We start from the raw sequence: 112,542 nt of genomic DNA, 5'->3' as shown, positions 1-112,542 counted from the left end.
CCGTCAGCACCACAAGAAAAATGGTGGGGACGGCGCCGATGATGCCGCCCACCTGCAGTAGCAGATAAATTTCTACAAATGGAACGACCACTAAAAACAGCAATGCAATTTGGAAAACTTTCATCTAAACACTCTTGAAATACAATCATTGACCTTACAATATAAGGGCAATGCCGCTTAATTTCTAGGATAATCTCGACATGCCGTCAATCAATGCGCCGTTCGCCGGTCGGCGAAGGACAGCCCGTATGCACCGGCTCCTTCTGATGATAATTTCGATGGCTAAAAGCAGGGCTGACTTTATGGCGGCAAAAATCCTCTTGATAGGTTCCACGTATACAATACATACTTTAATTATTAGACCAATATCCCGACTTCAGTAGCGCCACTCGCCGATATGCCGACTTGCCATCAAATAATGCTCTGCACGTGCCCTGACAAAGACACGGCCGAAAAAATCGCCCGCCTGCTGGTAACGAACCAGCTAGCCGCTTGCGTGAACATTTTGCCCGGCATTTTGTCTGTTTATACCTGGCAGGGACAGGTTGAGTCAGCGCAGGAACATCTGCTGCTGATTAAGTCGCGCAAGGATCATTATCCATCGCTGGAAAAGGCGATACGCGACAACCATCCCTATGAAATCCCCGAAATCATAGCCGTCCCTGTCGAAGCCGGTTTACCTGAATACCTGAATTGGATTGACTCATGCCTATCTTCAAGCTAATTTTTTTCTGCTTTTTATCGCTGGCCAACCTGCCCGTTCTGGCTCTGGGGAATGACGAGCTTTTGCCGCCCGAGCAGGCCTTCAAGCTATCCGGCAAGGCAACCTCTGCCGATCAGGTTGAAGTTTCGTGGCAGATCGCAGAAGGTTACTACCTGTACCGCGACAAGATGCGTTTCGAATCCAAGACCGAAGCCATCCAGGCAACAGCGCCAACCTTGCCGGATGGCGAAACCAAACATGACGAGTTTTTCGGCGAGATGGTCATTTATCGGCACGCCGTGAACATCCCGGTGCCCTTGACCGTATCCAACGGCGCCACATCCCTTCAACTGCAAGTGCAATATCAGGGCTGCTCGGATAAGGGCGTTTGCTATCCGCCGCAGAAATCCATACTGGACATCGAATTGCCCGCGGCAGCGCCCGCAGTTCAGGTCAATCCGATGCAGCAGCTGGTCAAAAGCAACCCCAACATCGCACAGAATCTGTTTCAGGATGAATTACTGCCGCCCGAGCAGGCCTTCCAGTTTCTGGCTTCGGTAAAAGACGCCCAGACACTGCGTGTCGATTGGCGGATCGCGGACGGCTATTACCTTTACCGCGAAAAAATCCAGCTTGAGCTGATCGACGCAGCCGGCGCCCAGCTGGGCACCTATGACATCCCCAGGGGCACGCCTGAGTACGATGAGGCTTTCGGCCAGGTGGAAATATTCCATAACGAACTCGGCTTTGACCTGCCCTTGATCCGCTCAAACCCGTCGGCCCACGGCATTACCCTGCGGGCGAAGTTTCAAGGATGCGCAGACCGCGGCGTTTGCTATCCGCCCATGAATCAGGAAATCAGCCTTGACCTGCCCGTATCGCTGCAAGATGCCGCCCTCGTCAAGAGCGCCCCGCCGGCCAATTATTCCGCTGCGGCGCCTGTGCTTTCCGAACAGGATCGCATCGTGCAATCGCTGCGCCGGGATACCTTGTCGATGACGCTGCTGAGTTTTTTCGGCTTCGGCCTGCTACTGGCGTTCACGCCCTGCGTGTTCCCGATGATTCCGATACTGTCGGGCATTATCGTGGGCCACGGCCACCGCATCACGACGACGCGGGCGTTCCTGCTGTCGCTCAGTTACGTTATCGCCTCGGCCGCGACGTATACGGTATTCGGCGTTCTGGCGGCGCTGTTCGGCAGCAATTTACAGGCAACCTTCCAGCAGCCGTGGATCATTGCTTTGTTCAGCGCCGTGTTCGTACTGCTGTCCCTGTCGATGTTCGACTTTTACCACCTTGAACTGCCGAAATCTTTACAGGTCAAGCTGCACAACTCCAGCGAGCGGCACCGCGACGGCTCACTCTGGGGCGCGGCCATCATGGGCTCGCTGTCGTCGCTGGTCGTGGGTCCCTGCGTGGCCGCGCCGTTAGCCGGCGCGTTGATCTATATCGGCCAGACCGGCGACGCCGTGCTGGGCGGCAGCGCCTTGTTCGCCATGGGCCTGGGCATGGGCATGCCGCTGCTGCTGCTGGGCGCCTCGGCCGGCAAGCTGCTGCCGAAAGCCGGCGATTGGCTGAATTCCACCAAAGCCGTGTTCGGCGTCATCATGCTGGCGGTTGCGGTCTGGATGCTGGAGCGCATTTTGCCGGCGCCGGTCACCATGCTGCTCTGGGCCATGCTCCTGATCATCCCGGCCATTTATTTGAGCGCTATCGACCCATTGCCCGAACTGGCCAGCGGCTGGCGCAAGCTATGGAAGGGGGTCGGTCTGATCATGCTCTCCTATGGCGTGCTGGTTCTGATAGGTTTCAGCATCGGCAACACCAATCCACTGCAGCCGTTGCACGGCCTGGGCATGAACACATTGCAAGCGGCTAACCAAGAGGGCATTGCCTTTGAACGCGTGGCCTCGGTCACGGAGCTGGAAGCCAGAATCCGGCAGGCCCAGGCCAGCAATCAACCGGTCATGCTGGATTTTTACGCCGACTGGTGCACCTCATGCAAGGAAATGGAGGCCTACACCTTCACCGATTCGAAGGTGAAACAGGCGCTGGCCAATTTTGTGCTGTTGCAGGCCGATGTCACCCAAAACTCGGAGGACGACAAGGCGCTGCTGACGAAATTCAACCTGATAGGGCCGCCCGGCGTGCTTTTTTTCGGCGCTGACGGTCAGGAACACGCTTCACTGCGCGTCATCGGTTATCAGGATGCCGAGACTTTTCTTAAGACACTGACACGGATTAAATAATGAGACCCGTCTTTATAATCATCATTGCCGCCCTAGTTGCCTTGGGCGGCGGCATCATCGCCCGGCATTTTCTATCATTGCCCACCGTCCAGCCCAGTCAGACCGCATCGCCTGCGCCCGATTTCAGCTTTCCCGATGTGTCCGGCAAAATCCATCATAGCGCCGAGTGGCAAGGCAAGATCCGGATCATCAATTTCTGGGCGACCTGGTGCCCGCCCTGCATCGAGGAAATCCCGGAATTCATCAGGATGCAGAAACAATACGGCGATAAAGGCGTGCAGTTTATCGGCATTGCCATAGAAGAGCGCGAACCGGTCGCCGACTACCTCAAGTCGATCGCCGTCAACTATCCGATATTGATTGGCGACATTGACGCCACCGCCCTGTCACAGCAAATGGGCAACGTCATCAGCGCGGTTCCATTCACGGTAGTCATCAATCGGGAAGGCCAGATTATTCACCAGCAGCCCGGGCCGTTTTCCAACGAACAGATGCTGAAAATTATTGCGCCGTTAATAAATTAAAGCGTACAGATGATGCCAACTTCCAGCTTCCGTTTTCAGAATAAAAATAACCGATCATGAAAGCAATGGCGGCAAAATCTACGCTTTTTGTCGCTAATTGTTCCGAAAAATAGAATACCTAGACAAACCCCTGCAAATTGGGCAAAATTAGCGGTTCTTAATGCCCTTTTAACCTGACTGAAACAATACTTTAATGGCGAACATCACCGTATTAAATGGCCCCAATTTGAACTTATTGGGCGTACGAGAACCCGGCCATTACGGAAACAAAACGCTCACCGACATCCGGAATTCGCTTGAAGAGGCGGCGGCCGGCCTGGGGCATCAACTTAGCTTTCATCAGAACAATGCCGAACATGAAATCGTGGAATTGATTCATCAAGCCTATGCAACCCATGTCGATTTCATCATTATCAATCCGGCAGCCTTTACGCATACCAGCGTCGCCATTCGCGATGCGCTGCTGGCGACCAAGATCCCGTTTATAGAAGTGCATCTATCCAATGTTCACGCACGGGAACCTTTTAGAAGACATTCCTATTTCTCAGACGTTGCCAAGGGCGTGATCTGTGGACTGGGAGCAACTGGGTACGAACTGGCCTTAACAGCCGCTCATCAAATACTAGCCGAGAGACTATAAAGTAATGGATATTAGAAAAATAAAAAAACTTATCGAGATCATTGAAGAATCCGAAATTGCTGAACTGGAAATCAAAGAAGGGGAAGAATGGATTCGCATCAACCGCTACGCCTCCGCGCCTGCGCCGGTAGCGTATGCAGCACCTGCCGTTGCAGCCGCACCGGCACCGACTGCAGTTCCCGCCGCGGCGCCGGCTGAAGAAAAAGTTACCGGCCATGTTGTCAAATCGCCTATGGTCGGCACCTTTTATCGGGCCGCCTCGCCCGGCTCAAAGCCTTTTACCGATGTCGGCCAGTCCGTACAGCTCGGTGATACGCTCTGCATCATTGAGGCGATGAAAATCCTGAACCAGATCGAAGCCGATAAAAGCGGCACCGTCACAAAAATCCTGGTTGAAAACGCCCAACCTGTCGAATATGGCCAACCTTTATTCATCATTGAATAATACAAAAAAGTGGGAAACTCATGTTCGATAAAATAGTGATCGCCAATCGTGGCGAAATCGCACTGCGCATTCTACGCGCATGCAGAGAGTTAGGCGTTAAGGTGGTAGCCGTCCATTCCGAGGCGGACCGCAATTTAAAGCACGTGCGTCTGGCCGATGAATCCGTCTGCATTGGCCCTGCCGCTTCCGTGGACAGCTACTTGAACATCCCGGCCATCATCAGCGCTGCCGAAGTGACCGATGCCGAAGCCATTCATCCAGGCTACGGTTTTCTGGCCGAAAATGCCGATTTTTCTGAAAAAGTAAAACAGAGCGGCTTTGTTTTCATCGGCCCTAATGCCGACACCATCCGCCTGATGGGCGACAAGATTTCCGCCAAGAAAGCCATGCAGAAGGCTGGCATTCCCTGCGTTCCCGGCAATGGCGACCCGCTGACCGATGATCCCAAGAAAAATCTGAAGCTGGCTCAGGAAATCGGCTATCCGGTCATCATCAAGGCAGCCGGCGGCGGTGGCGGCCGCGGCATGCGCACTGTACATACCGAAGCGGCCCTGTTGAACGCGATCGCCATGACCAAAGCCGAAGCTGCAACTGCCTTCGGCAATTCAACCGTGTACATGGAAAAATTTCTCGAGGACCCTCGTCACATCGAGTTCCAGGTCATGGCCGACTCGCACGGCAATGCCATTCACCTGGGCGAGCGCGACTGCTCCATGCAGCGCCGCCACCAGAAAGTCGTTGAAGAGGCGCCAGCCCCCGGCATTACCGAGGAACAGCGCAAATTCATCGGCGAGCGCTGCGCAAAAGCCTGCGTCGATATCGGCTATCTGGGCGCAGGCACCTTCGAGTTCCTGTATGAGAAAGGCGAGTTTTATTTCATCGAAATGAACACGCGCGTGCAGGTCGAACATCCGGTCACCGAGATGGTCACAGGCTTCGATATCGTCAAGGAACAACTGCGCATCGCTGCCGGTGAAAAACTGTCGATCACACAGGATCAGGTCAAGCTCCAAGGGCATGCCATCGAGTGCCGCTTGAATGCCGAAGACCCGAAATCCTTCATGCCCAGCCCCGGCACGATCGAGCAGTTCCACATGCCGGGCGGCCCCGGCATCCGGTGTGAAACGCACATTTACAACGGTTATAAAGTGCCGCCGTATTATGACTCCATGATCGGCAAGCTGATCGCGCATGGTGAAGACCGCAAAAGCGCCATCGCACGCATGAATACGGCTTTAAGCGAAATCATCATTGAAGGCATCAAGACCAATATTCCGCTGCAGCACGAAATCATGAATGACAGCGCTTTCCAGACCGGCGGCCAGAATATCCATTATCTGGAAAAGAAGCTGGGCCTTTATTAAGTCCGGCTAAATGACAGGGCGGCCAACCGCCCTGTGTTTTTTTCTCGTTACACAAGTCCGATTTTTTATGGCCTGGCATCAAATCTCCGTTATCACAAGCGAAAACACCGCCCCCCGGCTTGCCGACTTCTTCAGCGATCTCGGCGCAGTTTCTGTCACCTACATGGATGCCGAAGACGAGCCGGTTTACGAACCAGGGATCGGGGAAACGAAAATATGGAGCAACACCCAGGTCATTGCGCTCTATGAACTCGACGCCGATCCCGCATTGATCAAAGATTTGGTCTACCAGCAATTTCCACAGGAACAGCTCCGCGCCTGGCATGTTGAAGAAATCGAAGATCAACCTTGGGAACGCGCCTGGATGGATTATTATCATCCGATGAAGTTTGCCGATAAGCTCTGGGTTTGTCCGACCGGCCAGGAACAGCACGAACCCGGCACAGTCTGCCTGACGCTGGACCCCGGTCTGGCCTTCGGCACCGGCACGCATCCGACGACGGCATTATGCCTGGAATGGCTGGCCAGCCACGATTTGGCCGGCAAAACCGTCATCGATTACGGCTGCGGCTCCGGCATACTGGCCGTTGCCGCAATCCTGCTCGGTGCTAGCGAAGCGCATGCTGTCGACATCGATCCGCAGGCTATCACGGCAACCCAGGACAATGCCTTGAAAAACAAGGTCCAGAATCATATCCACAGCTATCTGCCCGAACAGTTTGCGCCTTTTCAGGCTGATGTCGTTCTGGCCAATATTCTGGCTAAACCGCTCATCGACATGGCCGGCCAGATAGCCGGCCTGGTCAGACCGGGCGGGCAGCTGGTCCTGTCGGGCATTCTGCACGAACAGGCCGAGTCAGTCATGCAGGCGTACCAGCCTTATATCGACTTCGAACCTCCGATACAACAGGAGGACTGGATCCGGCTGCAAGGCATCAAACATTGAAAGCCATGTACACCGTATGCCCTGACTGCCAAAAAGTCCACGCACTGACTCTGGAGCAGCTGCGCAGCGACCGGGGCGTAATGCGCTGCACTAATTGCTCGAGCTTGTTTGATGTACTGGAATTTATCAGCGAGTCAAAGCCAACCGGTATTGCCAAGGGAGAGAAACCGCCGCAGCCTCTGCCCTGGGAGCCGGTAAAAACGGCAGGGCGTGCTGCTTATTGGCATGCCGGCCTGATCGCAGGCCTGCTGCTGTTGGCTGCGCAAATCGTATACTTTGAAGGCTATGCCTTCAGCCAGAACCCGGCCTACCGCCCCAATCTGGAGAAAATCTGCGAACACCTGGGCTGCCGGCTGCCTGTTTACAAAAACCTCGACGACTTCAACGTGCTGCAGGGCTCGTTTGCGCTGCAGCCTGACCACAATTACGCCTTCCATGCCGTTATTACCAATCAGGCAGAATATCCGCAGGCATATCCGACTATCAAACTGACGCTGTTGGATTATAATGAAAAACCTTTCGCGCATAGGGTTTTTTATCCTCGGGATTATTTGCCCGCAGCCAATGGCACAGCAGTTATTGCCCCTGATGCGACGACGGAAATCAGTCTTACCATCGCCGCGCCTGCAACCAAAGTCGGCGGTTATACGTTCAAACTCATATAAGTTATGTCGCACCCGGAAATTTATTTAAAGAAAAACGAAGACAAACGCCTGCGTAAAGGGCATTTATGGGTTTTCAGCAATGAAATCGACACCAGGCGCTCGCCGCTCGAGCAGTTCTCGCCGGGTGATCTGGTGCTGGTCAAAAGCGAGGACGGCAAGGCGCTGGGCACGGCCTATATCAATCCGCAGGCGCTGATCTGCGCGCGTCTGTTGTCCAGAAAAGCCATCAAATGCGGCGCCAATTTCTTTAAAGAACGCTTGACTACGGCGTTGGCTCTGCGTGAAAAACTTTTCGACAAGCCCTACTATCGGCTGGTTTTCGGCGAAAGCGACGGCCTGCCCGGTTTAGTAATCGACCGTTTCGGCGCTGTTCTGTCGGTCCAGATCACCACAGCCGGCATCGACCGGCGCAAAGAATTTTTGTTTTCGGCGCTGATTGAATTGCTGAACCCTGAAGCGATTGTCCTGAAGAATGACAACAGCCAGCGGCAACTGGAAGGGCTGAGCCTGGAATCGGAAATCGCCTACGGCAAGCTGCCTGAACGGCTGATCATCGAGGAAAACGGCGCGCAGTTTAAAGTCGATATTCTGGACGGCCAGAAAACCGGCTGGTTTTATGACCATCGCTGCAGCCGAGCCCAACTGGCCGGTATGGCGAAAAGCCGGCGCGTGCTGGATCTGTTTTCCTATACCGGCGCCTGGGGCGTTCCGGCCGCCATGGCCGGCGCCAATGAGGTCACCTGCGTTGACGCTTCGGAAGGCGCGCTGGCGCTGGCCCAGGAAAACGCCCGGCTCAATCAGGTCGATGAGCGCATGCAATTCGTCCGTAGCGATGTGTTTGAATTCCTGAAACAGGCCCGCCAGGACAACCAGCTTTACGACATCGTCGTGCTGGACCCGCCGGCCCTAATCAAGCGCAAAAAAGACTTCAAGCAAGGCTATGAAGCCTACCGCCGACTGAATCACCTAGCCCTGCAGGTATTGAGCAAAAACGGCATCCTGGTCTCGGCCTCCTGCTCGCATCATCTAAGCCGCGACAATCTGCAGGAGATTCTGCGCTCATCGGGCCGCCATATCGATCGCCACCTGGTCTTTATTGCCGGCGGCGGCCAAGGGCCTGATCATCCGATCGATCCGGCCGCGCCGGAAACGGAGTATTTAAAAACATTCTTTTGTTCGGTATCCTCCAGTTTGTAATGACTGAGGCCTTAGGTATGAGCCATCCAGAAGCTAAAGAATATTGCACCCTTTGCGATCAACCGGTAGAAATTCCGGGCTATATACTGAATACGGCAACAGGCAGACTGCGCTTTTGCTGCGCGGGCTGCCTGAGCCTTTACCAGCTCGTCAATAAAGAAAAACCTACAACAACAACTACCACCCAGCTTAATAATAAAGAGGATATAAAAAAATGAAAGCTTGTGAATCCTGTGCCGGCCGTGTTGAAATCGGCAAGAATCATAGAAAAGTCCCCGTTCTGCAGCGCGGCATCGGCATGATTTTAATCTATCTGCCTATTTTGACTTTTCCGTTTGTCTTTATCAGCGCTTATCTGACTTACTATCATTTGCGCATGGTCGGCGGTAAAAACATCAAAACCTATTCCGACTTCATTCCTGATCGCGCCAGCCACCGCTACGACCTGAAAAGCCAGATCACGATGAACCCCACTTTTAAAACCAGCATGGCGCAATCCAAACTGTTCTGGATTCTGAACTGCACTTGGTACTGCCCTTACAGCGTGGCGCTGTTCGAATGGCATGCCTATATGGTCAAGATCGTCGAGAACTGGTGGTGTCCGTTCACCCATGAGAAAAAAGAAGGTTATAAAAACGCCATGATCGATAAATCATTCTGGCATTTATATCCGGAAGATACGTGCAAACTCGAAAAAGAAGACCGCGACAACCCGATCTGGAATGATGAGGCCGATTTAAAGCCCAAAGGCGTGCCCTCGAAGGAAAAGGAAAAACACGAAGATCCGGTCTTGGACGAAGCGGCCAATTAATTCCGTCATTAAGTAACTGATGTTACGCAGTAAGTTGAATTCAAATCAGTTTAGCAAAGTATCGCTAACGCGACGGTTTTATTTAATCGGGTTTACCGCGCCCGAAGGCGAGTTACTTGCTTTTAACAGCTTGTGTAGGCTGGGCTAGAGCTTTAGCGGAAACCTGGCATGGGCGTCCGAAATGCTGGGTTTATCAACTCAGCCTACCGCCGCTAAAAGCTGCGGTGCTCGGCGCGGCAAACAAGATGAAATCATCTGTGCGTAACATCAGTAAAGTAAGTTTTTACCCCAAAGGGCCCGAAGCCTAGGTTTTCTTCGAGCCCTTTCCATAAAATCGGCTTCCCGACTATGAGTTTTTGTTAAAAAAGCTCATAGACATGCTCACCTAATCGCTTTTTTAGGTTATGATAGGCGCCCTTTTTTCGTACATGTAACACCCCTCATGCAAATCGGCCCTTATCAACTTGCCAACAAATTGATACTCGCACCCATGGCCGGCGTCAGTGATCGTCCGTTCAGGGAGTTATGCCGCCGGCACGGCGCCGCACTGACCGTATCGGAAATGGTCCCCTCAAACCCGGCGTTAAGACTGCACAAAAGAACCTTGCTGAAAACCGACCATAGCGGCGATACAGGCCTGCGCGCGGTGCAGATTTTGGGCACCGATCCCAGACAAATGGCCGAGGCCGCAAAAATCAACGTCGAGCGCGGGGCACAGATCATTGACATCAATATGGGCTGTCCGGCCAAAAAAGTCTGCTCGGTAGCGGCAGGCTCGGCCCTGCTGCGCGATGAAGCGCTAGTCAAGCGAATCCTGGACGCCGTCGTCGACGCGGTCGAAGTGCCGGTCACGCTTAAAATCCGCACAGGTTGGGATATATTCAACCGCAATGCGGTCGAAATCGGGAAAATAGCGGAAAACGCCGGCGTTTCAGCTTTAACCGTGCACGGGCGAACCCGGGCCTGTAAATTCAACGGCCAGGCCGAATATGAGACCATCAAAAAAGTTAAACAATCGGTCGGCATTCCGGTCATCGCCAACGGCGATATTGATACGCCAGAAAAGGCCGCGTTCGTGCTGCATTCAACCGGTGCCGACGGCCTGATGATCGGCCGGGCCGCTCAAGGCAACCCGTGGTTGTTCAGCCAGATCAATTATTTTCTTGATCATGGAAAAAATCTTGAAAAACCAACGGTTGCCGACATACAAAGTACAATGCTGAGTCATCTGGAACAACTGTACGGCTTCTACGGAAATGTAAGCGGTGTTAGAATAGCGCGGAAACACATCGGTTGGTACTTCAAGCAGCTCGGAACGGTACATCCGTCCATACAAGACAAGATCAATCAAGCTCAAGTGCCATCGCAACAATTAGCGCTGATTAATTCGGCTTTTAATCTTTATAACTATCGATCATGCTGCATAATATGAAAGCATCTCAAAAAAGCGCTGAAATTATTGATTTGGATAGCTCAAAAAACGCCTCTATCCCTTTGTCCGCCTACGTCAAAAAAACGGTAGAGATCTATTTGTCGCAATTAAACGGCCATGACGCTGTCGGCCTGCACGCGATGGTCATCAGCGAAGTCGAACGGCCTTTACTGGAAGCAGCGCTCGAGCATGCCGGCTACAACCAGACCAAAGCCGCCAAGGCCCTGGGCCTAAGCCGCAGCACCTTGCGCAAAAAACTGGACCAATACGGACTATCCTAAAGCCGCGCTGCCCGGCTAACCTCATTTATCTAATCTACTCTTGCATCAGAGGTCTGCATGAACAAAAAAATCACCCGCGCTTTAGTCAGCGTTTCGGATAAAGCCGGCATCGTCGATTTTTGCCGGGAACTGAGCCAGTTGGGCATAGAAATCCTGTCCACCGGCGGCACGGCCAAAACCCTGGCCGACAACCAGATTCCCGCTACGGAAGTCTCCGATTACACCGGCTTTCCGGAAATGATGGACGGCCGCGTCAAAACCCTGCACCCGAAAGTGCATGGTGGCATTTTGGGCCGCCGCGGCGTAGACGATGCGGTCATGGCCGAGAGCGGCATCAAGCCGATCGACATGGTGGTCGTCAACCTGTATCCGTTCGAGCAGACCATCGCCAAGCCGGACTGCGATTTTGAAACCGCGATTGAAAACATCGATATCGGCGGTCCGACCATGATCCGCGCGGCCGCCAAGAATCATGCCGACGTTGCGGTTGTCGTCAACCCGGCTGATTATGCCGGCATCATTGCCGAACTGAAAAACACCGGCAGCAGCCTGTCGGCCAAGACCCGCTTCAACCTGGCGCTGAAAAGTTTCGAGCATACCGCCCGCTACGACACGGCCATCTCAGCCTATCTGGGCAACCTGAGCGGCGAGCGTTTTCCGGACACGCTGAACCTGCAGTTTTACAAAAGCCAGTCCATGCGCTACGGCGAAAACCCGCATCAGCAGGCCGCTTTCTACCGCGAGAAAGCGCCGGCCTCGGGCACCATCGCCGCAGCGAGACAACTGCAGGGCAAGGAGCTGTCCTACAACAACATTGCCGATGCCGATGCCGCGCTCGAATGCGTCAAGTCATTCACCGACAAGCCGGCTTGCGTAATCGTCAAGCATGCCAACCCTTGCGGCGTCGCCGAAGCCGACACATTGTTGGCCGCCTATGAACTGGCCTACGCCACCGATCCGACCTCGGCCTACGGCGGCATTATCGCGTTTAACCGCGAACTCGATAAGCAAACCGCCGCTGAAATCATCGGCCGCCAGTTTGTCGAAGTCATCATCGCGCCATCCATCGGCGCCGATGCCCAGACGGTATTGGCTGCGAAACAAAACGTGCGCGCCCTGGAATGCGGCAACTTGACCGGCGCAGACGAAACCGCGCTGGATTTCAAACGCGTGGCCGGAGGCCTCTTGGTCCAGGACAAGGATTTCGGCAAAATCGCTGCCGCCGACCTGAAAATCGTCAGCAAACGCGCACCGACGAAACAGGAACTGGCTGATTTGCTGTTCGCCTGGAAAGTCGCCAAATTCGTCAAATCCAACGCCATCGTCTACTGCAAGAACGGCCGCACGATCGGCGTAGGCGCAGGACAGATGAGCCGCGTCTATTCGGCCCGCATCGCCGGCATCAAGGCCGCTGACGAAGGACTGATCGTGTCCGGCTCGGTCATGGCCTCCGATGCCTTCTTCCCGTTCCGCGACACTGTCGATGCGGCCGCCGAAGCCGGCATCACCGCCATCATCCACCCGGGCGGCTCAATGCGCGACGGTGAAGTCATCGAGGCGGCCGATGAACACAACATTGCCATGGTTTTTACCAGCATGCGTCATTTCAGGCATTAATTAAGAGACATACGGTGGGGGCGGCTTCAGCCGCCCTTTAGAACACCGGCGACTGAAGTCGCCCCACAAAACATACGAGAATCACCATGAAGATACTGATTGTCGGCAGCGGCGGCCGTGAACACGCGCTGGCCTGGAAAGCCAAACAGTCGACCAAAGTCGAGCAAGTTTTTGTCGCGCCGGGCAATGCCGGCACAGCACTGGAACCGGGCATTGAGAACGTAGCGATCGCCGTCGACGATATTGCCACCCTGCTCGATTTCGCCCAAAAAGAAGCGATCGGGCTGACCATTATCGGTCCTGAAGTGCCGCTCGTGGCCGGCATCGTCGACCGTTTTCAGGAAGCCGGCCTGAAATGCTTCGGCCCTACGGCCAAGGCTGCGCAACTGGAAGGCTCCAAATCGTTCTGTAAGGACTTTATGGCCCGCCATCGCATTCCAACCGCCGAGTACCAGACTTTTACCGATAAGGCGCAGGCGCTGGCCTACATTCAGGAAAAAGGCGCGCCCATCGTGGTCAAGGCCGACGGTCTGGCCGCCGGCAAGGGCGTAATCGTTGCCCAGACGGTAGAGGAAGCGAATGCAGCCGTTGAAGACATGCTGTCCGGCAATGTCTTCGGCGAGGCCGGCCACCGCGTTGTCATCGAGGAGTTTCTGGCCGGCGAGGAAGCCAGCTTCATCGTGATCGCCGACGGCAAGCACGCGCTGCCGATGGCGACCTCCCAGGATCACAAAGCCCGGGATGACGGCGACAAGGGCCCCAATACCGGCGGCATGGGCGCTTATTCGCCAGCCCCGGTCGTAACCTCCGAGATTCATGCGCGCGTCATGCGCGAAGTCATCGAGCCGACTTTGAAAGGCATGGCCGCCGATGGGCAGCCTTATACTGGATTCCTGTATGCCGGCCTGATGATTGGCCATGACGGTTCCGTTAAAGTGCTGGAATACAACTGCCGCTTCGGCGATCCTGAAACGCAGCCAATTATGATGCGCCTGAAAAGCGATCTGGTAGAACTGTGTGAAGCTGCATTGACTGGGGAATTGGACAAAGTGGAGACGGACTGGGACGAGCGCGCAGCATTGGGCGTCGTGCTGGCGGCCGGCGGCTACCCCGATGCCTACCGCAAAGGCGACGTGATTTCGGGCCTGCCCGCTCAAGAAAGCGAAGACCGCAAGGTGTTCCATGCCGGCACGCAACAGGTTGATGGCAAGATCGTCACGGCCGGCGGCCGCGTATTGTGCGCCTGCGCTCTGGGCCGCGATATTCAGGAAGCGCAGAGCAACGCCTATGAATTAACGCGCGCTATCCATTGGGATAACGTCTACTACCGCACCGATATCGGCTTCAAGGCAATAAAATAGCGTTATTTCGAAGTAGGGTACGCACTGCGTACCTTTTGGGCTTGAAAATGGTACGCGATACGTACCCTACAAAGCTTGTGTAATGAGCCTGTGGGGGCGACTTTAGTCGCCCTTTTGCTACCTGGGCGACTAAAGTCGCCCCCACATATTTTTAGACGATAATCCTGCGGAACGTCAGATTGATCCGCTCCTTCTTCACTTGCTTCGTTTTCGGCAATGCATGCAGCCAATGATGCTGCATCGTACCCGCCATCAGCAACAGATCGCCATGGCCCAGCATGATATCCAGCGAGACCTTCTTGCGTTTTTTATGATGCAGCCTGAACAAACGCTCATCGCCGAAGCTTAACGAGGCAATGACCGGATTGGGTCCCAACTCCTTTTCATTATCGGCATGACAGCCCATTGAATCGCGGCCGTCGCGGTACAGATTGGCCAGAACGCTGTTGAAGCGCTGCCGGCACTGCCGCTCCACTTTTTCCCTGATGGCCTGCAGCTCGCCCGTCCAGGGCAGCGGCGCATGATCGACGCCCGAATAGCGGTAATGCGCATCGGCATCGCCGTACCAGCACATCAGGCGCGGCACTTTGACCCATTTGCCGAAAATGAAGATGTTCTCCTCCCGCCATGCAAGCCCAGCCATCAATGACGTGAATAACCGATCGGACTCGGGTGGCCGGTAAAACTGCCGGATCAGATACAGCTCGCCGTCGAACGGCAGCAGATTGCCGCCGAAGCCGACAGCATTATCGCGCAATGCATCGGCTTCGGTATCCATCGCTCAGCTGTCGAGGAAAAAGCGCTTCATGACATGGATCATGGCGTCATGGTCGAATACGCCGGCGCTCTCCCTGATGCTGTGCATGGCCCACATCGGATTGCCGACATCGACCGTGCGAATGCCCAACCGCGCTGAGGTCATAGGGCCTATTGTGCTGCCGCAGGGCAGATCGGTCCGGTGCGAATATTTCTGGTACGGGACGCCGGCCTGCTCGCACCAGCCCGCGAACATCGCCTCGGAGACGCTCTCGGTACTGTAGCGCTGATTGGCGTTGACCTTGATAACCGGTCCCTTGTTGACGATGACTTTATGGTCAGGTTCATAGGCATTCGGGAAATTGGGCTGATAGGCGTGCGCCATGTCGGCGCTGATCATGAAGCTGCGCGCCAGGGCTCGCTGATAATCGTCCCGATCAGTGTTCGATGCGATGCGCTGCAGCACATCCGGCAGGAAACTGCCGTCGGCGCCTTTATGGCTTTCGCTGCCGATTTCCTCATGATCGAAGAAGGCGCAGACCAGCGTGCTGTCGGCCTGCAATACGGCTTCATCGAGCAGGGCCGATAAACCGGCATGACACGACGCCAGATTATCGAGCTGGCTGTCGGCATAAAACTCCTGCTGCGCACCCCAGATAACGCCTTTCTGCGTATCGTAAACATTGAGATCCCAGGACAGGATGCGCTCGGCTTCGATGTTTGCGGCCTGCGCCAGCAGCGACAGGAAAAACGGCTGCGGCAGCTGCTCCTGCGCGATGGCCGATAGGATCAGCGGCAACTCCAGCTGTTTGTGCAGCTTCAAGCCTTCCTCGTTGACACCGCGATTCATATGGATGGCCAGATTAGGCAAGCGCAGCAAGGCCTGATCGAATTTAACCAGCCGGCTTGCAATCCGGCCCTGATCGTCCTTATAGCCGATGCGGCCAGCCAGGCTCAAATCCCGATCGGTAAAAGTCGCCAATATCGGCCCGCCATAGACTTCGACGCCCAGCCTGACCAGACCATCGACCCAGCCGGCCGCATTGGGCTTGATCCGCAGGCCCGGCGAGTCGGTATGGGCGCCGATGATTTTAAAACCCGTCTCAACCAGCGGCTTTTGCCCGTGCACGAACGCGATGATGGACGAATCGCCGCGCACGACGTAATAGCGCCCGCCGGGCTTCAGCGCCCATTTTTCGGTTTCGTCGAGCTTCGAAAAGCCGGTTGCATCCAATCGGCCGACCATGCTATTGACAGCATGCCAGGGGCTGGGGCTGGCATCGATGAAATCCAGCAAGTCTTGAACCTGTATCTGAGCGCTCATGATCGTTCTTTCAAGTCTAATGCTGCGGAATTGATGCAGTAGCGCAGGCCGGTCGGCGGCGGGCCGTCTTCGAACACATGGCCCAGATGCGCATCGCAGGCTTTACAGGTTATTTCAACTCGGCGCATGCCGTGGCTGGAATCGGCATGGCGAGCCACGCTGTCTTCGGAGATGACATCCCAGAAGCTCGGCCAGCCCGAGCCTGAATTGTATTTGGTTTCGGAGTCGAACAAGGGATTGCCGCAGCACACGCAATGATAGATGCCGTCTTTCTTGCAGTCGGTATATTTACCGGTAAAAGGCGGCTCGGTGGCTTTATGACGGCAGATATTGAATTGTTCGGGCGTCAGTTTTTCACGCCATTGTTCTTCATTCATAATGTTGTCAGCCATGCATCAGTTGAAAAAACTGCTCATTGTACGCTTTCAAAACAGCATCGCCAAAGCAGACCAAATAGACTTTTTGCAGATAGGGATTGTCTTTCAGGCATTCGTTGATGGTCCTGATCGCAATTTGCGCCGCCTGCGGCAGCGGAAAACCGTATACGCCGCAGGAAATGGCCGGGAAGGCAATCGATTCAAGTTGATAGACCTTGGCCAGCGCCATGCATTCCCGGTAACAGGAGGCCAGCAGGGCCGGCTCATTATGCTTGCCATCGGACCAGATCGGCCCTACGGTATGGATTACATGGCGCGCGGGCAGATTATAGCCCTTGGTGATTTTTGCCTGCCCCGTCTCACAGCCGCCCAGAGTTCTGCATTCGGCCAGCAATTCAGGTCCTGCTGCCCTGTGGATGGCGCCATCGACGCCGCCTCCGCCCAACAGCGAGGAATTGGCGGCGTTGACGATCGCATCAACGTCCAGCTTTGTGATATCAGACTCAATAATCTCAATTTTTGCCATAATCGTGCCTTATTTACGTGCTTAGAACCCGATTTATCCTATTTAGGCCTATGATACAATGTCGAGTTTCAAAAATTTTAACAGAAGGCCGGAACTTGCGTGCGCCCGATTTCCCATCAACTAAAACCGACCCCAAAGGTCCGCGAATTGAACCCCAAAAGGTTAAAGCATGGCACAAAACAACAACCCTAAGCCGTTAGGCATCACCGAAGTCGTCCTGCGCGACGCCCACCAATCGCTGCTGGCCACGCGCCTGCGCATCGACGACATGCTGCCGATCTGCGCCAAGCTCGACCAGATCGGCTACTGGTCGCTGGAGACCTGGGGCGGCGCCACGTTCGATGCCTGCATCCGCTACCTGGGCGAAGACCCCTGGCAGCGCCTGCGCCAACTGAAGGCGGCCATGCCTCATACCCGCCAGCAGATGCTGCTGCGCGGCCAGAACCTGCTCGGCTACCGCCATTACGCCGACGACGTCGTCGACACCTTCGTCGAGCGCTGCGCCATCAACGGCATCGACGTGTTCCGCATCTTCGACGCCATGAACGACATGCGCAACATTCAAAGAGCGGTCCAGGCCGTGCTGCAGACCGACGCCCACGCCCAAGGCACGATCTCCTACACGACCAGTCCCGTGCATACCTTAGACATGTGGGTCGACCTGGGCAAGCAGATCGAGGACCTGGGCGCGCACTCGATCTGCATCAAGGACATGGCCGGCCTGCTCAAGCCTTATGATGCCTACGAGCTGGTCAGCCGCCTGAAGCAAAGCGTCGCCATCCCGATCCACATGCAGTGCCATGCCACAACGGGCCTGAGCACCGGCGCCATCCTGAAAGCGGCCGAGGCCGGCATCGACAACGTCGACACGGCCATCTCCTCCATGAGCATGACCTATGGCCACACCGCGACCGAAACCATTGTCGCCAGCCTGCAGGGCACGGACCGCGATACGGGCCTGGACCTGGCCCAACTGGAAGAGATCGCGGCCTATTTCCGCGCCGTGCGCAAGAAATACGCCCAGTTCGAAGGCAGCCTGAAAGGCGTCGACGGGCGCATCCTGGTGTCGCAGGTGCCCGGCGGCATGCTCACGAACATGGAAAGCCAGCTCAAGGAACAGGGCGCCGAGGACCAGTTCGATGCGGTCCTGGCCGAGATCCCGCGCGTGCGCGAGGACCTGGGCTTCATCCCGCTGGTCACGCCGACGTCGCAGATCGTCGGCACCCAGGCCGTGCTGAATGTCATCGCCGGCGAACGCTACAAGACCATCACCAAGGAAACCGCCGGCGTCCTGAAAGGCGAATACGGCGCCACTCCGGCCCCGGTCAATGCCGAACTGCAGGCGCGCGTGCTGGACGGCAGTGAGCCGATCAGCTGTAGGCCGGCCGACCTGTTGGAACCGGAAATGGCCAAACTGATCGCCGACGTGCAGGAGAAAGCCCGGGCCGAAGGCGTCAAGCTCAGCGAACAGGTCGAAGAAGACGCGCTGATCAACGGCCTGTTCGCGCAGGTCGGCTGGAAATTCCTGGCCCACCGCGGCAATCCTGGCGCGTTCGAGCCGGCGCCGGGCAGCGCCCCGGCCACAGCCCCCATCCCGACGCCGGCCCCGAAAGCGGCGGGCGCGGCCGCCGTGGAGACTTACAGCGTCAACGTCGACGGCCGCCATTTCAACGTCTCGGTCGGCCCCGGCGGCGCGCCGCTGCACATTCAGCCGGCCGCAACCGCGGTCAGCGCCCCGGCCGTGGCCGGCAACGGCGTCTCGGTCGAGGCGCCGATGGCCGGCACGATCCTGAAAGTGCTGGTGCAGGCCGGCAGCGCCGTGGCCGAGGGCGACGTGGTGGTGATCATGGAGGCCATGAAGATGGAAACGGAAGTGCGCTCGCGGGCCAGCGGCATCGTCAGCGCCGTGCACACCAAGGAAGGCGCCGCGGTCACGGTCGGCGATACACTGATCAGCTTATAATCAAGAATAACGGCCCCGCCTCGGGCGGGGCCTCCCTGCTTATTCAGACGAGACCTCACCCATGGAAAACCTGCTTTCACTGTGGCACAGCACCGGCCTGTACAACCTGACCGGCGGCCAGGCGCTGATGATGCTGGTCGGCTTCCTGCTGCTGTTTCTGGCCATCAAGAAAGGCTTCGAGCCGTTGCTGCTGCTGCCGATCGGCTTCGGCGCCATCCTCAGCAACATCCCGACGGCCGGCCTCAACGACGAAGGCGGCCTGCTCTATTACCTGTATTTCGGCATCAAGAGCGGGCTGTTTCCGCTGCTGATCTTCATGGGCGTCGGCGCCATGACCGATTTCGGGCCGCTGCTGGCCAACCCGAAGACCCTGCTGCTCGGGGCCGCGGCCCAGTTCGGCATTTTCGCGTCCTTATTGGGCGCCTTGGCCCTGAACATCGTGCCGGGCCTTGAATTCAGCCTGAAGGATGCGGCGGCCATCGCCATCATCGGCGGCGCCGACGGCCCGACCGCGATCTATGTGGCCTCGCGCCTGGCGCCGGACCTGCTCGGCGCGATCGCGGTCGCGGCCTATTCGTACATGGCGCTGGTGCCGTTGATCCAGCCACCGATCATGCGCGCGTTGACCACGGAAGCCGAGCGCCGCATCGAGATGCAGCAGATGCGCACGGTCGGGCGCACCGAAAAGATCGTCTTTCCGCTGCTGCTGATCACCTTGACGGCCTTGTTGCTGCCGTCGGCGGCGCCGCTGGTCGGCATGTTCGCGTTCGGCAATTTGATGAACGCCTGCGGCGTCGTCGACCGGCTCAGCCAGACCGCCCAGAACGAGCTGATCAACATCGTGACGATCTTTTTGGGCCTGTCGGTCGGCTCCAAGCTGAGCGCGCAGGCGTTCCTGCAGCTGGAGACCTTAGGGATTCTGGCCCTGGGCGCGGCGGCGTTCGCGATCGGCACGGCCGCCGGCGTGCTGATGGCCAAGCTGATGAACAAGTTCAGCAAGACCTTGATCAACCCGCTGATCGGCGCGGCCGGCGTCTCGGCCGTGCCGATGGCCGCGCGCGTGGCCAACAAGCTGGGCCTGGAGAGCAATCCGCACAACTTCCTGCTCATGCATGCCATGGGCCCGAACGTGGCCGGCGTGATCGGCTCGGCCGTGGCCGCCGGTATTCTGCTGAGTCTGGTGAAATAGCCGGCGATATCTCCACTTAAACGAAAGCCCTGTCAGGAATATCCGGACAGGGCTTTTATGTACTAGCCAAACCCATTAATTCCCGTCTATTCAAGCCGTTTGTATCGGCTGATTTCCATTCCAGAACGATGAGTTTTTAATGGCGTTTCCTATCGCTTCAACTACGCGATCAATCAACGCTCTTATTTGATTGATCGACTTGCCCAGCCATGCCAGGGCGCTGGCAGAAAGTTTCAAGCCTAACTCAGGCAATACGGCCATTTGCTGTCTGGCAGGGTCGATCAACCACACTTGAAGGATAATTTGGCTTTGTGAAGGCAGCGCCAGGACCGCGACGACAATTTCGTCATAGATGACTTTGCAAGGATAGAGGATTTTCTGCTCAGTCATGTCCCGGATGGCTTTCAAATAGCTATAGGTTGATGCAACCGTTTCATTGACCAACGAGTTGAGAGGCTCGACAACGCCTTGTTCAAAATACAGTCTGGCTTGTTCGGGCCACTGCTTGATCAAGGCGGAATAGTCGTGGATATTTGCTTGAATGACGGTTACTTTCTGGTTGACGAGATCCCTGGTTTCGTAGACCAATCGCTGCATGGTCTCGATGCGCTGGCGGATTTTAGCGAAAGTCGGATTGATGTATTTTTCGTCCACGCCGCTTTTGATTTGATGCCTGCAACGCTCAATCCAGTTAACCGTTGTTTTCAGTTGCGTGTTTTGCGCCGCTGTCAGCTTTGACTCCAATTCATAAATGCGTGAATCGCGCTCGGTCAGCGACAGCTTTAGCAGACTGATGGTATTCTTACTTGATTCCAGCTCCTTGGAAAGCGTTGACACCTGATCTTCCAATCGGGTTAATTTCACCAGCAAGCCGCCCGCAACGGCACTGTCATTAGATTCCATAACTGCACTCCCCTCATGTAATTGTTTGTGTTTATTGTATTTTTGCCGTTTTTTATTACTAGTACGCAGGCTCATTCATAACAAGCAAAACGTTCAAAGTCAATCAAAAACTATCAAACACAAAACAGACAAAATGGGGAGAGTAAGCCGCCCCCCCATTCCGCATGAGGGCATTGCTTTACTGCGTACTTTGCTCGATTTGCTGCCGCTGCTGCGCGGCCGCATCGAGAACCGTCTGCTCGACCGCCTTGGCCTTTTCCAGCGCATCCCTCTCAGCCTTCAGCACCTCGCTATCGGCAGCCGCGGCCGGCTGATCTTCTCCATTGCAGCCGACAATTGCCGCCCATGACAGCATAACGGTTATTTTAATTATTGATTTCATCCAGGTTAATCTCATCTAGTAATATCTCTATTGCATGCTGCTCTGTTTCTCGCTTGATCTCGGGCTGACTTGGTAAATCAATCCATGTTGGTTCTTACCGGGGTAACTGGCCCACTTCCGTATCTTTATCGAAATCGACGCCAACGCTGACGATAAAACTGGTGGCTTCTTCAATATTCATATTGGATCTGATGATTTTTGACTTATCGACGATGACGGTAAATCCCGATGTCGGATTCGGCGAAGTAGGCACGAAAAGCACGTACTTTTCATTGAACCGGTTCGTGACATAAGCAGGCACCCAAACCCCGTCTTTTGGGTATTCCACATAGACGACCTCTTTGGCGATGCTCTTGTCATGGGAGGAAAACATATTTATGACTTTTTTAATAACCCTGTAAACGGTGTTCAAAAAAGGAATTCTGTCGATAACATGCTCAAAAGCGGCAATAAACCAGGGACGCCCCTGTTTGGCTATCTGACGGCCTATGGAAACGAGGATAATGAAGCTGACGGCAAAAATCAGCGACGTATAAACATAGCTGACCGAATAACCGTAAACCAGCTGAAACAGATCGGCAACCCGGTCTTTTACAAAGATGATGATTTGTAAAATTATAACAATAGGAATAACTGCCAAAATTCCGATTAAAAGATAGTTCAATAACTTCTTAATCAACGCGCTCATTTTCTTCCTCCACTGCTTGAATCAATAGCAGAACATCTGATGCTGGTCGGTAACCCGGCAAGCAGTCCGCTACATTTTTTATTATTTTGTTGTAAAGTCTTGCTAAGGCCAGCAAAAACAAACGCATAATAACCTGCCGAAAAAACATTGTGCCTGAGCTGAAAACGGTTTCAATGAGAACAGTTAAAACCACAGGCAGAATGACGTCTGCTTCGCTTGTTTATTTATGGCCCGTTTCAATTATAAGCGAATTTATAATTGCTGCCTGTCGAATTGAAATGCGACCGGCAAGGATTTGAGGTATTGAAAGGTCTGATCGAGTCGCTAAGAAGTAAATGAAAGCATCAGCTGCAAAGCCGTGTCGCAGGGAAACAGCAGCTGAAACGGCTGCCCTTGCCCAGTTCGCTGACGATGTCCAACTTGGCGTCATGACGCATCAGCACATGCTTGACGATAGCCAGGCCCAACCCGGTGCCGTTGACTTTCTTGCTGCGCTTGACTTCAACCCGGTAAAAGCGTTCGGTAATACGCGGGATTTCGGCCGCGGCGATGCCTTCGCCCTGATCTTCGACATCCAGCATGAGAGCGTCTTCGGATCGATGCCAGCGTATTTTCACTTTCGAATCATCGGACGAATATTTCAAGGCGTTGCCCAGCAGATTGGTGAAAGCGCTGCGCAATTCCTGTTCTTCGCCGACAATATGCGCATCGGTTTCAAGCGATAATTCGATGCGCCCGGCAGCCGTTTCCAACGCGTCGCTTTCCTTGCAGATCTGGTTTAATAAAGCCGGAATGTCGACGCACTGCACTTTCTTCTGTTGCGTTTCCAGCCGCGTCAGCAGCAACAGGTCATCGACCAGATGCTGCATCCGCTCGGTCTGCCCCTGCATTTGCTGAACCGAATGCGTCAGTAACGGCGAATTGCCGTCATCCATGTCCTGCATGGTTTCCAGATAGCCTTTCAACACTGTCAACGGCGTTCTGAGTTCATGCGAGACATTGGCAACAAAATCCTTGCGCATTCTTTCCATTTTTTTCAGCTGCGTGACATCCTGGGCCAACAGCAGCCGCAGTCCGGCACCATATTTAACAATCCGCACGGCCAATGTAATGCTGTGGTCCACCGGCGCAGGCAGCATGACCGCCTCATCGTAATGGCCGGATTTAAGGTAGCGGATAAACTCGGGGAAACGGATCAGGTTGGGAATGCGCTGGCCTTTATCGGTCTGCTGGAGTCCCAGAACCTCTCGGGCCGCTTTATTGGTCCACTCGATTTCGTCATGCGCCCCTAAAACAACGGCGGCATCAGGCAAGGCTTCCGTGGACTTGCGAAACTGATCTATCATCTTGCTCAGTTTCTTCTTGCGTTTTTTCTCGTTTTTTTTGATGCGGTAGACATGATAGTAAATATCTTCCCAGATACCGGTCGCTTTGGGGTATTTGCCGCGCCCGCCTGTACTTACCCATCTTTCAAACCGGCTGATCTGGAATAACTGACTGATCCAGAGCCCCAACATCACCAGAAATACAAACAACAGAACATGCCCTGTCAAACTGCCTGCCACCAACGCGGCCAAAAACAGCAGCAGCGCAATGCCGATCTCTTTTTGCCAGAAGCTCATAACCTAGCTTGTCACTGAGAACCGGTAGCCGAAGCCGCGCACGGTCTGAACCAGATCCTCTCTGCCGTATTCACCGAGGATTTTCCTGAGCCGGCGGATATGCACGTCGACCGTGCGCTCCTCGATATAAACGCTGCGCCCCCAGACCTGATCCAGCAGTTGCGTGCGGTTGTACACCTTATCGGGATGGGTCATGAAAAACTGCATCAAGCGGAACTCGGTCGGGCTCACGTCCAGTTGCTTGTCTCCGATGCTGAGGCGGTGCTGTTCGGTATCGAGAATCAGATCACCCAGCTCTATTTGCGCCGTGCCCTGAATTTTTCCGCTTCTGCGCAGTACGGCGCGGACACGTGCTATCAGTTCTTTTGGCGAAAAAGGCTTGGTCATATAATCGTCGGCGCCGATTTCCAGTCCTTTGACCTTGTCTTCTTCCTCGCCGCGTGCAGTCAACAGAATAATGGGCAGCTCCCGATACGTCTGGTCTTTCTTCAGGCGTCTGGCCCATTCAACGCCGCTGATGCCCGGCAACATCCAATCCAGCAGAATCAAATCCGGTAAATTATCATCGAGGACTCTCTGCGCTTCTTCCGCATCAGCGGCCACAATCGGCGTAAAACCGGCCTGCTCCAATACCAGCATTAACATGCCTTTGATAGCATCTTCATCTTCAACAACGAGAATTTTAAAACTGGACATAATTAATTGAGTGATTATTAAATCTTCATATTGTAGAAAACCTATATTACTCTTTTATGACAAGCGCCCATCAATTGCGCTAAGTCGCCTTATGGAACATGCCCCAGGGCGCCTTATCGAACAATTCATTGCACTCGGCCTCCAGTAACCCGCCGACGACGCGGCTGTTCCGAAACGGTGTTCGGGCAACAATTTCCTCCGCGCGAATATCAATTTGCCACCAGTTCCGGTTTTGCAGATAAGGAATGGACGTGCCGTAATAAACCGTGCCGATACCCGCCCATTCGATCGCGCTTTGGCACATCGGGCACGGTTCCGCCGTCGTATACAGATCGAATTCGCTCCAGTCCGCTGATGGATGGGACTGCGCGCAATGGTTGATCGCGACCATCTCGCCATGCCAGGCCGGATTCAGCGCCGACTGATTGAAACCTTCGGCGACAATCTCGCCGGTCGTCCGCCTTACGATGACGGCGCCGAACGGAAACTCGGGAACCTGCAAAGCCAGCTCAATGGCTCTGCGCATGTAATCTTCTTTATTCATCTGTTCAGCCTGCCGGTCAGATATTTGCCAAATTTTTAACTTTCAGGCTCATTATAATTAAACGCATCGGATTGATAGAGGATCGGCGATAACTTTTTAGCCGCCGGCATCCCCAGCGCGGCCCGATGCGCAGCCGATATCGCTGACGCAATCAACTTGCCGACAATACCGGTGGGGAAATAATAGTCGGTTATAAAGTTCTCGCGCCTGGCAAAACCGGCCTGTTTGTCTGCAAAAACTAACACTGCCACGACTATTAAAATGATGAGGAATAAAACCATAGGAATAAAATCATAGATCTTGATTGAGCCGTTACAAGCGTATTCCAACAACGTCATTTGTAAATGACAGTGCTCAGCAAATCACTACACCCAGATGCATTGGCAAACCGACACAGGGCTCATGCAATTCATTAATTACCCACATTCTTCATCGCAATATGAAACCCAAACATTACGAACTGCCTGTCACCGGTATGCAATGCGCAGACTGCGAAAATCATATTGTTGAAGCGGTTGCAGGGCTCCCCGGCGTCATCAAGGCGCAGGCCAGCTTTACTGACGAAACGCTGACGCTGGATCTGGACAACGACATCATATCGCTCAAGACGGTCTGCGCGGCAGTCAAATCAGTCGGTTATGAATGTTCGAACCGCGCCCGGCATAAACCGGCGGGCCTGGGCAAACGCCTTTTCCAGATTATCGTCGCCATCACAGGCATTATTCTGTTGCTGCAATTGAACAAATTCGTTCAGCTCGACCTATCGCTGGAAGACATCGGGAAAACAGCCAACTATGGCTTGCTGTTTCTGGTCGGCGTTTTGACCAGCTTCCATTGCATCGGCATGTGCGGCGGTTTTGTCATCAGCTATACCGTAGCTGACGTAAAATCGGGCAAGCCAGATTATTTCAGCCATTTGCTTTACGGCCTCGGAAAAACGCTGTCCTATTCCGGCTTCGGCGCCTTGTTCGGTCTGATCGGTGGCGCCATTACCTTTACCTTGGGCATGCGCAGCATGGTTTCTGCCATAGCGGGCACGTTCCTGATCCTTTACGGATTGAGCATGATGGAGGCGTTCAGCGGCTTAAGACGCCTGCACATACGCCTGCCTTTCTTCGCTAACCGTTTCTTGGTCAGGCGGCGCCAACGCACGTCCAATCCCTTCATAATCGGTTTGCTGAACGGCCTGATGATCGCCTGCGGCCCCTTGCAGGCCGTGTATATCATGGCCGCCGGCACGGGCAGCGCCTTAGCGGGCGCAACCATGCTGGCCGTCTTTGCGTTGGGCACGCTGCCCGTCATGCTGGCATTCGGCTACTTTGCCGGCATGATTTCCAGCGGCGCCACGCAGCGGTTCATGAAAATCTCGGCCGTCATCATCCTGCTGCTCGGAGCGGCCATGCTCAACCGCAGCCTCCTGATTTCGGGCTCCGGCTATGATGTCAATTCGTTGCTGTCAAGAGCGTCGCTGGCATTTCAGGAGCGCTTCATGACCTGGAGGCATGACCATGCCGACGCCGGGTCGCACCTTCAAGACGGCTATCAGGTCATTTACATGGAAGCCGAAGCAACCGCCTATAAGCCGGACAAATTCAACCTGCGCTACGGTATTCCGGTCAAATGGATCATCAACGTCAAGGAACTGTCCAGCTGCAACAAAAGAATCATCGTTCCGACGCTGGACATGACTATTGATCTGAAACCCGGCCTGCAAGTCGTCGAATTCACGCCGCAGCAAATGGGCGCGATCAGCTGGAGTTGCTACATGGGCATGATACCGGGAACATTTATTGTAAGGAAATGACGGGGGCTGTTCAGGGGCCACTATTGATCCACAAACTCAAACTTGGCGCGGCATCTATAGGCAGGGCTGGGGCTTTAGGCCTACTCGCAGCCCTGCCAGAATCAAGGCGAAATTCATGTAGGGTTCGCACCGCGTACCATTTCAAGGCTTCTTGGCACACCGCAAGTCCGGAAAGGTACGCAATGCATACGAGACTGTGAAAGTATTCAGAATTTTTCTCTTTAATGTCTATATGCTGTTATATACAAAATCAAATACACAATATAGTGTGGTTAAAATTTCAAAAAACGAATACTTTCACAGTCTCGTACCCTACAAGACTTTTTCCATCTTGATTAATTCAAAAGTCTGTCCATTTGACAAATCCTGATTGAATCTCTCAAATTCAAAAAAACCGTACTTTTTATAAAAAAGCTCACCAGAAAGTGTAGCCGTCAGATATAAAGTCTCAATACCTTTACGCAAGCATATATTCTCGCATGTGTTAAGGAGAAGCGCAGCAACACCTCTTCGGACAAAATCAGGATGCACAAAAAATCCCCTTATTTCTGCTTTCTGAGGATAAGACACATCAAACGCCCAACCACCGCAACCGATGATTTTCCTTTCATGCTCAGCCACAAGGAAGCTGCCTGCAATAATCAGTTCTTCTATGCCATGCACCAATTCCAACGCCGCTTCTATTTCTGACTTTTTATAGTACTGCGCCTGAAGTATTCGGGCTGATTTAGAAATTAACGCCTGAATATGAGCTAGATCTTCAAAACTTGCGTTACGGATGTTTAAATTCATAATTTTGCCTAAAACAGCCTACAGCCTTACAGAGCTTAAAAAAGCCACAACCAATGGATGCGGCTGTTCAGGCATGGAGCGCGCCTGCGGCACGAACAGCGTGCCAATGAAAAATGGATGATCGGGATGCTCAATGACGCGCACTTCACCTTCAGCATCCGAGCCGGAGATATTCAGCGACCCTTGCTTCAATAAATGAGTGTAATCCGGATTGACCCCGAAATTGCAGTAGTACTGTTCTTTCGCCGACAAACTGCCGTAAATTTCAGCCACTTGAGACCCCGGCACAAAATCAAGCTGCATCCGGCGACCAGCAAGCGAGCAGGTCAGCCTGGAAATGAAAAGGCTTGAAGCGTAGGGGTCGTACTCGGCATGCTGCGCCTCCCTGAAATCCAAAACGTTGCGGGCGTACTCGATTACGATATGCTGAAACCCGCCGCAGGTGCCGAAACAGGGAACCTTGTTTTCCCTCGCATAGCGAATAGCCCATAAGGTCTTCTCCATGCTCTTGTAGGAACTTCCCGGGGTCACCCATATGCCCGAATAACGATCAAACAGGTTGTGGTCGATGTCTTCCGTTGAAATCCATTCCGCTGTCATATCCATACCCAGAAAATTCCGGGTATGCTCGATGGCCGCATCGGTCGAAACATGGGGCGGAAATGTCGATGTGTATTCACCCAGTAAAGCTATCGATTTTCGCATAATGTTCAACTCCTTTGATTAGTCTAACGATATTGTAGAAAAGCCATTTTTTTTGCCGAGACCGGGCCTGCATATCATCGATTTTTCATGAACGGATCAAGCAGGACGAAGACGCATGGCGATGCGGGCGCCGGTCAGATTGATGCACAGCCCGGCGATAATCAGGACGGCGGCGGCTATTTTCCATTGATGGATCGGCTCCCCCAGAACCAGCGCTGAACTCGCAAAGCCGAATACCGGCACCAGCAATGTAAACGGCGCCACCATCGCGGCCGGATAATGGCTCAGCAGCCAGCTCCATACGGCGAAACCCAGCAGGGTTGCCGGATACACGATATACCCGACTGCACCAATGGTGGACCATGAAAGATGAGAAAAGCCCTCAGGGCTCCAGCTGCCTTGCTCCAGCAGATAAGACAGAAGTAAAAGCGGCGGCCAGGCAACGAGACTGCCCCACACCACCAGTGCCAGCATATCGACTTTGCCCAGTTTCTTGGAAAGAAGATTGCCGACTCCCCATGAGACGGCGGCGCCAACGATTAAAGCCAGGCCGAAAGCCGAGATTTCGCCGCCGGTATTCGCGGCGACCAGCCCGATTCCCGAAAATGACGTCAAGGCGCCGATGACCTGCCAGACAGATGGCTGCTCAGCCAGAAATACGACGGCCAGTACGACAGTGAAGAATACATGAACCTGGAGCACTAAAGACGCCAGGCCCGCCGTGGTTCCGGCATACATGCCGGAAAACAGCAGCGCAAATTGAAACACGAACATCACCAGTCCAAAGGCCATAACCTGGTAAAAAGGAACGGCAGGACGCCTGATAAAAAAGACCGCCGGAAATGCGGCGAGAAAGAATCTGACCGCGCAAAGCAGGATGGGCGGGAGTTCTTTAAGGCCCACCTTGATGACCACAAAATTGAATCCCCAAATGGCTATTATCAAGATAGCCAGCGCAATGTGTCGCAGATGCATAGTTGCTTCCCTGTTTAACGTTTTAAATGAGGTGATTGCCCAAGAGCGCAGCTTTTAGGCAGTCACTTGTCCAAGTTTTCGGGCATATTCGCCGCTGCGAGGTCATGCATTCAGCAGCATCTGGCGAGGAAACTGCTCGAAGCTCTCGATTGCGGTCGATACGCCTTCGCAGGCCAGAAGCCTGCCGTGTGTTGCACGCGGGCCAAGGCCCACGATGTAGCCGATGTTTGCGGCATGCGCGGACTTGAATCCGGAAATGGCATCTTCGACCACAATACATTCGTGCGGCGACACTTGAATGTTTGCGGCCGCCTTCGCATACATGTCGGGTGCGGGTTTTCCGGGAAGAAAACCGTCGTCATAGACGATCCGCTGCCGATCGAACCACGTTGCCAGGCCAAGATGATGCACGAAAAAATCGAGGTTTGTTCTTTCCGAGGCCGTTGCGATTGTTCGCGGTATGCCTCCGGCGGCAAGGAAGTCTAGCAGTGCCTGTGCACCTGGAGACAAGACAAACCTGTCGGAATTTTTTAAGCATAAGTCTCGGTACATAGATTCCTTGACCTGGATGAGGTCGAGAAGTTCTTTTCCGTGAAGCATATGGCCCGTGAGATAGCCAAGAATGTGAGCGTTAGTGCGGCCGTGTACATGGATTGAAAATTCATCGTCATTCAATTCAGCGCCCCTGAGCCGAAGGGCCATCGCCTGCCATGCCTGAATATGAAGCGGCGCGTCCCAGAGCAAAACGCCGTTAAAGTCAAAGATAATCCCTTTATATTTCATTGTGATCCCAGTAGTAATGGCATGCCGGTGTGAACAAAAAAAACTGCCACCTGCAAATGCCAAGTCCATTGAATATTACTTTTGTTTTTCAATAATGGCATTTTTTGAGCCTGAATACATGGTTTTCGCCTGGAATCCGGCTGGAACATAGACTTTGTTATTGCTGCCCGCAAGACTGATGCTTTGAACAACGGCCGTTTCCTCGACGGTAATGTTGTTATCGACTCCGGAGACAAGCAACTGGCTGACGGTATTCCCGGCTTTAATGGTCACATCGTTTTTCATGCCTGATACCCTGACGCTATATTCACCTGCTTTATTGAGAACGGTCTTTGAATCGATGCCGGAAATTGCAACCGGCATCTTTGCCGCCGAAGCGTTACGGCTTGAGTCAACTTGACTGCACGCTGCAAGCAAGATTATAAAAAGGATCTGAAATGCTTTAATCATGTGGTCTCCTTGATATAGCGAGTTGTGAAAAAACACCAATGTCCGGCATGGTCGGTATCCGGAATCAGCCCGGCTACTCCGCTGAAACTTCACTCCAGAAAATAGCGTCCCGCGTATAGGATGCCGAAACCCAGCGCGATTCCTGCACATTAAACAACGTCAGGCCTGAATTGTCGCCTTCTTCACCATACATCCTGGACCACCAGGACACGAAAGCGCCGGTATCCAGGCACAGGTGGGATAGCAGCTGGCGTGGTTTAGCGGCATAAGTATGACCGCAAAAGGTCAGAGAAAGGCCGGCTTGCGTCCCGGCAACTTCCTGTTCGGCCAATTGGCTCGACATCAGTGCCCGGCTCCAGTAAAGTTGCCGTTCAGCTTCGGGCGGTATTAATTGTCGCTCAAGCCACTGGTCAATATCGCTGTCCAGCCAGACAATATGATCGGCGGTTTTATAATCCGGCCTGACCAAATCGGCATGAATGACATGGAATCGGTTGCTTCCTTCTCCTACGACCCATACCAGCGGCATCTGCAACGCCAAAATCAATCCGCGATTAAATTCCTGCGTCATGCAATGCCGGTCAGAGTCAACATAGTCGCTCACCCAATCGCCACCGTATTCCAGAAATCCATTATCAACGATATCCTCCAGCGGATCGAATTTCCCAGTCGCCAGATAGGATGAAAAGAAATCCAGCATCATCAGCTCGTGATTGCCCCGCACTGCGTAAAACCACGATTCCTCAAGCAATTGCAGGCAACGCAGCGAGTCGGGCCCCCGGTCGATCAGATCGCCGACCGAAAACAACCGGTCGCAGGCCTTGTCGAACGCCACTTCATTCAATAACCGCTCAAGCAGACCGTAGCAACCATGCAAGTCGCCTACGACATAGTCCTTACCGACGGTATTAGCGAGGAGTTTTCGGATGGGAGCGTTGCTTTTCATGGCGTTGCCTATAGAAATATTGACCGGATATTAGCATTCAGATAGATGTCATGCGTCAACACTTTTTCGGCTGCCCATGCCGGGTTTACCAACCCATCCTGCAACGCGATTAACGCGCCCCGTCCGGTATGAAAGCGATTATCCGCAGCGGCGCCCCGCTGCCCCCTTTGATCTTCATCGGAAGCGCGATCACCTGCGCGCCCACTGTCGGCACTTTGTCCAGGTTTGCGACATTCTCAAATACAGGCGTGCTCTGGCCCATCAGTGCTGTATGACTGCCAAATAACTGCGATTGCCCGTAGTCAATGCTGGCTGTGTCTATGCCTATCGCATTAATTCTTCGGCTACTGACTAACCATTTGGCCGCTTCAGGATGCAAGCCCGGGAAATGCAGCTCGGCTACGCCTTCAGCACCTCGCTTGTCGGTACCTAAATATTTCAATCGGTCAGGCCAATACTGGCCATACCCCGTTTGCAGCAACACTATGCTCCCCTCCGGTATCTTTCCGTACTGAGATTCCCAGGCTTTGAAATCCTCTACACTGATTTGGTAATCCCGATCTGCCATCGCCTTCTGTGAAACATCTATTTTGGCCGCTGGAGCAATCAACTTTGTCAATGGGATCTGATCTATTGTTTTGCCCCCGGACGCGAAATGGATCGGCGCATCGGCATGAGTGCCGCCATGTTCGGCGGCACAGAACTTGTAGGCCGAATAGTAATATCCTTTCTCCGTCATGCCAGCAGAGACGGTTTCCAGTTGGAACGGCTCAGCTGTCGGCCAATAGATGGTTTTCGGGGAAAAATCATACGACAAGTCTATCCATTGTCCTGAAGGATAGCTGCCGGGTCCATTAGCGCAACCAGCGGCAAGGCAACACAGTACAGCAAGCGAGACTATCTTGGTTAGCGGCATTGTCCAATCTCCTGTGTTTAATGATTTTGCGGCGTGATTAACGGCAGCAGGTGAATACATTAGGCCTGATCTATCAGAAACGGCTCAAGGGAACCCAGCGTAATTCGCATAGCGGCCATTTAGGATAGCCTATCTTTATAACAGCCTTGACTGTCGGAGCAAAGATATATTCAACATGCAGGCTAGGCTGTAGTCTCCGCGGAAACGCCGCATGGTTAATATCGAAATGCTGGGTTTAGCAACCCAGCCTACAGCACGGATTCTATCCTATGCACTGCCGCTATCTTTATTATCATCATCGCCATTCTCATCACTGGGCAAAGTTTTATTGGCCTCATTTTCTTTTGAGGTTACTTTCATCACCATCACCATCCCAAGTACGACCGCCATCACCATCGCTATTTCCAGCACCATCCTCATCATTGTCATTACCCTTGGTTATGAAGTTGAGAGAAGCAGAGGAGAGCCATCGACCCTCATCCTGAAAAACTTCTTCTGCTAACTTGTAGACCTCGCTCACAAACCTGTCAAACGTTTTTGCCATTCTGTGGGCATAGGGACATAGGAATAGGATGTGCCGACGACAGGAGGTGGCATTCGCAATTGATACAGCACGCGTAAGCTGGATTGTAGCTTTAGCGGAAATCCGGCAAGGTGGCTTTGAATGCTGGGTTTATCAACCCAGCCTACCGTGCTGTGGCCTTAGCGAAAACCCGGCACAGGCGACTTCGAATGCCGGAATTCATCCTACGCTCTCCCCTTGAATAGTCGCCACCAGACTCCGACTACCGCCATGATTCCGGTGCTCGCACAGATAGATGCCCTGCCAGATGCCCAGATTCAGCCTGCCGTTGGTGATGGGAATGGTCAAGGTGGCGCCCAGGATGCTGCTTTTCAGATGCGCGGGCAGATCGTCGCTGCCCTCGTAGTTGTGCCGATAGTAAGGCTCGTTTTCCGGCACTGCTCTATTGAAAAAACGCTCGAAATCCTGGCGTACAGTCATGTCGGCGTTTTCGTTCAGCGTCAGCGAGGCCGAGGTATGCTTCAGCAATAGATGCAGCAGCCCGCACCGGATGTTTGCCAGTTCCGGCAGAGCGCTGAACACTTCATCGGTAACGAGGTGAAAACCGCGGGGCCGCGCTTTCAGTTTAAATTCTTTCTGAATCCACATAGTAAAATCTTAATATCGCAATAGGAGATGGTTATAAGCCGAGCTCGCTGAGGCCGGGATAATCATCGGGCCGGCGCCCCGGAAGCCAGTGGAATTTGCGTTCCGGTTCCTTGATGGGCATGTCGTTGATGCTGGCGAACCGCTTCCGCACCAGACCGTTCGCATCGAATTCCCAGTTTTCGTTTCCGTAGGAACGAAACCAGTTGCCGACATAATCGTGCCATTCATAGGCGAAGCGCACTGCGATGCGGTTATTTTCATGCGTCCAGAGTTCCTTGATTATCCTGAATTCCTGTTCACGAACCCATTTGCGCGTCAAAAACCGGATGATTTCCTCCCGGCCTTTCGGAAACTCAACCCGACTGCGCCACTGACTGTCGATCGTATAATCCAGAACGACCTGCTGCGGATCGCCGCTGTTCCATGCATCCTCAGCCATGCGGACTTTCTGCATGGCCGTCTCACGCGTGAATGGCGGCACTGGCGGTCTGAACTCATCATTAATATTCATAGTCTTTCTCCTTAAGATGGGCGGATCAAGATAGCCGATTCAAAAGAATCTGTATGAACAAGCTCATTTTATAGTCTGGACGCTTTCACTGCCTTTAAAAACAGTCTGACAGCTCGCTTCTAAATAATAACCATGAGGGAAGTCAATTATGAGCATATTACGTGAATTTAAAGAATTCGCCATTAAAGGCAATGCTATCGACATGGCCATCGGCATCATTATCGGAGCCGCTTTCGGCAAAATCATTTCATCGCTGGTCGACGACATCATTATGCCTCCGATCGGCATGCTGGTCGGCGGCGTCGACTTCACCAATCTGGCAGTAACGTTAAAGGAAGCCACCTTGGATACGCCCGCCGTAACGCTTAATTACGGCAATTTCATTCAGACTTTGGTTAACTTCACGATTATTGCCTTCGCCGTTTTCATGATAGTCAAGCTAATCAATCGCTTCAGAAGAAAACAGGAAGCGGCGCCGGAGCCCGCGCCTACCAAAGAAGAACTATTGTTGGCTGAGATCCGCGACTTGCTGAGGGAAAGAAAATAGCATGATCAGGGTGGGCGGCGCCATGCTGCCCACCCGATATCGCTTAGCCTTTCGTAAAGCTCAGCTCGCCATTGTGCACGTCCACTTTGACGACATCGCCCGCCGCAAATTTGCCGGCCAGGATTTCCTGGGCCAGCGGGTTTTCCAGTTGATGCTGGATGGCCCGTTTCAGCGGCCTTGCGCCATAAACCGGATCGAAACCCGCTTCGCCCAGTTTGTCGAGCGCGGCGGTGCTGATCTCGAAGCCGATTTCGCGGTCCTGCAGGCGTTTGCGCAGGTATTCGACCTGGATTTCGCTGATCGCCCGGATTTGCTCGCGCCCCAATGGATGGAAGACGACTGCGTCATCGATCCGGTTGATAAACTCGGGCCTGAAGCGCAGGCCGACGATTTCCATGACCGCCGCTTTCATCTCTTCGTAATGCGCCTCGCCGGCCAGTTCCTGGATACGGTCCGAACCCAGGTTAGAAGTCATGACGACGACGGTGTTCTTGAAATCCACCGTCCGGCCCTGGCCATCGGTCAGGCGGCCGTCATCCAGCACTTGCAGCAGCACGTTGAAGACGTCCGGATGGGCTTTTTCGATTTCATCCATCAGGATGACCGAGTACGGTTTGCGCCGGACCGCTTCGGTCAGGTAGCCGCCTTCTTCATAGCCGACATAGCCCGGAGGCGCGCCGATCAGACGCGCGACCGAATGCTTTTCCATGAATTCGGACATATCGATGCGCACCAGCGCGTCCTGCGTATCGAACAGGAATTCGGCCAGCGCCTTGCACAATTCTGTCTTGCCGACGCCGGTAGGCCCCAGGAACAGGAATGAGCCGTTCGGCCGGTTCGGATCGGACAAGCCGGCCCGTGATCTGCGAATGGCATTGCTGACTGCTCTCAGTGCCTCATCCTGGCCGACCACGCGTTTGGCCAGCGCTTCTTCCATATGCAGCAGTTTTTCCCGCTCGCCTTCCATCATCTTGAAAACAGGAATGCCGGTCCATTTCGACACGACTTCGGCGATTTCCTCTTCGGTGACTTTGTTGCGCAGCAGAGTCATTTTATGAGGCTCAACCGATGAGGCCGTGTTGAGCTGTTTTTCCAGCGCCGGAATGATGCCGTACTGCAGCTCCGACATGCGCGCAAGATCGCCGGCCCGACTGGCCGCTTCCAGTTCGATCCGGGACTGGTCCAGTTTTTCCTTGATCGATGCCGTGCCTTGCAGCGAGGCTTTTTCGGCTTTCCAAACTTCCTCGAGGTCGGAGTATTCCTTTTCCAATTCGGCAATGTCTTCCTCAAGGATTTCCAGGCGTTTTTTGGAGGCCGGATCGGCTTCTTTCTTCAGTGCTTCGCGTTCTATTTTCAGCTGGATCAAACGACGGTCCAGTCTGTCCATGGCTTCCGGCTTGGAATCGATTTCCATGCGGATGCGGCTGGCAGCCTCGTCGATCAAATCGATGGCCTTGTCGGGCAATTGCCGGTCCGAAATGTAGCGGTAAGACAGGCTCGCGGCAGCCACGATGGCCGGGTCGGTGATGTCGACGCCGTGATGGACTTCGTATTTCTCTTTCAGTCCGCGCAGAATCGCGATCGTGTCCTCGACGGACGGCTCGTCAATCAATACTTTCTGGAAACGGCGCTCCAGGGCCGCGTCTTTCTCGACGTATTTGCGATACTCGTCGAGTGTCGTCGCACCGACGCAGTGCAGTTCGCCGCGCGCCAGGGCCGGTTTCAGCATGTTGCCCGCATCCATGGCGCCTTCGGCCTTGCCGGCGCCGACCATGGTGTGCAGCTCATCAATGAACAGGATGATCTGGCCTTCCTGCTTGGCCAGATCGTTCAGGACGGCTTTCAGGCGCTCTTCAAACTCGCCGCGGAACTTGGCGCCGGCAATCAGGGCCGCCATGTCCAGCGCCAGCACGCGCTTGCCCTTGATGCCTTCCGGCACCTCGCCATTGACGATGCGCTGCGCCAGGCCTTCGACGATCGCAGTCTTGCCGACGCCGGGCTCGCCGATCAGGACCGGGTTGTTCTTGGTGCGGCGTTGCAGGACCTGGATCGTGCGGCGGATTTCGTCATCCCGGCCGATCACGGGATCGAGCTTGCCGGCCTCGGCGCGCTCGGTGATGTCGATGGTGTATTTTTTCAGGGCCTGGCGCTGATCCTCGGCATTGGGGTCGTTGACCGCCTGGCCGCCGCGCATGGCGTCGACGGCTTTTTCAGCCGCATCCCTGGTCACGCCGGCTTTTTTCAGCAGGTTCTGCAATAGGCTTCTTTCTTCCAGGGCCGCCAAGACGAACAGCTCGCTGGAAATATAGGCGTCGTTGCGTTTCTGCGCCAGTTTATCGGTCAGGTTCAGCAACCGGTTCAATTCATTGGAAATCTGGACATCGCCGCCCGAGCCGCTCACCGTGGGGATGCGATCGATCTCTTTGCTCAGCTCGACCCGTAGTGTATTGGTATTGACGCCAATCTGGGCCAATAGCGGCTTGACGCTGCCGCCTTCCTGATCCAGCAAGGCGAGCATAACATGCACCGGCTCGATGAACTGATGGTCTCTTCCCAGAGCCAGGCTTTGGGCATCGGCCAGCGCCATTTGAAACTTGCTGGTTAATTTATCCATGCGCATTTGATGTACCTCTAAAAGATAATTTCTAAGTTACCGCTAACATGGGGGGTAATCCGACCGTTTTCAAGACAAGGACGCTAACTTTGATGACAGGATTTATTCCAACCTCAAACCCGACTTGATTTTTAATGGGATTGTTGCTTAACTGAAAAAGACTAATGATGAAAATAAATTTATATTAAACATGCCTTTATCGAAAAATTCTTTTATCAGGCAGCTGTACGGGCGTTTTCTGGACTTCTATACGTCGCTTCGCCATCGCCTCATAGACAATCCTTTTATCAGGCAGCTATTCAGCAGTTTTCTGGATCTGGTCCCGATTCTTGCCGTCGTGATTATCTTCCAGGTTTTCGTTATCCAGCTGCCTATTCCCGATGTGAGCGATTTAATCATCGGCACGCTTTTAGTCGTGCTCGGCCTCACGTTATTCGTTCAAGGACTGGAACAAAGCCTGTTCCCATTGGGTGAGTCGATGGCACACGCCTTTGCGCGCAAAGGCAGCCTGTTCTGGCTGTTGGCTTTTGCATTTTGCCTGGGTTTTAGTGCGGCGATTGCCGAACCGGCGCTCATCGCCGTTGCCGAAAAAGCCGCCCATATAGCCGCTGCCGGGGGACTTATTGAACAAACTGACGCAGCCAAGGACAGTTATGCATTAGGACTGCGTATTACTGTCGCCCTATCCATCGGTTTCGCTATTTTAGTCGGCATATTCAGGATTCTCCGGGGCTGGCCCGTCTATTACCCGGTTTTTTTCGGGTTTGGCTGCGTTGCGATTATGACGCCCTTCGCGCCCGCCGAGATCATTGGCATCGCTTATGATTCAGGCGCCATCGCCACCTCCACCATTACCGTGCCGCTGGTGACCGCGCTCGGCGTCGGGCTTGCCACCGCGATCAAAGGCCGCAACCCGGTAACGGATGGTTTCGGACTAATAGTTTTTGCGGTATTGATGCCGATGATTTTCGTCATGGCTTACGGGATGTTTATATGATTGAATGGTTAATACATTTAGCAGTGGAATTACTGCAAACCTGCCGGGATATTTTGCCTATTGCGGCGACTATCATCGGATTCCAGCTATGGGTGATCCGCAGACCCATTGCTAATCCCAGGAAAACGCTGATCGGTTTTTTCTATGTCCTGCTCGGCATTGTTGTCTTTCTGGAAGGTCTGGACATGGCGCTGTTCCCGCTTGGAGGCTTGATGGCGTCCCAGCTGACCGCGCCTGAATTTTTAGGTATTGATCCTGTCAATCAGCCTGTATCCTGGCTCACTTATTTTTGGGTTTATATTTTTGCCGCCAGCATTGGTTTCGCTACGGCTTTAGCCGAACCCGCCCTGCTGGCTGTCGCCATTAAAGTCGAGCAAATTTCGGGGGGAACCATCCGCGCCTGGGGTCTGCGGATCTCGGTTGCCGTAGGAGTCGCTGTTGGCCTGGCCTTGGGTACGTTTCGAATTGTCTCGGGGCTGGATCTCGCTTTTTTTATTATCGCCGGCTATGTCATTATTGTCATACAAACCTATTTTGCCCCCAAGATGATTATCGGCCTGGCCTACGATTCAGGTGGGGTGACTACATCGATGGTTACCGTACCGCTGGTCACCGCATTGGGATTGGGACTGGCCGAGGCCATACCCGGCCGCAACCCGCTTTTGGATGGCTTTGGCCTGATCGCCTTTGCCAGCTTATTTCCTGTCATTGCTGTACTGGGCTATGCGCAAATTGCACAATGGCTCAGCAGAAACAGCACTTCATCTAACCCTTGAGGAAAACCATGCATTTCAAATTAATTATCGTACTTGTCGATGATGACAAAACCGAACTGGTGCTTGAAACGGCGCGTAAAAACGGCGCCAAAGGCGCAACCGTTGTCAATAACGCCCGCGGCGAAGGCCTCAAGCGCTCCAAGACCTTTTTCGGCCTGTCGCTTGAGATGCAGCGTGATGTCGTGCTGCTGCTGGTGGAAGAGCATCTGAGCCGGCACATTCTCGAAACCGTCTCGCAAGCCGCCCAGTTTGACAACACGCCCGGCACCGGCATCGCCTTTCAGATCGATGTCGAGGACGCCATCGGCGTCATGCATCAGGTTGAAGAATTAACCCACGAAATCGAGGACAAAATATGACAGTCAAGCAGCCCATAACCCGCGTCAGGGATATCATGAAAACCGAGGTCGGCACCATCGACGGCATTGCGACCGTGGCCGACGCCCTGAAAAAAATGAAAGCGCTCAGAACATCCGTGCTGATCGTCAATAAGCGCCATGACGACGATGAGTTCGGCATGATCACGTCCGGCGATATCGCGCGCCATGTGCTGGCGAAAGACCGGGCGCCGGAGCGCGTCAATGTCTATGAAATCATGGCCAAGCCGGTCATCAGCGTTTCCCCGGACATGGATATCCGCTATTGTTCGAGGCTGTTTGCCCAGTACGATCTGGTCAGGGCGCCGGTCGTTGAAAACCAGCAGGTCGTCGGTATGGTCAGCCCTAATGCGCTGGTACTTGACGGACTCTACAAAATCTTTCAATAAATGGCATCCGGCGAAAAATAACAGTACAATAGCCTGCGATCAGACGGCAGATGTTGAGTTAGGGATTCCTAGGTTGTTAGGTTGTCCGGTTATCAATGTTTTAGTTCTGTGTTAACCGTAAGTTATTTTTTCAGGAGTTTTCAAAATGGCAACAGGCACTGTAAAGTGGTTTAATAACACAAAAGGTTTTGGTTTCATTGAACCTTCAGAAGGTAGTGAAGACGTTTTCGTTCACCACTCGGTTATTCAGGGAGAAGGTTTTAAAACACTGTCCCCAGGCCAAACAGTCATCTTTGACATCGAATCTGGTCCAAAAGGCTTAACTGCCGCTAACGTGCAACCTAAATAACAAGGATCGCATTCAGATTCTAAAAGGCCCTGATGATGGCTCATCAGGGCCTTTTTTATGGTTTTTCAACAAGCTATTTTAAAGGGCGGCCTTTGGCATCCTTGTCCATCTGCCCGCCAAAAAGCAGCACCGCTTCGATAAATCCCCAGACCACACCGAAACCGACCGTTAAAACAGTCAGCGCCAACTGGGCCAGAGCAATCCAGTAATAGCCCAAATAAAGCCGGTGCGCACCGATGCCGCCTAAAACCAGTGCCAACACAGCCGCCACATAACGGTATTTGACAGCCTCGGGTTTAGCCAGATAAGCCCCCACCAGATTCACGTTGACAGCGGCATTGCCTTTTGCGTCAAAAGTGACATCATCGCCTGGCTCCGGCGACGCTTCCGCTGCCCAGTCGTCGGCATTAAATTCAAACAATGCCTCATCGCTTTTTATGACCCCGGTTTTTGCCTCGGAATCATAACTTTCAATCTGTCCAATCATTTATATCTACCTTAATAACAATACAAGAGCGCTTTATTAATTGTAAGTCTGTGCGCCCAGTTAACCCTCTCACTCGTTTTTCAAACGCACAGCCAACACATCGCAGTACGCATGGTGCAATACGCCGTTCGCTGTCGAACCGAGCAGCAGGGCCAGGCCGTGCCGGCCGTGCGAGCCGACTACGATCAGATCCGCTTGTTTTTCTTCGGCTACCCTGATGATTTCCAGTTTCGGGCTGCCGACCGCTATGCATTGGCGGTCCTCGGCGATACCCAGGCTTTCGGCCAATTTGGCCAATCTGTCTTTTGCCGCCGCCATCAGCTCTTCGGTCAAGTCCAGATCAAACGGGATAACCGGCCCATACGCCGCATCGGTCAGCGGCAAGTTGTCCACGACATGCACAATACTCAATTCTGCCTGATATTTGTCAGCCAGATCTTTTGCTCTCCTGGCCACGTCTTCCCCGTGTACGGAAAAGTCGGCCGCCAGCAATATATGTTTATAGTCTCCCATGATTTCTCCTATTCAACGACGGTAGCGTCGGGAAATAACAAGTCCATTACCTGATACATTGAGAACAGGTATAAAAACGCCAGCCCCAGGCCGAACATCAACGTCTGATCCAGCGCATTGCGGATAATATGGCCGGTAATCACCCAATGCCAGATCATCAGAACTATCATGACCGAAAATGCCAATAAAGTCATGCCTCCGGTCACCATTGAGGAAATTCCGGGCACGGCAAAGAAACTGAGCAGCGCATCGGTGCCCAATAAAGCACAGGTGGTTTGATTAAATCGCGCCAGCCTGTGCCCGAAATACAGCATGACCCAGCTGAATCCAACAACGATCAATGTGCAGACCGTCACTACGAGCAATGTAGAAAGCCGGCCTACGCTGATATGGATCGTCAGAAAGTTAACGACGGCATAGGTGCCTATCATGCCGTACAGCAGCGATGGCGAATACGGCAAATGCTGGGGCCCTTTCTTGAACAGGCAGATATCAAATAATAGCTTTATGATTTCGAACATGATCTTCCTTCCCGATATGCGCTAAACCTCGGCACTATTTATTGAATCGGCAACCTCCAGCTATTGGCTCTTGTCCTGGAAGTTGAATTTTATTTAGCCTCTTCCAACTTTTCCTCGGCTTCCATCCAGGCGGCTTCAGCGTCCTCCAAGGCTTTGTCGACTTGCACCTTGCGTTCCATCAGTTGCTTTAAGCGATCTTTTTCCGAATCAGTATAAATCGCGGGATCGGCCAGTTGTTGCTCCAGCTGGCGCTGTTCTGTATGGTATTTTTCAACCGCCTGCTCGGCTTTTTTCAGCGCATCGTACAGCGGCTTGAATTTCTGACGGCGCTCCGCATCCAGTTTTCTCTGATCTTTGCGCGAAACCATCGGCGCGGCATCCGCCGCTGGCTTTTCCTCGCCTTTTTTCTGTTCGGCCAGCCAGAGGCGGTAGTCCTCCAGATCGCCGTCGAACGGCTGGGCCTTGCCGTCGGCCACCAGCAGCAGCTGATCGGTCACCGAGCGCAGCAAGTGCCGGTCATGGGAGACGACAACGATGGCGCCTTCATAATCCTGCAACGCCACGCTCAAGGCATGGCGCATTTCCAGATCCAGATGGTTGGTCGGCTCATCGAGCAGCAACAGATTAGGGTTTTGATAAACCAGCATCGCCAGAACCAGACGCGCTTTTTCGCCGCCGGAGAACGGCTTGACCGGTTCCAGCACCTTGTCGCCTTGAAAATCGAACCCGCCCAGGAAATTGCGCAAATCCTTCTCGGTGGCCTGATTGTCCAGTTTCTGCAGATGCCATAATGGACTCTCATCCAGACGCAATTGTTCCAGTTGATGCTGGGCGAAGTAGCCTATCCTGAGCGCATCTGCTTCGCGCCGCGTTCCCGATAATGGCGGCATGGTGCCGGCCAGTACTTTGATCAGGCTGGATTTCCCGGCGCCGTTCGGGCCCAGCAGGCCGATGCGGTCGCCCGGCGATATCGACAGGCTTGCCTGTTCGATCACGCGTTTCTGGCCATAGCCGATGTCGGCCTTCTCCAGCGTCAATAACGGATTGGGCATCCTGCCGGGCGCAGGAAAGCTGAAATCGAACGGCGAATCGACGTGCGCCTGCGCGATCAGTTCCATTCTTTCCAGGGCCTTGATGCGGCTTTGCGCCTGGCGCGCCTTGGTGGCTTTAGCCTTGAAGCGGTCGACGAAGCTTTGCATATGGGCGATTTCCCGTTGCTGCTTCAGATAGGCGGCCTGTTGCTGCGCCAGCTTTTCGGCGCGCATTCGCTCAAAAGCCGAATAATTGCCGGTATAGATTTCGGCCTTGTTCTGCTCGATATGCACGATATGGTCGGTGATGGCGTCGAGGAAATCGCGGTCATGCGAAATCAGCAGCAGCGTGCCGGGATATTTGCACAGCCAGTCCTGCAGCCAGATCACGGCGTCCAGGTCCAGGTGGTTGGTCGGCTCGTCAAGCAGCAGGACGTCGGACCGGCACATCAGGGCCTGGGCCAGATTGAGCCGCATGCGCCAACCGCCCGAAAACGAACTGACCGGGTTCTGCTCCTGCTCAGGCATGAAGCCCAATCCGCTCATCAATCGAGAAGCCCGCGCCTGGGCCGAATAGCCGCCGATCGTGTCCAGCGCCGCGTGCAGTTGCGCCTGTTTCAAGCCGTCATCGGCCTGCTCGGCGGCGGCCAGTTGCTGCTGCAGACGTCTTAATTCGCGATCGCCGTCAATGACGTAATCGATGGCCGAGCAGCCGACGGCAGGCGTCTCCTGCGCCACATGCGCGATTTCCAGGCCTGGCGGCATGGAGAAATCGCCTTCGTCCAGGTGCAGCTCGTTCCGAAGCAGCGCAAACAGGCTGGACTTGCCGACGCCGTTGGCGCCTGTGACCCCGATTTTCTGGCCCTTATGGATAGTGAACGAGGCGTTGGCAAACAAGACCCGGGCGCCCCGGCGCAACGATATATTTCTAAAATTCAACATGGACGTACAGCGTTAAAATCGGCTCGAATAGCCGCATAAAAAACAAATTCCGCAAACCTCTCGTTCAGGCTGCGGAATAAATATATGAACGAGGGAACAGCGGTTTTATACCGTCAATCAGCGGTATAAAACCCAGCCTGACTTATTTAGCTATTTAAGCAGCCCTCTCAATCATTTTTTCGGCCTGCTCGGCGAATTGCTCCAGGTTGCCTTTTTTGACCGTTTCGACGGGAATCACCAGGGCCGTATTCAAATCGATATAGATGTAGACATAGCGGTTGCCGTATTCGACCCGCACCAGATCCTCCCAGGCCATTTTGTGCTTGCCGCTGGGCGATTTCTCCAGCAGAAATTTGGGATTGGCCGGATCGATAGTCAAGGTGTAAGTGCCGAACATATTGACCTTTTCCTTGTCGGTATAATTAGTCAATATTTGCCGGCGCATGTCCCATATCATGATTTTCGGCGCAAAAATCGCCCACAGGAGGGCGAAAAGCAACACATAGCCGGCCGACATCTTGTCCCCATAATAGATGTAATTGAAAAATGCCAGCAGCGTCATGATGGCCGGCACGATCAGCCGGTGCTTTCTGATATTTTTCTCCATCTCCCCGGATTTCGACAACCGTAACTCATTAAAGTGGATTAAATCCTGTTCGCGGAACTCGTATTCAATTTCTAGCATGATAATTTCTGATAAATTTAAAAATAAGGCGCTTAGTGCATTTTTATTTTTGCATGCGCACTGCGTCTGAACAGATTGGAGAGCGTCAGCATCGCCGTTCTGAAATAGCCGTGTATCGCCACTTGGTGCATTTTATACAATGAAAGGTAAACCACGCGCGCGATAAAGCCGCCAATGCTGACCGTGCCCATCAAATTGCCCATCAGGTTGCCGACCGTGGTGTATTTGCCCAATGAAACGAGCGAGCCGTAGTCCCGGTAAACATACTGGACCGGCACGCGGCCATTCAGCCGGTTGAAAATGGTTTTGTATAGCGTCGACGCCTGCTGGTGGGCTGCCTGAGCGCGGGGCGGGACATTTTCATCATGGCCGGCCCAAGGGCAGGCCGCGCAATCGCCCATCGCGAAAATATCATCATCGCTGGTTTTCAGGGTTTGATCAACGACCAGCTGATTGATGTGATTGGTTTCCAAGCCGTCCAGCTGCTTCATCCAGTCCGGCGCTTTAATGCCTGCCGCCCAGACTTTAAGGTCGGCTTCGATCATTTCCCCGTCATGCGTCTTGATGCCTTCCTTGGTTACCTCGACCACGCGGCGGCCCATTTTCAGATCGATGCCCAACTTGACCAATTGCTGTTGCGTGGCAGTCGCCAGTTTGTTCGGCAAGGCCGGCAGCAGCTGGGTCGCGGCCTCGATGATGGTCAGCTTCACGTTGCTGGACTCATCCAGCCCATAAACGGCCAGCAGATCGGTGACTTCATGCAGTTGGGCCGACAGCTCAACTCCGGTAGCCCCGGCGCCGACGATGGCGATCGACAGCGGCTTATCGGCGGCGGTGTTGATGCTGGCATGGTTCTTCATATAAGCCTTAACGAGCTGTTTCTGGAACTTGTATGCCTGCGAAGTCGTATCCAGAAACATGCAGTGCTCGGCCACGCCTTTGATGTTGAACGTATTGCTGACGCTGCCGACCGACATGACCAGTGTGTCGTAGCTGAAAGTACGCCGCGGGATCAGTTCCTCGCCGTTATCGCCCAGGGTTGGGCTGACATAGATTTCCTTCTTCTTGCGGTCAAGCCCCTCCATTCGGCCCAGCCGGAAGCGAAAATGATTGCGATGCGCCTGGTTCAGATACTCGACTTCTTCGGTTTCGCCTAGCGTGCCGGCGGCCACCTCGTGCAGCAGCGGTTTCCAGATATGCGTCGATGAAGCATCCAGCAGCATGACTTCCGCCAGGCCTCTTTTGCCCAATTTATTGCCTAAACTGGTAGCGAGCTCAAGACCGGCCGCTCCGCCCCCCACAATCACTATTTTATGTTTTTCGTTATTATCAGCCATCACTATCCCCCAAATTATCTGCCTGAGCCGGACAGATTTAAAATAAACCTTACGTTATGCCACTGCGTCTACCGAAAGGCACCGCCTTTTTTACGGCATTATAGCGAATCAGTGCGCTGATGATTGATTTTGCTCATGCCCAATCCTGTTTTTAATCAAGCAAGCCGCCCCAATCTGTAATAAGATAACGCCAGTTTTTATTCCTGATGAGGCACGACCATGCGCCGTTTTATATTACTTAGCCTTATTGCCTTTCCGGCATTCGCCGTTGATGAGCGGCCGCCCCAGCTCGAGGCCGTGCCTGAAGTGCCCGAGCCGCCCATGCCCGTGCAAAGCGGCGAAGAGATGGAACCTGATATCACCATTATCCGCAAAGGCAAGCAGACCATACAAGAATATCGCCGGGCCGGCAAACTTTATATGATCAAAGTGATACCGGATATCGGCCCGCCTTATTATTTCATTGATAAGAATAATGACGGCATAATGGATGTGCGCCGTGATGACGCGAACAGGGAAAGCAACATCAATATGTGGAAAATCCTGGAATGGTAAAAGTATAACCGGTGTCTGTTTATACGCCTGTAAATCGCCTGCAGCTCGAACAATTTTTCAGCACTTACAGTCTTGGCAAAGTCACCGGTTTCGAGGGGATTAAAGACGGGATAGAAAACACCAACTATTTTGTCACGACCACGCAGGGCCGTTTCATCCTAACCTTGTTCGAGTCGCTGGCGCCCGATGATCTGCCGCCCTTCATGGATTTAATGACGCATCTGGGCAGAAGCGAAATCGCTTGCCCTCGCCCTTTGCCCGACCGGCAAGCCAAGTCGCTACGCATCCTGAACAATAAGCCGGCCGCGCTGTTCAAGCATCTGCTCGGCGCCGCCGTCGCTTCGCCGTCGATTGCGCATTGCCGTCAGATCGGCCTGCATCTGGCGCGCCTGCATTGCGCTACGCAAAACTACGCGTTTCCGATCAAGAACCGCCGGGGACTAGACTGGTGCCGGAGCGTATCTGCGGAAATCGGCCCGTTCTTATATCCGGCGGACCAGGCACTAATTGACGACGAATTGCGCATTCAGTCGCAAAACAGCACGGATCTTCTGCCGCGCGGCGTTATCCATGCCGATCTGTTCAGGGACAATGTCCTGTTCATGGACGGACGGCTCAGCGGTCTGCTGGATTTCTACAGCGCCTGCACCGACGCGCTGCTGCTCGATATCGCGATCACGGCCAATGATTGGTGTTGCGATAACGGCATCGTGAATCCTGAAAAAATCATGGCCCTGCTATCGGCCTATGAAACATTGCGTCCGCTGGAACCGCAGGAAAGGCGGCACTGGCCGCTCATGCTCAGAGCCGCCGCGCTGCGCTTCTGGTTATCGCGGCTGCATCATCGGCTGCATCCGCGCTCAGGCGAAATAACCCAGCAGAAAGATCCGCTGGTTTTCCGGCATATCCTGGAACAGCACCGGCGGCTGGCCTCGGTCATTTCACTTCGGCCTGAAGCATGGCCATCATGCTTTCGGCCTGCCGTAGATACCCGCCGCCGAACAGATTCAGATGATTTAGAATGTGGTACAGATTGTACAGCGTCTTCCTGACGCTGTAGCCTTCATGCAAAGGCCAGGCTTCCTGGTAGGCGGCATAGAAATCGCGGCCGAATCCGCCGAACAGCTCGGTCATGGCCAGGTCGGCCTCCCGGTCGCCGTAGTAACAGGCCGGATCGAAAATCACCGGAAGCCCTTGTCTGTCCACGGCCGCATTACCGGCCCATAGGTCGCCATGAATCAGGGAAGGCTCCGGAGCGTAGCCGCCAAATAAAGCATCCAGATCGCCGAGAAGCCGCTCGCCGCTCGCTTGCAGCCGTTCGCCGTAACCGTTCGATGCCGCCAGTTTCAACTGAAAGCCCAGGCGCTGCTCGCGCCAGAAACCCAGCCAGTCACTATATTGACCGTTGGGCTGCCGCGTGCTGCCGATCGTATTGTCGCGATGCCAGCCGAAATACGGCTGTTTTACAGCATGCAGGCTCGCAAGCTGCTGGCCCAACAGACGCTCGGACGCCTTGCTCGATGGGCCGAATTCAATGTTTTCGAGCACCAGAAAGGCATGATTTGCCGTACTGCCAGCAGTGATGGCCGCAGGTACGCGCAGGGCTTGAGTTGATGCCAGCTCCTTGAGCCCTTCGAATTCGGCTTCAAACATAGCGGCCAGATCAGCGCGGTTGAGCTTCACGAAATAGGTTTCATCATGCCCTTTCAGCCGGTAGGCTGAATTGATGTCGCCACCGCTAACGACTTGCGATGACATAACCGTAAAAGCCTGTCCCGTTGCCGCCGCGATGTGTTCTGAAATAATCTGCCAGTTCATAATTTATCTACCACGTTTCTACACTTTATTTTTCAAAGACAGACCTTGTTGTTATTTGACCGCATCAGACATCGATAACGCCTGGCCGTCCTGCCTAAATGAACGAATGATGATCTGACCAGATAATAGCGCACATGCCGGAAGCGTGCAGAATTAACGATATCAACATGGCAAAGGCTCAAACGCGGCTACTTCAGACGACCCAATCCGGATTCATTTCGCATTCAATTCCATGGTTGTTTTTAAAGTTCAACAGTCCTTTAGTTTCAGTTAAAATCACGATTTTCTTATGATTTTAAAAGTTGACTTTATCCCCCGCCGGCATTCGCTGCAGGACACAATCGGACAAATCTATAAAGCTGTATGCCTTTTATTACAATTCGGCTTATTATGTGAGTTGTTTTTATAACCATGCGTCCTAAGCATCACATGGTGGCTGACTCTATTTATTATGCTTCATGAAAAACTATAAATTACTACTATTATTACTGCTAAGCTCAGTTGTTGCAGGTTGCGGACAACCGGGTCCGCTTTATTTGCCGGACCAACAGCCGCCCATTCATGTAAAACCGGAAAAAGATAAATAACATGGATTATTTCAATTATCGAAATGACGAGCTATTCGCCGAAGATGTGGCAGTGCAGGATATCGTCTATAAATATGGCAGTCCCTGTTACATTTATTCCAGAGCCACATTGGAACGGCATTGGCACGCCTTTGATCGGGCTTTTGGTGAGCAGCCGCATCTGATCTGCTATGCCGTCAAAGCCAACTCCAATATCGCTATTCTCAATTTGCTGGCCCGCCTGGGATCAGGCTTCGATATTGTTTCGCTGGGCGAAATGGAGCGCGTTCTTGCCGCCGGCGGCGATCCCGGAAAAATCGTGTTCTCGGGCGTCGGCAAACGCGAAGATGAAATTCTGGCCGCATTGAAAGTCGGCATACGCTGTTTTAATGTTGAAGTCAGCGACGAACTGGACCGGATTAATCGGCTTGCAGGGCAACTGGGCGTTATTGCGCCGGTGTCTTTCCGGGTCAATCCCGACGTCGACGCCAAAACCCATCCTTATATCTCGACCGGTCTTAAAGAAAACAAATTCGGCATCGACATCGAGCAGGCCCTGAGCGAATACCGGCGCGCCGCTGCCCTGCCTTATATCAACGTGGTTGGCATCGATTGCCATATCGGCTCGCAACTGACCGAGGCCCGGCCTTTCCTTGATGCGCTGGACCGCGTGTTGAATCTGGTGTCAACCCTCAAAGCCGAAGGCATTGCTCTGCATCACCTGGACCTGGGCGGCGGACTCGGCATCCGTTATAAGGACGAACAGCCGCCCGAACCGGCCGGTTACATCGGGGCTGTGCTGGAGCGCCTGGGCGCCAACGATTTTGAAATCCTGGTGGAGCCGGGCCGCGCCATCGTCGGCAATGCCGGCATTCTGGTCACCCAAGTTGAATATCTCAAACCGACAGCCCACAAAAACTTCGCTATCGTCGATGCGGCCATGAACGACCTGGTGCGCCCTTCTTTATACAGCGCCTGGCAAGAGATCATCACGGTCAAAAAGCAAAGCCAGGCGCCGGAGATGCGCTGGGATATCGTCGGCCCGGTCTGTGAAACGGGCGATTTCCTGGGCAAGGATCGCACGCTCAGAATCGCCCAGGGCGACTTATTGGCGGTACGGTCATCGGGCGCTTACGGATTCTCCATGAGCTCGAATTACAACTCCAGGCCGCGTGTCGCCGAGCTGATGGTCGACGGAAATGATCTGCACTTGATCAGAGCAAGGGAAACGATCGCCCAACTTTGGGCCGGAGAGCAGCTGCTGCCATGAGCCATCGGCGCCGGAAACCAACCCATTTTCACTCTATCCCTTGAAGCACATAAATGATCAACTTCACTAAAATGCACGGCCTCGGCAATGACTTTGTCGTCATTGACGCCATCAATCAACACGTCGCCTTAAGCGCAGAGCAGATCAGGCAACTGTCCGACCGGCACTTCGGCATCGGCTTCGACCAGCTGCTTTTGGTCGAAAAACCGGTCAGCGCCAATGCCGACTTCAAGTACCGGATTTTCAACGCCGACGGCAGCGAAGTCGCCCAGTGCGGCAATGGCGCACGCTGTTTTGCCCGTTTCGTCCGAGACAAACAGTTGACCGATAAGGACGAGATACGCGTTGATACCAATTCGGGCCAACTGCTGCTGCATCTTGATGAAGATGATCTTGTTACGGTCAATATGGGCGTGCCCCGGCATGCACCCGACGAAATCCCTATGCTTGTCGAGGAAGAATCCAAATATTACACCGTAGCGGTAAACGGCACTGAAAGAGCGTTTGGCGCTGTCTCGATGGGCAATCCGCATGCCGTTCTGCAAGTCAACGACTTAAAAACCGCGCCGGTGGCTGAATTGGGCAGTGAACTGGAGCGGCACCCGGTTTTCCCTGAGCGCGCCAATATCGGTTTTATGCAGGTAGTTGACCGCCAGCATATCAAGCTGCGCGTTTTCGAGCGCGGCGCCGGCGAGACGCTGGCCTGCGGCAGCGGCGCTTGTGCCGCCGTGGTAATCGGCATCGAGCACAACCTGCTGGATCATGATGTTTTCGTGGAACTGCCGGGCGGCGAGTTGAAAATAAGCTGGTCAAGCCGCGGAGAGCCTGTATTCATGACGGGGCCGGCCGTCACCGTTTTCGATGGAACACTGGCGTTATGACCGTACAGCAAAACCCGGAACTGACTGCGGTTCAGGTTGCACAATACCTGCAACGGCATCCGGAATTTTTTAGCGACCATCTGCAGCTGCTGGAAAACATGCGCATCCCGCACCCCTGCGGCAGCGCCGTATCGTTGATTTCAAAACAGCTGGAGCTGTACAGAAACAAGCATCAGGAACAGGAAAACCAGCTTAAGGCGCTCATTGAGATTGCCAGAGACAACGACACATCCCTCAGCCGCATGCACAAGCTTACCCTGGCTTTGCTGGATGCGTCCACGCTGGAGGAAGCCATCGCCAATCTTGAGATGGTCTTGTCCGACTATTTTCTGACCGATTTTGTCGCGATTCGCATCATTAAGCACAAGCCGGACGCGTCGATCGCCAATCTGTTCATCGCACCGGGCAGCGTAGACTTGAAACCCTTCACAAAGGAACTGGCCGCCAATCAACCCAAATGCGGCCGTCCGACACTGGCGCAGGCTAAAGTGCTGTTCGGAGAGGCCGCGCCGGACGTCAAATCCTGCGCTATCATTCCCATGGTCTTTACCGAGCTCGAAGGTATCGTGGCCATCGGCAGCCGGGAAGAGAGCCGATTTCACTACAGCATGGGCAACCTGTTTCTGACTCAAATGAGTGAAATCATCGGCACCCGGCTTATTTCACTGCTTGCCGCCTGATTATTATGCGTACCGATGCCGAGCGCGCATTAACGGCCTTTTTAGACCAACTCCAGGTTGAGGCACGCGCCTCCGAACACACGATAAAAAGCTACCGGCGGGATATCGGACATATGCTCCGCTATTGCGAGAGCAAAGCTATCGATCATTGGATCGATCTCAAGCAAAGCGATATCAGAGCACACATCGCAGGCCGGCACCGTCAGGGCATCAGCAGTAAGAGCCTGCAGCGCGAACTGTCGGCAATCCGCAGTTTTTATAACTTCCTGTTGAAGAAACGTCTGGCCGAAAGCAATCCGGCCCAGTATGTCAAAGCGCCCAAACAAAGCAGAAAACTGCCCAAGACGCTGGATGTGGACCAGATCGGAGGACTGCTGGAAGCAGGAACCAGTTCAGTGCTGGAAATACGTGATCTGGCCATGTTTGAATTATTCTATTCTTCCGGCCTGCGCCTGAGCGAACTGGCCGCTCTGAACCTGACCGACATTGATCTGCCCGACCGCTCGCTGGTCGTGCGCTCCGGTAAAGGCGGAAAATCGAGGCTGCTGCCTATCGGCGGCAAGGCCGTCAGCGCGCTTGAGAACTGGCTGGCTCAGCGTTTAAAGATGGCTGCCGCCGCCGAGTCCGCATTATTCGTTTCCAGCCGCGGCACGAGACTGGGCCCGCGCAGCATTCAGTTAAGACTGGCGCAGTGGTGCCGGAAAAAAGGCATCGCCGAACACCTGCATCCGCATATGCTCCGGCATACTTTTGCCAGCCATCTGCTCGAATCCAGCCAGGACCTGAGAGCCGTGCAGGAACTGCTCGGACACAGCAATATCAGTACGACACAGATCTATACGCATCTGGATTTCCAACATCTGGCTGAAGTCTACGATAAAGCCCATCCGAGAGCCAAAAAAAAATCATAACGGGCCATTGCTTGGTCAGCAAATATTTAAAAAATCTGCTACCATGTGGGCTAATTTTAGTAGACAAAGTAATCTGTTTTATCACGCAGACACTCTATCTTTACGGGACACCTGAAAAATGGCGGCAAGCGATACACTGCAAGATGTAAAATCTAAAGGAATACTCTGGGGCTTCGGCGTATTAGTCCTGGTGGTACTAGTTGTTCTATTCATCCTGGGTGCCTGGTGGGGAAGTGAACCGGATCAGTTCAATGTACAGGAAGAAGCGCTGGAAAGGGCAAAAGAAACCAATACTACTGAAATGCCTTTAGGCTATACCTATGCCAACACGTTGGCTCACATCGCTGATGTCCTGCTGCATAAATCCGGCGGCTATATCACCAATGACGTTGCGCCTCCCGGCGTATTGCTGGATAACATTTCCAGCTGGGAATTTGGCGCCCTGGTCATGCTGCGCGATGCCACCTCGGCATTAAGAAACCATTTTGCCCGAGATCAATCGCAATCGGCCGAAGATGCCGATCTGGCGGTCGCGGAGCCTTACTTCTACTACGAACACAATTCGTGGGCGTTGCCGTCAACGGAAGCGGAATATGAAAAAGGCATCGAGGCGCTGCATAAGTATATGTTGCGCCTGCAAAAATACGGCGGCCCCGTGAAGCGTGGGCAGTTCTATGCCCGAGCCGACAACCTGGCGCAATACGTGGAAGTGGTGATCAAGCGTCTGGGTGGTTTGTCCACGCGCCTGAGCGCCAGCGTGGCTGGTGCGGAAATCATACCCGGCTTGGCAGTGCTTGAACCGGGCACTGCTGAAACCGGCGTTACAGGCGAGGCCCGTGAGACCAAAACCGTGCCGATAGTAGCCCAGACCCCATGGCTGGAGATCGATAACGTTTTCTACGAAGCCCGCGGCGCCAGCTGGGCCCTGCTGCATATCCTCCGGGCCATCAAGCATGATTTCCATGACATCCTGCTGGATAAACGCGCCATGAATACGGTCGACATCATGATCAAATCCTTTGAAAACGCACTGGCTCCAATCCTGAGCCCCATGGTTTTGAATGGCAGCGGCTATGGCCTGTTCGCGAACTATTCATTGTCCCTGGCAACCTATATCGCGCGCGCCAATGCGGCAGCATTGGACTTGCGTGACATCATGAACCGGGGGTAATGCCGATCATGCAAGAGCAAATCAACGAGAATCTGAAAAAGCTCGGCACTTGGAAACGGATTTTCTTTATACTGATTTTTGCAGCCATCATCACCCTGGTCAGAATGCTGCTGTGGGCGATTATCGCGCTGCAAGTCGCCTCCATGCTGTTGACCGGCAAAGTCAACAGCAACGTCCTCAATTTCGGCCGCAGCCTTTCGGCTTACACCTACCACATCCTGCTGTTTCTGACTTTCAATACCGATACGCTGCCCTTCCCTTTCTCGGACTGGCAGATGACTGAAGAGATGAACCTGCCCGAGCCGAGGGATTCAAAAAAATAACCCGCCATGGATGGTATCCGCAAAATCATTCATATCGATATGGATGCTTTTTTTGCGGCCATCGAGCAACGGGATTTTCCCAAATACCGGAACAAGCCGCTGATCGTCGGAGGCGCCCCCGACACACGAGGCGTCGTTGCCACCTGCAGCTATGAGGCCAGACAGTACGGCATCCATTCGGCCATGCCTTCATCGCAGGCTTACCGTTTGTGCCCGCAGGCTATTTTTGTCAAACCCCGCTTCGAAGCCTATCGGGAAGCATCGCAAACCATTCGAAAAATATTTGCCGGCTATACCGAACTGGTCGAACCGCTGTCGCTTGACGAAGCTTATCTGGATGTCAGCGATACTCAATCGCACCAGGGATCGGCCACGCTCATAGCCAAAGCCATCAAGGCCGAAATTAAACAGGAAACCGGCCTGATTGCCTCGGCCGGCATTTCTTACAATAAGTTTCTCGCCAAAATCGCTTCGGATATGGACAAGCCGGACGGGCTTTATCTGATCACACCGGAACAGGGCGCCCGCTTCGTCGAACAGCTCACTATCAATAAATTCCACGGCATCGGCAAAGCGACAGCACAGAGAATGCAAGCGTTGGGCATACAGACCGGCAAGGATTTAAGAAACTTGCCGCTGGCGGCGTTACAGCAGCATTTCGGCAAATCGGCCCGCCATTATTACAACATCTGCCGAGGCATTGACAACCGCCCCGTCAACAGCCATAGGATCAGTAAATCGGTGGGCGTAGAGACGACTTTTCAGCGGGACATTACCGCCAGACAGGAGATCATCGCGCAACTGCATAGCCTGCTGGAAAAAGCCCTGGTAAGAGCCGCCGAAAAACAGCTGGCTGCCTATACTTTAACCGTCAAAATCAAATACCACGACTTTGTCCAGATCACGCGCAGTCGAACCCTGCCCCACGCGGTGACAACCACATCGGGCACGCTTGCGATCCTGGAAGATTTATTGCGCAATACCGATATTGGCGCGCGTAGAGTACGGCTGCTCGGCGTTACGCTGTCATCGCTGGAAAACCGGTCCAGACTGACGCATTTCCAGCAAACGGACTTGTTTAACTGAGCCGCTACAAATCCGACTCCGAATCATCGTCAACCGGTTCGTCATCAGCTGATTTATAGCCATCGAACTCAAACACTTCTTTCAGATAACGGTACAGCAGGCGCGAAGATCTGGGAGGCTTGTCCGCTGCGGCTTCCTTCTGGGCATTGCGCAACAGCTGCCTTAACTGCTGCCGGTCCGCCTGCGGCTGCTCATCAAGCAGTTCGGCCAGCGCCTCGTTGCCTTCTGCAATCAATCTGTCCCGCCAGCGCTCGATGATATGATGCTCCCTGACCGCATGCGCACTTTTGCTCTTGATGCGGGCCAGTCCTTCCTGAATGGGTTCTATATCGATTTTATGCAGCTGGCCGGCAATAAATTTCAGCTGCCGTTTTCTCGCACCTTTTGGCGGCATGCCTGCAACCTGGACGATAGCTTTATGGAGATTTTCAGGCAGCTCAAAAGTTTTTAATTGCGCCTCAGGCAAACCCGACAATTCTTCACCCAAAGCGAAAAGAGCGGCCATATCGCGCTTTTGCTGCGACTTGTTGGGGCGGACCGCATAATACTCCACCTCCTCGTCTTCATCGTATTCGTACCCGTATTCTTCCTCGTATTCGTATTCTTCTTCGCTCATCTGATCTAAACCACTACCATTAAAAAAACCACAAACAGCACGACAAGGCCCAAAGGCACCAGCACTGCCTTCCAGTCTGCCGGCGCTTTTCTGCTTTGCTCGAGTGATGCCTTAATCCCGGGCCGCATCCAGAAAATAATCAGCAGCGCCAGAACGCCCAACAATAGATTTTCCCAGCTTGAAAATGCTTCCATCTCTGCCTCGCCGTATAAATAACGCCTACTTTACCACAGGCTGCTTAATCACTTTCCATGCTTCTATTTTTTGTGCCAAATTCAAAGACGCATGGGCTGGACTTGTTGAAGGCAAACGCTGATATTCAAGATAGGTAAAACGTTGATCCAGGCTTGGCAGAATATATTTTTTATAGACCTTTTCGGCCATGCCGCCATTGAAGAATACGTGCCTGATAAACTTATGCTCGCTAAAAAAGCCGACAAAGTCATTGGTTTTTATCGATGCCCACGCTATATTCGAATCCAGGCTGCCCTGCCGCTGACAGCTTTGCAGCACATCCCAGACCGCTACCTTGTTCTCCATCAGAATAACCTTACGCCGCTCATAATCAAGATCAGGAGAAGCGCCGAACAATGCGCCCATGATCGGCCAGAATGCATTACTGGGATGGCCGTAATACTGTTGCTTAAGCAGTGAGATTTCGCTGGGCATGGACCCCAGAATCAACACCTGCGCCCCCCTGGAAACAATCGGAGCGAATCCTCTAATATCAGTCATACTCATTCTATAAATTTTAATTTTAGCCCGGCAATTTTGCGCGATAATACGCTCTCGTCAATTTTATAGAGTATCTGTTACGCATGTGGTTTAAAAATCTTAGCATTTTTCGTCTCACCGAAGATTTCACCTTATCTCCAGCTGAACTGGAGCAAAAACTTGAGCAAATGGCATTTCGTCCTTGTGGCAATCATGAGGAATTCTCCTTTGGCTGGACCGCTCCTTTGGGCAATGCTTCAGCACAACTGGTGCACACTGCGAACGGTTTTATGATGCTGTGCGGGAAAAAAGAAGAAAAAGTGCTGCCGGCTGCCGTAGTCAATGACATGCTGCAGGAAAAAATCCTGGAAGCGGAGGACCAGCAGGGCCGAAAATTAGCCAAAAAGGAACGTACCGCCATCAAAGACGAATTGATCTTTGAGCTGTTGCCCAGGGCATTCAGCTTTTCGCGCAAAACCTACGCCTATATCGATCCCAAAGGCGGCTGGCTGATCATTGACGCCGCCTCGGCCAAAAAGGCAGAGGACCTGCTCAGCAACCTGCGCAAATGCCTGGGTTCATTGCCGGCCGTGCCGCCCAATACGGTGGAAAAACCGGTTTTTACCATGACTCAGTGGCTGATCAATCATCAAACACCGGCCGATATTACGATTGAAGACGAATGTGAGCTGCGCTCACCCGAAGAGGAAGGCGGCATCATCCGCTGCAAGCGCCATGATCTGACGCTTCCGGAGATCAAAAACCATCTCGATACCGGCAAGGAAGCGATTAAATTGGCCATTACTTGGGATGACCGGCTTTCCTTTGTTATTGATGAGCATCTGTCCATCAAGCGCCTGCGCTTTCTTGATTTGATCCAGGATCAGGTTGCCGATATCGAAGCCCACGACGAAGCCGAACAATTCGATGTGGACTTTTCGATTATGTCATTGGAACTGGCGAACTTTTTGCCCCGTCTTATGGAATTATTCGGCGGAGAAAATAAAGCATGACCCATCTAACGACCATCCTGATTCCTAAAAGATATCTTATGCCGTCTTTTATCCGCAGGCTGGTCGTATTATTACTGCTGATATCCAGCTTCCCTGCTTCAGCCACAACGTATGAACTGCCCGATAGCCCGGGCGACAGCCTGATCGGTGACCCATCGGCCAGCGAGCTTTACGCCACTGCCAACGATGAAGACACACTGCTCGATATCGCCCGGCATTACGATATGGGGCAGCTCGAAATTCTGCTGCTCAATCCGGACGTGGACAGATGGCTGCCGGGCCAGGGCACTCGGGTCCGCTTACCCTCTCAACGCTTATTGCCTAATACTCCAAGGAAAGGCCTGACGCTGAACCTTCCTGAATACCGCATGTATTATTTTCCCAGGCACGCGGAAGGCGAGAGTGGAATCGTCAAAACCTTTCCGCACAGCATCGGCCGCGTAGATTGGCGAACGCCATTAGGGCGAACAACAATTATCCGCAAAACTGAAAACCCGGTCTGGACACCGCCCGCATCGATCAGAGCGGAACATGCCGCCAAGGGAGATATTCTGCCGGCATTCATACCGGCCGGGCCCGACAATCCTCTAGGACTGTTCGCGATGTATCTCGGCGTAAAGGGCTATTTAATCCACGGCACCAATAAACCTTTCGGCGTCGGCATGAGGGTCAGCCATGGCTGCATTCGCATGTATCCGGAGGATATTGAAGAGCTGTACCCGGAAATAGAGACAGGCACGCCAATCTATATTGTCAACCAACCGGTTAAGGTCGGCTGGCATCAGGATACGCTGTATATAGAAGTTCATCCGACTTTGGCTGAAACTGAAGCGGAAGACGAAAATGGAACCATTCCCAAACAGACGGAAAAAAAATACCTGGCACGCCTGGAGCTGGCGCTAAAATTGATTGAACGCGCTAACAACAATCAAATGCCGGTCCTTGATGGTGCGACACTGAAAAAGGCTCTGCAAATGCATAATGGCATCCCTGTCGCCATTTATAAGCGTCCTTCCATGACGGAAGCCGGCCCCGCACCTTCTTTAATCCCATAAAAAAAGCCCGCTGGGAAAAAATCCCAGTGGGCTCTCTCTATGCATCAAAAAATGATGAATTATTTCATCATTGATTTTTTGAACATACGATCCAGTTTGCTGTTAGTGTCTTGAGCGTATTGAGCAGCGCGGTTAGCAGCTTGTTCTGCATCAGCAGCTTTTGCAGCCGCATCAGCAGCAGCACGTTGTGCGCTGGCAGCATCAGCTGAAGCTTGAGAAACTTTAGAATTCAAACCATCAATTTGTGATTGCAGGTTATCGATATCTGAGTTAGTGGCGCAACCAACAACCAGAGTAGCAGCCATAGCGATCATTGATAATTTAATTACTTTTTTCATATTATTTTTCCTTATTTCAAAGTTGTTACTACGTAAAGAGTACTTCCAAATTAGATTCTACACTATTTTCAAGCTTTTTTCCAGCTTTAAGTTAGTTTCTCCCATTATTCCCTTATCTATCCATTGACTATTTTATCCTGACCATTGTCCCTTTATCTATCCAATGACTCAAATGATCAATCTGACTGTTGGTCAAGGCGATGCAGCCATGCGTCCAATTCATCATTTTATGGATTTTTTCATCGGCCCGACCTAAGCCATGAATGCCTATCCGTCCGCCTAATGGGGTATTTTGCGGAGGCACTTGATTGTGCTTGTGAGCGTATACGATACTGTTATAGGTGACGCGATTTATCAATCCCTGCTCCAGCGCTTTCCCAGCATCTTCTACGGAAGGATAGGTTAAACCAAAAAATTTTTTAAAGGCGCTCTGCTCACCGACCCAGCCGATCCTGTAATCACCAAAAGGCGTGATATTATCGCCTCGATGATGCTTAAAGCCCGCGCCGCCCTGGCCAATCGCAATACCGTCGAGGGTTTCAAGCGTCTTCTCGCCTTTTTTGACTTCAATCTTTAGCGCGCTCGTATCCACCAGCAGCCATATATCCTCAGCGGCAGATACAACCGTAGCACAACAACTACAATAGAGTAATAAATAAATTCGCCACATAAATAATCTACACTAGAATAAAGGTTTCCATACTTAAGCTCATCAGGATAATTGTCGCACTAAGGCAAAAATATGCAAATAGAAACGATCACTACCCACCCCTATAACGACCAGAACCCGGGCACATCCGGACTTCGAAAAAAAGTTAAAGTATTTCAGCAGCCGGGCTATCTGGAAAATTTCATCCAGTCCATCTTCGATTCTTTGGACGACTTTGCCGGCAAAAAACTCGTGCTCGGCGGTGATGGTCGGTATTTTAATCGAACCGCCATACAAATCATCATTAAAATGGCGGCAGCCAATGGATTTGGCGAATTGATCATCGGCCAGGGCGGATTACTGTCCACACCTGCGGCATCGCATCTGATCAGAAAAAACAAGGCCTTCGGCGGCCTGATCCTTTCCGCCAGCCATAACCCGGGCGGTCCTGACGAAGATTTCGGCATTAAATACAATGCCGATAACGGCGGCCCCGCACCGGCAAAATATACACAGGCCTTTTTTCAGCGCAGCCAGTCTATCGACAATTACAGAATCGCAACCATGGCCGATGTAGACCTGGACAGCATCGGCACACAGCAGATCGGCGACATTAAAATCACGATTGTTGATCCGGTAAGCGATTATGCCGAACTGATGCAGTCGATTTTCGATTTTCCGCTGCTGAAGCAAAGCATCAGCTCCGGCTATATCAGCTTGTGCTTCGATGCCATGCACGCCATTACCGGCCCATATGCCCAAAGAATACTGGAAGACATGCTGAGCGCGCAACCCGGTTCGGTCATCAACGCCGAGCCGCTGGAGGATTTCGGCGGCCATCATCCCGATCCTAATCTGGCGCACGCGCAGGAACTGGCCGAGAAAATGTTCAGCCCTGCCGCGCCGACTTTTGGCGCCGCTTCCGACGGCGATGGCGACCGCAATATGATCATGGGCGACCATTTCTTTGTCACGCCCAGCGACAGCCTCGCCATTATGGCTGCCAATGCGCATCTGATTCCGGCCTATGCCAAAGGCCTGAGCGGCGTTGCGCGCTCGATGCCGACCAGCCAGGCCGTCGACCGTGTCGCGGCCAAATATGGCATTCCCTGCTATGAAACGCCGACCGGCTGGAAGTTCTTCGGCAATCTGCTCGATGCGGGCAAAATCACGATCTGCGGCGAAGAGAGCTTCGGCACCGGCTCCAATCATGTGCGAGAAAAAGACGGGGTATGGGCCGTGCTGTTCTGGCTGAACCTGATCGCCAGGAGACGCCAGCCGGTTGCCGATATTGTGCATGAGCACTGGCGGAAATTCGGCCGCGACATCTACAGCCGCCACGACTATGAAACCGTAACCAGCGACATCGCCAACGATATTATTGAGCATCTCAGGTCTCTGTTGCCGACACTAGCAGGCCGGTCATTTGGCGAATATGTCGTCAAGTATGCGGATGAATTCAGCTACCAGGACCCGATAGATGACAGCATCACCGAGAACCAAGGTGTCCGCATCGGCTTTGAAAACGGTTCCCGCATTGTATTCCGCCTGTCGGGCACCGGCACGGTCGGCGCCACGTTGAGAATCTACCTGGAACGCTTCGAGGTCAATCCCGACAGGCACGATCAGGATGCGCAAGTCGCGCTGGCCGATTTGATCGATCTCGCCGAACAGCTTTGCGAGGTTAAAAAACGCACCGGCCGGACCGGACCGACGGTTATCACTTGAGCCAGTTCAAGGTGCAGGGTTCAGCCCCTGCGCCTACATCTCAATATCATGGGCAATGCCGTGCATGAGGCAAACCAGCAGCACGCCCGCCAGGATCAGGGCAATCTGCTGCAAGGATGCCTTCATGTCGGTTTTCCTGTGCAGCGACGGTATCAGGTCGGCAACGGCGATATAAATAAAACTTGAAGCCGCCAACGCCAGAAAATACGGCAGACTGTCATGCAGATCCTCCAGGCTGAAATAAGCCAGCACACCGCCCACAACCGTCGTCAAACTGGCCAGAATGTTATAGAACAGCGCCTTGCCTTTACCATAGCCGCTCTGCAATAAAATCGCGAAATCGCCGACTTCCTGCGGAATCTCGTGCGCAGCCACCGCCAGACTGGTCACGATGCCCAGTTTCACATCAGTTAAAAACGCGGCCGCGATCAACACGCCGTCGACAAAGTTGTGGATGCTATCGCCCAGAATGATCAAGGCTCCGGCGGACTTACCGTGCCCATGGCTGTGCGCGTGCACATGCGCATGATCGTGAGCGTCTTCATCGCCGTGCGCTTCACAACCGCCACCGTAATGGCAATGGCGCCAGATCAGCAGTTTTTCCAGGACGAAAAAACCGAGTATGCCGGCCAGGATGGTTCCGGACAAGGGTTGGATCTGCTCCGGCCTGACGTCTTCGAACGCATGGGGAATCAAGCCCCAGAAAGCTACGGCCAGCAGCGCGCCGATCGCAAAACTGATCCCGTGCGGCAAAACCGCTTCCCTGTGATGATCCGGCATTAATAGAAAGACTGCGGCAGCCATAACGCTTAAAAGCCCGCCTACGGCAGTAAAAATAACAATAAATACCAATAAACTCACTACTTCAGTCTCTCCAGATTAATGTCGCCATGCGTCCTGTCTCTTTATCCCGGCGATAGGAATAAAAACGTTCATGATCCGTAACGGTGCATAGATTACCGCCATAAATTCTGTCTATGCCAAGAGCGGCCAAATCTACTCGAGCCAGCTGATAAATATCGGCCAGCCATTTGCCATTGCCGCACTCTTTGAAAGCCGCAGCAAACCTTGCTGATTTTTCAATGAAAGCTTCGCGCACTTCGGCACCGACCTCAAAACACGCGGGTCCGATCGCAGGCCCCAGCCAGACCAGCAGATCCTGATTGCCCATCGCCGTAACCGTATTGCCTATCACGCCGGACAACAAGCCCCGCCAGCCGGCATGAATAGCCGCTATCCGGGAACCTTCGGCATTGCAGACCAGCAGCGGCAAACAATCGGCCGTCAGCACCGCGCAGACAACCCCTGCCTCATCGGTAAAGCTGGCATCGGCCTGGACCAGTGATTGCGTTTTTCCTGCATCGACGGCTTTGTTGCTATGAACTTGCTCCAGCCAGACAGGTTCGGCGGGCAGCGCCAGCATCGCTTTGATGATCTGCCGATTCTGCCTGACCGTTTCGGCATCATCGCCGACATGCGTGGCCGGGTTTAAGCTGGCAAACGCACCTTTACTGACGCCGCCAGAGCGCAATGTCGTCGCGGCATGTATGTGGCCGGGCGCGGGCCAATCCGGCTCAAGCCAGTGTTTGTTGCTGTTCATTTTCAGCTAATGCTTCAAGCAGATTGACCATGTCTTCAGGCAAGGGTTGTTCCCACTCCAAATATTCATCAGTGACCGGATGCCGCAGTCCCAATTTTGCCGCATGCAGCGCCTGCCGTTTGAAGTTGCGCAATGCCTGCTCCAGATGCTCGCTGCAATGAGGCGGCATTTGGAAACGCCCGCCGTACACTTGGTCGCCAACCAGAGGATAGCGGATATGCGCCATGTGCACGCGGATCTGGTGCGTACGTCCGGTTTCGAGCTTGACCCGAATCAATGTGTGCCCGGCAAAGCGCTGGATGACGCGGTAATGGGTCACGGCAAACTTGCCGGAGTTTTTGACCGCATAGCGTTTACGGTCAGTAGGATGCCTGCCGATCGGCTCATCGACAGTGCCGCCGGCAGTCATGCGGCCGCGCGCGATAGCCAGATATTCCCGGGTAATCTCACGGTCCTGCAATTGCTGAGCCAGACTATTATGCGCCTGCAGCGTCTTGGCGATCATCAGCAGTCCGCTGGTATCCTTGTCGATGCGGTGGATGATGCCGGCCCGAGGCAAGGTCTCTAGATTCGGCGCATGATGCAGCAAAGCATTCAGCAAGGTGCCGCTCCAGTTTCCGACAGCCGGATGCACGACCAGTCCGGCCGGCTTGTTGACGATCAGCAGGCTGTCGTCTTCGTAAATGATATCCAGAGGGATCTCTTCGGGCTCACAGGTAATCACCACCTCCGGCTCGGCATCCAGCGTGATTTCCTCGCCGCCTTCCAGCTTGTCTTTCGGCTTGAGCATTGAGCCGTTGACTAGCACGCGACCTGACTTGATCCAGGTTTGCAACTTGCTGCGCGAATAATCGCCAAACAGCTCCGCAAGCGCCTGATCCAAACGCATACCGGCCAATTCTAAAGGCACTTCTGCCGTTAATCTCGTCATAACAAATTCTTCTGATTAACTCGATGTTAAGTTATACTCGCCGGCTATATGGCCATTTCAAGCGCCGCGGCTATATCCTGCGAGAAAACCTCTAATATTACAACGTGTCGTTAGCACTATGCGATTAATTTTAATAAAATTTTTATTCATCTGCTTTTTAAGCCTGTCGATTGGGGGGTGCGAAACGCTTAAAGAGCTCACGACCGGCGACACCTCCGATACAACAGACGAATACGCGGACTGGAATGCCGATAAATTTCGCAAAGAAGCAAAAGCGGCCTCGGATTCCGGCAATTACGAAAAAGCGATTAAACTCTATGAAGCGCTGGAGGCGCGTTATCCGTTCGGTGAAGAAGCGGCGCAAACTCAATTGGATGTGGCTTATGCTTATTTCAAAAATGACGACCCTGAAGCCGCAATCGCCGCTGCCGACCGATTTATCAAAATCAACCCAAGAAGCCCCGCCGTTGATTATGCTTATTATTTAAAAGGATTGGTCAATTACAATCGCGGCATTGGCTTTATTGATCGCTACCTGCCGACCGACACCTCTCAGCGCGATACCAGCAGTGCGCGTGAGGCTTATGATAATTTCGCCGAACTGTTGCGCAGATTTCCGGAAAGCAAATACGTGCCTGATGCCAAACAGCGCATGATTGCGCTTAACAACAACCTGGCCATGCATGAAGTCCACATTGCGCGCTTTTACATGAAGCGCAAGGCTTACATTGCCGCCGTCAACAGAGCGAACCATGTCGTCGAGAAATATCAGCGCACCCCTGCCGTTCCCTATGCGCTGCAAATTTTGCAGGAAGCCTATACAGAGCTTCAGATGCCGGATCTTGCCGCGGATGCGGCCAGAATTTATGAATTGAACTTCCCAGAAGGCCCGCCTGTGCCTGAACACAAGAGCGCTACCTTACTAAATAAAGTCTGGGATTTTATCGGCCTGGAAGAGTAACGCTAAACCGGTACATTAACCGGTTTTTTTCTGAAAAGGCGGATATCTTGAGATGCCCGCCTTTTCAGCATCTAGCCTTTGATCTTTTTCTCAAGTTCGGCCTGGGTCATATGGCGCACATCCTCGCCTTTGACCATGTAGATGATGTTTTCGCAGATGTTGACCGAATGATCGCCGATTCTCTCTAGCGCTCTGGCTGTCCACAGCACATCCAGCGTACGCGTGATATTTCTCGGGTCCTCCATCATGCGCGTGATCAGTTGCCGGATGATGCTGCCGTATTCACGATCGACATCTTCATCGCGTCCGGTAATGGTCGTCACATCCTCTATGCTCATCCTGGCGAATGCGTCCAAGGCTCCATGCAGCATGTCCCGGACCAGGACGGCCATATGTTGCAGTTCATAATATTGATCATGCTTGTTGGTGTCAGTATCCGTTAAACGCATCGCCATTTCAGCAATGCGCTCGGCCATATCGCCGACTCTTTCAAGCTCGTTAATGGTTTTAATGACGGTGATCAGCAACCGCAGATCGAACGCGGCCGGCTGCCTCAGCGCCAGAATCTGCATGCACTCCTGGTCAATGAGCATTTCCAGCGCGTCAACCTGATTATCCTGCTTGATAACCAGCTCGGCCATTTCTATATCGCCGGTCATGAAGGCTTCTACGGCCTGCTCTATCTGCTGCTCAACCAGCCCGCCCATCGTCAAGACATTATTGCGGATATCTTCCAGTTCCTTGTTGAACTGTCCCGAAATATGCTGCCCAATTTTGCTTTTTTCCATTGTTATCTCCCGGTTTAACCATACCGTCCGGTAATGTAATCTTCTGTCTGTTTCTTTTTGGGATTGGTAAATAACTCGCTGGTATGCCCCATCTCGATCAATTCGCCCATATACATGAAGGCCGTATAGTCCGAAACGCGCGCCGCCTGCTGCATGTTGTGCGTCACGATGACAATGGTGTATGTCTCCTTCAGCTCGTTGATCAACTCTTCAATTTTCAAGGTTGAAATAGGGTCCAGCGCCGATGCGGGCTCATCCAGCAACAACACTTCCGGCTCAATGGCGATGGCTCTGGCGATGACCAACCGTTGCTGCTGCCCGCCCGACAACCCCAAGGCATTGTCATTCAGGCGGTCTTTTACCTCATCCCAGATGGCCGCACCGCGCAAGGCGTTCTCGACCGTTTCATCCAGGGTGCGCTTGTCGTTGATGCCCTGAATCCTGAGCCCATACGCGACATTTTCAAAGATGGACTTAGGAAAAGGGTTGGGCTTTTGAAACACCATGCCCACGCGTCTGCGCAAAGCGGCCACATTCACCGATTTATTATAGATGTCTTCATTATCGAGCAGGATTTTGCCTTCGATTCGGACATTGTCGACCAGATCGTTCATGCGGTTGATGCAGCGCAGCAGCGTTGATTTGCCGCAGCCGCTGGGGCCGATATAGGCCGTGACCTTTTTCTTGGGCATTTCCATGTTGATGCCGTGCAGGGCCTGCTTTTCGCCATAGAACAGCTTCAAGTCCTCTATTTTGATGCAGGTTTCCTGCGGGCCCCGCGGTTTTGTCTGCCCCCTTAAAATGGAGTCCATATCGATTGCGTGAGTTCGTACGTTTTCTGTTGCCATTCTTTGTTAACCTTCTAATGCTCGGTATTTTTCGCGCAGGTGATTTCTGATTTTAACCGCCGCCAAATTAAGCCCGACGATGACTATGACCAGCAGCAATGATGTAGCGTAAACCAAAGGTCTTGCCGCTTCTACGTTCGGGCTTTGAAAACCGACATCATAAATATGAAACCCCAAATGCATAAATTTTCTGTCCAAATGCAAAAACGGGAAATTGCCGTCCAACGGCAATGACGGCGCCAGCTTGACGACCCCGACCAGCATCAGCGGCGCCACTTCCCCGGCCGCCCGCGCGACCGCCAGAATCAGGCCGGTCATCATGGCCGGGCTCGCCATCGGCAGCACCGTGCGCCACAACGTTTCCAGTTTGGTAGCACCCAACGCCAGACTGCCTTCGCGTATCGACTTGGGGATACGCGCCAAGCCTTCCTCAGTAGAAACGATGACCACCGGCAAGGTCAGCAGGGCCAGCGTGATTGAGGCCCACAGCAGTCCCGGCGTGCCGAAAACCGGCGCAGGCGCCGCTTCCGGATAAAACAGCCGATCGATGTTGCCGCCCACGATATAGACAAAAAAGCCCAAACCGAATACGCCATAAACGACCGAAGGCACACCGGCCAAGTTATTTACCGCGATCCTGATCAACCGTGTCATAAAGCCCTGCCTGGCGTATTCGCGCAAATACACGGCGGCAATCACGCCGAACGGCGTTACTATAATCGACATGATGATCACCATCATGATGGTTCCGAAAATCGCCGGAAAAATACCGCCTTCAGTATTGGCTTCGCGCGGGCTGTCCGTTAAAAACTCTGCCAGCTTGCTGCCATAGTGAATGATTTTATCGCCTACGCTCATGGCATTCGGCTGGTATAACCTGACCACTTTAGCCAAGGGCACCTCAAGCTCGCTACCGTTTGAAGTCTTTACCACCAGGCTATCACGCCGTATCTGCTGATACAGTTCGCCCAATTGATCCTGGTAGCGCTTGTAGCCGGCCTCATATTCGGCTTTTTCAGCCGCGATCTGCTGCTGCGCCTCCTGATTCCATTGGCCGTCCATCTGCAGGCGTTTCTGCTTCAGCCTTAAGCGTTCCAGGCCATAGTTGACCGCGCCGATTTCTTTTTTCTCAATTCGCGTTATCTCGTCAAAAATAGCCGAAGCCGCCTCTATTCTTTCCCGCGCGACCGGCAGAGCCTGATCGCCTGTCGCAATAATGTTGCCGCTTTCTTTAACCGCGGCCAGATTACCATAAAGATTGCCCCATTCCCGACGCTCCAGAACGCTGATATCGGCTGGAAACTGTCGGCTCTGGATATTGCGTTCCTGAATCCAGCGGAAATCGGCGCCCAGCACATCGCGATTGCCGGTCTTGATCAGATCTTGCACCAGTGTGTCTTCGTTATCGGCCATTTTATAGCCGGCCGCCTTTGCCATGGCGGCGCCGGTGATACTGGTATCGACGATCTCGCCAATCACCGTCTCGGACTGTCCGCCTTCTTCCTGGTAAACCATTTCCGCTACATCGGACGGCCAGAAATGCCCGGCCCCTTTTACAGTCACGAGGCCCAGCAGGCCGAGTACAAAAATAAGACAGATACTGACCGCCGCGGCATTGAGCCATACCCACGGCGAACCGCTTTTAAACCATTGTTTGATCATAATGAACTGTATTTTTCGCGTAGGCGCTGACGGATGACTTCGGCCAGCGTGTTAACAATAAAGGTGAACAAAAACAATACCAGTGCGGCTAAAAACAGAACCCGATAGTGCGTACCATCAACTTCCGATTCCGGCATTTCGACGGCGATATTGGCCGATAAGGTGCGCATGCCTTGGAAAATGCTTAAATCCATGACCGGCGTATTGCCTGTCGCCATCAATACAATCATGGTTTCGCCGACGGCGCGTCCCAGACCGATCATGATCGCCGAGAAAATCCCCGGACTGGCCGTCAACAGCACGACCCTGGTCATGGTCTGCCAGGGCGTAGCGCCCAATGCCAGCGAGCCGACCGTCAAATGTTTCGGCACACTGAAAATGGCATCCTCGGCAATCGAAAAAATCGTCGGGATCACGGCAAAGCCCATCGCTACGCCAACCACCAGCGCGTTGCGCTGGTCATAGCCAATACCCAGCTCGGCTTTAAACCATTCGCGCAGGCTGCCATTGAATAATGCGGCTTCCAGCGGCACGCTGACGGCAAAAGCAAACCAGCCGCTTAATAAAATGACCGGCATCAACAATGCCGCATCCCAGCCTTCCGGCACTTTTTGCCGCAGGTCTTCGGGTAGGTTTTGCCAGAGAAAGGCAAACAGCATCACGGCCAGCGGCACAATCATCAACAATGCAAACAAACCCGCCAGATGCGCTTCTATAAACGGCGCCAGCCAGAGGCCGGCCAGAAAGCCCAAAATAACAGTCGGCAACGCGCCCATCATTTCAATGCTCGGTTTTACATAGCGGCGCATGGCCGGCGTCATGAAGTAGGCTGTATAAATAGCGCCCATCAATGACAAAGGAACGGCAAACAACATCGAATAAAATGCCGCCTTCAAGGTGCCGAATACCAGAGGCACCAGGCTGTATTTAGGCTCAAAATCATTGCTTGCCGAAGACGATTGCCAGATATAGCTGGGCTTTGGATAGCTTTCATACCAGACTTCCTGCCAAAGCACCTTCATCGAGACTTCAGGATGCTCATTTTCAACATGCCAGAAATGCAGGGTGTTGTCGCCGGACTGCACCAGGAATGCATTGGCTTTGGGCGATAGCGTTGCGGCAATAGAGCCCGCGTCACCAATAGGCTTTTTAACCAACTCTCTTTCAGCAGTTGAATGGTAAATGCCAACGACACCATTGGCGTCCAATGTCATAAAACCTTTGCGGCGCTGCTCGGCGTATATGCCAATGACAGGGCTTTCAGAAACCTTGAACGATCTGATCTTCCGCAGTGCCGGCTGTCTCATATCGTCTCTGCCCAAATTCCATTGCGATACCAATCCGCTGGAATCGCCGACCAGCAGCGACAGATCGCCATTCAGAAATGCAATGCTGGCAATCTTCTCGCCCGCCGCCACCACATTCTGCTGTTGACGGATAGCCGGGCTGCTTTTATTGCTGATATCAAAAAAACTCAAACGTCCATCACTGCTGATCAGATACAGGCTGCGCTGTTCTCTGTCGATGATGATATCCGTGAGATTAAATGCTGCCGGCATGTTCAGAACGGCATCGGTGCGATTTAGTCCTGCTTCCTCATCAAATAAAGACTCCTTTTTCTCAAAGCTGACCAATCGGACCTTATCCGCAGCTTTGGCTACAATCGTGGTTGTATCATTGGTCTTAACAGCAACTTTTTCCAAAGCCGCGCCAGTGTCGTCCACCATCAGCGGCGCCTCGCCCAATGGATAACTCAGGGATGGCGTAATAACCCGTCTGTCGTCCGCATAAGATTCCTGGTATTGAGATTTTGCAACGATAGCGCGGCCATCGGACAATCCATAAATGACCTCGCCCTCGGCTGGACTGCCTTGGGCAAAACTGCTGATATGCGCGCCTGCCGGTATCGGAAGCGATTTTACGTCCACCGTTTTGCCTGTCGCGACTTCAAAAAACACGACCTGGCCGCTATCGGTGAAACGAGAGGCCATCTGATTTTGCTCATCCATCGTCAGCAGCAGCGTATGGCCCAGTGTTTTTTCGGGCACGTCGTAATGTGCAGCAGATTCCGCTGCTGCGGGTATAAACAAGGGAAAAACCGAATACAGCAGAAAGAAGAAAATCAGTGCGATAGCAACGATGATGCCCAGACCGCCTATCACGACGCCATAACGGGCCAACTGGTCTTTTATCAATCGCCACTGATGATAATGCCTGCCGGTATCGGTTTTCATACCCGCAGATTGGTAATTTAAATTGCTTTCAGACATGCCGACATTTTGTAAATTGTTAGGACAATGAAATACAAACGAAAAAAGGCCGAGATTCATACAAATCTCAGCCGCCTTTTGTCCGGATTAATCTCTGTTTATCATGAGAAGGGGAAGAGAGCGTTAATCCAGCTCAACATCCTTGTTTATGCATCCCTGCACAACAATCAAAGTCCTTTCATAGCTAATCCATAATCTGTACTGTTATTTAATGGAAGCCAATGCTTTTTCAACCACTTTGGCAGGCAGTGGAATATAGCCGTCTTTTATGACAGCCTGCTGACCTTCTTTCGATAATACCATTTTAAGGAACTCATTTTCTAAGGGTGCCAATGGCTGGTTAGGCTTTTTATTGACGTAAACGTACAGGTAACGCGCTAAAGGATACTTGCCAGCCAGTGTATTTTCAGGCGTGGGATCAACAAAAGCTTCGCCTGCCGCTTTTGCCAACGGCACTGCTCTGACGCCTGATGTCGTATAACCCATACCGGAATAACCGATACCGTTTACTGATGTCGTCACCGCCTGAACCACTGAGGCAGAGCCAGGCTGTTCATTGACGTTATCTTTGAAGTCGCCCTTGCATAAAGCTTCTTCCTTAAAAAACCCGTATGTGCCGGAAACTGAGTTACGTCCGTATAGCTGAACGCTTTTGCCTTGCCAGGCCCCGGTAATGCCTGTTTCACCCCAGGTAGTAATGTCTTTGTCGTATCCACACTTGCGTGTCGCCGAAAAAATCGCATCGACTTGAGGCAGCGTCAGACCTTTAATCGGATTGTCTTTATTGACGAAAACCGCCAAGGCATCGATGGCTACAGGCACGGCAGTAGGCTTGTAATTGAATTTGCTTTCAAACGCATCGATTTCGTCATCTTTCATTTTACGGCTCATGGGGCCGATATTGGCCGTGCCTTCGGTTAAGGCAGGAGGTGCGGTAGAAGAACCGGCCGCTTGAATCTGGATGTTGACGTTCGGATAGTTGCGGTTGAATTCTTCTGCCCACAGCGTCATCAGATTTGCCAATGAATCTGAACCTACGCTGGATAAATTACCCGATACGCCGCTGGCTTTTTGATAGCTGGGAATAGCCGCATCAACAGTCTGTGCAGCCATCGCATGACTGCTTGCTAATGAGACGGAAGCCATCCCGATTGCTGTAACCAACTGTTTCACATTGAAAAATAATTTCATAACCTGCCTTTACTGAAATAACTAACTTGAAACTATTATGCAAGCAATAGATGACAGTAATATGACAACCCTCATTTTTTGTAATATTACCTAATTAACGATCTTTGGGTAAATTCCTGGCATAAGTAATGGACAATAGTTCTGCGCACCCTGTGTTCAGGCGACTCCAGTCACTAGATATGATCAATCTTGCCAGAGCCGCTGTCGGTAATAACTTATCTTTATCGGGCACGGCTGCTTTGCCTGCCAAGTCAATCAGCAGCGCTTCCAGCTCCGGGTTATGGCCAATCAATAAAACCCGCTCCGCCTGAACCGGACATTCGGCAAGCGTGTCTTTCAATCTATCCAGATCCTGCTCATACAAGCGCTTGTCGCGATGGATGACCTGAGCCGGCAATCCTAATGCAGCACAGACTATCTCCGCCGTTGCCGCGGCTCTTAATGCGGGCGAACTGACCACGAAATCTGGCAGCAACTGATGCTGTTTCATCCAGATTCCCATCTGGCGGGCTGCGCGTTTTCCTCTCCTGCTTAACGGTCGCTCGAAATCATCGGCATCAACATGCCAATCCGATTTTGCGTGCCGCAGTAACCATAATTCTCTATTCATACCCAACCTTTGGTAGTTGAACGCCGGCCTGTCATTAAACGTTAATACTCTGTTGATAGGCTTGACAGTGTTTATATCAGACGCCCCCGAACCTATTACTATCCTGGCAAATATGCTCCTAGATTTTGAATTTCCCATCAATTTAACAACGGAAAAATTTATTGCTCAATTAAGCGACAAAGTGGATTTGCAACCGGTTAGCCGACAATACACGCTCAAGACTTATTACGACAGCTTTGACTGGCGGCTTTATGCTCACAGCATCACTTGCGAACTTAATCAATCCCTCTCTTCATCCACACTGGTATTAAGGCATCTTGAAACAGGACGAATCATTGCCAAGGAAGAGCTTGATAGCGTTCCTGCTTTCAGCAGACAATTCAGGCCGGGAGAGATACGCAGTCTGATCGAGCCGGTGCTGGAGATGCGCGCCTTATTGTCTGTCTGCAAGCTCAATTATCAATGCCATCGGCTCAACATAATCAATCAGCGCGGAGAAACCATGCTCAATCTCTTTATTGAAGAGCATGATCTATACAATAATCGCGCTTCAATGCAGCTAATCGATGGTCATGAGCATGCAGTCTCGGAAATCAGCGAATTATTAACTGCAGAACTTAACCTGAAATTTTCAGACGAACCACTGCTGCTGACAGCCCTGAAACTGCAAGGCATCAAGCCTAAAACCTACACCTCGCGGCCGGCCATTAACCTGGACCCGGCCATGCGAGCCGATATTGCCGGCAAATTCATTTACAGCCACCTGCTGAAAACCATCAAGGATAATGAACAGGGAACCATTGCCCATACAGACAGCGAATTTCTGCATGATTTTCGCATCGCGGTGCGTAAAACCAGGACCGGCCTCAACCAAATCAAAGGCATACTGCCTGAGCCTATCAATTCATATTACGCCGAATTCTTCTCCTGGCTCGGACAGATTACCAGCCAGCCTCGTGATCTGGACGTTTTTCTATTGGATTTTGAATGCTACAAAGAGAGCCAGCCGGCTTCCACACAGGAGGACCTAAGTCCCTTGCATGAATTGATTCAGGCCAAACAAGAAAAAGCACATAAGGAACTGGTCAGGAAACTGAAGTCCGAAAAATACCTTTTTACATTATCCGAATGGGAGCAGTACCTGAAAGAACCGGCGTTAAGAAATCCGTTGGAGCCCAATGCCAAGCTGCCCATTAAAGAGCTGGCCGAGCGCAGACTCTGCAAGATTTATGGCCGGCTTATGCAGAAAGGCGAAGCCATCACCGAACAATCTCCGGCCGAAGCGCTGCATGAGGTAAGAAAAACCTGTAAGAAGCTGCATTATTTGCTGGAGTTTTTTCAATCTCTTTATCCTGAAGACCAGATCAAGCCTCTTGTTAAATCCCTGAAAGCCTTCCAGATCGTGTTGGGCGAATTTCAGGACGGTGAAGTACAGATGCACGCATTAAAACTATTCCGCGAGGAAATACTGGCCAACCCTATGCCGGCCAATACGGTTTCAGCGATGGACCGATTGATTCAAGAACTGGACGCCCGCCGGCATCGGGCGCGCCATGATTTCATCAAGCAATTCACCGTTTTTAGCCAATCTGAAAGTCACTCCGTGTTTAACTCGCTGCTCGCTCTTAAAGCTTAAGCGACTTTATCATCATGATGCCTGACCGAGCCTATTCCGCATCGCCGACCGGCGCGGCAAAAGCATCCGAAACCAGCTCCCGGACATTATCGCCGGTCAGTGTATTCAGAAAAGCCTCCAAATCATCCATGTCCTGGCTCGTCAAATTCAGCGGCTTGATCAAAGGGTCCAGGTTTTCATTAACAATGCCGCCTTTGTTATAGAACTCGATGACCTGCCGCAGCGTCCCGAGAGAGCCGTTGTGCATATACGGCGCAGTCAGGCTGATATTGCGCAAGGACGGAGTCTTGTATTTCCAGCGGTCATCCGGATTTTGAGTTATTTCATACCGGCCCAAGTCATTGGGCTTGATCCCGGAAACTGAATCGATCAACTGTGCCGCCACATCGACATATAGGCCTGGAGCGACCTGCACGCGTTGAGCGTCTTCCGTTTTGCCCATCGCGGCTGCATAGCCGATGCCGGTATTATGCAAACTATTATCCGTGAACAAGGCGTATTCTGCAGTGACGACATGACAGCTTGAACAATTGGCCTTGCCGGTAAAAAGCTTGAAGCCGCGCTGCGCTTTAGCATCGAGCGCCTGCGGGTCTTTGGCGTAATACCAGCGGTCGAAAGCCGAATTGGCCGAATTCAAGGTCCGTTCATAACTGGCGATCGCCATCCCCAAGCTTTCCATGTCAGGTCCCTTGCCGAAGATTTTCTTGAACAGTTCGTTGTAGCCGGCGCTGCTTTTTACTTTGTCGAGCACATAGCCGATGGAGGGATTGCCCATTTCATTATGCGCCAGCAGCGGCAGCCAGACCTGCTGCTCCAGTGCGTTTTCGCGGCCATCATGGAACAGTCTCTGCGCATAAGCGGCATTGTAGATCGTCGGCGTATTGCGCCTTACCGTCCGGCCTTCGATGCCGACGGCCGTGGCCATCTCGTTGCTGGTGAAGCCCTGTTCCGGGATGTGGCACATGGCGCAGGAAAACGTGTTGTTGAGCGACAGGCGGCGGTCATAGAACAGTTTGCGGCCCAGATTGACTTTGTCGGCAGTCAGCGGATTGCTGTCCGGCACAGACACGGCAGGCAGGCCCAACGGCGGCTGCCGGATCGTTTTAAGCAGATCGGCCGACTGGCCGGTGCGGTCGGCCAAAGCCATCGAGTGCGTTTCATAATCGCTGCGTTCGTAGTGACTTTTATTGTCGCCGGCGGCATACAGTGCAGCGGTATCGGTTTTGGCCTCCTGGGTTTCAGATTTTTTCCCGGCCAGCAGCACAGTCTTGATATCGTTGATCAGAGCCTCCGGCTGCAGGAACGAGACGCTGTAAATATTGCGCAATTGTTTGTCTTTATCGATCAGGTAAACGCGCAGGATATGCGAGAACGTGCCGGTAAAGCGGCCCTGGTCGTCGTAAACTTTTTCCAGGGTTTGCTTGTAGCTGTCCAGTATCGGCAGCAATTGCCGCTCCGAGCGCGTGGTCAGGAACCGCCATTCCACGCCCGGTTCCTGAAAGGCCTGTCCATACTGCTTCATCATGGCCGGCGTGTCATGCTCAGGATTGAAGCTTAAAGTCAGCAGCCGCAATTGTTTAGCCAGTTCCGGTTCTTTTTTCAGGCGATTCTTGATTTTGTGCAACACTGAAGTCGCCAGCGGACAGCCGTTGGCATCGCTGCAGGTAGCATAAATAAAGCTCAGCAGGACGACTTTGTCGCCCATCAAGTCATGCAGCGTTGCCTCTTTGCCTTCCGTATTCAGCACGGCGCCATCGGCGGCAGTCCCCAAGGCCGGCAGGTGATAAGTGCCCGGTTCCGGAGCGATAAATTCAAGGCGTTCGGAGGAAAGCGAAGCGGCTGGGCTAGGGTCGGCATAGCCGTTAGCCGTGATTAAACTGATCGCGAGCAATGCTGTAGTCAAGAGGACGCTGTTCATGGAGAGACTTACTCCGGTAAAACTGGAAAAAGGGCGGCCGAAGCCGCCCCTGTCATGGATCACTTGGATGATGCGTTTTTGTAAAGCGAATAAGCGCCGAACTTCATCTGGTGGGCGCGGCCCAGTTTTTCCTTGATGAAATCGATCGCGAATTGCTCTTTCAACTCCTTGCCGTCCCAGTGGTAGGCTTTGAAGAACTGCTCGTTATCGGCGCCTTTTTTGTCCCAGTTGGCCAGCAGCGAGGAGGTGTAATACAGACGTTTGCCGTCCCAGCTTGAAGACACCATGTTGACCTGGGCGCCAATTTTCTTCTCATAAACCTGTTTCGGCTTGAACGGGTCGCTTATGTCAAACAGACGGGTTTTGCCGTCCATGAAAGTATTGACCCAGAGCCGCTTGTCATCGCTGGAGATCGAAATGTCCACCGGCAGCGGCACTTTGGACGGCTCACCGATGTCGGCGACCTCTTTAGCCTGCCATTCGCCGGCTTTGTCTTCATGAATCAGCCAGATCTTTGAAGTCAGTGCAGTCGTGCTGAAGCAGTAGTTGTGGGTTGGCTCCCAGGCACAGCGGATTTCCAGCGGCGCGCCCGGCACATCGAAGACTTTTTTCGGCTTCCGCGCGTGCAAATCCCACTGCACCATCGTGTTGCCGAAACGCTTCATGGCTTCCTTGTCGCCGAGCATCTTACCGAAATCCATCATGTAATTCGACCAGCCCGTAAACGAGGTTGTCAGCATCAGGTTGCGGCGAGGCAGTGCGCGCACATCATAGTTGTAACCGTCGGCATACTTGCCGGTTTTGATGGCGCCTTGCAGGTTGCTATCGGTCGGCAGCCAGTAGGTCGCCACATAGTCACCGTCATTGGTATATTCTACCAGTGCGGTGCGGCCGCCGTGGTCCTTATTGTTGGAAAGGCCCGTGATGATCATGCGGCCCGGCAATGCATAGGTCGAGTGCGGGCCGACCACGCCGCCGCTTTTGGCGACGAAATCGGTGATGGTCTTGACCAGTTTGGGCTTGGCCGGATCAGTGTGCACATCGAAGACAAAGATTTTATTGGTGTCGAGAGAGCCGGCCCATAGGAAGCGCCGATCGTCGGTGAAGTCGGAATGATGCGCCTCATTGCGCCCGCCCACGGACACGCTGTGGATGATTTTGCCGTAAGTTTTCGACTTTGGATTGACATCGACGGTCACCATCTTGTCCTGCTCATCGCCCACGCCTTCCATGCCCAAGGTCCAGACATAAACCACATCCTCCTGGCCGGTAATCTTGACCATGTAGGGCGATTGGCAGGTCTCGTCGGCCTGCGCGGCGGTTATGCCGGCCAAACCGAGCGTGGACGCGGTAAAGGCGCACGCTGTCATGAAGCGGTTCAGCCGCTGTTTGTTCGATTTCATAATTACTCCTATTGGCTCTCGGCCGTTGTCGGGTCGATCACGGTTTTAACCTGAGAAATGCGATCGGCAGGGAATCCGCCTTTCTCGGCATGGGCTCTCAGCGTTGCCTCATCAGGCGCGATATAAACGCAATAGACTTTGTCATCGGTCACATAGCTTTCAAGCCATTGGATTTGCGGCCCCATTTCGCGCAGCACGCCGCAAGATTTTTGCGAAATGCCCTGCAGTTCCTGGGGGGTTAATGAGCCGGCGCCGGGGATGTTCCGTTCGATAACATATTTTGGCATATAAGTTCTCCTAGCATTGATATAGATGACTGGTCGTCTCTATTTTGGTTACAAAAAAATCAGGCTTTGAAAAAATCGCCCAATAGCTCCTGACAACATTGCTTCAGCGGTGCCGAAGATTTCTCGATCTTCATTCTCAACAGCGCGCCCTGCCAGGCATTGACCAGTAAATCGGCCATGTCGGCGGCCGATTTATCGGTTCTGACCGTGCCTTGCCGCTGCGCTTGTTCCAACCCTGATTGCAATAAATTCTGGTAGCGCCCGACTGCACTCTGTAGAGAGGCCCGGCAGATTTCGCTGGTATCGCCGATTTCCCCCATCAGGTTGCCGAGCAGGCAGCCGCCTTTGAATTCGGCTTTTTCGAGTTCGCCGATCAGTCCATCGAAATAACGCCGCAGCGCAGTCAGGGCATCCGTGTTCGGGTTGTCCAGATGCGCGCTTAACTGCTCGATGAACGGATTGATATAATGCTGAATGACAGCCGCGCCGAACGCTTCCTTGCTGCCGAAATAATTATAAAAAGACCCTTTGGGGATCTGCACGGCGTCAAGGATTTCTTTCAATCCGGTGCCGTGGTAACCCTGCTCCATCAGCAACGCGACGCCCTGGCTGAGCAGGTTTTCCCGATTGATCTGTTTTTGCGTGATTTTTGTCATGGCGCAATAATACGACCGGTTGTCTCAATCGTCAAAATATATTTTTTCTAATGGGCGATATGCCCCATTTGCCTGCGTAATATGCCGCATAAAAAAGCGGAAGTGTGTCAAGACAATCGGCGCAAGCCCCTATTATCAATGACTTGGCGCCGGGCAAAACTAATAATTACAGCAGATTCCATGCCAAACTGAGCGGCATATTGTCGCGCGGCAATTTGACACACGACAAGGCCGATTCAAGTCGTTAGACTTTTCCTGACTCTTACCTGTACTCAACAGTAGAGTTACTTATCCTTCCTCACGATAATGCGGGCAGCCTGGATCGTCCGCATTTTTTTAATAAATGGAGGTTGTTATGAAACGCAGTGAAGTCTCTCACGCGATTGAGCAAGTCAATTACAAAGAACTGATCCGGCAGACCGCCATCCATGAAGCGGGGCACGCCGTGGCGATTCATTTAGGCAACCGGCAAAAATCGCTGCCGCCGGTTTTTTTTCAGATTGTCATTAAAAAACCGGCCCCTGATTTTCCCCGGCACGCATCAGAATCTTACACCCATTGCACGGCCAAAGTTGAGGGAGGGCGCTTGATCCATATGCTGCCGTCTTCGATTGAAGAAGCCACAAACGATTTCTCTATAGAGCAAAAACAAGCCTATCAACAGGCTTTCGAAGCCGACATTGTCAATCTGCTGATTGGGCCGCTGGCCGAAGCCCGATACATCGCCTCGCGCGATGATGAAGTCATTAACGCCTATCTGGTGAATCTGAATGCGCTGCGCTATTACGGCGGCACATCCGATCTGGAACTGGCCGGCGAATATCTCGAATGCTTTATAGCGGACAAAGCGTTGCGCGAAAAGAAAATCGGCGAGCTTTTCATGAAAGCCTTCGCATTTGTCCATCATGCGCAAAACTGGCGGGCCATCATGGCTTTGGCGGACTATATTCTGGCCAGCCCGAAATCGATCATTGACTGCGAAGAAGTGATGGCATTGCTGGACAACTGCCTTATCTAAAGCCGATGGGACTATGCTTGAGCATAGTCCCGGGCGCCGAACAATGCCGTACCGATCCTGACGATCGTAGCCCCTTCCGCAATCGCCGCTTCCAGATCATCGGTCATGCCGAACGAGAATGTCTCCAGCTCAGGCTTGCCGAGTGCCGCCACGGCCTGATAAAGCGCTTTATAGGGCTGGCGCTGCCGCTCGAAATTCTCCTCGGGCGCAGGAATGGCCATGACGCCGCGCAACTTTAAATGCGGCAACTGCGCCACTTGCTCGCACATTTCCGGCAGTTCGGCCAAGGTGAGTCCTGACTTGCTGGCCTCGCCGCTGATGTTGACCTGCAGGCAAATATTGAGCGGCGGCAAATGGGCCGGACGCTGCTCGCTCAACCGCTGTGCGATTTTCAACTTGTCGACGCTATGTACCCAGTCGAAATGCGCCGCTATGGGTTTGGTTTTATTGGACTGGATGGGGCCAATAAAATGCCAGGTAATGTCAAAAGCGCCGAGTTCCTGCTGTTTCTTCAGCGCTTCCTGAAGATAACTTTCCCCGAAATGGCGCTGGCCCGCCCTGTAGGCGCTAGCAATATCGCCGGCCGGCTTGGTCTTGCTGACCGCCAGCAATAAAACCGATCCCGGTTTGCGGTTGTAGGCTTGTTCAGCCTTGCTGATCTGGTCCCTTATCTGTATGAGTCGCTCGGCTATCATAATCTGTGCAATATTTAAGCTACGTTGCCGATTATTAAACAATACGCCTTCAAAAAAGCAAAGACTTGAACTATGGTATAGAGATGATTTTTTAAACGCTTCAAGAGGATATTATGGATATTGCCGAGTTATTGGCCTTTTCAGTTAAAAACAACGCGTCGGATTTGCATCTGTCGGCCGGCCTGCCGCCCATGATCCGGGTCGATGGCGATATCCGCCGCATCAATATTCCCGCTCTGGAGCATAAGGAAGTGCATGCGCTGATGTATGACATCATGAACGACAAGCAGCGCCGCGATTATGAAGAATTCCTGGAAACCGACTTTTCCTTCGAATTGCCCGGCATTGCCAGGTTCCGTGTCAACGCGTTCAATCAGGAGCGCGGCGCGGCCGGTGTTTTCAGAACGATTCCGTCCAAAGTCATGAGCCTCGAAGAGCTGAAGGCGCCCAAGTTTTTTGAGGAACTGACGCGCAAACCGCGCGGCCTGATTCTGGTGACGGGCCCCACCGGCTCGGGCAAATCGACGACGCTGGCGGCCATGATCAACCATATCAACATCAACGATTATGCGCATATCCTGACCGTTGAAGACCCGATCGAATTCGTGCACGAAAGCCAGAAGTGCCTGATCAACCAGCGCGAAGTTCACCGCGACACGCACGGCTTCAACGAAGCGTTGCGCTCGGCCTTGCGTGAAGATCCGGACGTTATCCTGGTCGGCGAGATGCGTGACCTGGAAACGATCCGGCTGGCCTTGACCGCAGCCGAAACCGGTCATCTGGTATTCGGCACCTTGCACACTTCCTCGGCCGCTAAAACCATTGACCGTATTATCGACGTCTTTCCGGCCGCCGAAAAAGACATGATCCGCTCGATGCTGTCCGAATCGCTGCAGGCGGTTATTTCACAGACCCTGCTCAAGAAAGTCGGCGGCGGCCGTATTGCCGCACATGAAATCATGGTCGGCACGCCCGCGATCAGAAACCTGATCCGCGAAGCCAAGGTCGCGCAAATGTATTCGGCCATCCAGACGGGCCGGAAAGACGGCATGCAGACGCTCGACCAGAACCTGAAAGAACTGGTCGACAAGGGCCTGATCACAGCCAAGACCGCGATGGTCAAAGCCGTCAACAAAGATATGTTCCGCTAAGAGGTCAGCATGGATTTTAAAGCGCTACTTGCACTGATGGTGCAGAAAAAAGCATCCGATTTGTTTATTACGGCTGGCCGGGCGCCGACCATGAAAGTCGACGGCTCGCTCGTGGAAGTGTCCAAATCGCCGTTGACGGAAGAGCTGTCGTTAAGAATCGTCCTCAGCATCATGAATCAGAAACAGAGGGACGAGTTTGAAAACACCAAGGAATGCCAGTTCGCGATCAGCGTGCCGGGGCTGGCACGTTTCAGGGTCAGCGCCTTCACGCAGCGCGACGCGGCCGGCATGGTGCTCCGGCGCATCGAAAACGACATTCCGGATTTCGAAAGCCTGCATTTGCCGCCCGTATTAAAAGACCTGATCATGGAAAAACGCGGCCTAGTCATTTTCGTCGGCGCGACCGGCACCGGCAAGTCCACCTCGCTGGCGTCACTGATCAAATACCGCAACCAGAACAGCAGCGGTCACATCATCACGATCGAAGACCCGATGGAGTACGAACATCAGCACCAGGGCTGCATCATCACCCAGCGCGAAGTCGGCGTCGATACCGAATCCTATGAAGTCGCGTTAAAAAATACTCTGCGGCAGGCGCCCGATGTCATCCTGATCGGCGAAATCAGAACGCGCGAAACCATGCAGAATGCGATCACCTTCGCCGAAACCGGGCATTTATGCCTGTCCACACTGCACGCCAACAACGCCAACCAGGCGCTGGACCGGATTCTGCATTTCTTTCCCGAAGAAATGCACGATCAATTGTTCATGGATTTGTCGCTGAACCTGCGCGGCGTCGTAGCCCAGCAGCTGATCAAGCGCGCGGACGGCAAGGGCCGCTATCCGGCCGTCGAGATCTTGATCAACACGCCGCTGGCCAAGGATTACATCCGCAAAGGCGAGATTAACAAGCTCAAGGAGCTCATGAAAGACTCGCGCGAGCAAGGCATGCAGACGTTTGACCAGGCGCTGTACGACCTGTATGTCGCCGGCAAGATCAGCTACGACGATGCCCTCAACTCGGCCGATTCCAGAAACGAAGTCCGCCTGATGATCAAGCTGGGGGCCGACAGCTCCGGCACGTTTGACGATAACAGCATGGTATTGACGGAAACCGATGACGACAAAGGCACGATTTTTTAAGCCCGCGTTTTTGGTGGAGAGAAATCTGCCGGGTTGCTCTTTGCCGTTGTCAGATCTTTCTGCCCGATTTCTGAATCGTCTCGTAAGCCTTTCTGATCTGCTGGGTTTTTTCCTTGGCGATGGTCATCATTTCTTCCGGCAGGCCTTTGGCGACCAGTTTATCGGGATGATGCTGGCTAATCAGACGTCGGTAGGCTCTTTTAACCTCGGCATCGCTGGCCGCCGGCGTCAGACCCAGCACGTCATAAGCGTCCTGCAGGCTGGATTGCTGCCGGGCCTTTTGATGCTGCCGGCCCTGGCCGTAGAAACGGTACTGGACCTGCAGCTGTATTTTCATGCGCTCATAGTCAAAACGCGAAACGCGCAGCTGTGCACAGATATGCAGGAGCAGCCGCTCTTCGTAATCATTAAGCGCGCCATCGGCAACAGCCGCCTGCAATTGGATTTCGACAAATATGCGTATAAGATCGGTTCGCCAGTGGCATTCCCTGCGAAATTGCGCCAGCACCTCATCGAGCGGAAAACCGGGCTGCTTGCCCTGCTGAAACAGATTGATCGCAGTCGTGCGCAGGGCGCCTGAGATCCCCATCTGATCCATGACCCGATTGGCCAAGGCTATTTCTTCCGGCGTAATGCGGCCATCGGACTTGGCTATATGGCCCATAACCGAAAAAGTCGTGGTAAAAAACGCCATTTGCACGCGTTGCTGGTCCCCGTCGCCGAACAGTTCGCTGCTTCCGATATCGGCAAAACCTTCATCAAACTGATGGCCGACGGAAGCGCCCAAGATCGCCCCCAAAGGCCCGCCGAACAGGAATCCGAACGCACCGCCTAGAAATTTGCCTAACCAAGCCATTTATATCAATCCTGTTCAATACAAAACAATGATAAAATTACCATATTTTCCTTTTGAACGTTTAGCGAGGTCTTATGAATGCTCCGGCAGCCCTTTACGAATCATCACTGTCTTCTTTAAAACTGCGCGCGCGCGGCAAGGTCCGCGATATCTACGACATTGATGACAAGCACATGCTGATCGTAACGACAGACCGGCTATCCGCATTCGATGTGATCCTGCCCGATCCGATCCCCGGCAAAGGCCGCGTCCTGACGCGCGTTTCCAATTTCTGGTTTGCCAAATTGAGCCATATCCTGCCGAATCATCTGGCTGATATCCCGCTGGAACAGGTCATTGCCGATCCGGCCGAGCGCGCGCAAGTCGAAGGCCGCGCGGTGGTCGTGAAAAAGATGAAGCCGCTGCCGGTCGAGGCCATCGTGCGCGGCTATCTGATCGGCTCCGGCTGGAAGGATTACCAGAAATCGGGCGCGGTCTGCGGCATTCGGCTGCCGGAAGGCTTAAAGCAGGCCCAGCAATTGCCGGAAGCCATCTTTACGCCATCGACCAAAGCCGGCGTCCATGAACATGACGAGAACATTTCGTTTGAAAAAGCCGTGGAGCTGATGGGCCAGGGCATAGCTGAAAAAGTGCGAGACGCCAGCTTGCAGCTATATACGGAAGCGGCCGCCTATGCCAAGGAACGCGGCATCATTATCGCTGATACCAAATTCGAATTCGGCCTCGACGAGAACGGCGTCCTGCATCTGATTGACGAAGCCTTGACGCCCGATTCATCGCGCTTCTGGCCTGCCGATGAATATCAGGTAGGCATCAGCCCGCCCAGCTTCGACAAGCAATATGTGCGCGATTACCTCGAGACGCTGGACTGGGATAAAACGGCGCCGGGCCCATCCCTGCCGGCCGAAGTGGCCGAGTTTTGCGCGGCCAAATACCGCGAGGCGGAAGCTCGGTTAACGCAAGGTTAATCCCTACAGCAGCCCGTGCTCGGCAAACGAGTACGGCTGCCCGTCCCCGATAATGAAATGATCCAGCACGCGGATATCGAACAAGGCTAAAGCCTGCTTGAGTTTTTCGGTAATCTGTTTGTCAGCCTGGCTGGGCTCGGAAATGCCGGATGGATGGTTGTGAGCGAAGATGACTGCCGCGGCATTATGATGCAGCGCCTGCTTGGCCACTTCCCTGGGATAAACGCTGGCGCTGTCTATGGTGCCCCTGAACAGTTCGTCGAGCTTTATGACCCGATGCTGGTTGTCCAGGAACAGGCAGGCGAACACCTCATAGCTGTAGCCGCGCAGGTGCGCGCTCAGATAGGCTCGGGTAATATCCGGACTGGTCAATGCATTGCCGCGCTGCAGAATTTCCTTGAAATGACGCCGAGCCATCTCCAGCACAGCCTGAAGCTGTGCGTATTTTGCACTGCCTAGGCCATTGGCCTGGCAGAAGCGCGACAAGTCGGCATCCAGCAGAGCCTGCAGCGAACCGAAGTCGGTCAATAATTCCCGGGCCAGATCGACGGCCGATTTGCCCGGCGTGCCGGTACGCAAAAAAATGGCCAGCAGTTCCGCATCGGTTAACGCTTCCGAACCGCGCTGCAACAGTTTTTCCCGGGGCCGCTCTTCGGCAGGCCAGTCCTTGATAGCCATAGGTATCTCCTTATGCTGATGAGAATTTAAGCATAGAAGAATTTTTCCAGACTTGCCATAATAATGCGTTTATTAATTTTTCAGGTGCTTCCTCATTAACACGCATATTTTATTGGCTGTCTGCGGCGGCATTGCCGCTTATAAATCGGCTGAGCTGGTCAGATTGCTGCGTAAGAAAGGCGCTGATGTGCGCGTGGTCATGACGCGCTCCTCCATGCAGTTTATTAGCCCTTTGACGTTTCAGGCGCTGTCCGGCAATCCCGTGCATACCGAGCTGCTCGACGCCGAAGCGGAAAATGCCATGGGCCATATCAATCTGGCGCGCTGGGCCGACAAGATCGTTATCGCCCCGGCAACGGCGGATACGATCGCCAAGTTGAGCCACGGTCTGGCCGACGACTTGCTGTCGACGCTCTGCCTTGCCGCCACCTGTCCCATTTATATCGCACCGGCCATGAACCAGGCCATGTGGCACAAGCCCGTCACGCAGGACAACATCAAAAGACTCATCACCTATGGCGCCACGATAATTGGCCCCGGCCAGGGCGAACAGGCCTGCGGCGAAACCGGCTTCGGCCGCATGTCCGAACCGGCTGAAATCTGTGAACGTTTATGGACCGAGTCTACAGATCAGCATTTGCATGGCAAGAAAATCCTGATCAGCGCAGGCCCCACGCGCGAACCGCTCGACCCGGTGCGTTACATCACCAACCGCAGCTCCGGCAAAATGGGCTACGCGCTGGCCCGGGCGGCGCTCAAAGCCGGCGCCCAGGTGACACTGGTCAGCGGCCCGGTCGCCTTGGCACCACCTACCGATGCCGACGTGGTCAAGGTGGAAACGGCGGCGCAAATGTACGAGGCTGTCATTTCCAGAGCCGAGGCGCACGATATTTATATCGGAGCGGCAGCCGTCGCCGATTACACACCCGCCACAGTGCAACCTGAAAAAATCAAGAAACAGGACGAGCTGACGATAATAACGCTGCAAAAAACCCGCGACATTCTGGCCGAAGTCGCGCAACTGCCTAGACGTCCATTCACGGTAGGCTTCGCCGCCGAAACCCATGACCTTGAAAACTATGCACTCGGCAAGCTGACGGCCAAGAAACTCGACATGATCGCAGCAAACTGGGTGGGCCGCGATCAGGGCGGCTTTGACAGCGAACAGAACGCCTTGCAGGTTTTCTGGGCAACGGGTCAGCAAACCCTGGCCATGACTGATAAAACCCAGTTAGCGGAACAATTAATCAGCTTAATCGCGAAGAGATGTGATGAAAAAAATACAGCTTAAAATTCTGGATGAACGCCTGGGCAAGGAAATCCCGTTGCCGGAATATGCAACGGCGGGCTCGGCCGGCCTGGACTTACGCGCCTGCCTAGACGAACCGTTCGAATTGAAGCCCGGCGAAACCGTGCTGATTCCGACCGGTATGGCTATCCATATCGATGATCATCAACTGGCGGCAGTCTTATTGCCGCGCTCTGGCTTGGGACACAAACACGGCATCGTGCTGGGCAATCTGGTCGGGCTGATCGATTCCGACTATCAGGGCCAGGTTTTTGTATCATGCTGGAACCGCGGCGATACGGCTTTCACCATCAACATCGGCGAGCGCATTGCGCAAATGGTTTTTGTGCCGGTCGCCCAGGTGTCGTTTGAACAGGTCGTTGAATTTGACGAAAGCGCCCGAGGCGCCGGCGGGTTTGGCCATACGGGCCGTCATTAGTCGCTTTTTAGTAGAGATCAAAAAATGGAACGCATCTTCGCGTGGCTATCGGCAGTAATTATCCTGATGATTTTGAGCGTTGGCGCCGGCGTTTATTGGATATCCGCATCGGAGGTCGCACAGGCAAAACAGGGCGCCGCGGCCGCGCAGGCGCAAGGAGCGGCTTTGGCGCTATCCGAACAGATTGCGGCCCGGCAACGCATTCTCGATAAAATGGCTCAAGATCCGGAGGTGCTGGCCGCCGTTTCCAGCACCGATCCTGCCCTGTTGAGCGCAGTGGCCGCAAAACTGGAAAAACAGGTTCCCGATGCCTTGAAAATCCGGGTGCTGTTGCCCGGCGCCAGCGAACTGGATGAAAAAAACGTGCCGCGTATGGGCTATGCCGATCTGGATATGGTGCGCGAAACCTTTGCCAAAAACCAGCCGGTCGCCATACAGGGCGATCTGGGTCCCGATCGGCATTTGGCCATAACGAGCAGGATCATGCGCAATGATCAGGCCGTCGGGGTTATTCTCGCCAGCCTGAGCTACGACTTTATCAATAAAAGCCTGCAAGCCATGCCAGCCAAAGGCAGCTACCTGGAATTAAGGCAAGCTGCGCTGGTACTGGGTACTTCCGGCAATCAGGCCGCTGGCGAGCTCGATGTCAACGAGAAAATAAACGTCGCGCATGCGGACTGGCAGCTTCATTATGGCTATCCGGCTGGCGCGGATGTTCATGAATTGTCGATGATAGCCGGCTTTACCGTCATTATCGCGCTGTTTGCCGCGCTAGCCTTCTTTGTCGGCTACCGGAAGTTATCGGAATTGCTGAATCAGGATATCAGCATTGTGCTGAAAGCTTTCAAGGACATGATTACCCATAAATCTCTCGGCAATTATCCGGTCTATTTAACTCAAATGCAGGGCGTTATCCCAACACTGGCACAATACAAACGGGTCATGGAAGGTCATGATGATCAAGCTATCACTATAGATCAAGATGAAGCATTCGAATTCGATGATGTTCTAGGCGGACCGGTGAATTCCGGTTTGCATTTGTCGGTCATTGAAGAAGACCTGCCTGATGCGCAGCCTGCCCAGGCTGCTGCCGTGGCGGCAAAAACAATCGGGAAAGACCTGCCGAAACCAACTGAGATGCCCGACGCCCTGGCGGCCATTTTCAGGGCTTACGACATCCGCGGCATTGTCGGCAAAACGCTGACTGAAAAAGTGGTTTACGATATTGGCCGCGCGCTAGGGACTGAAGCTCGGCAGCACGGATGCAGAACGATTGTCGTAGCACGGGACGGCCGGACGTCAAGCCCTTCCTTGACCGAGGCGCTGGCTGACGGCATTCTTGCCACCGGCCAAAATGTGCTGGATATCGGCATGGTTCCTACGCCCACACTTTATTACGTGGCCAAGCATACCGAAGGCCAGTGCGGCGTCATGATCACGGGCAGCCATAACCCGGCCGATTATAATGGACTGAAGATGGTCATCAGTGGCGAAACGCTGGCCGAGGACAGAATCCAGCAGCTTAAACAGTGCATCATGAGCCAGGCCTACGCCACCGGCGAAGGCAGGATAGAGCGAAACACCCTGCTCGCCAATGAATATATCGGCGCGGTTGCCGAGGATATTCACATAGCCAGGCCGATGCGGATAGTGCTGGACTGCGGCAACGGCGTCGCTGGTGAGTTAGGCCCCGTACTGTTAAGAACCATCGGCTGCGAAGTCATCGAATTATTCTGCGATGTCGACGGCACGTTCCCTAACCATCATCCGGACCCCGGCAAACCGGACAATCTGGCCGACCTGATCGCATCGGTCAAGCATTACCAGGCGGACCTGGGCATTGCTTTCGACGGTGATGGAGACCGGCTAGGTGTAATCGATTCAAACGGCAAAATCATCTGGCCGGACCGGCAAATGATGCTGTACGCCAAAGATGTATTGGCCTCGAACCCGGGCGCTGAAATTATTTATGACGTCAAATGCTCGCGGCATCTGCCGGCACAGATCGTACAATCCGGCGGCAGGCCCGTGATGTGGAAAACGGGCCATTCGCTGATGAAGGCAAAGCTAAAAGAAACCGGCGCGAAGCTGGCCGGCGAAATGAGCGGCCATATTTTCTTCAATGACCGCTGGTTCGGTTTCGATGACGCCTTATACTCGGCCGCGCGCCTGATAGAGATACTGTCGGCCGATACACGCACCAGCGCCGAGGTGTTCGCCGATTTCCCGGACAGCGTCAATACGCCGGAACTGAATATCGAGCTGGCGGAAGGCGAAAACTTCAAATTCATAGAAAGTATGTTCTCGGCGGCCAACTTTACCGGCGGCAAAATTACCAATATCGACGGCATGCGCGTGGATTTCGTCAACGGCTGGGGACTGGTGCGGGCTTCCAACACGACCCCGTCGCTGGTCGTCCGCTTCGAGGCGGACAGCAAATCCGCCCTGAGTGATATTCAGGCGCAGTTCAGACAGCTCATGCAGAAAATCAAGCCGGATATTGTGTTACCTTTTTAATAGTGGAAAATCAAAAACTATGCAGAAAAAAACAGCTCACCAAATAGCGGATGTCCTGATCGAGGCATTGCCTTACATCCAGCGCTTCAAAGGCAAAACCGTCGTGGTCAAATTCGGCGGCAATGCCATGGTCGATGAGGCGCTGAAGCACAGCTTTGCCCGCGATATCGTGCTGATGAAACTAGTCGGCATCAATCCCATCGTCGTTCATGGCGGCGGTCCGCAAATCGGACGCTTGCTGGAAAAAATCGGCAAAACCTCGAACTTCATTGACGGCATGCGCGTCACCGACAGCGAGACCATGGATGTGGTGGAAATGGTGCTGGGCGGGCTGGTCAACAAGGAAATCGTCAACCTGATCAATATGCACGGCGGTAAAGCGGTCGGCCTGACCGGCAAGGACGGCAATTTCATCCGGGCCAAAAAAATCGCGCTGAAAAAATCGGCGCAAGAGGCGCAAGCGCCGGAAATCATCGATCTCGGCCATGTCGGCGAAGTCAGCAGCATCGATCCGAGCGTGGTCGACATGCTCGGCAACAGCAATTTTATTCCGGTCATTGCCCCGATCGGGGTCGGCGAAGACGGCTTTTCCTATAACATCAATGCCGATCTGGTGGCGGGAAAAGTAGCCGAAGTTCTGAAAGCCGAGAAACTGATCCTGTTGACCAATACCGCCGGCATTCTCGACAAGCAGGGCGAACTGCTGACCGGCCTGTCGATAAAAGACATAGACGACCTGATCGCCGACGGCACCATTTCCGGCGGCATGATCCCTAAAACCCGCTGCGCCACCGATGCGCTCGAAGGCGGCGTGACCAGCGTGCATATCATCGACGGCCGCGTCGATCACGCCGTGCTGCTGGAACTGTTCACCGACCAGGGCGTCGGCACATTACTGATCAGTCACTAGCAACGCGGATTCGATATAAGGTCTGAATGCAGACCTTATATCCCAAACCTTCTGGCTGGCGCATAGCTCCACGCCCAGCGATGTGTCCCGGCAATGGACGTCCAGAAAAAGCTGCTGCCTACCGTTGCCATCGTCCGTTCTTGAAACAGACAAGCTCAGATCGCCGTCCTTGGCAGGCGCCTTGCTCATGATCAGCTTGTCGTTATCGATGTCGGCGTCGGTTGAGGCGTGCGTATTGATAAAGTGATGGGCGCTGGTCCAGGCTTTCGCGCATTGTGCCTCGCTGTCGCAGATGAAAAGCCCCAGTTCCGGCATCTTGTTTTGCGCTGTTTCGGCATTTGCGGCCGGAGTGCCATCGCCTGATCCGATTAAGAATTTATAGCGCTCGACATCTGCTGCATTTTGCGCTTGGGCCTGTTGCATCTTCTCCGACTGCTTGTCTATTTCTGCCTGCGCGAGCTGAATTTGCGCCTCGGCGGACTTGATACGGTCCAGCAGAGCTGCAGGGGATTTCTCGCCGTTGCGCTCATGCGCCGCGGCCAGCTTTTGCTGGGCCTCCAGCTGGCTTTCGAGGCGCTGCAGATTGCTCTGCAGTAAGCTTTTCTGGATCTCCAGCGTTTTCATATTGTTTTCCAGCATCGCCTGCATATCGTCGAGGCTGCGGAAAGTGCTGAGCAAAACCTGATCGTGCGATTTTTGCTTGGCGATCATTTTCTCCTGCGCTTTCCTGAGCGCTTCCAACTGCCGGTCCTGCGCCTGCTGCTCTTTTGTTCTGGCTTGAGGCGTAACATCAACCACTCTGCCCTTTTCATTGAGCGACTCGCGGCGGTATCCCGCATGTTCCGGCGGCACCTGATCGGAAAAGAAAACATTGCCGTGCTCATCCACCCATCGGTACATTTTTTTGGCCAGCGCGATCTGGCTACTGAGCAAACAGATCAGACCGGCTAAACAAAGGCTTACTGTAGAAATGCGCATTGACATAGATTCATCGACGATCTTTACGGAGTTGAAACACAAAGTAAAGATAGCAGATATCCATGGCTTTGCCCGAGCCGGGCTTTAGCTTAACGAGATATCAAACCGCAGCGGTTCGGGCAAATCAGGCAATTTACGCGGCGAGTCAATGGCAACGCGCTTTTCCCGGCCCGATTCGCCCGATATGAGCGTGCAGGCGGATTTGCTGACGCCAAATTCGCCGGCTATGAATTTGAGCAAATGCTGATTGGCCCTGCCGTCAATCGGCGGGGCCTTGATTCGCAGCTTTAGCCGGTCACCGTGCAACCCCGCCCATTCGTCCTTGCTGGCTTTAGGTTGAACATGGAGATTCAGGGTCAAAACGCCCTGTTCATAGAAATACCAGTTCATCCGATCAAACTGGCCAATTCCTGCAACGGCGGCAAAATAAGCATTTTTGCCAGTTGCAGCAACAGCAGCGCGACCAGCGGCGACAGATCGATACCGCCCAGGTCGGGAATAAAGCGGCGGCAGACATTGAGCAAAGGCTCGGTCAGACTGTACAGGATGGAGGCAGCTGCATTGAACGTGCCCGGATTCAGCCAGCTGAGCAGGGCTCTGGCGAACACGGCGAAGATGAAGATATTGATCAGTAGCGAAACCAACTGCGTCATCGACAATATCGTCAATGCGCCGATGCCGATCGATACGCCTTTCAGCATCAATATGGAGAAATCGGCCAGCATCTGCAGCGCCAGCACCAGCACCAGCGACGAGGTATCGATTTTGCCGATAGGCGGCACAAAGCGGCGCAATATCCTCAGCGGCGGATGCGTCGCCTTGACCAGAAACTGGGAGATCGGGTTGTAAAATTCGGCGCCGCACCACTGCAGCAGAAAACGCAGCATGACCGCCAGGATATACAGGGAAAACAGCGTATCGATGATAAAAATAGCCGGGTTGGTTACATAAGTAGAGTCCATCAACTGTTCTCCATTGGTTTAGACATTTCGATAGAGCGGTCCCTTGCGGCATGCATGGCCTTTGAAACCAGTTCGGTGAATCCACCCTGTTCGAACGTTTCTATGGCACGTTGCGTAGTGCCGCCCGGCGACGTCACGCGCTTGCGCAACTGTTCCGGCGATTCGGACGATTCCAGGGCTATTTTGGCGGCGCCCAATGCCGTTTGCTGAACCAGCAGGCGCGCGGTGTGTTTATCCAGTCCCAGCTCCTCGGCGGCTTTTTCCATGGCCTCCATAAGCAGAAAGTAATAAGCAGGGCCGCTGCCTGAAACTGCGGTCACGGCATCCAAATCGCTTTCATCATCAACCCATAGCGAAATGCCGACCGAACGCATGATGTTTTCGGCCAGATCCCGCTGCGCCGCAGTGACATTACGGTTGGCATGCAGCCCTGTAGCGCCGGTCAAAACCAGAGCCGGCGTATTGGGCATGCAGCGGACGATGGCCGTATCGGCGCCCAGCCATGAACTGAGGCTGGACTGAGTGATGCCGGCCGCAATGGACACGACCAGAGGTTTCTTGTGCTGGATCAGGGCAGCCACGCTTTCGGCCACTTGGCGCAGCACCTGCGGCTTGACGGCCAGCACAACGACTTCCGCTTCCTGAATGACGGTCTCGTTGTCTGGCGCTATATTGACTTGCAGGTTGGCCGCCAGAGAAGCCAATTGGTCCTTGTTGATATCCGACACCCAAAGCTGCTGCGGGGAATGGCCGCTGGCAATCAGTCCGCTCATCAGACTGGATGCCATATTGCCGCCGCCGATAAAACCTATTTTTTGTGTTTTCATGTGTACAGTGTATTTGGTTAGGGTTAAAAGTATTTTAACCTATATAGGGTCTGTGCAATCAATCACAAGTCTTTTAATATATGCGCCGCTGTGCTGCCTTAAGCGCTCGCCATTACCACAGAGCCCATGATTGAAACCATTTATATTGAAGAAAACATCCGCAAGCACGCCCGCGTTATCGATATTACCGCCCGTTTTCCGCACGCCCGGATCATTACCTGCGAGCGTTATGCCCAGGTCTTTAATCCCAAGGCCCAGAATTTCCGGCTGCAAAAACAAAAACCGGCCTTAATTCTGGCCGAGAAATACAAAAACTTCGTGCTCGAGGCGCCCGCCGGCTACGGCATCGGGGCGGCAAGAAACTATTATTTCTCGCACATGCTGAACTGCTTGTATGACTGTCGTTACTGTTTCCTGCAAGGCATGTATCAATCGGCCAACTACGTGCTGTTCGTCAATTACGAGGATTTTCAGCAGGAAATCAGACAATTGTGCGATGCCGCGCCGGCTGATCCAATCCATTTTTTCTCGGGCTACGACTGCGACAGCCTGGCGCTGGAGCCGGTCACGCGCTTTGCCGAGCAGTTTCTGCCGGTTTTCGAGACCATTCCGAATGCCTGGCTGGAGTTAAGAACCAAAAGCACGCAGGTCAGAAGTCTGCTGGCCCGCGAACCGGTTCCGCGCTGCATCGTCGCCTTCAGCCTGTCGCCCGATGAGATAGCGGCCAAGGTCGAGGCCAAAGCGCCGCCTGTGCAGCGCCGTCTCGAAGCTTTGCGCCGGCTGCAGGCGCAGGGCTGGCTGGTGGGCCTGCGTTTCGATCCGCTGATTTATCAGGCGGGCTACCGGCAACAGTACCGGCAACTGTTCGAACAGGTCTTCGCCAGCCTGGATTTAAACCGGCTGCATTCGGTCAGCCTGGGCGTTTTCCGGCTGCCGGAGGACTATTTCAAAAAAGTGCACAATCTTTATCCCGAAGAGAAACTGTTCTCTAGCCCGATGGTCACTCAGAGAGGCATGGTTTCTTATCGCCAGGATCTGGAGCTGGAAATGATGCAATACTGTACGGAGCAATTGTTAACTTATATTCCTGAAAGCAAATTTTTTCCATGCACACTGTAAAACGCACCGTGCTGGTTACAGGCGCCAGTTCGGGCATAGGCCGCGCCATCGCCAGAAACCTGCTGAACCAGGGCCATCATGTGATCGGCCTGTCGCGCGACCGTACGCGCTTTACTCGGTCTATGACAAACTTCAGTTCCGTCCAGCTGGATTTGAGCCAGTTGCATGAACTGCCGCAAAAGCTGCGCGAATTGGCACAGGTTTTCCCCGATATCGATACGGTAGTCTTTTCGGCCGGCCGCGGACAATTCGGTTCGGTCGAAGAGTTCTCTTACGAGCAGATCGAAGCGCTGATGACCATAAACTTTACCAGCCAGGCTTTTCTGACGCGCGCCCTGCTGCCTTCGCTGAAACGCAAAGCGCGCAGTGATCTGATTTTTATCGGCTCGGAAGCGGCGCTAAAGGGCAGCCGCAAGGGAGCGGTCTATTGCGCCAGCAAGTTCGCCGTGCGCGGCTTTACTCAGGCTCTGCGCGAAGAGTGCGGCCGAAGCAACGTGCGCATCTGCCTGATCAATCCGGGTATGGTTAAAACAGAGTTTTTTGAACAGCTGTTCTTCGAGCCGGGCGATGAGGCCAGCAATTATCTGGTACCGGAAGACATAGCGGAAACGGTCGCCTACGTACTCAATTCCCGCACCCAGATCGTCATCGACGAGATCAATCTGAATCCTTTGAACAAAGTCGTCAAGTTTAAAAAATGCTGACGCGGCTGATTGTCTACTTTGCTTATTTGCTAAGGGCATCGCCACATTACGGGCATACCAAGCAGTTTTTCTATAACTTGCTGGAAAACCCGCACAGCCGGCTGAAAACCTATTTTGATGTATTCATGATAGGGGTAGTCGTGCTGAGCGTTTTACTGCTGCTTTATGAAGCTGAAAAAGCACCCGATGCGGCAGCCCTGCTGATCGAACAGTCAATAGTCGCACTGTTTATTGTCGAATATCTGCTGCGCGTCTGGCTTTGCAACGATAGCCATAAAATCATTCTGGACCAGTATGAAAGAGCCGAATATTTAAACATTCCGTTTCGCCTTGGCGCGGCTTTCAAGCTGATTCTTGCCAAGAAAATCGAGTATATGCTCACGCCTCTGGCCCTGATCGATTTGCTGGCCATCCTCCCCAGTTACAGAGCCGTACGACTGCTGCGCCTGTTCATTATTTTCAGGCTGTTCAAGCTGTTCCGCTATTTCAACAGTGTTAAATTATTCGCTTCGGTCCTGACCAGCAAGCGTTTTGAGCTTTATACACTGGCCATCTTCCTGGGCTTTTTGATCTTTATCGGCAGCACCGGCATTTACTTATTCGAGAACCCGACCGATGGCGGTAACATCCAGAACCTGTTTGACGCCTTTTACTGGTCTATTGTCACGCTCTCGACGGTCGGTTATGGCGATATCACGCCGCAAACGCCGGGTGGACGGCTGATCGCGATGGCGCTGATTTTCACCGGGCTGGGTGTCATATCTTTTTTTACCTCGATCATCGTGTCGGCATTCAGCGACAAAATGCATGTCATGCGCGAGAACAGAACTTACACCGAGCTGAGCCGATATGACAGTTTTGTTATAATCTGCGGCTTTGGCCGGGTCGGACAGCATATCGCCAGACAGCTCGAAAAAGACAAACTGCATTTTGTCGTTATTGATAAACAGGAAGCCAATGCGTTAAAAGCCAATGAACTGGGGTATCTGACCATTCACAGTGATGCCAGCGAGAATGGCGTGCTGGAGCACGCCGGCATCAATAAAAAGGCCACGGCGATTTTATGTACGACCGGCGATGACGTCACAAATGTTTACATCACTTTGACCAGCCGCCATTTAAATGCAAACATCCGGATTATCTCCCGGGTCAACAATCCGCAAAATGTGAAAAAATTCTATCAAGCCGGAGCAACCAGTGTCATTCAGCCTTTTGAAATAGCCGGCATGGCAGCTGCCGAATATGTCGGCCAATCGGTCGCTTTTGAGGCTATTTTGGGCATCATCCGTGAAGAAAAACCTATCGTCATAGAAACGGTGCCTGTACATGCCGGCTCTTTTATTGAGAATCTGAAAATTTCTGAAATTGACTTTGAGCAAAGAAAATTGATGCTGGTCGGTATCATCAGTACAAATCCGATGCATCTTATACACAAGAGCAGCTATCCGATAAAAAACCAGTGTTTTTATTTCAATCCGGCCCCCCATTTTGAAGTACAGGCAGGAGATCTTCTGGTGGTTATAGGCAGGCGCTACGGCATTGACTATTTTCGCAATCAGATAGAAAGAAGCCGCTTGAAAATAGGCCGAAGACTATGAAGCGCATTGCCGTATTCGGTTACAGCATCATGTCGCTGGAAACCATGCGCCGTTTGAATCAATCACTATACCGCATTATTTTTATCGGCAATAATGATACGGAAGCAAGACTGATTTCAGAGCAGGGTTTTGAAGCGGCCGTCATTGATTTTCGCGACGATGATGCGCTCAAAGCCATCGGCATTGGTGAGAATATCGATGTCATCTTCTGCTTTTATCCCGATGATGCCGATAATGTGTTTCTGACGATTTCGGCGCGCGCCCTTGCCAAGAATCTGACTATTATTGCCAGTGTCAATGCACCGGAATCGGCGGAAAAATTACTGTCTGCAGGCGCCGACAAGATTATCGACCCCTACGAAATCTGTGGCAGAAAAACGCATGAAATGCTGACTAAACCCGATATCACAACATTGCTTGATGATACCGTGTTCGGACGGCATGATTTGAATATGGCGCAGGTAGAGATCGTGAAAGGGTCCTGTCTGGAAAATACCAGGCTCAGTGATTTAAAACTTCATACGAAATACAACCTGATCCTTATCGGCGTAGTCGATAAGGCAGTAGGCAAGGCATTGCATTTTGCAATCGGAGAGAAAGAACATAGTCTGGATGCGGGCGATGTTCTGGTGGTCATGGGCCCGGCACGGGAAATTCGATTATTTAAAGAAGAAGTTGAAGCATGTACAAATTACTAAAATTTAATTCGAGAATCTGGTTTTTATTAGGTTTCCTTGGTTGCGCTACATTGCTGGCGATAGGCGCTTACCTGCAGTTTATTGAAGAACAGGAACCCTGCCCGCTGTGTATCTCGCAGCGTATCGCCATTCTAATGACCGGTATCGTATTTTTAATCGCCGCGGTGCACAACCCTGGCCGGACCGGCATAATGGTTTATTCGATTATAGGCGCACTGACCGCATTGGCCGGCGCGTCCATTTCAACGCGTCACGTCTGGCTGCAGCATTTGCCGCCTGAAGAAATGCCGGAATGCGGCCCTGGACTCGAATATGTTTTCGATAATTTCCCTTTGTCCGAAACCATCAAGTTAATGCTGAGCGGCACCGGCGATTGCGCTCAAGTATCATGGACATTGTTGGGTTTAAGCATTCCCGAATGGACATTAATCGCTTTCTTAATGCTGGCGTTGTTGAGTCTGCTGCAAATCTGGAACCCTGAGAACCAATAGCCAGAACAAAAAATCAGCAGGCATGCACAATCCTTGGGAAGCGCTTCGGTAACCCTATGCGCTGCTGAATTCCCGCTACAATTGTGTTCAACAACTACATTAAAATTTATTGTTGGCCATGGCCAATAAGCGAGATCAAAATAATGAAAAAAATTTTACTGGCGCTATTGCTGGCTGGCAGCTTCTCGTCTTCGCAAGCCGCCGATGAGAACAGCACGTTGCCTAAAGCCGTTGCCGGCGCTCATCGGTCCGCCGAGCACAAAGCCAGGGATAAATACCGGCATCCACAGGAAACGCTGGAATTCTTTGAAGTCAAAGACAGTATGACCGTCGTCGAAATCTGGCCCGGCAGCGGCTGGTATACGGAAATCCTGGCGCCTTATCTGAAGAAACACGGCAAACTGTATGCGGCGCATTTTTCAGCCGATGCCGAGGAACCTTATTTCAAGAAAAGCCTGAATGAGTATAAGGCCAAACTGAAGAAACATCCGGATCTGTACGGCAAAGTCGAGTTAACGGAGTTGCAGCCGCCCGAAAAAGTGAAAATAGCGCCGGACGGCTCGGCCGATCGGATTTTAACGTTCCGCAATGTCCACAACTGGATGAAGGACGGCCAGGCATCAACGGTATTCAATGCCATGTATAAAGCCCTGAAGCCCGGCGGTATCCTGGGCGTCGTAGAGCATAGAAACTCCCCTAAAAAACTGCAGGACCCGAGCGCCGCCTCGGGTTATGTCAGCGAGGATTATGTCATTGCACTGGCCAGAAAAGCGGGATTTGAATTTCTGGGCAAATCCGAAATCAACGCCAACAGTAAAGATACCAAAGATTATCCCGAAGGCGTCTGGACCTTGCCGCCAACTTTGAAACTGAAACAACAGGACCGCGAAAAGTACCTGGAGATCGGCGAGAGCGACAGGATGACGATTAAATTCATCAAGCCCAGATAACAGGACAGACGGCCGGACTCAGCCGGCCATAATTTGACAGGCCGAGCCATGATTTCTGTTAATTACACACATCAAGCCGGCCTCAAATAAATTCAGCAAGAAATATCTGATCACTGCCAGATATTTCTTCACAAGACTTTGAAATATAACAAAATAATATTTTTGACTTAAAATTATGCAGGCCAAAAAACTGTATTAAAAACGGTCATTAAGCTGATTTAGAAACCGGTTACCCACAGAGTTATCCACAGCTTTTGTGGATAACTCATTGGCTGAACCATAGGCCTGATTGCAATAGAGACCGGAAATGGTTGCATGGGCGGCTATTTGCCCTTCTGCGAACAATAACTATAAACCCCATTTAACCACTATGGCCAAACCGCCCGGCGGGAACGAACTGATTTTCAGAGTCGCCATTCCCGCGCCTTTCTATCGATTGTTTGATTACCTTGCCCCGGCCGAAACGGGCCCCGGCGCCGTCCTGCCCGGCATGCGCCTGGAGGTGCCTTTCGGAAAAGGCAGCAAAGTCGCTTTTCTGATTGCAATAACGCAGCACAGCGAGTTCGACAACAGCAAATTAAAACGCGTTACGCGCATTCTGGACGATGAGCCGCTGCTGTCGTCCAAAGACTTGCGCCTGCTGCACTGGGCCAGCAGCTATTACCATCACCCTTTGGGCGAAGTTTTCAGCGCCGCCTTTCCGGTCTCGCTGCGCCAGGGCAAGCCGGCCGAACTGCATGTAGAAAAGTGCTATACCTTGACAGAGCAAGGCATAGCTATCGACAGCAACCGGTTGAATCGTGCGCCCAAACAAAAAAGCGTCCTGGAAAAATTTCAATGCCATGCCGGCAGCCTGTCCGAAACCGAATTGTCGTTATGGAATGAAAACTGGCGGCCGGCCGTGAAAGCCTTGGTCGACAAGCAACTGCTTGAAATCAGTCAGCCTGATGCTGCGCCCGGCAATGGCTTACTGGTTCGCGACAGCGCGCTGCAGTGTAATGCGCAGCAGCAAGCAGCCATTGATGCCGTCTGCGAATCGCTGGGGCAGTTCGCTGTTTTTCTACTGGAGGGCGTGACCGGCAGCGGCAAGACCGAAGTATACATGCAGATTATCCGGCACGTGCTCGAGCGCGGCCAGCAGGTGCTGGTCCTGCTGCCGGAAATTACGCTTACGCCGCAGCTTGAAGAACGGTTCCGGCAGCGTTTTGCCGTCACCATTGCCGTGTCGCATTCCAAGTTGACCGACGGACAGCGGCAAAACGCCTGGCTCCAGATGCAGCAAGGCGTCTGTTCAATTTTGCTGGGTACCCGCTCGGCATTATTCACGCCGCTGAAAAATCCCGGCCTGATCATTCTCGATGAAGAGCATGATGCCTCGTTCAAACAACAGGAAGGCTTTCGTTTCTCGGCGCGCGACGTCGCGGTCGTGCGCGGCAAGCTGCTGAATATTCCGGTTTTGCTCGGCTCCGCAACGCCGTCGCTGGAAAGCCTGCATAATGTCGATCGACGCCGTTACCACCTGCTGCATCTGCCTGAAAGAGCCGGCAATGCCACGGCGCCGATCCTGCAACTGCTCGATATCCGCAACAAGCGCATGCAGGAAGGTCTATCCGAGGCCCTAATTGAAGACATCCGAAAAACCCTGGCGAGAAACGAACAGGTTCTGCTGTTCCTGAACCGGCGCGGCTATGCCCCGACCCTGATCTGCCATGGCTGCGGCTGGGTTGCGCGCTGCCGGCGCTGCGACGCCAATCTGGTCATCCATTATGACGAAAGTTTGCTGCGCTGCCATCATTGCGCCCAGGAACAGCCATTGATCCATCGGTGCATGGCCTGCGAAACCAGTGAACTGACGCCGCTGGGCCTGGGCACTGAGCGCGTCGAAAAAGTGCTGACCACGTTGTTTCCGGATAGAATGATCGTACGCCTGGATCGCGATTCGACTCAGCGCAAAGGCACACTGGAAAACTATCTGCAACAAATCAACCAGGGCTGCGTAGATATCATTCTGGGCACACAGATGCTGGCTAAAGGCCATCATTTTCCGAATGTAACGCTGGTGGCGATTCTCGATGTCGACAGTGGCCTGTTCAGCATCGATTTCCATGCGGCCGAAAAACTGGCGCAGATGATCGTGCAGGTTTCAGGGCGGGCCGGACGCGCCGAAAAGCCCGGCAAAGTGATCATGCAGACCCGCAAACCCGAGCATCCCTTGCTGACGACATTGATCAGGCAAGGCTATAGCGACTTCGCCAGAACGGCTTTGGCAGAGCGCAAAGAGGCTGCCTTGCCGCCTTTCAGCTATCAGGCGCTGCTGAGGGCGCAGGCCCTAGACGGTAAAATGCCGCCTTTGTTTCTGGATGCGGTGGGCAAGCTGGCCCGGCAATACAGCCAGGGCCATATCCAGATCCTGGGCCCGGTTGCGGCGCCCATGACCAGGCGCGCCGGACTTTACCGCTACCAATTGCTGTTTCAGAGCACAAGGCGACAAGCTTTGCATGCCTTGCTCGATGGCTTGATGCCGGAAATTGAAAAACTCAAGCAGGCCAAAAAAGTGCGCTGGTCGCTGGATATCGATCCGGTGGATCTGTATTGATGTTGTTTGAATGGATAATCAGATGATTTTCATGGATAATGTGGCACTTATTTGATCTACTTACCGCAATGAAGCAATGAAACAAAAGATAGAGGCACTTATCCTGCAAGCCGTTGAAACACTTAAAAATCAAGGTGTTCTGAGTCAGGAAATTACCCCGCGCATTAACATTGAACGCACCCGTGATCCGCAGCATGGCGATTTTGCTTCAAACCTGGCATTGACCCTGGCTAAGCCGGCAAAATCAAATCCCCGACAACTGGCCGAGCAAATTATGGCCGCACTGCCCCAGCATGAGGCGATTACCAAGGTTGAACTGGCCGGCCCGGGGTTTATCAATTTCTTTGTCAATGCCAACTCCCAGTATCAGATTATCAAACAGATTCATGATGAAGGCCGTAGTTTCGGTTTGAGCACTATCGGCGCCGGCCAAAAGGTTCAGGTTGAGTTTGTTTCCGCCAATCCGACCGGGCCGCTGCACGTAGGCCATGGCCGTGGCGCCGCTTATGGCTCGGTCGTTGCCGATTTGCTGGAGGCGGTCGGTTTTGACGTGCACCGCGAATATTACGTCAACGACGCAGGCCGCCAGATGGATATTCTTGCTACCAGCATCTGGCTCAGATACCTGGAAGAGTGCGGTGAAGTGGTCAATTTCCCAAGCAATGGCTATCGGGGCGAGTACGTGCGCGATATCGCCTGGGATATTCATAAAAACGCCGGCAACGACTACCGCAGACCTGCAGAGCTGGTGTTTGAAAATATACCGGCAGACGAGCCGCACGGCGGCGATAAGGAAGAGCATATCGATGCGCTGATCGCCAGAACCAAAACCCTGCTCGGGCCGTCGCTGTACCGAGACCTTTTTCAAAACGGTCTGGACACGATTCTTGACGACATTAGACTTGATCTGCAAGAGTTTGGTGTCGACTATCAGGAATGGTTCTCGGAGCGTCAGTTAATGGATGACGGTTCGGTGCAGCAAGCACTGGAGCGCTTGCGCGCTGGTGAGCATCTTTATGAAAAGGATGGCGCGACCTGGTTTGCATCGGCCAAGCTGGGCGATGAAAAAGACCGGGTTGTGGTCAGGGAAAACGGCCAGACCACCTATTTCGCTTCCGACATCGCCTACCACATGAACAAGCTGGACCGCGGCTTCGATCGCATCGTCAATATCTGGGGCGCCGATCATCACGGCTATATTCCCAGAGTCAGGGCGGCTATGACCGCGCTGGGCGCTGATGAATCCAAACTGAAGGTTCTGCTGGTGCAGTTCGCGGTGCTCTACCGCGGCGAGGAAAAAGTCCAGATGTCCACGCGTTCCGGCGAATTTGTCACATTGCGGCAACTGCGCAACGAAGTCGGCAAGGATGCGGCACGTTTCTTTTATGTCATGCGCCGGTCGGAACAGCATATGGATTTTGACCTAAAACTGGCGACCTCGCGGTCCAATGAAAACCCCGTGTTTTATGTACAGTATGCTTATGCCAGGGTGTGCAGCGTATTCCGGCAACTTGACGAAAAGGATTGGGACAGAAATCTGTTGCTGGGCATGGATAATCTGGATCGGCTGACCGAAGAGCACGAAACCGATCTGGTCGCCACGCTGGCTCGCTATCCTGAAGTGCTGGAGCGCGCGGCGCTTCAGTATGAGCCGCATCAGTTGATCCAGTATCTGCGCGAGCTGGCGACCGAGTTTCATACGTACTACAATGCCCATCAATTCCTCGTTGAGGATGCCGCGCTTCGCGACGCCAGATTGAATTTGATCAGCGCCGTGAGACAAGTCCTGGCAAACGGATTGGGACTGCTGAAGATCAACGCTCCTGAAGCAATGTGATATATGGCCATAGACTACAAACATAGAGCAACCCAGGGAAGAACAGCGCCGCGCGGGCAAAAACCCAGTCGTCATGACAGTGCCGGAGTTTTTAAATGGATGCTTATCACGGCGCTGATTATTGCTTTTGTAGTCTTTTTGGCTTATTTGCGCAGCACGGGCTCTAAGCAAAGCGACATCCCGCAGATTGCGCTATCGGCAGCAAAACCCGACAAAACTGAGCCGGCCAAAAAAGAACAGGCTCAGCCAAAGAAAGCAGCCGAGCCCGTTCATCAGCCGCCGCAGTTTGATTTCTACACGATCCTGCCGCAAAAGGAAGTGGTTGTGCCTGATTATGAAATCAAGACGCGCGCGCGCGAAGAACTCATCGGCAAAATCAAGGAACCTCAAGATAAGGCACAGGCTATGGAGAGCCAAAATAAAGATGCCCAGCATCAGGATAAAGGCGCTCAATATATGGTACAGGCGGGCTCTTTCAGGGAGTTTCAGGAAGCCGATAAATTAAAGGCCAAACTGGCCTTGATGGGCATTGAATCGCGCGTCGAGAAGGCGAAAGTCGGCGGCAATACCATCTGGTATCGCGTTAAAATGGGACCTTATGGCCATATAACCAGCGTCAATACGATCAGGACCCGCTTGAGGCAGAACGGCATCGATGTCATAGTAACCGAGTCCGGCCGTTAATCCGTGGCGCAGCTATTAAACGCAGTAGCTGCGCCTGACAGTCTCAGGTTGCCCCTTCCTCTTTATCCTCATCAAGCGCCATATCGGAGATCTCTTTTAATCTGAAAATGGCTTTGTAGTTAATACTGTTTTCTGGATAGTTGCCTTCGCTATCCGGTGAACCGGCCAACTGATCAGTCAGTAACTCCAAGGTTTCATTGACATTGGACACCGCGTAAACGGCAAACAAACCTTGAGCAACCGCATCCACGACTTCCTGCTTTAGCATTAGGTTACGTTTATTGGCGGCCGGAATGATAACGGCATGCTGGCCATTGAGGCCGCGCCCTTGGCAAAGCCGGAAGAACCCTTCTATTTTTTCATTGACGCCGCCTACGGCCTGGACTTCCCCATATTGGTTAATCGAGCCGGTCACGGCAAACGTTTGCTTGATCGGCGTGCGAGTCAGCGCCGAGATAAGACAGCAAAGTTCAGCCAGCGCCGCGCTGTCCCCATCGATATAGCCGTAGGATTGCTCGATCGCGATGCTGGCCGAGATGGCTAATGGAAATTGCTGGGCGTAACAGTCGCCCAGATAACCGGTCAAAATCATCACGCCTTTCGAGTGTATGGACTGGCCAAGCTCGGCTTCGCGCTCAATGTCGACGATGCCCCGGGAGCCCGGATAAACGGTCGCAGTGATGCGTGCAGGTGCGCCAAAACTGCTGCCGCCCACTTCCAGCACCGTCAGACCGTTGATCTTGCCAATCGCCGAGCCTTCGGTATCGATCAGTATCGTACCGACGAGCATTTCTTCGAGGACATCCTGGGACAGTTTACCGTTACGCTGCTCTCTTGCCGCCAAAGCCTGTTCGACATGCACTCTGTCAATCTGATCGGCCTGGGCTTTATGGCAGAACAGATTGGCTTCGCCGATGATGTCCAGCGAGTCATTGATACGTGCAGAAAGATGGTACTGATTTTCGGAAAGCCGGCAGCTATGTTCGATCAGGCCCTCAATAGCGGCACGCGACAGCGGCTTTGCCCCCGAGTCCGCGGCATGTTTGATCATCAGGATGGCAAAGCGCTGTATCGATTCATCAGTCAATTGAATATAGCTGTCAAAATCGGCCAGCACTCTGAACATTTCGTTAAATTCGCTATCCAGCTCTTCCAGCAGATAATAGATCTCGGGAGAACCGACCAGGATGACCTTGACATTCAATGGGATCACCTCGGGCTTCAAGGTAATCGTATTAATGCCCAGTTCCGAATAGGGCGACTCGATTTCAATGCGGCCCGACTTCAGGGCCCGTTTAAGCCCTTCCCAGACGAAAGGATAAGTCAGCAGTTTTTCGGCATCCAGAATCAGATAACCGCCATTTGCCCGATGCAGGGAACCGGCGCAAATCCTGCGATAGTTAGTAACCAGCGTGCCTTGATCGCTGACATATTCAATACGCCCGAACAGGTTTTGATAAATCGGATGAGATTCAAAAACAACGGGGGCGCCACTGTCCTGCTTGTAATCGACCAGAATATTGGGCATATAAAGCTCGGTCAGCATGAGCCGCTTGGCGGAAATATCTTTCTGTTCCAATGAACGGCCCGGCATCAGATAATCGGTAATTGTGATAGCCAGGTTTTTTTTGATTTCGTCTAAAAACGTAACAGCGTCGTCAATATTCTGGTATTTATCGTCCAGCTCTGAAAACAGCGGCTCTATAGCCAAGCTGATCGTATCATTGTCGAGTTGCCTGATTTTTTCCACTGTAGCTCGGCGCCACTGGGGCAGTTCTATCAATACATCGCCCAGATAGTCTTCCAGCTCTTCCACGTGTTTATGAAAAACTTCGCGCTCCGATTGCGGCAGCTGCATAAACAGATCTTCATCCAGCGACTTATCGTCCTTGATAGGTGCAAATGTAATGGAATCGTTTTCTCTGAACAGAGCAATATTCAGAGACAGGGCCTTTTTTTCGACCAGATCAATGGTGCTGTTATAGCGCTGATTAAATTGACGCTCAATCGCGCTCTTCTTTTGCTGATAAGCAGGGCTTTCAAAGACAGCCGGAAAAGTGACCAGCAAATTGTCGATCAATCGCTCTATATCCTTGCAAAGTTCTTGTCCATGCCCGGCCGGCAATTCAACTTTGACTGGCTCCCTGGGATTCTCGAAATTTTCCACATACGCATAGGTTGGCGGCGCGGGTAAACTTTGCACAGTCGTATCAAGATGATTGGTGATCATGGTCAGCCGACCGCTGCCATGGTCGCCCATGACAAAAATATTGTAGCCGGGATTGCGCATCGTAACGCCGAATTCCAATGCCGACTGGGCGCGGGCTTGACCTAAAATAGTAGCTTGCTGCCTGGGAGCTTCCGGCAAGTCGATATGAGACAAATCAACATTTAATTTCAATGATTCAAGTGGAAGCTTTAGCGTAGTAGACATGGATAAAAATAACATCCCAAGGTTGCAAGGTAATCGGCGATTTTAGCATGTTGCATAGGAATTCCGGCAACACCGAAACAGTTAGACATGCAACGTATCCTGAAAATATGCTGCAACCGGCAGCCAGTAAATAATTTGCCGATGCAGTTTTAATAATCTTGTATAAAAATTCTTAGATAATAGACCACTTTGCAGGATAATCCCCGCCCATCGACAACATCTGCTCTCGCGCTTGTGTACAATAAGATTTTTCATTAAAAACTGATATGAACGATTTTTCAGCTAGCAAAACCCGCCTCTGGTTGCTGCCGGTCCTATCCGGCATTTTTATCGGCACCAGTTATATTCCTTTTCCGCCTTGGGCGTCTTTATTCTGTTTCGTGCCGCTGTGGATTTTCTGGAACCGGCAAACCAGCCTGAAAGGTGTTTTCTTGGGTGGATTGGTTACGTCCTTCATTTTTACACTGATCGGTTTTAACTGGGTCACTTATCTTTTGCATGAATTTGCGCATCTGGATTGGCCCGTAGCAGTCCTCGGCATGTTGCTCTATGCACTGATTGCGCACTTGTTTGTCCCTGTGGCGGGCATGTTGTGGTTTTGGGGGCGGCGCAAGTTCGCTTGGCCGGAACGGCTTTCGCTAGCATTAATGGCATTGATCACCATTATATGCGAAGCCTACTCGCTGACCTTGTTTGATTGGAATTTCGGTTATTCCTGGTACGGCGCCGGCGTGCCTGTTTACCAGTGGGCTGAAGTGATAGGCTTCAGCGGCCTCAGCGCTCTTACATTATTGTGCAATCTACCGCTTTATATCGCCTGGCAGAAACGCCGGCAGGCCGCCGGTAAAAAAATTCTGATGGCTGTAGTCTGGGGTTTTGTCTTGCTGAACGCCGGCGGATTTTGGCTCAAAAACAGATTGCCTGAACCGGATGCCTCTTTTAAAGCGTTATTGGTCCAGGCCAATATCGGCAACTCGGAAAAACTCGCCGCCGAGCTAGGCAGAGGCTATAGCCAGGAAATACTTAAGCGGTATACTGATCTGACCGATCAGGAGCTAAAAGCAACAGAAGCAAAAGTCGACTTTGTACTGTGGCCGGAAACGGCTTTTCCGTCACTGTTGGGAGAGGATTTTAAATTCGATGCGCATCCGGCCCAATTAAGCCAATTTATTCGCGAGCGCGAACTGCCGCTGATTACCGGCGCTTATAGTGTCGACAGAGCCACCCGACTGATTACGAATTCGCTGTTCGTGCTCGATAAAGACGGTGAAATAGTACCACCTCATTACAGCAAATCCATCTTGCTGGCTTTCGGCGAATATATTCCTGGCGAACAATTCTTCCCGCAAATTCGCAACTGGCTGCCGCCGACCGGTCATTTTGCACGCGGCCAGGGGCCTACGACTTTGTTACACTGGAATGGTTACAAGATGGGGCCGCAAATATGCTATGAAAGTCTTTTTCCCGGATTCGCGCGTTCCCTGGCTGAACTCGGGGCCCAGTTCATTGTCAACGTCACGAACGATGCCTGGTACGGCGCCTGGCAGGAACCCTATCAGCATATGTATATGACGCTGGCACGAGGCGTCGAATTCCGGAGGCCTGTACTCAGAGCGACCAATACCGGCATTTCTACCGTATCTCTGGCATCCGGAGACATTCTGGAGCGCTCTCCATTACACCAAGCTTGGGCCGGCGTTTATGAAGTCCCTTATCTGACAAATCCGCCAGTCACTTTTTATCAAGAATGGTTCTGGTTGATGCCTTCTCTGCTTTGGACTGCGCTGATTGTACTCATCGGCATAGGAGTCCGTAATCGCTATCAAAAGCAGTGAGATTTTGGTCGGTTTGTCCAACTATTTCTTGCTCTTCAGCATGAGTAAGGTGTAATGTTCGGAACGGTGGGAAAACATCCGATTCCGGTATCAGTTTTCTATCAAGGAATCGGAAGCAAAATGAGGTTCTTCGTGCCGCTGCTACGAACACTAGCTGAGAATTTCCAGACAGAAAAGTAAATTTTCACAGTCTGCGGAAAAATGTCGTATCACAACTTTTTGGTAGTACATGGCATTTTATTAATGGGGTAAGGGGCGAAAACCTCATACGGAAATTAATATTGGACTAAAAGGTATAATGCATGAAGACGGCAAATCCAAAGGTATATAGAAACTACTTCCGTCAAAGGACGGCAAACCAATGGCATAAAATCGAAGCCGAAGCCGGAATTCCCGGAGCGATCAGGCCGTTTCTGGCCGGTAACTGGAAAATGAATATGATTCCCCTGTCAGGTGTCGCCCTTACGGCAAGAATCCTGGATATCTGCCGCGGAATAAGAGATGTCGATATAGGCCTTGCACCTCCTTACACAGGACTTTCTACCCTGGCCGATTATATTAAACCGGATTTTCTCAGGACAGAATATGGTTTAGGCAGAAATGTATTTCTGCTGGCGCAAGATACGTTTTTTGAATCCAAAGGCGCATTTACCGGAGAAATTTCGCCCGAAATGCTGGGAGCCATCGGGGTCGATCGTGTCATAATTGGCCATTCGGACCGCAGAGCCAATCTAGGGAAATATTATGGTTTTGCCTCTAGTGTGGCCAGGCGTCTGACAGACAGCTTTCTTTCCGACAAGTTGAAGAAACTGAAAGCAAAAGACGGTGCCGATGCTCAAGTTATAGCAACTTTGGAATACCTAGTCGCCAAAGAGAATCGTAACCTCCTGTCTGGATTGTCCCGATTTTTGGAAGAAGAATTAAGAGAGCGAGCCGGAGAAAGCGATCAATCCATTCAGCTAAAAATCCAGGCTGCTCTGGGCCAAGGGCTACAGGTCATTCTTTGCTGTGGTGAGAACAGAGAGGCCAGACTCGCAAATGAAACGTTCAGCTTGCTGGATCGGCAATTGCGAATGGCGTTTGAAGCCGTCTCGCCCAGAGCTGTCAGCGAAGTAATTATCGCTTACGAACCGGTATGGGCTATCGGTGAAGGAGCAAAACCCGCCACATTAGAGCAGATAAAAGAAGTACATGATTTCATTAGAAATCTCATTATGGACCTGTACGGCGAGCAAATCGCTTCATCCATAAGGATCCTGTACGGTGGGAATGTGAAGCCCGACAATATTGTCGATATCATGAATATTTCAGGTGTTGATGGAGCCTTGGTCGGAGGGGCGAGTTTGAAAGCCAATGATTTTGCCTCAATAATAAGATTTGGCCTGGATTCTTAAAACCTTTGGCCTAGCCAGACTATAGAGCTTATGCCTTTAAGGCTAAGCATCGGACATTTCTTTGTAGAACCCTCTTTAATTTCTCATTGAAGAGGGTATTTCTCCTCATAAGCAAAAAGCAATTCCTCCAACCAACTGTTGTGCATAAATATCAGGCTTTAGCGTGCGTTGCAAAACCAACAAACATCAACGCTTAGCAGTCAAATTAACAAAGATGCCTGTTTCTGTGATGTTTCGGCTAATCCATAAAATGATTGAACAATTGAATTATGGAAGCATCTTAAAAAAGAAGTCAGGAATTTTAATTTAGCATTCGATATATATTCTTTCTTAGTACGTGCGAAAGAGGTTATAAATATTTTTGATTAGGAGAGAGCTTAATGCCAAAAGAAAGCCAACCAAATTCTGAGGATAAACTAACTCCAAACGAAAAATATCCTAAAAGCCCAATGCCCGCCCAGCACCAGGATCGCCCGGGTGTTGAAGCGCAAATAACGCCACGGCCACAATATCTTGCGCCTGATTACAAAGGCTCGAGCAAATTAAAAGATAAAGTCGCCTTGATTACCGGCGGCGATTCGGGTATTGGTCGTGCCGTTGCTGTACTTTTCGCTCGCGAAGGTGCGGATTCCGCAATAACCTTTCTTCCATCTGAACAGATCGATGCTGAAGAAACTCAGCGGCAAGTCGAAAAAGAAGGCCGTCAATGCCTGTTAATCTCGGGCGATGTAACCAGTCTGGAGTTTTGCCAAAATGCTGTTGAAAAAACAGTCCACGAATTCGGCAAATTGAATATCTTAATCAACAATGCAGCTTATCAGCATAACCAGGAATCAATCGAAGATATTTCTGATGAACAATTTGACACAACTTTTAAAACCAATATTTACGGCTACTTTCGCATGGCGAAGGCAGCGCTCAAACATCTGCAAGATGGCGATGCCATTATCAATTGCGGATCAATTACCGGTCTGGAAGGAAATAAACACCTAATTGACTATGCCTCTACCAAAGGTGCCATTCATGCTTTTACTAAATCACTGGCGCTGAATTTGGTCGAGAAAGGTATTCGCGTCAATTGCGTTGCTCCAGGCCCCGTCTGGACGCCACTCAATGTCGCCGATAAACCGGCGGAGCAAGTGGCTAAGCATGGCGCCAATACGCCAATGAAACGACCGGCACAACCGGAAGAAGTTGCTCCTGCGTTTGTCTTTTTCGCGTCGCCGGCCGACTCGAGCTATATCACGGGCGAGATCCTGACCTTGCTGGGCGGGGCGACGCGGGCGGCCTGAGGGCCGGGCAAAAAAAAAACCCGGGCCTCTGGGAGGACCGGGTTTTCGGATTGGCGCTTGGCGATGCCCTACTTTCGCATGGCAAACGGCCACACTATCATCGGCGCTAAGCGGTTTCACTTCCGAGTTCGGGATGGGATCGGGTGGTTCACGCTCGCTATGGTCACCAAGCAAACTGGTGTAGCAGGCCCGCTGTCGCGGCCTACTGCATGGAAATCTGTATCTCTCGCGTCAAAAAAGCGCTGTCAGTCAACCCAAACTGATTGGGTGTTATATGGTCAAGCCTCACGGGCAATTAGTACACGTTAGCTGCACGCCTTACAGCGCTTCCACACCGTGCCTATCAACCTGATCGTCTCTCAGGGCCCTTCAGGGGACTCATGGTCCCAGTGAGATCTCATCTTGGGAGGGGCTTCCCGCTTAGATGCTTTCAGCGGTTATCCTGTCCGAACATAGCTACCCGGCAATGCCATTGGCATGACAACCGGAACACCAGCGGTTCGTCCACTCCGGTCCTCTCGTACTAGGAGCAGCTTCCCTCAAATCTCAAACGCCCACGGCAGATAGGGACCGAACTGTCTCACGACGTTCTGAACCCAGCTCGCGTACCACTTTAAATGGCGAACAGCCATACCCTTGGGACCTGCTTCAGCCCCAGGATGTGATGAGCCGACATCGAGGTGCCAAACACCGCCGTCGATATGAACTCTTGGGCGGTATCAGCCTGTTATCCCCGGAGTACCTTTTATCCGTTGAGCGATGGCCCTTCCATTCAGAACCACCGGATCACTATGACCTACTTTCGTACCTGCTCGACCTGTCCGTCTCGCAGTCAAGCACCCTTATGCCATTGCACTCATTGCATGATTTCCGACCATGCTGAGGGTACCTTCGTGCTCCTCCGTTACTCTTTGGGAGGAGACCGCCCCAGTCAAACTACCCACCAGACACTGTCCCTAACCCGGATTACGGGTCGAGGTTAGAACTTCAAACATACCAGGGTGGTATTTCAAGGATGGCTCCACACCAACTGGCGTTGGTGCTTCACAGCCTCCCACCTATCCTACACAAGTAGGTTCAAAGTCCAGTGTCAAGCTATAGTAAAGGTTCACGGGGTCTTTCCGTCTAGCCGCGGGTATACTGCATCTTCACAGCAATTTCAATTTCACTGAGTCTCGGGTGGAGACAGTGTGGCCATCGTTACGCCATTCGTGCAGGTCGGAACTTACCCGACAAGGAATTTCGCTACCTTAGGACCGTTATAGTTACGGCCGCCGTTTACCGGGGCTTCGATCAAGAGCTTCTCCGAAGATAACCCCATCAATTAACCTTCCGGCACCGGGCAGGCGTCACACCCTATACGTCCACTTTCGTGTTTGCAGAGTGCTATGTTTTTGCTAAACAGTCGCAGCCACCAGTTTATTGCAACCTTCTTCGGCTTCGCCCGCGAGGGACTACACCTACCAAAGGCATACCTTCTCCCGAAGTTACGGTATCATTTTGCCTAGTTCCTTCACCCGAGTTCTCTCAAGCGCCTTAGAATTCTCATCCTACCCACCTGTGTCGGTTTAGGGTACGGCCACTGATAACCTGAAGCTTAGAGGTTTTTCTTGGAAGCCGGGCATCAATCACTTCGTCTCCCCAAAGGGAGACTCGTCGTCACGCCTCAGCATATAGACTCCCGGATTTGCCTAAGAGTCCTGCCTACGCGCTTAAACTGCCACTTCCAACCGGCAGCTGACCTAGCCTTCTCCGTCACCCCATCGCAGTTACCACTGGTACAGGAATATTAACCTGTTTGCCATCGACTACGCCTTTCGGCCTCGCCTTAGGTACCGACTAACCCTGCGTCGATTAGCGTTGCGCAGGAAACCTTGGGTTTTCGGCGTCAGGGTTTTTCACCCTGATTATCGTTACTCATGTCAGCATTCGCACTTCTGATACCTCCAGCCGACTTCTCAATCGACCTTCGCAGGCGTACAGAACGCTCCTCTACCGCTCATCTTACGATGAACCCGTAGCTTCGGTACTATGCTTAGCCCCGGTAAATCTTCCGCGCAAGCCGACTCGACCAGTGAGCTATTACGCTTTCTTTAAAGGGTGGCTGCTTCTAAGCCAACCTCCTGGCTGTCTGGGCCTTCTCACATCGTTTCCCACTGAGCATAGATTTGGGGACCTTAGCTGACGGTCTGGGCTGTTTCCCTTTTCACGACGGACCTTATCACCCGCCGTGTGTCTCCCGTGCTGAAACTTGTTGGTATTCGGAGTTTGCATCGGGTTGGTAAGTCTAGACGACCCCCTAGCCGAAACAGTGCTCTACCCCCAACAGTTATACACGAGGCGCTACCTAAATAGCTTTCGAGGAGAACCAGCTATCTCCGAGCTTGATTAGCCTTTCACTCCGATCCACAGCTCATCCCCGTCTTTTTCAACAGACGTGGGTTCGGCCCTCCAGTAAGTATTACCTCACCTTCAGCCTGGCCATGGATAGATCGCCCGGTTTCGGGTCTAATCCCAGCGAC

115 protein-coding genes and 2 rRNA genes (2 of these 117 running past the window's edge) are annotated in these 112,542 nt (G+C 52.9%); 60 read left to right on the top strand and 57 right to left on the bottom strand.

All coding sequences use genetic code 11. The features are described 5' to 3' along the window. Positions 1-124, bottom strand: partial view of an FxsA family protein gene (locus ACTNE6_RS01855; RefSeq protein WP_442498423.1) — the 5' end (the start) only. Its footprint begins 314 nt before the window's first position; only the first 124 of its 438 coding nucleotides appear in the window; the start codon lies at positions 122-124; its stop codon lies beyond the left edge, outside the window. A gap of 294 nt (positions 125-418) precedes the next feature. Here ACTNE6_RS01855 and cutA point away from each other — a divergent pair, with 294 nt between their 5' ends. From cutA to purD, 15 genes are all read left to right on the top strand, one after another. Then, positions 419-724 (top strand): divalent-cation tolerance protein CutA, encoded by a 306-nt coding sequence (gene cutA, locus ACTNE6_RS01850; protein WP_442498422.1) that lies wholly within the window; start codon positions 419-421, stop codon positions 722-724. Next, on the top strand, positions 706-2,952 hold the full coding sequence (gene dsbD, locus ACTNE6_RS01845) for a protein-disulfide reductase DsbD (RefSeq protein ID WP_442498421.1): 2,247 nt from the start codon (positions 706-708) through the stop codon (positions 2,950-2,952). Before cutA ends, dsbD begins: the two co-directional genes overlap by 19 nt. Beyond that, complete coding sequence (locus tag ACTNE6_RS01840; protein ID WP_442498420.1) at positions 2,952-3,476, top strand: TlpA family protein disulfide reductase; 525 nt, start codon at positions 2,952-2,954, stop codon at positions 3,474-3,476. The genes dsbD and ACTNE6_RS01840 overlap by 1 nt, the downstream gene beginning before the upstream one ends. 193 nt (positions 3,477-3,669) lie before the next feature. Then, complete coding sequence (gene aroQ / locus ACTNE6_RS01835) at positions 3,670-4,116, top strand: type II 3-dehydroquinate dehydratase (protein ID WP_194969252.1); 447 nt, start codon at positions 3,670-3,672, stop codon at positions 4,114-4,116. A gap of 4 nt (positions 4,117-4,120) precedes the next feature. Next, entirely contained in the window at positions 4,121-4,561 is a 441-nt protein-coding gene (gene accB / locus ACTNE6_RS01830) for an acetyl-CoA carboxylase biotin carboxyl carrier protein (protein ID WP_442498419.1), read from the top strand. A gap of 20 nt (positions 4,562-4,581) precedes the next feature. Then, positions 4,582-5,925, top strand: coding sequence for an acetyl-CoA carboxylase biotin carboxylase subunit (gene accC, locus ACTNE6_RS01825; RefSeq protein WP_194969254.1), 1,344 nt, complete (start codon positions 4,582-4,584; stop codon positions 5,923-5,925). 67 nt (positions 5,926-5,992) lie between these two features. After that, positions 5,993-6,871: a 50S ribosomal protein L11 methyltransferase gene (gene prmA, locus ACTNE6_RS01820; protein ID WP_194969255.1), complete on the top strand. Its 879-nt coding sequence runs from the start codon at positions 5,993-5,995 to the stop codon at positions 6,869-6,871. Positions 6,872-6,876: 5 nt separating this feature from the next. Continuing rightward, positions 6,877-7,536: a zinc-ribbon and DUF3426 domain-containing protein gene (locus ACTNE6_RS01815; protein ID WP_442498418.1), complete on the top strand. Its 660-nt coding sequence runs from the start codon at positions 6,877-6,879 to the stop codon at positions 7,534-7,536. 3 nt (positions 7,537-7,539) lie between these two features. Then, positions 7,540-8,733: a class I SAM-dependent rRNA methyltransferase gene (locus ACTNE6_RS01810; protein WP_442498417.1), complete on the top strand. Its 1,194-nt coding sequence runs from the start codon at positions 7,540-7,542 to the stop codon at positions 8,731-8,733. A gap of 17 nt (positions 8,734-8,750) precedes the next feature. Continuing rightward, positions 8,751-8,951: a metal-binding protein gene (locus ACTNE6_RS01805; protein WP_331817824.1), complete on the top strand. Its 201-nt coding sequence runs from the start codon at positions 8,751-8,753 to the stop codon at positions 8,949-8,951. Beyond that, positions 8,948-9,544: a hypothetical protein gene (locus tag ACTNE6_RS01800; protein WP_194969259.1), complete on the top strand. Its 597-nt coding sequence runs from the start codon at positions 8,948-8,950 to the stop codon at positions 9,542-9,544. The genes ACTNE6_RS01805 and ACTNE6_RS01800 overlap by 4 nt, the downstream gene beginning before the upstream one ends. 442 nt (positions 9,545-9,986) lie before the next feature. Then, entirely contained in the window at positions 9,987-10,976 is a 990-nt protein-coding gene (dusB, locus tag ACTNE6_RS01795) for a tRNA dihydrouridine synthase DusB (protein WP_442498416.1), read from the top strand. Next, positions 10,973-11,257 carry a helix-turn-helix domain-containing protein gene (locus ACTNE6_RS01790; protein ID WP_194969261.1) on the top strand — a complete coding sequence of 95 codons (285 nt, stop codon included), beginning with the start codon at positions 10,973-10,975 and terminating at the stop codon, positions 11,255-11,257. The genes dusB and ACTNE6_RS01790 overlap by 4 nt, the downstream gene beginning before the upstream one ends. Before the next feature lie 57 nt (positions 11,258-11,314). Further along, positions 11,315-12,874 carry a bifunctional phosphoribosylaminoimidazolecarboxamide formyltransferase/IMP cyclohydrolase gene (purH, locus tag ACTNE6_RS01785; RefSeq protein WP_442498415.1) on the top strand — a complete coding sequence of 520 codons (1,560 nt, stop codon included), beginning with the start codon at positions 11,315-11,317 and terminating at the stop codon, positions 12,872-12,874. A gap of 86 nt (positions 12,875-12,960) precedes the next feature. Next, positions 12,961-14,235, top strand: a complete 1,275-nt coding sequence (purD, locus tag ACTNE6_RS01780) for a phosphoribosylamine--glycine ligase (protein ID WP_442498414.1) — start codon at positions 12,961-12,963, stop codon at positions 14,233-14,235. A 151-nt stretch (positions 14,236-14,386) separates the two neighbouring features. On the opposite strand, the gene ACTNE6_RS01775 is transcribed toward purD, so the two are convergent. From ACTNE6_RS01775 to ACTNE6_RS01760, 4 genes are read right to left on the bottom strand one after another with little or no spacing between them, the layout of a single operon-like run. After that, on the bottom strand, positions 14,387-15,013 hold the full coding sequence (locus tag ACTNE6_RS01775; RefSeq protein WP_442498413.1) for an alpha-ketoglutarate-dependent dioxygenase AlkB family protein: 627 nt from the start codon (positions 15,011-15,013) through the stop codon (positions 14,387-14,389). Between the two features lie 3 nt (positions 15,014-15,016). Continuing rightward, complete coding sequence (locus ACTNE6_RS01770) at positions 15,017-16,315, bottom strand: M18 family aminopeptidase (protein ID WP_442498412.1); 1,299 nt, start codon at positions 16,313-16,315, stop codon at positions 15,017-15,019. Next, a complete protein-coding gene (gene msrB, locus ACTNE6_RS01765; protein ID WP_442498411.1) occupies positions 16,312-16,707 on the bottom strand; it encodes a peptide-methionine (R)-S-oxide reductase MsrB in 396 nt (131 codons plus the stop codon). The genes ACTNE6_RS01770 and msrB overlap by 4 nt, the downstream gene beginning before the upstream one ends. Further along, a complete protein-coding gene (locus ACTNE6_RS01760) occupies positions 16,700-17,218 on the bottom strand; it encodes an O-acetyl-ADP-ribose deacetylase (protein WP_442498410.1) in 519 nt (172 codons plus the stop codon). The genes msrB and ACTNE6_RS01760 overlap by 8 nt, the downstream gene beginning before the upstream one ends. Before the next feature lie 169 nt (positions 17,219-17,387). On the opposite strand from ACTNE6_RS01760, the gene oadA reads away from it, so the two are divergent. Both oadA and ACTNE6_RS01750 read left to right on the top strand, forming a co-directional pair. Next, positions 17,388-19,181, top strand: coding sequence for a sodium-extruding oxaloacetate decarboxylase subunit alpha (gene oadA, locus ACTNE6_RS01755; protein ID WP_442498409.1), 1,794 nt, complete (start codon positions 17,388-17,390; stop codon positions 19,179-19,181). Between the two features lie 61 nt (positions 19,182-19,242). Further along, the gene (locus ACTNE6_RS01750; protein ID WP_442498408.1) at positions 19,243-20,370 is read left to right on the top strand and encodes a sodium ion-translocating decarboxylase subunit beta; all 1,128 of its coding nucleotides are present in this window, start codon (positions 19,243-19,245) and stop codon (positions 20,368-20,370) included. Between the two features lie 90 nt (positions 20,371-20,460). On the opposite strand, the gene ACTNE6_RS01745 is transcribed toward ACTNE6_RS01750, so the two are convergent. From ACTNE6_RS01745 to ACTNE6_RS01715, 7 genes are all read right to left on the bottom strand, one after another. Continuing rightward, positions 20,461-21,273 carry a hypothetical protein gene (locus ACTNE6_RS01745; protein WP_442498407.1) on the bottom strand — a complete coding sequence of 271 codons (813 nt, stop codon included), beginning with the start codon at positions 21,271-21,273 and terminating at the stop codon, positions 20,461-20,463. 178 nt (positions 21,274-21,451) lie between these two features. Beyond that, positions 21,452-21,655, bottom strand: a complete 204-nt coding sequence (locus ACTNE6_RS01740) for a hypothetical protein (protein ID WP_442498406.1) — start codon at positions 21,653-21,655, stop codon at positions 21,452-21,454. 94 nt (positions 21,656-21,749) lie between these two features. Continuing rightward, positions 21,750-22,343 (bottom strand): DUF502 domain-containing protein, encoded by a 594-nt coding sequence (locus ACTNE6_RS01735; protein ID WP_194969509.1) that lies wholly within the window; start codon positions 22,341-22,343, stop codon positions 21,750-21,752. Positions 22,344-22,687: 344 nt separating this feature from the next. Then, complete coding sequence (phoR, locus tag ACTNE6_RS01730; RefSeq protein WP_442498405.1) at positions 22,688-23,965, bottom strand: phosphate regulon sensor histidine kinase PhoR; 1,278 nt, start codon at positions 23,963-23,965, stop codon at positions 22,688-22,690. Positions 23,966-23,968: 3 nt separating this feature from the next. Beyond that, positions 23,969-24,661, bottom strand: coding sequence for a phosphate regulon transcriptional regulator PhoB (phoB, locus tag ACTNE6_RS01725; RefSeq protein ID WP_442498404.1), 693 nt, complete (start codon positions 24,659-24,661; stop codon positions 23,969-23,971). A 79-nt stretch (positions 24,662-24,740) separates the two neighbouring features. Continuing rightward, complete coding sequence (locus tag ACTNE6_RS01720) at positions 24,741-25,205, bottom strand: nucleoside deaminase (RefSeq protein ID WP_442498403.1); 465 nt, start codon at positions 25,203-25,205, stop codon at positions 24,741-24,743. 35 nt (positions 25,206-25,240) lie between these two features. Then, positions 25,241-25,486: a hypothetical protein gene (locus ACTNE6_RS01715; protein WP_442498402.1), complete on the bottom strand. Its 246-nt coding sequence runs from the start codon at positions 25,484-25,486 to the stop codon at positions 25,241-25,243. Between the two features lie 158 nt (positions 25,487-25,644). On the opposite strand from ACTNE6_RS01715, the gene ACTNE6_RS01710 reads away from it, so the two are divergent. Then, a complete protein-coding gene (locus ACTNE6_RS01710) occupies positions 25,645-27,009 on the top strand; it encodes an urease accessory protein UreH domain-containing protein (protein ID WP_442498401.1) in 1,365 nt (454 codons plus the stop codon). A 312-nt stretch (positions 27,010-27,321) separates the two neighbouring features. Here ACTNE6_RS01710 and ACTNE6_RS01705 read toward each other — a convergent pair whose 3' ends face one another. The 7 genes from ACTNE6_RS01705 to ACTNE6_RS01675 form a co-directional block, all read right to left on the bottom strand. Continuing rightward, entirely contained in the window at positions 27,322-27,801 is a 480-nt protein-coding gene (locus ACTNE6_RS01705; RefSeq protein ID WP_442498400.1) for a GNAT family N-acetyltransferase, read from the bottom strand. Positions 27,802-27,819: 18 nt separating this feature from the next. Next, the gene (locus ACTNE6_RS01700; RefSeq protein ID WP_442498399.1) at positions 27,820-28,506 is read right to left on the bottom strand and encodes a CTP synthase C-terminal region-related (seleno)protein; all 687 of its coding nucleotides are present in this window, start codon (positions 28,504-28,506) and stop codon (positions 27,820-27,822) included. 96 nt (positions 28,507-28,602) lie between these two features. Continuing rightward, the gene (locus ACTNE6_RS01695; protein ID WP_442498398.1) at positions 28,603-29,481 is read right to left on the bottom strand and encodes an EamA family transporter; all 879 of its coding nucleotides are present in this window, start codon (positions 29,479-29,481) and stop codon (positions 28,603-28,605) included. 102 nt (positions 29,482-29,583) lie between these two features. Next, the gene (locus tag ACTNE6_RS01690) at positions 29,584-30,333 is read right to left on the bottom strand and encodes an HAD family hydrolase (protein WP_442498397.1); all 750 of its coding nucleotides are present in this window, start codon (positions 30,331-30,333) and stop codon (positions 29,584-29,586) included. Between the two features lie 6 nt (positions 30,334-30,339). After that, complete coding sequence (locus ACTNE6_RS01685) at positions 30,340-30,714, bottom strand: hypothetical protein (protein WP_268118500.1); 375 nt, start codon at positions 30,712-30,714, stop codon at positions 30,340-30,342. Between the two features lie 73 nt (positions 30,715-30,787). Continuing rightward, positions 30,788-31,660 (bottom strand): metallophosphoesterase, encoded by an 873-nt coding sequence (locus tag ACTNE6_RS01680; RefSeq protein WP_442498396.1) that lies wholly within the window; start codon positions 31,658-31,660, stop codon positions 30,788-30,790. A 109-nt stretch (positions 31,661-31,769) separates the two neighbouring features. Beyond that, on the bottom strand, positions 31,770-32,576 hold the full coding sequence (locus ACTNE6_RS01675; RefSeq protein ID WP_442498395.1) for a cyclase family protein: 807 nt from the start codon (positions 32,574-32,576) through the stop codon (positions 31,770-31,772). A gap of 211 nt (positions 32,577-32,787) precedes the next feature. Here ACTNE6_RS01675 and ACTNE6_RS01670 point away from each other — a divergent pair, with 211 nt between their 5' ends. Further along, on the top strand, positions 32,788-33,078 hold the full coding sequence (locus ACTNE6_RS01670; protein WP_442498394.1) for a hypothetical protein: 291 nt from the start codon (positions 32,788-32,790) through the stop codon (positions 33,076-33,078). A 240-nt stretch (positions 33,079-33,318) separates the two neighbouring features. Here ACTNE6_RS01670 and ACTNE6_RS01665 read toward each other — a convergent pair whose 3' ends face one another. Next, the gene (locus tag ACTNE6_RS01665) at positions 33,319-33,747 is read right to left on the bottom strand and encodes a secondary thiamine-phosphate synthase enzyme YjbQ (protein WP_442498393.1); all 429 of its coding nucleotides are present in this window, start codon (positions 33,745-33,747) and stop codon (positions 33,319-33,321) included. 31 nt (positions 33,748-33,778) lie between these two features. Beyond that, positions 33,779-34,258 carry a nuclear transport factor 2 family protein gene (locus ACTNE6_RS01660; RefSeq protein WP_442498392.1) on the bottom strand — a complete coding sequence of 160 codons (480 nt, stop codon included), beginning with the start codon at positions 34,256-34,258 and terminating at the stop codon, positions 33,779-33,781. Positions 34,259-34,406: 148 nt separating this feature from the next. On the opposite strand from ACTNE6_RS01660, the gene mscL reads away from it, so the two are divergent. Continuing rightward, complete coding sequence (mscL, locus tag ACTNE6_RS01655; protein ID WP_442498391.1) at positions 34,407-34,805, top strand: large-conductance mechanosensitive channel protein MscL; 399 nt, start codon at positions 34,407-34,409, stop codon at positions 34,803-34,805. A 43-nt stretch (positions 34,806-34,848) separates the two neighbouring features. Here the strand turns inward: mscL and clpB are convergent, their stop codons facing one another. Beyond that, positions 34,849-37,425 carry an ATP-dependent chaperone ClpB gene (gene clpB / locus ACTNE6_RS01650; RefSeq protein ID WP_442498390.1) on the bottom strand — a complete coding sequence of 859 codons (2,577 nt, stop codon included), beginning with the start codon at positions 37,423-37,425 and terminating at the stop codon, positions 34,849-34,851. Positions 37,426-37,609: 184 nt separating this feature from the next. Here clpB and ACTNE6_RS01645 point away from each other — a divergent pair, with 184 nt between their 5' ends. From ACTNE6_RS01645 to ACTNE6_RS01625, 5 genes are all read left to right on the top strand, one after another. Beyond that, positions 37,610-38,416: a DUF1538 family protein gene (locus ACTNE6_RS01645; protein WP_442498389.1), complete on the top strand. Its 807-nt coding sequence runs from the start codon at positions 37,610-37,612 to the stop codon at positions 38,414-38,416. After that, entirely contained in the window at positions 38,413-39,192 is a 780-nt protein-coding gene (locus tag ACTNE6_RS01640; RefSeq protein ID WP_442498388.1) for a DUF1538 domain-containing protein, read from the top strand. Before ACTNE6_RS01645 ends, ACTNE6_RS01640 begins: the two co-directional genes overlap by 4 nt. Before the next feature lie 8 nt (positions 39,193-39,200). Then, a complete protein-coding gene (locus tag ACTNE6_RS01635; protein ID WP_194969490.1) occupies positions 39,201-39,551 on the top strand; it encodes a P-II family nitrogen regulator in 351 nt (116 codons plus the stop codon). Then, positions 39,548-39,958: a CBS domain-containing protein gene (locus ACTNE6_RS01630; protein ID WP_194969489.1), complete on the top strand. Its 411-nt coding sequence runs from the start codon at positions 39,548-39,550 to the stop codon at positions 39,956-39,958. The genes ACTNE6_RS01635 and ACTNE6_RS01630 overlap by 4 nt, the downstream gene beginning before the upstream one ends. A 145-nt stretch (positions 39,959-40,103) precedes the next feature. Next, on the top strand, positions 40,104-40,307 hold the full coding sequence (locus ACTNE6_RS01625; RefSeq protein WP_020159073.1) for a cold-shock protein: 204 nt from the start codon (positions 40,104-40,106) through the stop codon (positions 40,305-40,307). Between the two features lie 73 nt (positions 40,308-40,380). Here ACTNE6_RS01625 and ACTNE6_RS01620 read toward each other — a convergent pair whose 3' ends face one another. The 6 genes from ACTNE6_RS01620 to ACTNE6_RS01595 all read right to left on the bottom strand — a co-directional run bounded on the left by ACTNE6_RS01620 (position 40,381) and on the right by ACTNE6_RS01595 (position 45,823). After that, entirely contained in the window at positions 40,381-40,794 is a 414-nt protein-coding gene (locus ACTNE6_RS01620) for a TM2 domain-containing protein (protein WP_331818824.1), read from the bottom strand. Between the two features lie 69 nt (positions 40,795-40,863). Further along, on the bottom strand, positions 40,864-41,307 hold the full coding sequence (locus tag ACTNE6_RS01615; RefSeq protein ID WP_194969487.1) for a universal stress protein: 444 nt from the start codon (positions 41,305-41,307) through the stop codon (positions 40,864-40,866). Positions 41,308-41,315: 8 nt separating this feature from the next. Next, a complete protein-coding gene (locus tag ACTNE6_RS01610; RefSeq protein WP_194969486.1) occupies positions 41,316-41,828 on the bottom strand; it encodes a hypothetical protein in 513 nt (170 codons plus the stop codon). An 89-nt stretch (positions 41,829-41,917) separates the two neighbouring features. Continuing rightward, on the bottom strand, positions 41,918-43,801 hold the full coding sequence (locus tag ACTNE6_RS01605) for an ATP-binding cassette domain-containing protein (protein ID WP_442498387.1): 1,884 nt from the start codon (positions 43,799-43,801) through the stop codon (positions 41,918-41,920). A gap of 154 nt (positions 43,802-43,955) precedes the next feature. Continuing rightward, complete coding sequence (locus ACTNE6_RS01600; protein ID WP_194969484.1) at positions 43,956-44,486, bottom strand: YcxB family protein; 531 nt, start codon at positions 44,484-44,486, stop codon at positions 43,956-43,958. A 32-nt stretch (positions 44,487-44,518) separates the two neighbouring features. Then, complete coding sequence (locus ACTNE6_RS01595) at positions 44,519-45,823, bottom strand: NAD(P)/FAD-dependent oxidoreductase (protein WP_442498386.1); 1,305 nt, start codon at positions 45,821-45,823, stop codon at positions 44,519-44,521. A gap of 219 nt (positions 45,824-46,042) precedes the next feature. On the opposite strand from ACTNE6_RS01595, the gene ACTNE6_RS01590 reads away from it, so the two are divergent. Together ACTNE6_RS01590 and ACTNE6_RS01585 are read left to right on the top strand one after the other, a co-directional pair. Beyond that, positions 46,043-46,378, top strand: coding sequence for a DUF2782 domain-containing protein (locus ACTNE6_RS01590; protein ID WP_442498385.1), 336 nt, complete (start codon positions 46,043-46,045; stop codon positions 46,376-46,378). 11 nt (positions 46,379-46,389) lie between these two features. Continuing rightward, entirely contained in the window at positions 46,390-47,430 is a 1,041-nt protein-coding gene (locus ACTNE6_RS01585) for a homoserine kinase (RefSeq protein WP_442498384.1), read from the top strand. On the opposite strand, the gene ACTNE6_RS01580 is transcribed toward ACTNE6_RS01585, so the two are convergent. Beyond that, a complete protein-coding gene (locus tag ACTNE6_RS01580) occupies positions 47,315-48,196 on the bottom strand; it encodes a fructosamine kinase family protein (RefSeq protein WP_442498383.1) in 882 nt (293 codons plus the stop codon). The genes ACTNE6_RS01585 and ACTNE6_RS01580 overlap by 116 nt on opposite strands. A gap of 458 nt (positions 48,197-48,654) precedes the next feature. On the opposite strand from ACTNE6_RS01580, the gene lptM reads away from it, so the two are divergent. From lptM to dinB, 8 genes are all read left to right on the top strand, one after another. Continuing rightward, on the top strand, positions 48,655-48,783 hold the full coding sequence (lptM, locus tag ACTNE6_RS01575) for an LPS translocon maturation chaperone LptM (RefSeq protein WP_228778987.1): 129 nt from the start codon (positions 48,655-48,657) through the stop codon (positions 48,781-48,783). A gap of 1 nt (position 48,784) precedes the next feature. Further along, positions 48,785-50,032: a diaminopimelate decarboxylase gene (gene lysA, locus ACTNE6_RS01570; protein ID WP_442498382.1), complete on the top strand. Its 1,248-nt coding sequence runs from the start codon at positions 48,785-48,787 to the stop codon at positions 50,030-50,032. 53 nt (positions 50,033-50,085) lie between these two features. Then, positions 50,086-50,913, top strand: coding sequence for a diaminopimelate epimerase (dapF, locus tag ACTNE6_RS01565; RefSeq protein WP_442498381.1), 828 nt, complete (start codon positions 50,086-50,088; stop codon positions 50,911-50,913). After that, positions 50,910-51,593, top strand: coding sequence for a DUF484 family protein (locus ACTNE6_RS01560; RefSeq protein WP_442498380.1), 684 nt, complete (start codon positions 50,910-50,912; stop codon positions 51,591-51,593). Before dapF ends, ACTNE6_RS01560 begins: the two co-directional genes overlap by 4 nt. A 5-nt stretch (positions 51,594-51,598) precedes the next feature. Beyond that, on the top strand, positions 51,599-52,504 hold the full coding sequence (gene xerC / locus ACTNE6_RS01555) for a tyrosine recombinase XerC (RefSeq protein ID WP_442498379.1): 906 nt from the start codon (positions 51,599-51,601) through the stop codon (positions 52,502-52,504). A gap of 118 nt (positions 52,505-52,622) precedes the next feature. Then, entirely contained in the window at positions 52,623-53,675 is a 1,053-nt protein-coding gene (locus tag ACTNE6_RS01550) for a DUF2333 family protein (RefSeq protein WP_194969475.1), read from the top strand. 8 nt (positions 53,676-53,683) lie between these two features. After that, positions 53,684-53,998, top strand: a complete 315-nt coding sequence (locus ACTNE6_RS01545; RefSeq protein WP_194969474.1) for a DUF4389 domain-containing protein — start codon at positions 53,684-53,686, stop codon at positions 53,996-53,998. 6 nt (positions 53,999-54,004) lie between these two features. Then, the gene (gene dinB, locus ACTNE6_RS01540) at positions 54,005-55,084 is read left to right on the top strand and encodes a DNA polymerase IV (protein WP_442498378.1); all 1,080 of its coding nucleotides are present in this window, start codon (positions 54,005-54,007) and stop codon (positions 55,082-55,084) included. A 4-nt stretch (positions 55,085-55,088) separates the two neighbouring features. Here dinB and yjgA read toward each other — a convergent pair whose 3' ends face one another. The 3 genes from yjgA to ACTNE6_RS01525 are packed head-to-tail and all read right to left on the bottom strand — an operon-like array spanning position 55,089 to position 56,435. Then, entirely contained in the window at positions 55,089-55,700 is a 612-nt protein-coding gene (gene yjgA / locus ACTNE6_RS01535; protein ID WP_442498377.1) for a ribosome biogenesis factor YjgA, read from the bottom strand. Between the two features lie 5 nt (positions 55,701-55,705). Then, positions 55,706-55,894, bottom strand: coding sequence for a hypothetical protein (locus ACTNE6_RS01530; protein ID WP_434485131.1), 189 nt, complete (start codon positions 55,892-55,894; stop codon positions 55,706-55,708). Positions 55,895-55,919: 25 nt separating this feature from the next. Further along, complete coding sequence (locus ACTNE6_RS01525) at positions 55,920-56,435, bottom strand: DNA-deoxyinosine glycosylase (protein WP_194969470.1); 516 nt, start codon at positions 56,433-56,435, stop codon at positions 55,920-55,922. Between the two features lie 83 nt (positions 56,436-56,518). Between ACTNE6_RS01525 and rdgC the strand changes: the two genes are divergently transcribed. Both rdgC and ACTNE6_RS01515 read left to right on the top strand, forming a co-directional pair. Further along, positions 56,519-57,427 carry a recombination-associated protein RdgC gene (gene rdgC / locus ACTNE6_RS01520; RefSeq protein WP_194969469.1) on the top strand — a complete coding sequence of 303 codons (909 nt, stop codon included), beginning with the start codon at positions 56,519-56,521 and terminating at the stop codon, positions 57,425-57,427. Continuing rightward, positions 57,424-58,482 carry a L,D-transpeptidase family protein gene (locus tag ACTNE6_RS01515; protein ID WP_442498376.1) on the top strand — a complete coding sequence of 353 codons (1,059 nt, stop codon included), beginning with the start codon at positions 57,424-57,426 and terminating at the stop codon, positions 58,480-58,482. Before rdgC ends, ACTNE6_RS01515 begins: the two co-directional genes overlap by 4 nt. Before the next feature lie 59 nt (positions 58,483-58,541). Here the strand turns inward: ACTNE6_RS01515 and ACTNE6_RS01510 are convergent, their stop codons facing one another. Further along, positions 58,542-58,820 (bottom strand): Lpp/OprI family alanine-zipper lipoprotein, encoded by a 279-nt coding sequence (locus ACTNE6_RS01510; protein ID WP_194969468.1) that lies wholly within the window; start codon positions 58,818-58,820, stop codon positions 58,542-58,544. A gap of 127 nt (positions 58,821-58,947) precedes the next feature. Continuing rightward, positions 58,948-59,490 (bottom strand): L,D-transpeptidase family protein, encoded by a 543-nt coding sequence (locus ACTNE6_RS01505; protein ID WP_194969467.1) that lies wholly within the window; start codon positions 59,488-59,490, stop codon positions 58,948-58,950. Between the two features lie 72 nt (positions 59,491-59,562). Here ACTNE6_RS01505 and ACTNE6_RS01500 point away from each other — a divergent pair, with 72 nt between their 5' ends. Continuing rightward, positions 59,563-61,197: an alpha-D-glucose phosphate-specific phosphoglucomutase gene (locus ACTNE6_RS01500; RefSeq protein WP_442498375.1), complete on the top strand. Its 1,635-nt coding sequence runs from the start codon at positions 59,563-59,565 to the stop codon at positions 61,195-61,197. A gap of 33 nt (positions 61,198-61,230) precedes the next feature. On the opposite strand, the gene ACTNE6_RS01495 is transcribed toward ACTNE6_RS01500, so the two are convergent. The 3 genes from ACTNE6_RS01495 to rluD are packed head-to-tail and all read right to left on the bottom strand — an operon-like array spanning position 61,231 to position 63,728. Next, positions 61,231-62,058, bottom strand: a complete 828-nt coding sequence (locus ACTNE6_RS01495) for a ZIP family metal transporter (protein ID WP_442498374.1) — start codon at positions 62,056-62,058, stop codon at positions 61,231-61,233. 4 nt (positions 62,059-62,062) lie between these two features. Further along, positions 62,063-62,797 carry a peptidoglycan editing factor PgeF gene (gene pgeF, locus ACTNE6_RS01490; RefSeq protein ID WP_442498373.1) on the bottom strand — a complete coding sequence of 245 codons (735 nt, stop codon included), beginning with the start codon at positions 62,795-62,797 and terminating at the stop codon, positions 62,063-62,065. Beyond that, entirely contained in the window at positions 62,772-63,728 is a 957-nt protein-coding gene (gene rluD, locus ACTNE6_RS01485; RefSeq protein WP_194969463.1) for a 23S rRNA pseudouridine(1911/1915/1917) synthase RluD, read from the bottom strand. The genes pgeF and rluD overlap by 26 nt, the downstream gene beginning before the upstream one ends. Positions 63,729-63,846: 118 nt before the next feature. Between rluD and ACTNE6_RS01480 the strand changes: the two genes are divergently transcribed. Further along, the gene (locus tag ACTNE6_RS01480; protein WP_442498372.1) at positions 63,847-64,689 is read left to right on the top strand and encodes an outer membrane protein assembly factor BamD; all 843 of its coding nucleotides are present in this window, start codon (positions 63,847-63,849) and stop codon (positions 64,687-64,689) included. Positions 64,690-64,760: 71 nt separating this feature from the next. On the opposite strand, the gene phoU is transcribed toward ACTNE6_RS01480, so the two are convergent. The 6 genes from phoU to ACTNE6_RS01450 all read right to left on the bottom strand — a co-directional run bounded on the left by phoU (position 64,761) and on the right by ACTNE6_RS01450 (position 72,058). Beyond that, a complete protein-coding gene (gene phoU / locus ACTNE6_RS01475; RefSeq protein WP_442498371.1) occupies positions 64,761-65,477 on the bottom strand; it encodes a phosphate signaling complex protein PhoU in 717 nt (238 codons plus the stop codon). 14 nt (positions 65,478-65,491) lie between these two features. Next, entirely contained in the window at positions 65,492-66,325 is an 834-nt protein-coding gene (gene pstB, locus ACTNE6_RS01470) for a phosphate ABC transporter ATP-binding protein PstB (RefSeq protein WP_434485142.1), read from the bottom strand. A 6-nt stretch (positions 66,326-66,331) separates the two neighbouring features. Then, complete coding sequence (gene pstA / locus ACTNE6_RS01465) at positions 66,332-67,987, bottom strand: phosphate ABC transporter permease PstA (RefSeq protein ID WP_442498370.1); 1,656 nt, start codon at positions 67,985-67,987, stop codon at positions 66,332-66,334. Further along, a complete protein-coding gene (locus ACTNE6_RS01460) occupies positions 67,984-70,221 on the bottom strand; it encodes an ABC transporter permease subunit (RefSeq protein ID WP_442498369.1) in 2,238 nt (745 codons plus the stop codon). Before ACTNE6_RS01460 ends, pstA begins: the two co-directional genes overlap by 4 nt. A gap of 240 nt (positions 70,222-70,461) precedes the next feature. Then, on the bottom strand, positions 70,462-71,448 hold the full coding sequence (locus ACTNE6_RS01455) for a PstS family phosphate ABC transporter substrate-binding protein (protein ID WP_194969457.1): 987 nt from the start codon (positions 71,446-71,448) through the stop codon (positions 70,462-70,464). Positions 71,449-71,542: 94 nt separating this feature from the next. After that, positions 71,543-72,058, bottom strand: a complete 516-nt coding sequence (locus ACTNE6_RS01450) for a SixA phosphatase family protein (protein ID WP_442498368.1) — start codon at positions 72,056-72,058, stop codon at positions 71,543-71,545. A gap of 181 nt (positions 72,059-72,239) precedes the next feature. Here ACTNE6_RS01450 and ACTNE6_RS01445 point away from each other — a divergent pair, with 181 nt between their 5' ends. Then, positions 72,240-73,694: a CHAD domain-containing protein gene (locus ACTNE6_RS01445; RefSeq protein WP_442498367.1), complete on the top strand. Its 1,455-nt coding sequence runs from the start codon at positions 72,240-72,242 to the stop codon at positions 73,692-73,694. 31 nt (positions 73,695-73,725) lie between these two features. On the opposite strand, the gene ACTNE6_RS01440 is transcribed toward ACTNE6_RS01445, so the two are convergent. The 4 genes from ACTNE6_RS01440 to ACTNE6_RS01425 are packed head-to-tail and all read right to left on the bottom strand — an operon-like array spanning position 73,726 to position 77,958. Beyond that, on the bottom strand, positions 73,726-75,612 hold the full coding sequence (locus tag ACTNE6_RS01440) for a cytochrome c peroxidase (RefSeq protein WP_442498366.1): 1,887 nt from the start codon (positions 75,610-75,612) through the stop codon (positions 73,726-73,728). Positions 75,613-75,671: 59 nt separating this feature from the next. Continuing rightward, positions 75,672-77,015 (bottom strand): selenium-binding protein SBP56-related protein, encoded by a 1,344-nt coding sequence (locus tag ACTNE6_RS01435; RefSeq protein ID WP_442498365.1) that lies wholly within the window; start codon positions 77,013-77,015, stop codon positions 75,672-75,674. Positions 77,016-77,023: 8 nt separating this feature from the next. Next, positions 77,024-77,302, bottom strand: a complete 279-nt coding sequence (locus ACTNE6_RS01430; RefSeq protein WP_442498364.1) for a DUF4242 domain-containing protein — start codon at positions 77,300-77,302, stop codon at positions 77,024-77,026. Between the two features lie 59 nt (positions 77,303-77,361). Beyond that, positions 77,362-77,958 carry a TetR family transcriptional regulator C-terminal domain-containing protein gene (locus ACTNE6_RS01425; protein ID WP_442498363.1) on the bottom strand — a complete coding sequence of 199 codons (597 nt, stop codon included), beginning with the start codon at positions 77,956-77,958 and terminating at the stop codon, positions 77,362-77,364. A 355-nt stretch (positions 77,959-78,313) separates the two neighbouring features. On the opposite strand from ACTNE6_RS01425, the gene ACTNE6_RS01420 reads away from it, so the two are divergent. After that, the gene (locus tag ACTNE6_RS01420; RefSeq protein WP_442498362.1) at positions 78,314-78,976 is read left to right on the top strand and encodes a hypothetical protein; all 663 of its coding nucleotides are present in this window, start codon (positions 78,314-78,316) and stop codon (positions 78,974-78,976) included. Positions 78,977-78,987: 11 nt separating this feature from the next. On the opposite strand, the gene ACTNE6_RS01415 is transcribed toward ACTNE6_RS01420, so the two are convergent. After that, positions 78,988-79,671 carry a YggS family pyridoxal phosphate-dependent enzyme gene (locus ACTNE6_RS01415; protein ID WP_442498361.1) on the bottom strand — a complete coding sequence of 228 codons (684 nt, stop codon included), beginning with the start codon at positions 79,669-79,671 and terminating at the stop codon, positions 78,988-78,990. A gap of 113 nt (positions 79,672-79,784) precedes the next feature. Between ACTNE6_RS01415 and ACTNE6_RS01410 the strand changes: the two genes are divergently transcribed. Then, complete coding sequence (locus tag ACTNE6_RS01410; RefSeq protein WP_194969448.1) at positions 79,785-80,822, top strand: type IV pilus twitching motility protein PilT; 1,038 nt, start codon at positions 79,785-79,787, stop codon at positions 80,820-80,822. A gap of 9 nt (positions 80,823-80,831) precedes the next feature. Then, positions 80,832-81,965 (top strand): PilT/PilU family type 4a pilus ATPase, encoded by a 1,134-nt coding sequence (locus ACTNE6_RS01405; protein ID WP_194969447.1) that lies wholly within the window; start codon positions 80,832-80,834, stop codon positions 81,963-81,965. A gap of 49 nt (positions 81,966-82,014) precedes the next feature. On the opposite strand, the gene djlA is transcribed toward ACTNE6_RS01405, so the two are convergent. Continuing rightward, on the bottom strand, positions 82,015-82,821 hold the full coding sequence (gene djlA, locus ACTNE6_RS01400; RefSeq protein ID WP_442498360.1) for a co-chaperone DjlA: 807 nt from the start codon (positions 82,819-82,821) through the stop codon (positions 82,015-82,017). A 74-nt stretch (positions 82,822-82,895) separates the two neighbouring features. On the opposite strand from djlA, the gene ACTNE6_RS01395 reads away from it, so the two are divergent. Next, a complete protein-coding gene (locus tag ACTNE6_RS01395) occupies positions 82,896-83,789 on the top strand; it encodes a phosphoribosylaminoimidazolesuccinocarboxamide synthase (protein ID WP_442498359.1) in 894 nt (297 codons plus the stop codon). A gap of 3 nt (positions 83,790-83,792) precedes the next feature. Here the strand turns inward: ACTNE6_RS01395 and radC are convergent, their stop codons facing one another. Then, positions 83,793-84,467: a RadC family protein gene (radC, locus tag ACTNE6_RS01390; RefSeq protein ID WP_442498358.1), complete on the bottom strand. Its 675-nt coding sequence runs from the start codon at positions 84,465-84,467 to the stop codon at positions 83,793-83,795. Positions 84,468-84,561: 94 nt separating this feature from the next. Between radC and coaBC the strand changes: the two genes are divergently transcribed. The 4 genes from coaBC to argB are packed head-to-tail and all read left to right on the top strand — an operon-like array spanning position 84,562 to position 89,621. Then, on the top strand, positions 84,562-85,758 hold the full coding sequence (gene coaBC, locus ACTNE6_RS01385; protein WP_442499660.1) for a bifunctional phosphopantothenoylcysteine decarboxylase/phosphopantothenate--cysteine ligase CoaBC: 1,197 nt from the start codon (positions 84,562-84,564) through the stop codon (positions 85,756-85,758). Further along, positions 85,739-86,194: a dUTP diphosphatase gene (gene dut, locus ACTNE6_RS01380; RefSeq protein WP_442498357.1), complete on the top strand. Its 456-nt coding sequence runs from the start codon at positions 85,739-85,741 to the stop codon at positions 86,192-86,194. The genes coaBC and dut overlap by 20 nt, the downstream gene beginning before the upstream one ends. A 24-nt stretch (positions 86,195-86,218) precedes the next feature. Then, positions 86,219-88,711, top strand: coding sequence for a phosphomannomutase/phosphoglucomutase (locus ACTNE6_RS01375; RefSeq protein ID WP_442498356.1), 2,493 nt, complete (start codon positions 86,219-86,221; stop codon positions 88,709-88,711). Between the two features lie 19 nt (positions 88,712-88,730). Continuing rightward, complete coding sequence (argB, locus tag ACTNE6_RS01370; protein ID WP_194969440.1) at positions 88,731-89,621, top strand: acetylglutamate kinase; 891 nt, start codon at positions 88,731-88,733, stop codon at positions 89,619-89,621. Here the strand turns inward: argB and ACTNE6_RS01365 are convergent. From ACTNE6_RS01365 to proC, 4 genes are all read right to left on the bottom strand, one after another. Continuing rightward, positions 89,604-90,599: a DUF4124 domain-containing protein gene (locus ACTNE6_RS01365; RefSeq protein WP_442498355.1), complete on the bottom strand. Its 996-nt coding sequence runs from the start codon at positions 90,597-90,599 to the stop codon at positions 89,604-89,606. The two genes, argB and ACTNE6_RS01365, sit on opposite strands and share 18 nt — an antisense overlap. 84 nt (positions 90,600-90,683) lie before the next feature. Then, complete coding sequence (locus ACTNE6_RS01360) at positions 90,684-90,989, bottom strand: DUF167 family protein (RefSeq protein WP_194969438.1); 306 nt, start codon at positions 90,987-90,989, stop codon at positions 90,684-90,686. Further along, complete coding sequence (locus ACTNE6_RS01355) at positions 90,986-91,561, bottom strand: YggT family protein (protein ID WP_194969437.1); 576 nt, start codon at positions 91,559-91,561, stop codon at positions 90,986-90,988. The genes ACTNE6_RS01360 and ACTNE6_RS01355 overlap by 4 nt, the downstream gene beginning before the upstream one ends. Further along, complete coding sequence (gene proC / locus ACTNE6_RS01350) at positions 91,561-92,388, bottom strand: pyrroline-5-carboxylate reductase (protein WP_442498354.1); 828 nt, start codon at positions 92,386-92,388, stop codon at positions 91,561-91,563. The genes ACTNE6_RS01355 and proC overlap by 1 nt, the downstream gene beginning before the upstream one ends. Before the next feature lie 126 nt (positions 92,389-92,514). Here proC and ACTNE6_RS01345 point away from each other — a divergent pair, with 126 nt between their 5' ends. From ACTNE6_RS01345 to ACTNE6_RS01305, 9 genes are all read left to right on the top strand, one after another. Next, on the top strand, positions 92,515-93,507 hold the full coding sequence (locus tag ACTNE6_RS01345; protein ID WP_442498353.1) for an SPL family radical SAM protein: 993 nt from the start codon (positions 92,515-92,517) through the stop codon (positions 93,505-93,507). Further along, positions 93,495-94,211 (top strand): SDR family oxidoreductase, encoded by a 717-nt coding sequence (locus ACTNE6_RS01340; protein ID WP_442498352.1) that lies wholly within the window; start codon positions 93,495-93,497, stop codon positions 94,209-94,211. Before ACTNE6_RS01345 ends, ACTNE6_RS01340 begins: the two co-directional genes overlap by 13 nt. Next, entirely contained in the window at positions 94,205-95,809 is a 1,605-nt protein-coding gene (locus ACTNE6_RS01335; protein ID WP_442498351.1) for a potassium channel family protein, read from the top strand. Before ACTNE6_RS01340 ends, ACTNE6_RS01335 begins: the two co-directional genes overlap by 7 nt. Further along, a complete protein-coding gene (locus ACTNE6_RS01330; protein WP_442498350.1) occupies positions 95,806-96,507 on the top strand; it encodes a potassium channel family protein in 702 nt (233 codons plus the stop codon). Before ACTNE6_RS01335 ends, ACTNE6_RS01330 begins: the two co-directional genes overlap by 4 nt. Continuing rightward, a complete protein-coding gene (locus ACTNE6_RS01325) occupies positions 96,492-96,998 on the top strand; it encodes a disulfide bond formation protein B (RefSeq protein WP_442498349.1) in 507 nt (168 codons plus the stop codon). The genes ACTNE6_RS01330 and ACTNE6_RS01325 overlap by 16 nt, the downstream gene beginning before the upstream one ends. Before the next feature lie 143 nt (positions 96,999-97,141). Then, positions 97,142-97,948: a class I SAM-dependent methyltransferase gene (locus ACTNE6_RS01320; protein WP_442498348.1), complete on the top strand. Its 807-nt coding sequence runs from the start codon at positions 97,142-97,144 to the stop codon at positions 97,946-97,948. Between the two features lie 370 nt (positions 97,949-98,318). Continuing rightward, positions 98,319-100,544: a primosomal protein N' gene (locus ACTNE6_RS01315; RefSeq protein ID WP_442499659.1), complete on the top strand. Its 2,226-nt coding sequence runs from the start codon at positions 98,319-98,321 to the stop codon at positions 100,542-100,544. A gap of 76 nt (positions 100,545-100,620) precedes the next feature. Then, entirely contained in the window at positions 100,621-102,381 is a 1,761-nt protein-coding gene (gene argS / locus ACTNE6_RS01310; protein ID WP_442498347.1) for an arginine--tRNA ligase, read from the top strand. Between the two features lie 3 nt (positions 102,382-102,384). Beyond that, positions 102,385-103,065 carry an SPOR domain-containing protein gene (locus ACTNE6_RS01305; RefSeq protein ID WP_442498346.1) on the top strand — a complete coding sequence of 227 codons (681 nt, stop codon included), beginning with the start codon at positions 102,385-102,387 and terminating at the stop codon, positions 103,063-103,065. A 43-nt stretch (positions 103,066-103,108) separates the two neighbouring features. Here the strand turns inward: ACTNE6_RS01305 and ACTNE6_RS01300 are convergent, their stop codons facing one another. After that, positions 103,109-105,499, bottom strand: a complete 2,391-nt coding sequence (locus tag ACTNE6_RS01300) for a Lon protease family protein (protein WP_442498345.1) — start codon at positions 105,497-105,499, stop codon at positions 103,109-103,111. Positions 105,500-105,765: 266 nt separating this feature from the next. Here ACTNE6_RS01300 and lnt point away from each other — a divergent pair, with 266 nt between their 5' ends. The 3 genes from lnt (at position 105,766) to ACTNE6_RS01285 (ending at position 110,020) form a co-directional block, all read left to right on the top strand. Further along, positions 105,766-107,334: an apolipoprotein N-acyltransferase gene (lnt, locus tag ACTNE6_RS01295; protein WP_442498344.1), complete on the top strand. Its 1,569-nt coding sequence runs from the start codon at positions 105,766-105,768 to the stop codon at positions 107,332-107,334. Positions 107,335-107,636: 302 nt separating this feature from the next. After that, on the top strand, positions 107,637-108,728 hold the full coding sequence (locus tag ACTNE6_RS01290; RefSeq protein WP_442498343.1) for a triose-phosphate isomerase family protein: 1,092 nt from the start codon (positions 107,637-107,639) through the stop codon (positions 108,726-108,728). A gap of 380 nt (positions 108,729-109,108) precedes the next feature. Next, the gene (locus ACTNE6_RS01285) at positions 109,109-110,020 is read left to right on the top strand and encodes an SDR family oxidoreductase (RefSeq protein ID WP_442498342.1); all 912 of its coding nucleotides are present in this window, start codon (positions 109,109-109,111) and stop codon (positions 110,018-110,020) included. A gap of 55 nt (positions 110,021-110,075) precedes the next feature. Here the strand turns inward: ACTNE6_RS01285 and rrf are convergent. Together rrf and ACTNE6_RS01275 are read right to left on the bottom strand one after the other, a co-directional pair. Next, positions 110,076-110,191 (bottom strand): 5S ribosomal RNA (gene rrf, locus ACTNE6_RS01280). Between the two features lie 103 nt (positions 110,192-110,294). Then, positions 110,295-112,542 (bottom strand): 23S ribosomal RNA (locus ACTNE6_RS01275); it runs 645 nt beyond the window's last position.

The organism is Methylobacter sp. sgz302048 (genome assembly GCF_052162025.1).
Classification (GTDB): Bacteria; Pseudomonadota; Gammaproteobacteria; order Methylococcales; family Methylomonadaceae; genus Methylobacter.
This window is presented reverse-complemented; position numbering and strand designations above follow the sequence as displayed.

Excerpts from the sequence above, each read along its gene's own strand:
- ACTNE6_RS01595 (WP_442498386.1), bottom strand. The coding sequence starts at position 45,823 with ATGGCTGATAATAACGAAAAACATAAAATAGTGATTGTGGGGGGCGGA.
- ACTNE6_RS01530 (WP_434485131.1), bottom strand. The coding sequence starts at position 55,894 with ATGGAAGCATTTTCAAGCTGGGAAAATCTATTGTTGGGCGTTCTGGCG.
- ACTNE6_RS01670 (WP_442498394.1), top strand. The coding sequence starts at position 32,788 with ATGGTTAATATCGAAATGCTGGGTTTAGCAACCCAGCCTACAGCACGG.
- rdgC (WP_194969469.1), top strand. The coding sequence starts at position 56,519 with ATGTGGTTTAAAAATCTTAGCATTTTTCGTCTCACCGAAGATTTCACC.
- ACTNE6_RS01425 (WP_442498363.1), bottom strand. The coding sequence starts at position 77,958 with ATGACAAAAATCACGCAAAAACAGATCAATCGGGAAAACCTGCTCAGC.
- ACTNE6_RS01840 (WP_442498420.1), top strand. The coding sequence starts at position 2,952 with ATGAGACCCGTCTTTATAATCATCATTGCCGCCCTAGTTGCCTTGGGC.
- ACTNE6_RS01435 (WP_442498365.1), bottom strand. The coding sequence starts at position 77,015 with ATGAAATCGAACAAACAGCGGCTGAACCGCTTCATGACAGCGTGCGCC.
- ACTNE6_RS01315 (WP_442499659.1), top strand. The coding sequence starts at position 98,319 with ATGGCCAAACCGCCCGGCGGGAACGAACTGATTTTCAGAGTCGCCATT.
- ACTNE6_RS01680 (WP_442498396.1), bottom strand. The coding sequence starts at position 31,660 with ATGAAAAGCAACGCTCCCATCCGAAAACTCCTCGCTAATACCGTCGGT.
- ACTNE6_RS01405 (WP_194969447.1), top strand. The coding sequence starts at position 80,832 with ATGGATTTTAAAGCGCTACTTGCACTGATGGTGCAGAAAAAAGCATCC.
- ACTNE6_RS01510 (WP_194969468.1), bottom strand. The coding sequence starts at position 58,820 with ATGAAAAAAGTAATTAAATTATCAATGATCGCTATGGCTGCTACTCTG.
- pstB (WP_434485142.1), bottom strand. The coding sequence starts at position 66,325 with ATGGCAACAGAAAACGTACGAACTCACGCAATCGATATGGACTCCATT.
- ACTNE6_RS01610 (WP_194969486.1), bottom strand. The coding sequence starts at position 41,828 with ATGTTCGAAATCATAAAGCTATTATTTGATATCTGCCTGTTCAAGAAA.
- ACTNE6_RS01375 (WP_442498356.1), top strand. The coding sequence starts at position 86,219 with ATGGAACGCATCTTCGCGTGGCTATCGGCAGTAATTATCCTGATGATT.
- ACTNE6_RS01320 (WP_442498348.1), top strand. The coding sequence starts at position 97,142 with ATGAAAAAAATTTTACTGGCGCTATTGCTGGCTGGCAGCTTCTCGTCT.
- ACTNE6_RS01695 (WP_442498398.1), bottom strand. The coding sequence starts at position 29,481 with ATGCATCTGCGACACATTGCGCTGGCTATCTTGATAATAGCCATTTGG.
- lnt (WP_442498344.1), top strand. The coding sequence starts at position 105,766 with ATGAACGATTTTTCAGCTAGCAAAACCCGCCTCTGGTTGCTGCCGGTC.
- ACTNE6_RS01640 (WP_442498388.1), top strand. The coding sequence starts at position 38,413 with ATGATTGAATGGTTAATACATTTAGCAGTGGAATTACTGCAAACCTGC.
- ACTNE6_RS01630 (WP_194969489.1), top strand. The coding sequence starts at position 39,548 with ATGACAGTCAAGCAGCCCATAACCCGCGTCAGGGATATCATGAAAACC.
- dsbD (WP_442498421.1), top strand. The coding sequence starts at position 706 with ATGCCTATCTTCAAGCTAATTTTTTTCTGCTTTTTATCGCTGGCCAAC.
- accB (WP_442498419.1), top strand. The coding sequence starts at position 4,121 with ATGGATATTAGAAAAATAAAAAAACTTATCGAGATCATTGAAGAATCC.
- purH (WP_442498415.1), top strand. The coding sequence starts at position 11,315 with ATGAACAAAAAAATCACCCGCGCTTTAGTCAGCGTTTCGGATAAAGCC.
- ACTNE6_RS01705 (WP_442498400.1), bottom strand. The coding sequence starts at position 27,801 with ATGAATTTAAACATCCGTAACGCAAGTTTTGAAGATCTAGCTCATATT.
- ACTNE6_RS01690 (WP_442498397.1), bottom strand. The coding sequence starts at position 30,333 with ATGGACTTGGCATTTGCAGGTGGCAGTTTTTTTTGTTCACACCGGCAT.
- ACTNE6_RS01715 (WP_442498402.1), bottom strand. The coding sequence starts at position 25,486 with ATGGTTTTATTCCTCATCATTTTAATAGTCGTGGCAGTGTTAGTTTTT.
- ACTNE6_RS01365 (WP_442498355.1), bottom strand. The coding sequence starts at position 90,599 with ATGCGCATTTCTACAGTAAGCCTTTGTTTAGCCGGTCTGATCTGTTTG.
- ACTNE6_RS01325 (WP_442498349.1), top strand. The coding sequence starts at position 96,492 with ATGTACAAATTACTAAAATTTAATTCGAGAATCTGGTTTTTATTAGGT.
- ACTNE6_RS01525 (WP_194969470.1), bottom strand. The coding sequence starts at position 56,435 with ATGACTGATATTAGAGGATTCGCTCCGATTGTTTCCAGGGGGGCGCAG.
- ACTNE6_RS01600 (WP_194969484.1), bottom strand. The coding sequence starts at position 44,486 with ATGCTAGAAATTGAATACGAGTTCCGCGAACAGGATTTAATCCACTTT.
- purD (WP_442498414.1), top strand. The coding sequence starts at position 12,961 with ATGAAGATACTGATTGTCGGCAGCGGCGGCCGTGAACACGCGCTGGCC.
- phoB (WP_442498404.1), bottom strand. The coding sequence starts at position 24,661 with ATGTCCAGTTTTAAAATTCTCGTTGTTGAAGATGAAGATGCTATCAAA.
- yjgA (WP_442498377.1), bottom strand. The coding sequence starts at position 55,700 with ATGAGCGAAGAAGAATACGAATACGAGGAAGAATACGGGTACGAATAC.
- dut (WP_442498357.1), top strand. The coding sequence starts at position 85,739 with ATGAAAAAAATACAGCTTAAAATTCTGGATGAACGCCTGGGCAAGGAA.
- ACTNE6_RS01805 (WP_331817824.1), top strand. The coding sequence starts at position 8,751 with ATGAGCCATCCAGAAGCTAAAGAATATTGCACCCTTTGCGATCAACCG.
- ACTNE6_RS01770 (WP_442498412.1), bottom strand. The coding sequence starts at position 16,315 with ATGAGCGCTCAGATACAGGTTCAAGACTTGCTGGATTTCATCGATGCC.
- lysA (WP_442498382.1), top strand. The coding sequence starts at position 48,785 with ATGGATTATTTCAATTATCGAAATGACGAGCTATTCGCCGAAGATGTG.
- ACTNE6_RS01735 (WP_194969509.1), bottom strand. The coding sequence starts at position 22,343 with ATGAGCGCGTTGATTAAGAAGTTATTGAACTATCTTTTAATCGGAATT.
- dinB (WP_442498378.1), top strand. The coding sequence starts at position 54,005 with ATGGATGGTATCCGCAAAATCATTCATATCGATATGGATGCTTTTTTT.
- prmA (WP_194969255.1), top strand. The coding sequence starts at position 5,993 with ATGGCCTGGCATCAAATCTCCGTTATCACAAGCGAAAACACCGCCCCC.
- ACTNE6_RS01720 (WP_442498403.1), bottom strand. The coding sequence starts at position 25,205 with ATGAATAAAGAAGATTACATGCGCAGAGCCATTGAGCTGGCTTTGCAG.
- ACTNE6_RS01300 (WP_442498345.1), bottom strand. The coding sequence starts at position 105,499 with ATGTCTACTACGCTAAAGCTTCCACTTGAATCATTGAAATTAAATGTT.
- clpB (WP_442498390.1), bottom strand. The coding sequence starts at position 37,425 with ATGCGCATGGATAAATTAACCAGCAAGTTTCAAATGGCGCTGGCCGAT.
- ACTNE6_RS01625 (WP_020159073.1), top strand. The coding sequence starts at position 40,104 with ATGGCAACAGGCACTGTAAAGTGGTTTAATAACACAAAAGGTTTTGGT.
- aroQ (WP_194969252.1), top strand. The coding sequence starts at position 3,670 with ATGGCGAACATCACCGTATTAAATGGCCCCAATTTGAACTTATTGGGC.
- mscL (WP_442498391.1), top strand. The coding sequence starts at position 34,407 with ATGAGCATATTACGTGAATTTAAAGAATTCGCCATTAAAGGCAATGCT.
- ACTNE6_RS01800 (WP_194969259.1), top strand. The coding sequence starts at position 8,948 with ATGAAAGCTTGTGAATCCTGTGCCGGCCGTGTTGAAATCGGCAAGAAT.
- ACTNE6_RS01740 (WP_442498406.1), bottom strand. The coding sequence starts at position 21,655 with ATGAAATCAATAATTAAAATAACCGTTATGCTGTCATGGGCGGCAATT.
- ACTNE6_RS01330 (WP_442498350.1), top strand. The coding sequence starts at position 95,806 with ATGAAGCGCATTGCCGTATTCGGTTACAGCATCATGTCGCTGGAAACC.
- argS (WP_442498347.1), top strand. The coding sequence starts at position 100,621 with ATGAAACAAAAGATAGAGGCACTTATCCTGCAAGCCGTTGAAACACTT.
- ACTNE6_RS01545 (WP_194969474.1), top strand. The coding sequence starts at position 53,684 with ATGCAAGAGCAAATCAACGAGAATCTGAAAAAGCTCGGCACTTGGAAA.
- oadA (WP_442498409.1), top strand. The coding sequence starts at position 17,388 with ATGGCACAAAACAACAACCCTAAGCCGTTAGGCATCACCGAAGTCGTC.
- ACTNE6_RS01395 (WP_442498359.1), top strand. The coding sequence starts at position 82,896 with ATGAATGCTCCGGCAGCCCTTTACGAATCATCACTGTCTTCTTTAAAA.
- ACTNE6_RS01815 (WP_442498418.1), top strand. The coding sequence starts at position 6,877 with ATGTACACCGTATGCCCTGACTGCCAAAAAGTCCACGCACTGACTCTG.
- phoR (WP_442498405.1), bottom strand. The coding sequence starts at position 23,965 with ATGAGCTTCTGGCAAAAAGAGATCGGCATTGCGCTGCTGCTGTTTTTG.
- ACTNE6_RS01685 (WP_268118500.1), bottom strand. The coding sequence starts at position 30,714 with ATGATTAAAGCATTTCAGATCCTTTTTATAATCTTGCTTGCAGCGTGC.
- ACTNE6_RS01620 (WP_331818824.1), bottom strand. The coding sequence starts at position 40,794 with ATGATTGGACAGATTGAAAGTTATGATTCCGAGGCAAAAACCGGGGTC.
- ACTNE6_RS01790 (WP_194969261.1), top strand. The coding sequence starts at position 10,973 with ATGAAAGCATCTCAAAAAAGCGCTGAAATTATTGATTTGGATAGCTCA.
- pstA (WP_442498370.1), bottom strand. The coding sequence starts at position 67,987 with ATGATCAAACAATGGTTTAAAAGCGGTTCGCCGTGGGTATGGCTCAAT.
- ACTNE6_RS01415 (WP_442498361.1), bottom strand. The coding sequence starts at position 79,671 with ATGATAGCCGAGCGACTCATACAGATAAGGGACCAGATCAGCAAGGCT.
- ACTNE6_RS01440 (WP_442498366.1), bottom strand. The coding sequence starts at position 75,612 with ATGAACAGCGTCCTCTTGACTACAGCATTGCTCGCGATCAGTTTAATC.
- cutA (WP_442498422.1), top strand. The coding sequence starts at position 419 with ATGCTCTGCACGTGCCCTGACAAAGACACGGCCGAAAAAATCGCCCGC.
- rluD (WP_194969463.1), bottom strand. The coding sequence starts at position 63,728 with ATGACGAGATTAACGGCAGAAGTGCCTTTAGAATTGGCCGGTATGCGT.
- radC (WP_442498358.1), bottom strand. The coding sequence starts at position 84,467 with ATGGCTATCAAGGACTGGCCTGCCGAAGAGCGGCCCCGGGAAAAACTG.
- ACTNE6_RS01285 (WP_442498342.1), top strand. The coding sequence starts at position 109,109 with ATGCCAAAAGAAAGCCAACCAAATTCTGAGGATAAACTAACTCCAAAC.
- accC (WP_194969254.1), top strand. The coding sequence starts at position 4,582 with ATGTTCGATAAAATAGTGATCGCCAATCGTGGCGAAATCGCACTGCGC.
- ACTNE6_RS01305 (WP_442498346.1), top strand. The coding sequence starts at position 102,385 with ATGGCCATAGACTACAAACATAGAGCAACCCAGGGAAGAACAGCGCCG.
- ACTNE6_RS01560 (WP_442498380.1), top strand. The coding sequence starts at position 50,910 with ATGACCGTACAGCAAAACCCGGAACTGACTGCGGTTCAGGTTGCACAA.
- dusB (WP_442498416.1), top strand. The coding sequence starts at position 9,987 with ATGCAAATCGGCCCTTATCAACTTGCCAACAAATTGATACTCGCACCC.
- ACTNE6_RS01515 (WP_442498376.1), top strand. The coding sequence starts at position 57,424 with ATGACCCATCTAACGACCATCCTGATTCCTAAAAGATATCTTATGCCG.
- lptM (WP_228778987.1), top strand. The coding sequence starts at position 48,655 with ATGAAAAACTATAAATTACTACTATTATTACTGCTAAGCTCAGTTGTT.
- ACTNE6_RS01290 (WP_442498343.1), top strand. The coding sequence starts at position 107,637 with ATGAAGACGGCAAATCCAAAGGTATATAGAAACTACTTCCGTCAAAGG.
- argB (WP_194969440.1), top strand. The coding sequence starts at position 88,731 with ATGCAGAAAAAAACAGCTCACCAAATAGCGGATGTCCTGATCGAGGCA.
- ACTNE6_RS01645 (WP_442498389.1), top strand. The coding sequence starts at position 37,610 with ATGCCTTTATCGAAAAATTCTTTTATCAGGCAGCTGTACGGGCGTTTT.
- ACTNE6_RS01750 (WP_442498408.1), top strand. The coding sequence starts at position 19,243 with ATGGAAAACCTGCTTTCACTGTGGCACAGCACCGGCCTGTACAACCTG.
- djlA (WP_442498360.1), bottom strand. The coding sequence starts at position 82,821 with ATGGCTTGGTTAGGCAAATTTCTAGGCGGTGCGTTCGGATTCCTGTTC.
- ACTNE6_RS01460 (WP_442498369.1), bottom strand. The coding sequence starts at position 70,221 with ATGAAAACCGATACCGGCAGGCATTATCATCAGTGGCGATTGATAAAA.
- ACTNE6_RS01775 (WP_442498413.1), bottom strand. The coding sequence starts at position 15,013 with ATGGATACCGAAGCCGATGCATTGCGCGATAATGCTGTCGGCTTCGGC.
- ACTNE6_RS01665 (WP_442498393.1), bottom strand. The coding sequence starts at position 33,747 with ATGTGGATTCAGAAAGAATTTAAACTGAAAGCGCGGCCCCGCGGTTTT.
- ACTNE6_RS01700 (WP_442498399.1), bottom strand. The coding sequence starts at position 28,506 with ATGCGAAAATCGATAGCTTTACTGGGTGAATACACATCGACATTTCCG.
- ACTNE6_RS01335 (WP_442498351.1), top strand. The coding sequence starts at position 94,205 with ATGCTGACGCGGCTGATTGTCTACTTTGCTTATTTGCTAAGGGCATCG.
- ACTNE6_RS01505 (WP_194969467.1), bottom strand. The coding sequence starts at position 59,490 with ATGTGGCGAATTTATTTATTACTCTATTGTAGTTGTTGTGCTACGGTT.
- ACTNE6_RS01420 (WP_442498362.1), top strand. The coding sequence starts at position 78,314 with ATGAAACGCAGTGAAGTCTCTCACGCGATTGAGCAAGTCAATTACAAA.
- ACTNE6_RS01810 (WP_442498417.1), top strand. The coding sequence starts at position 7,540 with ATGTCGCACCCGGAAATTTATTTAAAGAAAAACGAAGACAAACGCCTG.
- dapF (WP_442498381.1), top strand. The coding sequence starts at position 50,086 with ATGATCAACTTCACTAAAATGCACGGCCTCGGCAATGACTTTGTCGTC.
- ACTNE6_RS01745 (WP_442498407.1), bottom strand. The coding sequence starts at position 21,273 with ATGGAATCTAATGACAGTGCCGTTGCGGGCGGCTTGCTGGTGAAATTA.
- ACTNE6_RS01410 (WP_194969448.1), top strand. The coding sequence starts at position 79,785 with ATGGATATTGCCGAGTTATTGGCCTTTTCAGTTAAAAACAACGCGTCG.
- pgeF (WP_442498373.1), bottom strand. The coding sequence starts at position 62,797 with ATGAACAGCAACAAACACTGGCTTGAGCCGGATTGGCCCGCGCCCGGC.
- ACTNE6_RS01355 (WP_194969437.1), bottom strand. The coding sequence starts at position 91,561 with ATGGACTCTACTTATGTAACCAACCCGGCTATTTTTATCATCGATACG.
- ACTNE6_RS01455 (WP_194969457.1), bottom strand. The coding sequence starts at position 71,448 with ATGAAATTATTTTTCAATGTGAAACAGTTGGTTACAGCAATCGGGATG.
- ACTNE6_RS01615 (WP_194969487.1), bottom strand. The coding sequence starts at position 41,307 with ATGGGAGACTATAAACATATATTGCTGGCGGCCGACTTTTCCGTACAC.
- ACTNE6_RS01345 (WP_442498353.1), top strand. The coding sequence starts at position 92,515 with ATGATTGAAACCATTTATATTGAAGAAAACATCCGCAAGCACGCCCGC.
- ACTNE6_RS01710 (WP_442498401.1), top strand. The coding sequence starts at position 25,645 with ATGAAACCCAAACATTACGAACTGCCTGTCACCGGTATGCAATGCGCA.
- proC (WP_442498354.1), bottom strand. The coding sequence starts at position 92,388 with ATGAAAACACAAAAAATAGGTTTTATCGGCGGCGGCAATATGGCATCC.
- ACTNE6_RS01675 (WP_442498395.1), bottom strand. The coding sequence starts at position 32,576 with ATGCCGCTAACCAAGATAGTCTCGCTTGCTGTACTGTGTTGCCTTGCC.
- ACTNE6_RS01605 (WP_442498387.1), bottom strand. The coding sequence starts at position 43,801 with ATGTTGAATTTTAGAAATATATCGTTGCGCCGGGGCGCCCGGGTCTTG.
- ACTNE6_RS01550 (WP_194969475.1), top strand. The coding sequence starts at position 52,623 with ATGGCGGCAAGCGATACACTGCAAGATGTAAAATCTAAAGGAATACTC.
- ACTNE6_RS01360 (WP_194969438.1), bottom strand. The coding sequence starts at position 90,989 with ATGAACTGGTATTTCTATGAACAGGGCGTTTTGACCCTGAATCTCCAT.
- msrB (WP_442498411.1), bottom strand. The coding sequence starts at position 16,707 with ATGGCTGACAACATTATGAATGAAGAACAATGGCGTGAAAAACTGACG.
- ACTNE6_RS01500 (WP_442498375.1), top strand. The coding sequence starts at position 59,563 with ATGCAAATAGAAACGATCACTACCCACCCCTATAACGACCAGAACCCG.
- phoU (WP_442498371.1), bottom strand. The coding sequence starts at position 65,477 with ATGGAAAAAAGCAAAATTGGGCAGCATATTTCGGGACAGTTCAACAAG.
- ACTNE6_RS01760 (WP_442498410.1), bottom strand. The coding sequence starts at position 17,218 with ATGGCAAAAATTGAGATTATTGAGTCTGATATCACAAAGCTGGACGTT.
- ACTNE6_RS01430 (WP_442498364.1), bottom strand. The coding sequence starts at position 77,302 with ATGCCAAAATATGTTATCGAACGGAACATCCCCGGCGCCGGCTCATTA.
- ACTNE6_RS01660 (WP_442498392.1), bottom strand. The coding sequence starts at position 34,258 with ATGAATATTAATGATGAGTTCAGACCGCCAGTGCCGCCATTCACGCGT.
- ACTNE6_RS01635 (WP_194969490.1), top strand. The coding sequence starts at position 39,201 with ATGCATTTCAAATTAATTATCGTACTTGTCGATGATGACAAAACCGAA.
- ACTNE6_RS01340 (WP_442498352.1), top strand. The coding sequence starts at position 93,495 with ATGCACACTGTAAAACGCACCGTGCTGGTTACAGGCGCCAGTTCGGGC.
- xerC (WP_442498379.1), top strand. The coding sequence starts at position 51,599 with ATGCGTACCGATGCCGAGCGCGCATTAACGGCCTTTTTAGACCAACTC.
- ACTNE6_RS01480 (WP_442498372.1), top strand. The coding sequence starts at position 63,847 with ATGCGATTAATTTTAATAAAATTTTTATTCATCTGCTTTTTAAGCCTG.
- ACTNE6_RS01450 (WP_442498368.1), bottom strand. The coding sequence starts at position 72,058 with ATGAATAGAGAATTATGGTTACTGCGGCACGCAAAATCGGATTGGCAT.
- ACTNE6_RS01580 (WP_442498383.1), bottom strand. The coding sequence starts at position 48,196 with ATGAACTGGCAGATTATTTCAGAACACATCGCGGCGGCAACGGGACAG.
- ACTNE6_RS01590 (WP_442498385.1), top strand. The coding sequence starts at position 46,043 with ATGCGCCGTTTTATATTACTTAGCCTTATTGCCTTTCCGGCATTCGCC.